Source organism: Pseudolysinimonas kribbensis, assembly GCF_039531715.1.
In the GTDB taxonomy this organism is placed as follows: Bacteria; Actinomycetota; Actinomycetes; order Actinomycetales; family Microbacteriaceae; genus Pseudolysinimonas; species Pseudolysinimonas kribbensis.
Window position 1 is genome coordinate 707215 of record NZ_BAAAQO010000002.1, and the last position, 112270, is coordinate 819484.

A 112270-nucleotide genomic window follows, 5' to 3' on the forward strand; every position below is an offset into this window, starting at 1 on the left:
CGTCGCGCAGAGCCAGAACGACGACGCGAGCCCGGCGGCGATCCTGACCGGGACGCCGCTGCCGCCGCCGATCACCGCGCTGAAGTACCTCACCGCATGGAACTTCGACCTGCTCTGGGTGCTCATCATCGGCTTCGGGGTCGTCTTCTACCTGTGGGGGGTTCTCCGGCTCCGGCGCCGCGGAGACCGGTGGCCCTGGTACCGCACCGTGCTCTGGCTGGCCGGCATGGGGTCGTTGTTCTGGGTGACCTGCGGCGTCAGCAACGTCTACGAGCAGTACCTGTTCAGCGTGCACATGCTCGAGCACATGCTGCTGACCATGGCCGTGCCGCTCCTGCTCGTGCTCTCGGCGCCCGTGACGCTCGCGGCGCGCGCCATCCACCGGCGCGACGACGGCAGCCGGGGGGCTCGCGAGTGGATCCTGCTCGCCGTGCACTCGAAGGCCGCGGGCGTGCTCACGAATCCCCTCGTCTCCGGCGGGCTGTTCATCACCTCGCTCTGGGTCTTCTACTACACGCCGCTGTTCCGCTGGGCCACGATCGATCACGTCGGGCACGAGTGGATGATCCTGCACTTCCTGATCGTCGGGTACCTCTTCATCCAGACGCTCGTCGGCATCGACCCGGTCAAGAGCCGGCCCGCGTACCCGATCCGGCTCATGCTGCTGCTGATCGTGATGGCGTTCCACGCCTTCTTCGGACTCGCGCTCATCTCGAACCAGGGCCTGCTGCTGGCCGACTGGTACGGGGCGATGGGGCGCACGTGGGGCGCCACACCGCTCGAGGATCAGCAGGCGGCCGGCGGGATCGCGTGGAGCGTCGGCGAGATCCCGACGGTCCTGCTCGCCATCGGCGTCGCGATCCTGTGGAGCCGCAGCGACGAGCGGGAGGCCAAGCGCCGCGACCGTCGCGCCGACCGCGACGGCGACGTCGAGCTCGAGGAGTACAACCGGATGCTCGCGCAGCGCGCCCGTCAGGGCTGAGCGCCGAGCCGGCCGGTCACTGCACGTCGCGGATCGTCAGCTCGCCGTCGCCGCTCACGCGCACGGTGGCGCGGATCGTGAACGGCACGTCCTTGTCGAAGGTCGACGCCGATCCGTCGAAGAGCGACTCCACCGGCACCTTCAGATGCGCCGTGCCCGGCACCTGCGGGATCGTCCAGCTGCGGTCGTCTCCCGCCCCCACCAGCCGCATGTCGGGGTAGCGCTTCATCGACCAGGCGGGAGTGCCGGTCACGCGGTTCTCGATCTGCTGCCCGAAGGGGCATCCGGCCGGGAACAGCACCCTCTGCGTCGCGCAGCGGTCGAGAAGCTTGTTCACCTGGGTCGACACCAGGTCGACGAGCTTGCGCGAGGCCTCGACGTCGATCGTCGCCCCGAACCGCTGCCCGACCGTGTCGGCGAGCACGGGCCGCTCCGTGGAGACCAGCAGCGCGGTCCTCTCGACGAACCGGTAGTCGCCGGGCACGAGCACCGCGTACTCGTGCGGACCCACGCCGGGGGTGTGCACGCGCTGCGTTCCGGCGGTCACCTCGCGCGAGTTGCGCACGTCGAGCGAGAGTCGCGCCACCGGGCTCTCGGCGAAACCCCACACCGGGAACACGCCGAACCGCGTGCCGATCCGCTCCACCTCGAAGGTCGACTGCCCGGCGGTGTCGTTCGAGGTCCAGCTCGCGGTGATGCGGTGAACGCCGCCGTCGTGCTCGACGTCGTCGGTGATCCGGATGTCGTGCAGTCCCGGGAGCGCCGCCGACGTGAGCAGCGCCGGATTGCCGCCCGCGGCATCCACCCCCGGCAGCGAGAGCGCACTCGGGGCGTCGCGCCGGGCGAGCGCGTCGAGGTAGGTGGTCACGAACGAGCCGGGACCGAATCCGACGGCGATCACGACCGCCACCGATCCCACCCCGACGAGCACGACGGCCGCGCATGCCGCCACCCACCGCAGCACCACCCGTCGCACCCCTGAATCCTAGGTAACCTGACGCGGTGGCCGTCCCGGAGCTTTCAGAGGAGCAGGCGGCGGTCTACGCGCGGATCGAGACGACGAGCGATCACATCTTCGTCACCGGCCGCGCGGGCACGGGCAAGTCGACCCTCCTCGAGCACCTCGCGTCGCACTCCTCGAAGCAGATCGTGATCTGCGCGCCGACGGGCGTGGCGGCGCTGAATGTGGGCGGGCAGACCATCCACTCGCTGTTCCGGCTGCCGACCGGCGTGATCGCCGACCACCCGATCGAGCAGGGCGAGCCGCTGCGCAAGCTGCTGAATTCCATCGACACCCTCGTCGTCGACGAGGTCTCGATGGTCAACGCCGACCTGCTCGATGCGATGGATCGGGCGCTGCGGCAGGCACGCCAGCGACCGCACGAGCCGTTCGGCGGCGTGCAGCTCGTGCTGTTCGGCGACCCGTTCCAGCTCGCGCCCGTGCCGGGCGACCCCGACGAGCAGGCGTACTTCGCCGACCGGTACCGCTCGGCATGGTTCTTCGACGCACGGGTGTGGGACGAGACCGACCTGCGCATCTTCGAGCTGCAGACCATCCACCGCCAGCACGAGCTGGAGTTCAAGCGGCTGCTGACGGCGGTGCGGCACGGCGCGGTCACGGCCGAGATGGCGAAGGTGCTCAACGACACGGGAGCCCGCCCGGCGCCGACCGAGGGCGCCATCACGCTCGCGACGACGAACGCGACCGTCAACCGGATCAACGCGACCGCGCTGGGGCGGCTGCCCGGCCGGGCGCTGTCGGCGGTCGCCGAGATCGAGGGCGAGTTCTCCGGCCGCGCCTACCCGGCCGACGAGCGGCTCGAGCTGAAGGTGGGCGCGCAGGTGATGTTCCTGCGCAACGACAGCGGCGCGGAGGGACGCTGGGTCAACGGCACGATCGGCGAGGTCGCCAAGATCGGCGAGGGCACCGTCGCGGTCGACGTCGCAGGCGATCGGCACGAGGTGCGCCCGGCGACCTGGGAGCGTTACCGCTACCGCTACTCGCCCGCGACCAAGACGCTGCACAAGGACGTCGTGGCCGAGTTCACGCAGTTCCCGCTGCGGCTCGCGTGGGCGGTCACGATTCACAAGTCGCAGGGCAAGACCTACGACAGCGCCATCGTCGACCTCGGATCGCGCAGCTTCGCACCCGGCCAGACCTACGTCGCCCTCAGCCGGATCACCGCCCTCGAGGGCCTGTACCTCACGCGGCCGCTGCGCCCGAGCGACATCATCGTCGACGACCGGGTGCGCGAGTTCATGGCGGGCGCGACGGCGATCAAGGCGATCTCGGCCTGAACGACCCGCCTAGTGCTGGTGCGGAGCGAAGAATCCCGTGCCGGTGCGCGCCTGATCGCCGACCTCGGTCGCGCCGAGAGCGGCCGCGGTGAGCACGGCGATGGCGGCGCCGCACAGCGCGAGGGCGATCACGGCGCCGCGGCCGCCTGCCGGACCGCGCGAGGGCGATCGCCGGGTGGCCGCGCGGCGGCCGACGACCGCGACGCACGCGACGACCACGAGGTCGAGCGCGCTCGCCGCGAGCATCGGGGCCAGTCGCAGCGCGCTCGTGAACGGTCCGAGCTGCGCGGGTCCGGCGACGAGCAGCACGAGCACCCAGAGCACGACCGGCACGAGCGCGCCGACCCGGGCCGCGTTCGGCAGCGGGATGCCGCGCCCGGCGACGGCGATGACGCCCCAGCCGAGCTCGGCCACGCCGATGACCGCCACGACCGCGGCGACCGCGGGCGGCGATCCGATGGCGGACGCCAGGTGGATGAGGCCCGCGCCGACGGCGGCGAGCCCGGCCAGCATCCGGCCGACCACGTCAGCCCGTGACGGGGGTGTGCACGTCGCGGTCGACCCCGAGGCCGACGGCGAGCAGGATCGCCGCGCTCGCGAAGTGCAGAACGTTGTCGTCGCCGTTCAGCGAGAGCACGTTGGCGCCGTTGCCCACGATGAACAGTCCGGCGACGCCGACGACGAAGAAGATCAGCCCCGCGATGGTGTTCACCGCCTTCGCGGCGCGAAGCCGCGTGAGCGCCGCCAGCAGCAGGGCGGCGCCGACGAGCACGTGCAGCACGTCGAGCGCGGGGTTCACGCGCAGCAGCCCGAACAGCAGGCCGCCGTGCCGATCGAAGAAGCTGGTCGATCCGGGCACGAAGAAGCCGGCCACGCCGACGACGAGGTGCACCGCGCCGAGCACGGTGCCGAGCAGGCGGTTGGGCGATCTCATCCGGTCGGCATCTCCATGGGTCTCCGCGTCGTCGTCGCTCGCTGCACCGATCGTATGCGGCGACCATACGATGAGGGCACCGCCCACCATCCCGACGGGATTCCGCATGACCACGATCACCGCCGTCACCACGCACGACGTGCGGTTCCCGACCTCGCTCACGGCAGCCGGCTCCGACGCGATGAACAAGGACGGCGACTACTCGGCGGCCTACGTCGTGGTGCACACCGATGACCCGGCACTGCGCGGGCACGGCTTCACGTTCACGATCGGCCGCGGCAACGACCTGTGCACCGAAGCCGCCCGACAGCGCGCGCTGCCGCTCGTCGGCCGCTCGGTCGAGGAGGCCGTCGCCGACCTCGGCGCCGTGTACCGCGAGCTGTCGTCCGACACCCAGCTGCGCTGGCTCGGACCGGAGAAGGGCGTCGAACACCTCGCGATGGCCGCGGTCATGAATGCGATGTGGGACCTCGCGGCCCGCGTCGCGGGCGTGCCGCTCTGGCGCCTGCTCGCCGGTATGACGCCCGAGCAGTTGGTCGACGTCGCCGACCTGCGCTACCTCTCCGACGCGATCACGCGCGACGAGGCGATCGCGCTGCTCGCGGCGAAGGAGCCCACCCGCGCCGGTCGGATCGCCGAGCTCGAACGCACCGGCTACCCCTGCTACACGACGAGCGCCGGATGGCTCGGCTACGACGACGACACCCTGCGCCGCCTGCTGCAGGACGCGGTCGACGCCGGCTACCGGCACGTCAAGCTCAAGGTGGGCGCCGACCGTGACGACGACGTGCGGCGCCTCGGCATCGCACGCGAGGTCATCGGCTGGGACGCGAAGCTCATGATCGACGCGAACCAGGTCTGGGACGTGCCGGAGGCGATCGAATGGATGGGGGCGCTCGCGCCGTTCCGTCCGCACTGGATCGAGGAGCCGACGAGCCCGGACGACATCCTGGGCCACGCCGCGATCCGCCGCGCCGTGCATCCGATCGGCGTCGCGACCGGCGAGCACGGCATGAACCGGGTGCTGTTCAAGCAGCTGTTCCAGGCCGAGGCCATCGACTTCTGCCAGCTCGACGCGGCGCGGCTCGCGAGCGTCAACGAGATCCTCGCCGTGTACCTGCTGGCGGCGAAGTTCGGAGTGCCGGTCTGCCCGCACGCGGGCGGCGTGGGGCTGTGCGAGCTGGTCCAGCACCTGTCGATCTTCGACTACGTCGCCGTCTCGGCCAGCCTCGACGACCGGGTCACGGAGTACGTCGACCACCTGCACGAGCACTTCGTCGATCCGTGCATCGTGCACGACGGCGCCTATGTGCTGCCGAGCGCGCCCGGATACAGCGCCGAGATGCACGACGCGTCGGTGCAGCGCTTCAGCTACCCCGACGGCGAGTACTGGCGAAGCGCGTGAGGCCGGCGCCGCCGGGCTGGCTAGCTGCCGGCAGGCCGCAGCCGCAGCTCCTGCATGCCGCCGTCGACCGCGATGCTCGCGCCCGTGGTCGAACCGTTGCGCGGATCGGCGAGGTAGGCCACCGCCTCGGCGACCTCGTCCGGTGAGACGAGCCGGCCGTGGGGCTGCCGTGCTTCGAGCGCCGCGCGCTCGGCTGCGGGATCATCCGCATCGGCGAGGAGGCGTCCCACCCAGGGGGTGTCGGCGGTGCCGGGGTGGACGCAGTTGACCCGGATCCCCTCCCGCAGATGGTCCGCGGCCATCGCGCGCGTCATGGCGAGCACCGCCCCCTTCGACGCGCTGTACAGCACGCGATTCGGCAGACCGGCCGTGGCGACGATCGAGCAGATGTTGACGATCGCCGCGTGCCGCGATGCGCGAAGCGCCGGGAGGGCGGCGCGGCTCACCCGCGCGGTGCCCACCACGTTGACGTCGAGCACCCGCGCCCATTCGTCATCCGGGTTGTCGGCGACCGTGCCCTGCGCGCCGATGCCGGCGTTGTTGACGAGGATGTCGATGCCGCCGAGCTCGTCGACGACGCGCTGGATCGCGGCGCGGACCGACGCGTCGTCGGAGATGTCGGCCGCGACCGCGAGCACGCCGTCCGCAGCACGGTCCGGATCGCGGTCGAGCACGGCGACGCGGGCACCGCCGCCGGCCAGCCGCTCGGCGATCGCGGCTCCGATGCCGGATGATCCGCCCGTCACGACCGCCGTCAGTCCCGCGAACGCGCCCGCCATGTGCCCACGCTAGCGTCGCCGTGCTCGACGAGCTGCGTGAGGCGACCGCTGCTGTGCATCGACTCCGTGTGATTCAGTGGGCCCATGACCGAGTCGAACACGCGCGAGTTCGAGGCGACGCTCGTCACCGACCTGCGCGACAAGATGACGTACGGCGACTACCTCGACCTCGACACCCTGCTGGGGGCGCAGCACCCGCTCAGCCGACCCGAGCATCACGACGAGCTGCTGTTCATCATCCAGCACCAGACGACGGAGCTCTGGCTCAAGCTCGTGCTGCACGAGCTGCGGGCCGCGTGCGCCGCGCTCGCCGGCGACAACCTCAAGGACGCGCTCAAGAAGATCGCGCGGATCAAGCACATCCAGCGCTCCATGATCGAGCAGTGGTCGGTGCTCGCCACGCTCACCCCGACCGAGTACGTGCAGTTCCGCGACAGCCTGGCCAAGGCATCCGGATTCCAGTCGGCGCAGTACCGTGCCGTCGAGTTCCTGCTGGGCAACAAGAACGCCCGGATGCTCGAGGTGTTCCGCGGCGAACCCGAGAACGCCGAGATGCTGCGGGAGGCGCTCGAGGCCCCGAGCCTGTACGACGAGTTCCTGCGGCTGCTGGCCCGGCGCGGGGTGCCGATCCCGCAGCGACTGCTCGAGCGCGACGTGACGGTCGCGCACGTCTTCGACCCGGAGCTGCGCGACGTGCTCGCGCGGATCTACGAGAAGGTCGACGAGCACTGGGACGTCTACGAGGCGTGCGAGGAGCTCGTCGACCTGGAGGAGAACTTCCAGCTCTGGCGATTCCGGCACATGCGCACCGTCATGCGCACGATCGGCTTCAAGCAGGGCACCGGCGGGTCCAGCGGCGTCGACTTCCTGCGACGGGCCCTCGACCTCACGTTCTTCCCCGAGCTGTTCGCGCTGCGCACCCAGATCGAGGCGTCGTGAGCGCGGCCGCCCGGGATGCGGCGGCGCTCGATGAGAGCGATCCGCTCGCGGCGTATCGGGCGCGCTTCGTCGGCACCGAGGACCCCGGCATCCTGTACCTCGACGGCAACTCGCTCGGCCGGCCGGTGCGCGACCTGCCCGAGCGCCTCACGCGCTTCGTCGAGCACGAGTGGGGCGAGCGGCTCATCCGCGGCTGGGACGAGGGCTGGTTCGATCAGCCGCTCACGCTCGGCGATCGCCTCGGCCGCGTCGTGCTGGGCGCCGCGCCGGGACAGACCATCGTCGGCGACTCGACGACGGTCAGCCTGTACAAGCTGATCCGGGCGGCGCTCGCCGCGCAGCCCGGGCGGCGCACGATCGTCGTGGATCGCGGCAACTTCCCGACCGATCGCTACGTCGTGCAGGGCATCGCGGCCGAGTGCGGCGCGTCGATCGCCTGGCTCGACCCGGACCCGGCATCCGGGGTCACGGTGGACGACGTGCGCGGCGTGCTCACCGGCGACACCGCGGCCGTGGTGCTGAGCCACGTCGCCTACCGCTCGGGCTACGTCGCCGACGTGCCGGGCATCAGCGCGGCGGCGCACGAGGCCGGCGCGCTCGTCGTCTGGGATCTCTGCCACTCGGTCGGTGCGCTGCCGATCCGGCTCGACGAGTGGGGGGTCGACTTCGCGACCGGATGCACATACAAGTACCTCAACGGCGGTCCCGGTTCGCCGGCCTTCCTCTACGTGAGCGCCGAGCTCATCGAGCGCGCGTCGCAGCCGATCCAGGGGTGGATGGGCGCCCGCGACCCGTTCGTGATGGGCCCGGACTACGCGCCGGCCGACGGCATCCGGCGCTTCGTCAGCGGCACGCCCCCGGTGTTCGCGATGCTGCCGATGGTGGCGATGCTCGACCTGATCGAGGAGGCGGGCATCGACGCCATCCGCGCGAAGTCGCTGGCGCTGACCGGCTTGGCGATCGAGTTGTCCGACGAGCTGCTCGCGCCACGGGGTGCGACGCTCGCGACACCGCGCGAGCCGGCGCTGCGGGGTGGGCACATCACAGTCGACCACCCGGCGTTCCCGGAACTGATCGCGACGCTGTGGAGGGCGGGGGTGATCCCGGACTTCCGGCGCCCCGACGGCATCCGGCTGGGGCTGTCACCGCTCAGCACGTCGTTCGCCGAGGTCGACATGGGCGTGCGCCGGATCGCCGCGGAGCTGGCGGCCGCGACGACGTGACCCTCCGCGCGGCCGGGTTCCGCTAGGCCGACGACGCGATCGGTCGCACCGGACGGCAGGGATTGCCGACCGCCACGACCCCGGCCGGGATGTCGCGCGTCACGACGGACCCGGCGCCGATGATGCTGTCCGAGCCGATCGTGACCCCGGGGAGGATCGTGACCGAGCCGCCGATCCAGACGTTGTCGCCGATGGTGATGGCGCTGACGCGCTCCCAGCCCTCGAGGCGCCGCTCCCGATCCTCGGCGTGATTCGGCGTGTAGACACTGCAGCGCGGACCGATCAGGCAGTCGCTGCCGATGGTGATGCGATCGCCTCCGGTCACCAGGAAGTCCTTGTTGATGAAGGTGCGGTCGCCGATGGTGAGGCCGACGCCGTAGTCGAGGCGGAAGGGGGGCCGGAAGTCGATGCCGGCGCCGGCACCGGGGATGAGCTCATGGAAGAGCCGGCGCGCCTCGTCCGGGTCGTCGTAGAAGAGCGCGTTGATGCGGGCGCAGGTCGATTGTGCGTGCCACGACAGCTCCTGCAGAGCGGGCGAGTCCCGGTACCGGATCCATTCCCCGGCGAACTGCGCGCGCACGTCGTCGTGCTTCTCGATCAGGTCGGCGACGAGCCGGTCCGTCGCTGTGTATGTTGTCACGAACAACATATTAGGCCGGGCCGTCGCACGGACGACTGACGTGGAGCGGATGACGGGAATCGAACCCGCGCTATCAGCTTGGGAAGCTGAAGTTCTGCCATTGAACTACATCCGCACGACGCGCCCCGGGGGCCGCGCTCAGTCATCGAGACTACATGCCCCGGCCGGGCCGACGGCAGGATCTCCTGTCGGCGAGCGCACGGTTCGCGATAAGGTGCCGGGCGAGTCGAAGGGCGGCAGCATGCGTCGAAACGTGAGTGCAGGATCGTCGAGGGGTCGTGCGGCGGGGCTGGCCGTGCTCCTCGCCGCGGCGATCGGCATGAGCCTCGCGGTGGCCGCTCCCGCCGCCGCCGCCGGCACCGATCGCTATGTGGCGGTCTCCGGCAGCGACGCGGAGAACGACTGCACCGACGCGAGTGCGCCGTGCCGGACGATCCAGTACGCGGTGCTGCAGGCGGACTCCGGCGACACCATCCACATCGGTGCCGGCAGTTACGACGAGAGCGTGCAGATCCGGATGTCGCTGACCCTGCTGGGCGCGGGCACGAGCGGCGCGTCTCGCACGAGCGTCACCGGCGACGGTGCGGATGCGGGCATCACGATCGACGGCACCGACACCGACGGGGCTCCGGACGTCACGATCGGGTCGCTGGATGTCTCGCACGTCGCCGGCGCCAGCGGAGTCTCCGTCGACGCCGCGACGCTCGTGCTGGAGGCGAGCACGGTCGTGGACAACGACGAGGAGGGCCTCCGGGTGACGGGCACGTCGGCGAGCGCGACGGTCCAGGACTCCTCCGTGTCGGGCAACCTCGACGAGGGCATCCTGGTCGAAGGTGACGCGAGCGCGCACCTCGTGCGCAGCTCGGTCGACGACAACGCCCGCGGCGGCGTAGTCGTCCTGAACGGCTCGGCGACGATCGATACGAGCACGCTCGACGGCAACCTCGGAGCGGGGACCGTGGCCGCCGCCGCATCGGCGACCGTGGCCGTCACCGACTCCACCATCAGCAACACCGATCCGTTCTCCGACGGGGTGCCCGATTACTACGGTGCCGCGGTCCTCGTGCTCCCCGGCGGCGCGGCGACGGTCACCGGGTCGACGCTGGACGGCAACACCGGCCAGGGCGTGCTCGTCCTCGAGACGGGCACGGCGAGCGTGAGCGCGTCGACGATCGCGGGGACCGAGCCGGGTCAGGATGACGCGATCCCCTCCGGAGGGGCGACGAAGACCGGTCAGGGCGGCTCGCTCACGCTGACCGCGACCATCGTGGGCGACAACGTCGCGCCGAACTGCTCGGGCACCGTCGGCGACGGCGGATACAACCTCTCCGACACGGCGTCGTGCGGCTTCTCCGCGACCGGTTCGATCAGCGGCGGAACGGCCTCGCTCGCGAACCTCGCCGAGAACGGCGGCCCGACGAAGACCCGGCTCCCGGCGAAGACCGGCGACGCGGTCGACAGGATCCCCTCGGGCACCGCCGGATGCGCATCCGACGCGACCGACCAGCGAGGCGAGCCCCGCCTGCAGGGCTCCGGATGCGACATCGGCGCCGTCGAGCTCGGCCAGCCGCCGCTCGTCGTGACCCCGAGCGTCCTTCCGCAGGGGACGGTCGGTCAGCCGTACAGCACGACGCTGCAGGCCTCCGGTGGGCTCGGCGCCCCGTACACGTTCGCCCTCGCCGACGGCTCCTCGCTGCCGGACGGGCTCACCCTCTCCGCCTCCGGCGTCATCAGCGGCACGCCCACCGCGGCGGGCACCACCTCGTTCACCGTCGCGGTCGACGACCCGACCTTCGTGCCGTTGACGATCGTGATCGCCCCGGCGACCGCCCCCGCCGCCCTCGCCGAGAGCGGGGCCGACATCCCGGTCACGGGACTGCTGGGTGCCGGTGGGATCGCGGTGCTGCTGGGCATCGTCCTGCTGCTCGCCTTCGCCACCCGACGCGCCGGCGATGACGGTCCGACGGAGCGGGCATCGCACTGACGCCGCTCGGCTAGCCTCGACCCATGCTGCTCAGCGACCGGGACATCAAGGCCGAACTCGAGTCGGGGCGCATCGGGCTCGACCCGCTCGACCTGGGCATGATCCAGCCGTCGAGCATGGACGTGCGGATCGACCGGTTCTTCCGGCTGTTCGACAACCACAAGTACCCGTTCATCGACCCCGCCGAGGACCAGCCGGAGCTCACGCGGCTGATCGACGTGGATGACGATCGGCCGTTCATCCTGCACCCGGGCGAGTTCGTGCTCGGCTCGACGTTCGAGCTGGTCACCCTGCCCGACGACATCGCCGCGCGGCTGGAGGGCAAGAGCTCGCTCGGCCGGCTCGGGCTGCTCACCCACTCGACCGCCGGCTTCATCGACCCCGGATTCTCGGGGCACGTCACGCTCGAGCTCAGCAACGTCGCCACGTTGCCGATCAAGCTCTGGCCCGGGATGAAGATCGGGCAGCTGTGCTTCTTCCGGCTCAGCTCGCCGGCCGAGAACCCGTACGGCACGAGCGCGTACGGCTCGCGCTACCAGGGCCAGCGCGGCCCGACGGCCTCGCGGTCGTTCCAGAACTTCCATCGCGCCGACGTCTGGTCCTCCGAGGCGGGCGCCTCCGGCACCTGACCGTCCCTAGCCAAAACGCCCACTTCCGGGCGATGGCACTGGGCGTTTTTGGCTAGGGGAGGAGGCGGGGCCAGGCCGCGAGCTGCAGCGCGAGCCACGGGCTGAACGCGAACGGGGTCGCGGCGACGGCGGCGCGCAGGTCGTCGAACCCGACCCACGCCCACTCCGCGACCTCGTCGACGGCCGGGCGCGGATCCACCTCGACCACGGCCCGGTAGACCGGGCAGATCTCGTTCTCGACGATGCCGGATGCGTCGACGGCGCGGTAGCGGAAGTCCGGCAGCACGGGATCGAGGGCCCCCAGCTCGAGACCGAGCTCGCGCACCGCACGACGCCGCACGGCATCCGGGATCGTCTCGTCGGGTCCGGGGTGCCCGCAGAACGAGTTGGTCCAGACGCCCGGCCAGGTCAGCTTGCCGAGCGCGCGCCGGGTCATCAGCACCCGGCCGCCGGCGTCGAACACGTGGCACGAGAACGCGAGGTGCAGCGGCGTCGCGAGCCCGTGCACGGCGGACTTGCGCGCGGTCCCGGTGGGGGTGCCGTCGGCATCCACGAGCACGACCAGCTCGCCCGCCTCGGGGTCGCCGGTGCTGGCTGCGGGAACGCTGAGGAACCCATCGGGGGTCGACATGTCGATCGCTAGTCTTTCTAGATGGATGCCGCGCGTCTAGGGTCCGCCGGCGGTCCGACGGCCGTGGCCGACGAGCACCAGTCGCGGGTCGATGCCGTGCTGGCGCGGTTCTTCAGCGTAACCAGGCGCCGCGCGGAGCCGCTGGGCGCCGAATACGTGCGGCTCTGGGACCGGCTCGAGGCCAACACGGTCGGTGGCAAGCGCTTCCGTCCCCGGATGGTGCTCGCCGCGTACCAGGCCCTCGGCGGCCTCGACCTGCAGGCGGCCGCCTGCATCGGCGCCGCCTTCGAGCTGCTGCACACCGCGCTCATCGTGCACGACGACGTCATCGACCACGACTTCGTGCGCCGCGGCGCCCCGAACATCGCCGGCAGCTACCGCGATGCGGCGCGCGCGGCGGGCGCTCCGGATGCCGTGGCCGAGCACCGCGGCCTCAGCGCGTCGGTCATCGCCGGCGACCTCGCGCTCTTCAACGCCTACCGCTTCGTCGATCGCAGCGGCGTCGGCGACGAGATGCGCGCGCGCCTGCTCGAGGTCATGGACGACGCCCTGTTCGCGAGCGCCGCGGGCGAGCTCATCGATGTCGACTTCGCCTGGATGCCCGAGCTGCCGGGCGTCGACGAGATCCTCGGGATGGAGCGCCTGAAGACCGCCGTCTACTCGTTCGAGTGCCCGCTCCAGGCCGGCGCGATCCTCGCCGGCGCGCCGGACGAGACGATCACCACGCTCGCCGAGTTCGGCCGCGACCTCGGCATCGCCTACCAGGTCGTCGACGACCTGCTGGGCGTGTTCGGGCAGGAGTCCGAGACCGGCAAGACCGTCGTCGGCGACCTGCGCGAGGGCAAGCGCACGGTGCTGATCGCGTACGCGAGCGCGCTCGAGGGGTGGCACGAGGTCGCGCCCCTGTTCGGCGATCCGGATCTCACCGAGGAGGGCGCCGAGCGCCTGCGCCGGCACCTCGAAGCGGTCGGCGCGCGCGGCTTCGCCGAGGGGCTCGCCCGCTACTACGCGAACCGCGCGCTCTCGCGCCTGCTCGAGCCGCACGTGCCGGTAGCCCTGCGCACCGAGCTGCACCCCATCGCCGACGCCGTCCTGGCGCGCCGCGCGTGACGGCCGACCGCCGCGACCGCGGGGGCGACGGCTCGCCCCGGCTCGGGCTCTACGACGACGTCGCGCAGCAGGCGGCGGCGCTCGTCATCCGGCGGTACTCGACGTCGTTCGGGATGGCGTCGCGCCTTCTCGGCGCCCGCGTGCGCCCGCACGTCGAGGCGATCTACGCGCTCGTCCGGGTGGCGGACGAGATCGTCGACGGCGCCGCGACCGAGGCGGGCCTCGGGCGTGACGGCGCCGAGCGGCTGCTCGACGGCCTCGAGACCCAGACCGACCGTGCCGTGACCGAGGGCTACGGCAGCGACCTCGTCGTGCACGCATTCGCGCGCACCGCACGCTTCGCCGGCTTCGGCCGCGACCTGACCGCGCCGTTCTTCGCCTCCATGCGCACCGACCTGCACGAGAGCTCGCACGACGCCGAGAGTCTCGCCCGGTACATCTACGGCTCGGCGGAGGTGGTGGGGCTCATGTGCCTCCGGGTCTTCCTCGCCGACGATCGCGCCCACAGTGGTCCGGCCCGCGGCGAGGCCGAGCGCGCGGAGCTCGAGAACGGCGCCCGCGCGCTCGGCGCCGCCTTCCAGAAGGTCAACTTCCTGCGCGACCTGCACGCCGATGCCCAGGTGCTGGGCCGCAGCTACTTCCCCGGCGTCGACCCCGCGACGTTCGGCGAGGATGACAAGGTGCGGCTGCTGGACGACATCGACACCGATCTCGCCGTCGCGGCCCGCGCCATCCCGCGGCTGCCCGCGAACTCGCGCCGCGCGGTCGCGCTCGCGCACGGGCTGTTCGCGGAGCTGTCGCGCCGGCTGCGGGCGACCCCGGCGCCGGCGCTGCTCGTGTCGCGCGTGCGGGTGCCCGATCCGGTGAAGCTGCGCATCGCCGCGGTCGCGGCGCTGCGGTGAGGTCCGCGTGAGGATCGCGGTCATCGGCGGCGGGATCGCCGGCCTGGCGACGGCCGCCCTGCTCGCCCGCGAGGGGCACGAGCTCGTGCTGCTGGAGAAGAACGACGCCGTCGGCGGCCGCGTCGGCCTGTGGGAGCGCGACGGCTTCCGCTTCGACACCGGGCCGTCGTGGTACCTCATGCCCGAGGTGTTCGACCACTTCTTCCGGCTGCTCGGCACGAGCGCGACCGAGCAGCTCGACCTCGTGCCACTCGATCCCGGTTACCGCGTCTACGCCGAGGGGTATGCCGATCCCCTCGATCTGCACGCGGACGCGGAGGAGAACGTCGCGGTCTTCGAGCGGGAGGAGCCCGGAGCCGGGGCCCGCCTGCGGGCGTACCTGGCACGCTCGGCCGAGCTCTACGCGATCGCGAAGGAGCACTTCCTCTACACGACGTTCGTGCGGCTCGGCCCGGTGTTCGGCGGCGGCGTGCTCGGCAAGAGCACCCGGCTGAGCCGGCTGCTGCTCGAGCCGCTCGGTGCGCTCACCCGCCGCACGGTGCGGGATCGCCGACTGCGGCAGATCCTCGGCTATCCGGCCGTCTTCCTGGGCGCCGCGCCCGACACGACACCGAGCCTGTACTCGCTCATGAGCTACCTCGACCTCGCCGACGGCGTGCGCTATCCGCTCGGCGGGTTCCGCACGATCATCGACCGGATCGCCGGGCTCGCCGAGGCGGAGGGCGTCGAGGTGCGCACCGGGGCGGAGGTCGTGCGCATCCGCGTCGACGGCGGCCGGGCGACCGGGGTCGACCTCGCCGACGGCGCGCGGCTCGACGTCGACGCCGTCGTCTCGGCGGCCGACCTGCACCACACCGAGACGCGACTGCTCGACGCGGCGCACCGCACGCATCCGGATCGCGCCTGGCGCCGCCGCAACCCCGGGCCGAGCGCGTTGCTCATCCTGCTGGGGGTGCGCGGCGAACTGCCCGAGCTGCAGCACCACACCCTCTTCTTCTCGCGCGACTGGGATGCCAACTTCGCCGCGATCTTCGACGACCCGACGCGCATCCCCGACACCCCCTCGCTGTACGTGTGCAAGCCGTCGGGCGTCGACCCGACGGTCGCGCCCGAGGGCGCGGAGAACCTCTTCGTGCTCGTGCCGCTACCGGCCGATCCCTGCCTCGGCCGGGGCGGCGTCGACGGCGAGGGCGCCGCGCTCCTGGAGGCGCTCGGCGACCGGGTGATCGCGCAGATCGGCTCGTGGGCCGGCATCGACGATCTCGCCGAGCGCGTCGTCGTGCGGCGCACGATCGGGCCCGCCGACTTCGAGAGCGAGTTCCACGCCTGGAGGGGCGGGGCGCTCGGGCTCGCGCACACGCTCCGGCAGAGCGCGTTCTTCCGGCCCGGGGATGCGAGTCGCACGGTGGCGAACCTGTTCTATGCGGGCTCCTCGACGATCCCCGGCGTCGGACTGCCGATGTGCCTCATCAGCGCCGAGCTCGTGGTCAAGCGCCTGCGCGGCGACACGAGCGCCGGACCGCTGCCGGAGCCGCTGCGATGACCCTCCTCTACCTCGGCGGGCTGCTCGTCGGACTGGCCGGGATGGTCGTGCTCGACCTGCGCTTCCGGCTCTTCTTCCGGCGCGCGCCGCTGCGGGCCGCGATCGTGTTCGCCGCCGGCGTCGCGTTCTTCCTGGTCTGGGACCTGGCCGGGATCGGTCTCGGCGTGTTCTTCCCCGGGCACGCGACGATCGTCACTGGCGTGCTGCTCGCGCCGGGCCTGCCGGTGGAGGAGGTCCTCTTCCTCGCGCTGCTGTGCTACACGACGATGAACGCCTACGCGCTGTGCTCCGCTTGGAGCGAAGGCCGTTTCTGGCCTTCGCCGCGGCGTCAGCGCCGACGGCCGTCTCGGCCGTCGGGAAACGAGGGGAACGAATGACGTACCTCCTCCTGAACCTCCCGTTCCTCTGCGCCGTCGCGCTCGTCGCACTCGCCGCCGGGCTCGCGCGGCGGGCGCCCCGGTGGCGCGCGGTCGGCCTGGCCGCGATCCCGCTCGTGCTGCTGACCGCCGTGTTCGACAACGTGATCGTCGGCACGGGGATCGTCGCGTACGACGCCGACCGCATCAGCGGCATCCGGCTCGGCGTCATGCCGATCGAGGACTTCGCGTACGCGCTGGCCGCCGTCGTGCTGCTCCCGTCGCTCTGGTCGCTGCTCGCCCCCCGGCGGAGGCCCGCGCCGTGATCCGCGCGCTCCTGGTCGCCAGCCGCCCGCTCAGCTGGGTCAACACGGCCTACCCGTTCGCTGCCGCCTATCTCCTCGGCGGCGGCGGCGGCGGCGGCGGCCGGCTCGACGCGACCTTCGTCGTGGGCACGGTCTTCTTCCTCATCCCGTACAACCTCGCGATGTACGGGATCAACGACGTGTTCGACTACGAGTCCGACCTGCGCAACCCGCGCAAGGGCGGTGTCGAGGGCGCACTGCTGCGGCCGGCCCACCACCGCGCGACCCTGTGGACGGCATCCCTGCTGCCCCTGCCGTTCGTCGTCTACCTCGTCGTCGTCGGCTCGTGGGTCAGCGACCTGGTGCTCGCGATCAGCCTGTTCGCGGTGGTGGCGTACTCGGTCGCCGGGCTGCGGTTCAAGGAGCGCCCGTTCCTCGACTCGCTCACCTCGGCCACGCATTTCGTCAGTCCCGCGGTGTTCGGGCTCGCGCTCGCCGGGGCCACGCCGACCTGGCCGCTCGCCGCCCTCCTCGCCGGGTACGTCCTCTGGGGCTGCGCGTCGCACGCGTTCGGCGCGGTGCAGGACATCGAGGCCGACCGGGATGCCGGCATCGGATCCGTCGCGACCGTCATCGGGACGCGCTGCGCCGTCCGGCTCGCCCTCGTGCTCTACGTCGCGGCGGGCGCGCTGCTGCTCGCGACCCCCTGGCCCGGACCGCTCGCCGCGTTCCTCGCCCTGCCCTACGCCGCGAACGTCGCGCCGTGGTGGTCGGTGAGCGACGCGGATGCCGCGAGCGCGAACCGGGGCTGGCGCCGGTTCCTCTGGATCAACTACGCCACCGGGTTCCTCGTGACGCTGCTGCTCATCTGGTGGGCGCTGATCCGCTGATCTCGGCCGGCGCCCGGTCGGGCGACTTCACGGGGATGAGGATCACCAGCCCGACGGCCAGCACGAGCAGGATGCCCATGATGCCCCAGTACTGGTGGCCGAAGATGGTGATGCAGAGCGCGAACAGGCTCGGCGCGATGAACGTCGCCGCCCGTCCCGTCGTCGCGTACAGACCGAACACCTCGCCCTCGCGGCCGGCCGGCACGAGGCGCGACAGGAAGGTGCGGCTCGCGGACTGCGCGGGCCCGACGAAGAGGCACAGTGCGAGCCCGGCGGTCCAGAAGACGATCTGACCGCCGTCGTGCAGGAAGAACACGACGAGCCCGCTCACCAGCAGGCCGATCAGCGCGGTGACGATCACCGGCTTCGGCCCGACGCGATCGTCGAGGGTCCCGACGACGAGGGTCGAGAGACCCGCGACGACGTTGGCCGCGACCGCGAAGATGATCACCTCGCCCGCCGAGAACCCGAAGGTGCCCGCGGCGAGGACGCCGCCGAAGGTGAAGACGCCCGTGAGGCCGTCGCGGAAGATGGCGCTCGCGAGCAGGAACCAGACCGTCCGACGGCTCTCGCGCCAGAGCGCCGCGACGTCACGGCCGAGTACCGCGTAGGAGCGGAAGAACCCGACCCGCGGGCGCTGCACCTGCCCGGGCACGTGGTACTCCGGCACGGCGAGCAGGACCGGCAGCGCGGAGAGGAGGAACCACAGCGCGGCCAGGAGCATCGAGACCCGCACCGCGAGCCCCTCCGCGCTCGTCACGCCGAAGAGGCCGACGTCCGGGTGGATGAAGCCGAAGTAGAGGATGAGCAGCAGCACGATCCCGCCGAAGTAGCCCATCGCCCACCCGAACCCGCTCACCCGGCCGACCGTCCGGGGCGTCGAGACCTGCACGAGCATCGCGTTGTAGTTCACGGCGGCGAGTTCGAAGAAGACCGTTCCGACGGCCAGCAGGCCCACCCCCAGCCACAGCAGCACGGGGCTCGGCGAGACGAAGAACAGCCCCGCGATGCACAGGACGACGATGGCGGTGTTGACCGCGAGCCAGAACTTGCGCCGCCCGGATCCGTCGGAGCGCTGGCCCGTCACGGGTGCGATCAGCGCGACCACGAGTCCGGACAGCCCGATCCCCCATCCGAGCACCGAGGACGTGACGTCGGTCTCGCCGAAGCCCTTCGTGCTCGTCAGGTAGACGGTGAAGACGAAGGTGGTGACGACGGCGTTGAACGCCGACGAGCCCCAGTCCCAGAAGGCCCAGGCGACGATGCGCCGTCCTGGCACCCGTGTGCCGCGCTGCAGGTCGAGCCCGCGGACCAGTTCCGTCGTCATGCGCGCACCGTACCGGAACGCCGTGACCAGCCGGCCACCGGCACGTGGATCAGGATGAGCGTGACGGCTGCGAGCATCCCGGTGCGGAACGCGGCGTCGAGGCCGTTCCACTGCGTGGAGCGCCACATGCCGAACCACTCGCCGCCGACGGCGATGAAGCCGCCGAAGAACAGCGCGACGAGCATCAGGAGGCCGATGCTCGAGACCGAGCGGGCGGTGCGGAACTCGCCTCGCACCATGCCGGCGATCAGGAGCACGGTCGCCAGGATGAGCACGAGGGCGGCCGCCGACTCCCACACGATGATCGCGACGTAGGCGACGTTCCACGCCGCCGGGTCGGTGATCGCGCGCCACATGATGTCGGGGTCGAGCCCGACGCCCGGCCGGCCGCCGAGGTTCGTCGTGTCCATCGAGAGCACGTGCTGCACGAAGGCGAAGTTCGTGCCGTAGTCGGTGATGTTGCCGAGTGCGACGAGGAGGATGTCGGCGGCGTTCACGGCCACCAGGAGCGTCACCGCCATGGGCAGCGATCCGATCACCTGCCACCACCGGCGGGCGTGCGGCTCGGGGACGGGCAGCGCTGCGTCATCCATGCGGCCATCCTGGCATCCGGCCCCCTCGGCGGGAAGGAAGTGCGGCGGCCGGCCGTTGAAGAACTTGAGCGACCTCGACTCAACTCGACTTGACAGCGGTTATCCACAGGTCGCAGAATTGATGCGGTCCGGCTCAACTCCGGACACCACGAACCTGAGGAGTAGCAAGAACATGGCACGAGCCGTCGGTATCGACCTCGGCACCACCAACTCGGTCGTCTCCGTCCTCGAGGGCGGCGAGCCGACCGTCATCGCGAACGCGGAGGGATTCCGCACGACGCCGTCGGTGGTGGCCTTCACGAAGGACGGCGAGGTGCTCGTCGGCGAGACCGCGAAGCGCCAGGCCGTCACCAACGTCGACCGCACCATCGCCTCGGTCAAGCGCCACATGGGCACGGACTGGAAGGCGGAGGTCGACGGCAAGAAGTACACGCCGCAGGAGATCTCGGCGCGCATCCTGCAGAAGCTCAAGCGGGACGCCGAGCAGTACCTCGGCGAGGACGTGACCGACGCGGTCATCACCGTGCCGGCCTACTTCAACGACGCCGAGCGCCAGGCCACCAAGGAGGCCGGCGAGATCGCGGGCCTCAACGTGCTCCGCATCATCAACGAGCCCACCGCGGCGGCGCTCGCCTACGGCCTCGACAAGGGCAAGGAGGACGAGCTCATCCTCGTCTTCGACCTCGGCGGCGGCACGTTCGACGTCTCGCTGCTCGAGGTGGGCAAGGACGACGACTTCTCGACCATTCAGGTGCGCTCGACCGCGGGCGACAACCGCCTCGGCGGCGACGACTGGGACCAGCGGGTCGTCGAGTGGCTCATCAAGAAGTTCAAGGAGACCACGGGCGTCGACGTCTCGAAGGACAAGATCGCCCTGCAGCGCCTCAAGGAGGCCGCGGAGCAGGCGAAGAAGGAGCTCTCGTCGAGCATGTCGGCGAGCATCCAGCTGCCCTACCTGTCGCTCACCGAGAACGGCCCGGCCAACCTCGACGAGACCCTGACCCGCGCCCAGTTCGAGCAGATGACCTCCGACCTCCTGGACCGCACCAAGAAGCCGTTCCAGGACGTCATCAAGGAGGCCGGCATCAAGGTGGCCGACATCGCGCACGTCGTGCTCGTCGGCGGCTCCACCCGCATGCCCGCGGTCAGCGAGCTGGTCAAGAAGGAGACCGACGGCAAGGAGCCCAACAAGGGCGTCAACCCGGATGAGGTGGTCGCCGTCGGCGCCGCCCTCCAGGCCGGCGTGCTGAAGGGCGAGCGCAAGGACGTCCTCCTGATCGACGTGACCCCGCTGAGCCTCGGCATCGAGACCAAGGGCGGGATCATGACCAAGCTCATCGAGCGCAACACGGCCATCCCGACCAAGCGCAGCGAGACCTTCACGACCGCCGATGACAACCAGCCGTCGGTCGCCATCCAGGTCTTCCAGGGCGAGCGCGACTTCACGCGCGACAACAAGGCGCTCGGCACGTTCGAGCTCACCGGCATCGCGCCGGCGCCGCGCGGCGTGCCCCAGGTCGAGGTGACCTTCGACATCGACGCCAACGGCATCGTGGAGGTCTCCGCGAAGGACAAGGGCACCGGCAAGGAGCAGTCCATCAAGATCACCGGCGGCTCGTCCCTCCCCAAGGAGGACATCGAGCGCATGGTGCGCGAGGCCGAGGAGCACGCGGCGGAGGACAAGGCACGGCGCGAGAGCGCCGAGGTGCGCAACAACGCCGAGCAGCTCGCGTACTCGATCGACAAGCTCATCAAGGACAACGACGACAAGCTGCCGGATGACGTGAAGACCGAGGTGCAGGCCGACGTCGACGCGCTCAAGACGGCGCTGCAGGGCGAGGACGACGCGGCCGTGAAGACCGCGTTCGACAAGCTCAACACGTCGCAGACCAAGCTGGGCGAGGCGATCTACCAGAGCGGCCAGGCCGCGGAGGCCGGGGCCGGCGAGACCGCCGAGCCGGAGGCGTCGTCGAACGACGAGGACGTGGTCGACGCCGAGATCGTCGACGACGAGGAGCCGAAGAAGTAGATGGCCGACAAGGACGAGCACGAGAAGGAGCCCCGCTTCCGCGACAAGCGGAGGGTGGACCCCGAGACGGGCGACGTCCGTGAGCCGCAGGCCGAGGACGGGTCCCCCGCCGACGTGGAGTCGGCGGAGGACCTGGTCCAGGCCGAGGACGCGGATGTCGAGCTGAGCGACGACGACCTGGCGCTGCTCGCCGAGGCCGAGCGCGACCTCGTGGGCGAGTACCGCGAGCGCGCGGCCCGCGCGGAGGCGGAGCTGAAGAACTTCCGCACCCGCGTCGAACGCGACCGTCAGGCGAATCGCGACGCGGTCATCGCCGAGGTGATCCGCACACTGCTGCCGGTGATCGACGACCTCGACCGCGCCGACGCGCACGGCGACCTGACCGAGGGCAGCCCCCTCGCGCTCATCGCGTCGAAGCTCCGCGGCGGCTTCGAGAGGTACGGCCTGACCCGGGTCGGTGAGAAGGGCGAGCCCTTCGACCCGAAGTTCCACGAGGCACTCGTGCAGCTGCCGAGCCCCGACGCGACCAGCCAGACGATCGCCGACGTCATCGAGGTCGGCTACGCCCTCGGCGACCGGCTGATCCGCCCGGCCAAGGTCGCCGTCAGCGTTCCCGAGTAAGGAAGCACGTGGCCAGTCAGGACTGGTTCGACAAGGACTTCTACGCCGTTCTCGGCGTCAAGAAGGACGTGTCGGACGCGGAGCTGAAGAAGGTGTACCGCAAGCTCGCGCGGCAGTACCACCCCGATTCCAATCAGGGGGATGCGGCCGCCGAGTCGCGCTTCAAGGAGATCAGCGAGGCGTACTCGGTGCTCTCCGACAAGGAGCAGCGGGCCGAGTACGACCAGGTGCGGGCCATGGGGTCGGGCGCCCGGTTCACCGCGGGCGGCGCCGGCGCGGGCGGCTTCGAGGATGTCTTCGGCGGGATGTTCGGGCAGGGCGGCGGCCGCCGCACCGCCTACCAGCAGGCCGACTTCGACGACATCCTGGGCGGGATGTTCGGCGGCGGCCGGTTCGGCCAGTCGACGGGCGGCTTCCGCGGCTACGGCGGCCCGAGCCGGGGGGCCGACGCGACCGCCGATACGACCCTGGACTTCGTGACCGCGATCCGCGGCGAGACCGTCAAGCTCACCATGCAGTCCGGGCGCGAGACGACGGTGAAGATCCCTGCCGGCGTCGCCGACGGGCAGAAGATCAAGCTCAAGGGGAAGGGACTGCCGAGCCCGGATGGCGGCCAGCCGGGCGACCTGATCCTCACGGTCAAGGTGCGCAAGCATCCGGTCTTCGAGCGCGACGGGCTCAACCTGCGCCTCGACGTGCCCGTGACCTTCGCCGAGGCGGCGCTCGGCGCGACGATCGAGGTGCCGACGTTCGACGGGGAGCCGGTCAAGCTGCGGATCGCGCCCGGCACCCCGAGCGGCCGCGTGCTGCGCGTGAAGGGCAAGGGCGTCACGACCGCGAAGGGGCAGGGCGACCTGCTCGCGACGGTCGAGATCGCCGTGCCGAGCCACCTCTCGGCCGAGGCGCAGCGCAAGCTCGAGGAGTTCGTCGAGACGCTCCCGACCGAGAACCCGCGCGACGACCTGCTCGCGAAGGCCCGGGCGAGCTAGGCGGGAGCGACCCATGGCCGATGTCGACGAGAACTCCCCGCTCTTCGCGATCGCGATCGCGGCCGAGCTCAGCAACATGCATCCGCAGACGCTGCGGCAGTACGACCGGCTGGGTCTCGTGTCGCCGCGGCGCACGGCGGGCCAGTCGCGCCGCTACAGCATGCGCGACGTGGTGCAGCTGCGGGAGATCGCGCGGCTGAGCGCGGAGGGGCTGAACCTGGAGGGCATCCGGCGCATCCTCGACCTCGAGAACCAGGTCGCGGCACTGCAATCGCGGGTGCGCGAGCTCGAGACGGCGCTCGCCGACGAGCTGCTGAACCGGCCCGGCCGGCGGGTCTTCGCGGCGCGGGAGTCCGGAGACGTGCTCCGGCTGCGCGCCGGTGAGCGCGTGCCGAAGCAGAACGAGGTGGTGGTCTGGCGCCCGTTCTGACGCCTTGTCGCCGGTTACTCGACCCGCTCCGTCAGGGCCAGTCGGCGAGGATCCGGTCGGCGACGCGCAGGCAGTTCGCGACGATCGTGAGCGTCGGGTTCACCGAACCGTTCGTCGGGTGCAGCGAGGCGTCGGCGACGTAGACCCGTCGCGCGCCGTGCAGGCGGCCGTCGGCTCCCGTCGCCGCGTGCGCCGGATCCTCGCCCATCCGAGCGGTGCCGGAGGAGTGCTCTCCCGCCGCGGATGCCGTCGCCGTCCTGCGCTGCATGCGTCGCGCGACCTCGGTCGCGCCCGACGCCTCCAGCCAGGTGATCGACTCGCGCGCCATTCCGGCCTCGATCTCGAGCGATGCGGGATGGGTGTCCTTGCGCAGACGAGCTCCGGGTGCGCCCCAGCGGTCCCGCGCCGATTCGGCGAGCGTGACGCGCGAGGTCGCGAGCGGTACCTCCTGGCCCATCCCGAACACACCGAACACGTTGCGGCGCCCCTCGCGCATCCACCGCTTGTGCTCCAGGCCCCAGCCCGGCACCCCGTCGGTGGGCGGGTCGGACGCCATCGTGAGCGGCAGCAGCGTCATGAGATCGACCAGCACCCCGCCGCCCCACGGGATGGTGTCCGCGTGCACGTGCTCGAGCGTCGCGACGGAGTGGCCCGGCCCGATCCAGGTCTTGGCGGGCGGGTCGATCACACCGAGCACGGTCGTGAAGCGGTGGTCGTGCAGGTAGCGGCCGAGGTGGTCGTTGCCGAGCCCGCTCGCCATCAGCAGCCGGGGGGTCTCGACGGCGCCCGCCGACACGATCACGACGTCGGCCTCGACGACGAGCTCCCGCGGCGTCGGCGTCGACGCGTCGGCCATCACGCGCACCGTCGCGGTCGACTCGCCGTCCTCGACGCGCACCGCCTCCGCGTCGAGCAGCAGCTCGCACCGACCGGTCGCCAGCGCGAGGGGGATGAAGGTGTTGTGGGCGCCGTTCTTGGCATCCACCGGGCAGGCGTGCCCGACGCACTGCGGGCACCGCACGCAGGCGGCCCGCCCGTTGCGGGGCACGCTGTTGATCGCGAGCGGGATCGGTCCCCATCCCCAGCCGAGCGCCGCGGCGCCCGCGCCGAGCACCTCGCGCGACCGCTCGGTGCCCATCGCGGGCATCGGGTAGCGGGTGCTGCGACGCGTCCGGGCGGTCAGCGCGCCCTCGGAGCCGGCGACGCCGAGCTCCTGCTCCGCCTGGGAGTAGTACGGCTCCAGCTCGTCGTAGCCGACCGGCCAGTCGGCGAGACTCGCGCCCGCCGGATTGCCGTACTCGCTGGCCATGCGGAAGTCCTCGGGCAGGAATCTCCAGGCCATGCCCTGCCAGATCCGGGTGCCGCCGCCGGGCAGCATCGCGTTGAGGCCGTAGCGGGCCGCATCGCCGTCACCGTCGATGACCGTCTCGCCACCGTCGTCATCGACGTGGATGCGGGGATGCCCGGCCCCGGGACCCGCCGACGGCCGGTACACCGCGTTGCGCTTGTCGTGGAGGTGGTCGCCGCGCAGCTCCGAGTTCGGCTTCCACGCCGCGCGCTCCAGGAGCAGCACGTGCTTGCCCGCGGCGGTCAGGGAGCGCGCGACGGCACCGCCGCCGGGGCCCGAGCCGATGACGATCGCGTCGTAGCGGCGCCGGACGCGGCGGGAGTCGACGGTGCGCGGAGCCGGGGCGTCGATCGGCGTGACGCCCGCCGGCACATCGTGGAAGCCCACCATGCGCAGGCCCTCCGGGTCCCGGCCGCCCGACGATGCGTAGAAGCCCTCCCAGCAGACCCGCTGGAGCGCCCGGAACTCGATCGCGCCCTCCGGATGCTGCGCGGCGGCCGCGAGGGCGGCATCCTGATCGGCCTCATCGAGTTCGGCGAACCCGGGGCCCAGGCGCGCGGCGAGGGCCGAGAGCAACGGACGCGCCCAGTCGAGCTCCGGGCCGGCCGACTCCAGGTAGGCGCCGACTCCGCCTGCCCAGCCGGCGCGCCAGCCGTCGGCCGGGATGACCCGGTCGACGGCCGCGCGCAGGGTGCGCTCGCTCACCTTCCGGCGAGCGAGCCGCCGATGCCGCCGACGCTGAAGTAGCGGTTGAGCAGCGCGAAGATCAGCACGGGCGGGATCATCATCACGACCGCCACGGTCATGACGAGGCCCCAGTTGGCCTGGTTCTGCTGGAAGAAGCTCTGGAGCCCGACCGGCAGGGTCTTCACGGTGTCCGACTTCAGGAACACCGATGCGATGAGGTAGTCGTTCCAGGCGAGCAGGAAGCAGAAGATCGCCGTCGACAGGATGCCGGGTAGCGAGTTGCGCAGGACGATCCGCGTGAAGCTGCCCAGCACGCTCGTGCCGTCCATCCAGGCGGCCTCCTCGAGCGTGATCGGGATCGAGTCGAAGTAGGCGGCCATCATCCAGGTCGCCACCGAGAGGGTGCTGCCGACGTAGACGATCGTGACGCCGAACAGGTTGTCGACGAGCCCGAACTGGGCGAACAGGATGAACAGCGGGATCACCGCGGTGACCACCGGCAGGGACTGCACGATGAACAGCACGAGCGAGTACCCCGACACGAAGCGGTTGCGGCCGCGGGAGAGCACGTAGCCGGCCGGCGCCGCCACCACGACGGCCACGACGACGGTCGCGAGGGTCACCGTGAGGCTGTTGGTCAGCCAGGTGAGCACGCCCGTCTCGGTGAACGCCTTCGCGTAGTTCTCGGTCGTGAAGCCGGTCGCCGAAGACCCGAGCGACGGGGTCAGCGAGAGCACCACGACCGCGACGATCGGGATCAGCACGATGCCCGTGATGACGATGATGCCGATGAACCGGCCCCACTTGCCGCGGGCCCCCGGGACCATCGGCTTGCGCGCGCGCGTGTTGACTCCGACCTCGAGCCTGCCGGTCAGGGAGACGTCAGGGGTAGTCATTCGATGTTCACCTTCCGGATCTGGCGGTACAGGACCACCGAGATGATCACGAGGACCAGGGTCATGAGGAACGCGATCGCGACACCCGGACCGGTCTGGTAGTTCTGGAAGACCGTGACGTACGCCATGACGACGAGCGTCTGCGTCGACTGCACGGGGCCGCCTCCGGTCAGCAGGAAGATCGTCGGGAAGTCGTTGACGCAGAAGATCGTCATGAGGATCCACGAGATGTACGTCGTGCGCGAGATCATCGGCAGCGTGATCAGACGGAAGGTCTGCCACGGGCCGGCGCCGTCGACCTTCGACGCCTCGTAGACGTTGGTGTCGACCGAGGCGAGCGCCGACGTCATCATCATCATCATGAACGGGAAGCTGATCCAGACCTTGTAGACGCAGACCAGGATCTGCGCGAGCGTCGGATCGGCGAGGAACAGCGGGTTGCCGAGGCCGAAGAAGTTCGCGATGACCGGAAGCGGCGACTGCGGCGTCGCCACGAGCCAGTTCCAGGCGGTCGCGGAGACCACGATCGGAACGACCCACGGCAGGAGCAGCAGCACCCGGAACAGTCCGTTGGCGGGGATCCTGGTGCGCAGCAGCAGCGCGAGGGCCAGGCCGATGGCCCACGATCCGAACACCCCGACGAGGGTGAAGATCAGCGTGAACAGGGCGGCGTGCCAGAACACCGGCTGCTGCAGCACCGTGAGGTAGTTCTGCCCGCCGACGAAGTCGCCGGCGGAGAGCAGGTCGCCGTTGCGGGCGGACTGCACGCCGGCGTAGCCGACGGGGTAGACGTTGAGGAGGACGAGCAGGATGAGCGAGGGGAGGGCGAACAGCAGCAACGTCGTCGAGCGCGAACGGTGCCCCGGCATCCGGTTCGAGTTGCTCGGCTTGAACTGGACGGGCCGGCCCGCTCCGCCGTTGCCGACACCGCGGCGGGCCCGCCCGATGCCCCGCGTGATCGTCTCAGTCGACATGGGGCCGCCTCTCGGCGGCGATGGGCTGGGTCACGTGCGTCATTGCATTACTCCTCGTCGGTGAAGCCCGCGGCCCCGAGGATACCCCCGGGGCCGCGGAGCCCGATCGCGAACCTGTCGCAGGTCGGACTACTTCATCAGCCCTTCGATGCCGCTCTGGAGCGTGGTCAGAGCCGACTTGGCGTCGGTCTTGCCGCCCAGGATGGCCTGCGTGAAGTTGAGCATCGGCTGCGTGCCGTCCACCGTGTTGGCGATGTTGGCGAAGAGGCCGTTGCCGCCCGGAGCCGCCCACGTCTTGAAGATGGGGTTCCAGTCGTTGAGGATCTTCACGTTGTTCGCGTTCGACTTGAACTCGTCGGTGTCCGCGATCGACTTGAGGGGCGGCAGACCGATACCGGTGTTCTCGGTCCACAGCTCCTTCATGTTCTTGTAGTAGTACGTGACGAACGCCTCCGACCCCTCCTGGCTGGGGGTGTTGGTGTACATCATGATGTTGTTCGGGAAGTACAGACCGCCCTTCTTGCCGGACGGGCTGGTCAGCGGGTCCGCGACGACGAGGTCGCTCGCGACATCGCCCACGGCGCCGGCCGGCAGGCCCGCGCCGTCCCAGCCGTAGCCGAACCGCTTGGCCTTCCACTGCGCCTGCACGTTGTCGGACGTGTAGGTCGCCGCGGCCGGGTCGGAGTAGCCGTTCTTCACGAGCTCGAGGATGAACTCGATCGCCTCGATGTTCTCGTCGGTGACCGCGTCGGGCTCCTGCTTCTTGTTGAACAGGCCGCCGCCGTTGTTGATCATGAAGGCGGTCATGATGTGGCTGCCGGTGAAGGAGCCCGCACCCGACCCGAGGCCGAAACCGTACACGCCGATCTTCTTCAGCTTGGCGCAGACGGCCTTGTACTCATCCCACGTGGTCGGCACGTCGGCGCCGGCCTGCTGCATGAGCGCCTTGTTGTACCAGGCGACGCGCACGTCGAGGTTGTACGGGACGGCCGCGTAGCCCTTGTCCGTCTTCATGGTGTCGAGCAGGCCGTCGAGGAAGTCGTCCTTGAGGCCGTTCGACTCCCACGACTTGATGAGGTGGTCGGCGTAGGCGATCTTGCCCTGCGCGGCGAACTGGAACGCCTGCGTGCCGCCGCCGGAGCTGACCGCCGGGCCGGTGTTCGAGGCGATCGCGGAGGAGAACGTCTGGGTGAAGTTCGCCCACTGGATCTCCTGGTAGGTCGCCGCCGGGAGGCCGCTCTTCGGCTTGTAGGCCAGCGTGATCTTCTTGTCGGTCGGGTTGAACTTCGTTCCACCCCACGGCATGTTCCAGAACTTCAGCGGCTTGCTGCTGCCGCCTCCGCCTCCGCCGCCCGCGCCGCTGGGCGAGCACGCGGCGAGGATCGCCGCAACGCTCACACCACCGGCGACGCCGAAGAATCCGCGTCGGGTGAAACTCGCACCGTTCTGTGATGGCATCGTCGCCTCTTTCTGATCTTGGTGGACCGCGTCCAGGGCGGCCCTCTCTGCATTGAGGGATCAGCCGGCGCCCTGGTCGGGTGCCGGGTCTTCTTAGTAGACCAGTCAACCGGGAGCCGGTCAACGACAAATTCGGACAAATCGCGAAAACTTTCGCGATCGGCGCGGGCGGTCGCCGCCGCCAGTGGCGGAATATAGCCGCGATCGGTAAACTTGAGTCAAACAGACTCAGTTTTTGACGACGTCGCGCAAGGAGACGATGTGGCCAACATGCAGGGCGCGCCCTCCAGCCAGGAGGACCAGAAGAGCGCCCTCGAGCAGTACGGCGTGAATCTCACCGAGATCGCCAAGAGCGGCAAGCTCGACCCGGTGATCGGGCGGGATGCCGAGATCCGCCGGATCAGTCAGGTGCTGACCCGGCGCACCAAGAACAACCCCGTGCTCATCGGCGAGCCCGGCGTCGGCAAGACCGCCGTCGTCGAGGGGCTCGCGCAGCGCATCGTCGCGGGCGACGTCGCGGACTCCCTCAAGGACAAGCAGCTCGTGTCGCTCGACCTCGCGGCCCTCGTGGCCGGCGCGAAGTACCGCGGAGAGTTCGAGGAGCGGCTGAAGGCCGTGCTGAAGGAGATCGACGAGTCCGACGGCCAGATCATCACCTTCATCGACGAGCTGCACACGCTCATGGGTGCCGGCGGCGGCGAGGGCTCGGTCGCGGCCGCGAACATGCTGAAGCCGATGCTCGCCCGAGGCGAGCTGCGGCTCATCGGTGCGACGACGCTCAACGAATACCGCGAGTACATCGAGAAGGACGCCGCCCTCGAGCGCCGCTTCCAGCAGGTGTACGTGGGCGAGCCGAGCGTGGAGGACACGATCGCGATCCTGCGCGGGCTCAAGGAGCGATACGAGGCGCACCACAAGGTGACGATCGCCGACAGCGCCCTCGTCGCGGCGGCGTCCCTCTCCAACCGCTACATCACCGCTCGGCAGCTGCCCGACAAGGCGATCGACCTCATCGACGAGGCCGCGTCGCGGCTCAAGATGGAGATCGACTCGAGCCCCGTCGAGATCGACGAGCTCAAGCGCGCCGTCGACCGGCTGAAGATCGAGGAGCTCGCGCTCAAGAAGGAGAAGGACGACGCGTCGAAGGCGCGGCTCGAGAAGCTGCGCGACGACCTGCGCACGATGGAGGCGGAGCTCGGCGTGCTGCAGGGCCGCTGGGCCGCGGAGAAGGCCGGCCTGCATTCCGTCGGCGACCTGAAGACGCAGCTGAACGACGCGCGCATCCAGCTCGACCGGGCGATGCGCGAGGGCGACTACCAGACGGCGTCGAAGCTCAACTACGAGACCATCCCCGGCATCGAGCACAAGCTCGGCGAGGCGGAGCAGGTCGAGCAGCAGGGTCCGCGGATGGTCAACGACCAGGTGACCGACGAGGACATCGCCTCGGTCGTCGCCGCCTGGACCGGCATCCCCGTCGACAAGCTGCGCCAGGGCGAGCAGGAGAAGCTGCTGCACCTCGAGCAGGAGCTCGGCAAGCGGCTCATCGGGCAGAAGGACGCCGTCCGCGCCGTCTCCGAGGCCGTGCGCCGTACGCGCGCCGGCATCTCGGATCCCGACCGGCCGACCGGCTCGTTCCTGTTCCTCGGGCCGACCGGCGTCGGCAAGACCGAGCTCGCGAAGGCGCTCGCCGAGTACCTGTTCGATGACGAGAAGGCGCTCGTGCGCATCGACATGTCGGAGTACGGCGAGAAGTTCTCCGTCTCGCGGCTCGTCGGGGCCCCTCCCGGATATATCGGATACGAGCAGGGCGGGCAGCTCACGGAGGCCGTGCGCCGGCGCCCGTACTCGGTGATCCTGCTCGACGAGGTCGAGAAGGCGCACCCCGAGGTGTTCGACATCCTGCTGCAGGTGCTCGACGACGGCCGGCTGACGGATGGTCAGGGCCGCACCGTCGACTTCCGCAACACGATCCTGATCCTGACCTCCAACCTCGGCAGCCAGATCCTCGTCGACCCGTCGATGCCGTGGCAGCAGAAGCAGGAGGCCGTGCAGGACCTGGTGCGTCAGGCCTTCAAGCCCGAGTTCGTGAACCGGCTGGACGACATCGTCGTGTTCGCTCCGCTCACCCACGACGACCTCGGTCAGATCGTCTCGCTGTACGTCGACCGGCTCGAGCGCCGGCTCGCCGAGCGCCGGCTGCAGCTGGCGGTCACCCCCGAGGCGCGCGCCTGGCTGGCCGAGCGCGGCTACGACCCGATCTACGGGGCGCGGCCGCTGCGCCGGCTCATGCAGCACGAGATCGACGACCGCCTCGCGAAGGCCCTGCTCGAGGGCGTCATCCGTGACGGCGACACCGTGCGGGTCGACCTCGAGGCCGACGGTCTCGCGGTGTCAAGGTTCGAGGCCGCCGCGGTCTGACCGGCGCATGCGATCGTGCATGCTATTTTGTATGCATGGTGGCCATCCAGGTGCGGGACGTCCCCGACGACGTGCGCGAGGCGCTGGTCGGCGAGGCACGGCGGCGGGGGGTCTCGTTGCAGGTGCTCCTGCAAGACGTGCTCGCACACGAGGCGAAGATGGCGCGCAATCGTGCCTGGTTGGCCGAGATGCGGAAGGGTCCCATCGCACGGATCGACTCGTCCGCTGAGAGCACGGTCGGCCTGATCCACCGCCTGCGCGACGAGCGGACGCAGCAGATCCTGGATGCGGTCTTCCCGCCGCCGAATGAGACGGCATGACCGTCGCGGTCGATGCGTCGGCGGTCGTCGAGATCCTGGCCGGCGATGACGACCGGCGCCGGGCCGCGATCCTGGGTGCGGCTGGCAGCGACCCGCACTGGGTCGTTCCCGAGCACTTCCTGCTCGAGGTGATCAGCGCCCTCCGCGGGCGACTGCTCGGACATCACATCGACCGAGCGCAGTTCGCATCGGCGGTCGTGGCACTGCGGGAGTTCGAGTTCGACGTCTGGCCGACCGCCGGTCTCCTTCCGCGCATCGTCGAACTCACCGACGACGCGGCTCCGTACGACGCCGCGTACCTCGCGGTGGCCGAGGAACTCGGATGTCCACTCGTGACGGCCGACGGAAAGCTGGCCCGTGTGCCCGGCATCACCTGCCGCGTCGTCGGCTGGGAGTAGCGCGCGGATCAGACGGCTCGTCCGCCGGTCTGCACGAGCCCAGGTCGAGGCGCCGCGTCGCGGGCGTCGTGCCAGCGGGGCCGCGCCGCAGGCTCTGGCGCCGGTCTCCGGGAGCTGAGCGACCCGACCCCCGCCTGGATCACCGGAATCCGTGCTCGTCGCGCGGCGCGCGACCCACGGTTTCTGGCGTGCAGACGCGGAGACGTCCCGGGGAGACGCCCGAGATGACGCACGTGTGCGCGGTTGGGCGTTTTCGGAGGCCGCCGGGCCGAGAAAAGTGCGACAAGCGCCCGATCCCGCGCGAAAGCCCTCATCGAGTCAGCGAAACGCTCATACGGCATGAGCAATTGATCAGTCTTGCCCCCGCGGCGATTCGGCCGGTCGTAGTGTGACAAATCCTGTGGCATCGAGGCCAGGTGGGTCGATGCCGGTTCCGAGCGAACCGCCGAGCCGACCAGATGGGGGACCTTCCCGTGGCCTTCGATCATCCCCTCCGGATCGCGGCGCGTCTCCGTCCATGAGAGGCAGTCCGCTCCGCAGGCTCCGCTTCGTGGATCGGGCGTGGTCCCGGTGAACACGTATCGCGTGGCGATCGTCGGCACCGGCGAGATCGCATCCGAGCACGCGGCGGCTCTCCGGCGGCTGAGCGACCGCGCACGCCTGGTCGGGGCCGTCGATGTCGACGAGGCACGCGTCGCGGAGTTCGCGCGCCGGTGGGACGTGCCGAGTTCGTTCGAGGCCCTCACCCGCCTGCTCGCGTCCGAGACGCTCGACGTGGTCCACATCTGCACGCCGCCCTCGACCCACGTGCCCCTCGCGCTCGAATGCCTGAGTGCCGGGGTCGTCCCCCTGCTCGAGAAGCCGCCGGCTCTCTCGCTCGAGCAGTTGGATGCCCTCCTCGACGCCGAGCGGCGGTCCGGGGTGCCCGTCGCGGTGGTGTTCCAGCATCGCTTCGGCGGTGTTCCGGTTCGTCTGCGTGAGGCGCCCACGAGAGCCGCCCTGGGTCGGCCTCTCGTCGCGACGTGCAACACGCTCTGGTTCCGCGACGACGAGTACTACGCCACTCCGTGGCGAGGCAGCTGGGCGAGCGAGGGAGGCGGTCCGACGATGGGCCACGGCATCCACCAGTTCGACCTCCTCCTGTCGATCCTCGGGGACTGGCAGCTCGTGACGGCCCTGGCAGGACGCCAGTCGCGGCCGACCGAGACCGAGGACGTCTCCGCGGCGGTGGTGCGCTTCGCGAACGGCGCGATCGCGACGATCCTCAACTCGCTCGTGTCGATCCGGGAGACGAGCTACCTGCGCATCGACTACGAGAACGCGACGGTCGAGCTCGAGCATCTGTACGGGTACACCGACGCCGACTGGAGGGTGACGGGCCTCGATGGGCGCGCGCTGCCCGCGTTGACGGCGAGCCGGGAGGGCGCCGAGACCTCGAGCCACGTGAGCCAGCTGCGAGCGGTGCTCGACGCTCTCGATCGGGGCGACGCACCCCCCGTCACCCTCGCCGACTCCCGCCGGTCGCTCGAGCTGGCGGCAGCGATCTACGCATCCGCGTTCGGCGGCGGGGCGATTCGCCCCGGCGACATCGCGGCGGGCACCCCCTTCTACTCGAGCATGCAGGGCACGGGTGCCCCGTGGCTCGATGCAGGTCGACAGGATGGCTGAGGTCACGTCGGGCGAGACCATCCGGCCCCTGCAGGAGGCGGACCTCGAACGGCTGGAGGAGCTGAGCGGCCAGGTCGGGTTCAATCAGACACGTGCCGACTGGAAGCGACTGCTCCGGCTGGCGCCGGACGGCTGCTTCGCCGCCACACGGGGAGGTCGCGTCGTGGCCACCACCACCACGACCGCGTATGCCGGGCGACTGGCCTGGGTCGGGATGGTCGTCGTCGACGAGTCGTTCCGTCGTCTCGGAATCGGAAGCCGTCTCGTCGAACACGCCCTGAACCATCTCGACTCGGCCCACGGCATCCGGAACGTGGCTCTCGACGCCACCGTGCTGGGCAAGCAGGTCTACGACCGATACGGCTTCGTCGAGCAATACCAGGTGCATCGCCTGCACGGGGAGGCGAGTGCGGTGGATGCGACGACCCTGGTGGGGGTGCGACCGATGTCGCCGACGGATCTGCCAGCCGTGACGGCCATGGAGAGTGCGGCGCTGGGCGTGCCGCGTGCCACCCTGCTCGAGGACCTGTGCCGCACGTTCCCCGAGGGGTGCTCTGTCGTCGAAGACGAGGGCCGGCTGATCGCGTGGTCCTTCCGTCGACCCGGAGCACGGCGCTGGCATATCGGCCCCGTCGGAGCCCGCGATCAACGGGCCGCCGATCTCGCCTTCCAGGCCGCGATCTCTCCCATCCCGGGCGCACCGATCGAGCTCGATGTGCCGGAGGGTCCGAGGCGCGCGCATCTCGCGAAACGATTCGCGCTGACGACCGCCCGCTCATTCGCCCGCATGGTACGCGGGCCGTCGCTGCCCGACCCCGACGGGGGCACTGGATACGCCACCGTCGCTCCCGAGCTGGGCTAGCGATTCCCGTCCGACCCCACCCTGTCAGTGAAGGAGAATCCCTTGCTCAGCCACCCTGCCGACGAGGAACAGCTGGACCGCCTGCTCGGCGTCCCCTCACCCGGGCTCGTGTCCGACATGTCGAGGCTCAGCGGGGATCTCGTGATCCTCGGAGCCGGCGGCAAGATGGGACCGAGCCTGTGCCTCGCCGCCCGCAACGCACTCGACACCGCCGGCAGCACGGATGCCCGTGTCATCGCGGTCTCCCGCTGGAGCGACCAAGGCCTCGCCGACCGGCTGGAGGCGGGGGGCGTCGAAGTCGTCCGCGCCGAACTGAGTCCGGATGCCGACCTCTCGGGATTGCCGGAGGCCGAGAACGTCGTGTACATGGTCGGTGCCAAGTTCGGCAGCGACGCGAATCCGAGCGGAGCGTGGATGACCAACTGCGTGCTTCCGTCGGTGGTCGCACGCCGCTATCGCGCCTCCAGGCTCGCCGCGTTCTCGACCGGGAACGTCTACCCGTTCACGCCCGTCACCGGTCTCGGATCCACGGAGGACTCACCGACCGCGCCCGTCGGCGAGTACGCGATGAGCTGCCTCGGACGGGAGCGGGTCATCCAGGCGGCCTCGCTGAGCGGCGGCCTCCGCGCGTCCATCATCCGGCTAAACTACGCGGTCGAGCCGCGCTACGGAGTGCTGTGCGACATCGCGCAACGCGTCCTCGCCGGTTCCCCCGTCGATCTCTCCGTGGGCTTCGTCAACGTCGTCGCGCAGCGGTACGCGAACGAGGTCGCTCTGAGATCGCTCCTGCTCGCCGACAGCCCGCCGCGCATCATCAATCTGGCCGGCCCCGAGATCCTCTCCGTCCGTGCGATCGCCCTTCGATTCGGCGAGCTGCTCGACCGCGAGGTCGTGTTCTCCGGACAGGAGGGCGAGACCGCCCTGCTCTCGAACGCCGCCACGTGCCACTCGCTGTTCGGCTACCCCGACCTCGCGGCGGGCGCGCTGATCGAGATGCAGGCCGATTGGCTTCTCGCCGGCGGCCGGGTGCTCGGCAAGCCGACGAAGTTCGAGCGCAATGACGGGAGGTTCTGACGTGACGGGATCCGGCTCCAGGAGCGCGGCATCGGAGGCGCTGGCACGGGGCACCGTGATCCCGGCGCACCCCCTCGCCATCACCGAGGACAAGGCTCTCGACGAGCGGCGGCAGCGGGCCCTGACGCGGTACTACATCGACGCCGGCGCCGGGGGCGTCGCGGTCGGGGTGCACACGACGCAGTTCGCCATCCGGGATCCCCGTTTCGGCCTGTACGAGCCCGTGCTGCGGTGCGCCGCCGACACGGTGGCGGAGTTCTCGCCCGGCGATGCCTTCGTGAAGATCGCCGGAGTCTCCGGAGCGATCGACCAGGCCGTCGCAGAAGCCGAGGTCGCGGCGGACCTCGGGTACGACGCGGTCCTGCTCTCGCCCAACGCGACCACGTCGCTGAGCGAGGAGGATCTCGTGCGACGGACGCGGGCGGTCGGGGGCGTGCTTCCGGTCATCGCCTTCTACCTGCAACCGGCCGTCGGCGGACGACGCTTCTCGGAGGAGTACTGGACGCGCACCGCCGACATCGAATCCGTCGTCGCCGTCAAGCTGGCGCCCTTCAGCCGCTACCGCACGCTGGAGGCGGTGCGCGGCATCGTCCGATCCGGGCGCGGGGCCGACGTCGCGTTGTACACGGGCAACGACGACACCATCGTCAACGACCTGGTGACGGATTTCCACGTGGGCGCGGCGGGCGAGACGCGCCGGTTCGTGGGCGGCCTGCTGGGGCAGTGGGCGGTCGGAACCCGCGCCGCCGTCGAGCTGTTCGCGACCATCCGGAGCGCGTCGACCGGAGACGACGAGGCGCTGCGTCGTGCCATCGCACGGGGCTCGGATGTGACCGACGCCAACAGTGCTCTCTTCGACACCGCCCACGACTTCGCCGGCAGCATCGCGGGGATCAACGAACACCTTCGTCGGCAGGGCCTGCTGGCCGGGAACTGGTGCCTCGAGGAGGCGGAGGTGCTCTCGCCCGGTCAGGCGGAGGAGCTGAGCCGCGTCCGGAGCGCGTATCCGTGGCTCACCGACGACGCCTTCGTCGCCGAGAACCTCGATCGGTGGCTCGGGTGAACGCGGCGATGGCACGTCGATGAGCCTCAGCACGCTGGACGTCTTCTCCATCGGCATCGGGCCGTCGTCGTCGCACACGGTGGGCCCGATGCGGGCCGCGAAGGCCTTCGTGACCGAGCTTGCGCGCGGCCCGGGCCTCGGCGAGATCCGCCGCGTGCACGTGGAGCTCTTCGGGTCCCTGGCCGCGACCGGTCGTGGCCACGGCACGGATCGGGCCGTCGTTCTGGGACTCGAGGGCGATGATCCCGAGACCGTCGACACCGGGGCGACGGAAGACCGGTTCCACCGGCTGACCGTGCGACGATGCGTGACGCTCCTCGGCACCCATCCGATCGAGTTCGACCCCGATCGCGACATCACCTTCCGTCGATCGGTCGAGCTGCCCGGACACCCGAACGCGCTGACCTTCACCGCGCACGGTCACGACGGGGCGGTCATCCGATCGGACACCTACTACTCGATCGGCGGCGGATTCGTGTCGCGCGGCCCCGGTGAGGACCCGGAGGACGGAGCGCCTGTTCCGCATGAGTTCTCGACTGCGAACGAGCTCCTCTCGATCTGTCGTGAGACGGGGCTGAGCATCAGCGGGGTCATGCTCGAGAACGAGCTGGCGATGCGGAGCGAGACACAGGTACGTGAGGGCATCGCTCGTGTCTGGCAGGCCATGCGCCAGTGCGTGATCCGTGGGTGCGAGAGCGGGGAGGCGGTGCTCCCCGGGCGGCTGCGGGTCCCCCGCCGGGCTCCGGCGCTGTGGTCGACCCTCAGCGAGCGTGGCGACCGGGGGAGGCACGACGCCGGAGAGTGGGTCGCCCTCTTCGCCCTGGCCGTCAACGAGGAGAACGCCGCGGGGGGCCGCGTGGTCACGGCGCCGACCAACGGTGCCGCGGGCATCGTGCCGGCCGTACTCCATTACTACGTGAAGTTCGTTCCGGGCGCGACGGAGGAGGGCGTCTTCAGGTTCTTCCTGACCGCTGCGGCCATCGCCAGCCTCTTCAAGAGGAATGCGTCGATCTCGGGCGCTGAGGTGGGATGTCAGGGAGAGATCGGATCCGCGTGCTCGATGGCCGCAGCGGCGCTGTGCGAGGCCCTCGGGGGTGCGCCCGAGCAGGTTGAGAACGCCGCCGAGATCGGCATCGAGCACCACCTCGGGCTGACCTGCGATCCCGTCGGCGGACTCGTCCAGATTCCGTGCATCGAGCGGAACGCGATCGCCGGCAACACCGCGATCACGGCGGCCGGCCTCGCGCTGCACGGCGACGGCTCGCACAAGGTCTCGTTGGACGCCGCGATCCTGACGATGCGTCTCACCGGCGCCGACATGAAGGACGCCTACAAGGAGACGTCGCGCGGAGGCCTGGCGGTCAATGTCGTCGAATGCTGACCGGAGCGGGAGACGCCGGTGAATCCCGTGGAGAGGGTGAGGCGCGGGCAACCGCATTCGACCTCGATCAGGCGCTCTCAACGCATGCTGTCGATCATCGAGAGGCTCACGGAGAGCGGCAGCCTGACACTGGAGGGCCTCTCCGGCGAACTGCGCGTCTCGCCGGCCACCATCCGGCGGGATCTCGCCGATCTCGAGGATCAGCAGCTGCTGCGTCGCACGCATGGCGGCGCCCGGCTGATCGAGGTCGGACATGACATCGAGATCGAGCTGCCGGTGCAGTTGAAGGACGGCCAATTCCGTGAAGCGAAGCGCCTGATCGCCCGCGCGACGGCTCGCTTGATCCGTCCCGGTCGCCACGTCGTGGCGATCGGGGGCGGGACGACGACGACCGAGGTCGCCCGGTTGCTGTCGACGAGGCACGACTTCACCATCGTGACCAACTCGCTCACGACGGCGACTCAGCTCGCGGCGCGCCCGACGCTGCGCGTCATCATGACCGGCGGCGTGATGCGGCCCCACTCGCACGAGCTCGTGGGAGTGCTCGCCGAGAACACCTTTCAGGCGATCAACATCGGCACGGCGGTTCTCGGCGTCGACGGCATGACCGCCGTCCGCGGGGCGACCACGCATGACGAGACGGAGGCGAGAACCAATGGCGCGATGGTGGGCCATGCCCAGCGGGTGATCGTCGTCGCGGACGGCTCGAAGATCGGCCGGGTCACCCTCGCGAGCGTCGCCGGCATCGATCGCATCGACGATCTCGTCACGGACTCGTCGGCCGACGTCGGCGAGCTCGAGGCGATCCGGGCGGCCGGCACGCGAGTGCACATCGCCGACTCCCCCTAGCTCCCGATCGCGTTCAGGAGGTGACGCCGCCGGCTATCCCTTCAACCCCGAGACGGACATCGTGGCGACGAACTGCTTCTGAGCAACGGTGAAGAAGATGATGAGGGGGAGGGTGGCGATGACGTTGCCCGCCATCAGCAGAGACCAGTCGGTGCGATGGACTCCCTGGAAGTTCGCGATACCCAGCTGCAGCGTGAAGGCATTGGCGTTGTTGATCGCGATCAGCGGCCACACGAGGTCGTTCCACGCGCCGAGAAGCGTGAAGATCGCCAGTGTCGCCAGGGCCGGTTTGGCCAAGGGGAGCACGATTCTGATGAAGACGTGCAGTCGGGAGCATCCGTCGATGAGGCCCGCCTCCTCGAGCTCCGCGGGAATGGAGAGGAAGAACTGACGCATGAGGAAGATGCCGAATGCGGTCGCCAACCAGGGAACGATCGCCGCCCCGAGCGAATTGATCAGGCCCAGGCGCGAGAACAGCAGGTAGGTGGGGATCATCAGCACCTGGGTCGGAATCATGATGGTGCCGACGATCGCCACGAAGAGCACGTTCCGGCCCCGGAACTTCAGCCGCGCGAATCCGTAGCCGGCAAAGCTGCACAGGATCATGTTGGAGACGATGGACGTCGCCGAAACGATGAGCGTATTGCCCAGCCACAGCAAGATGTTGGACTGCTGGAAGAGGCTCTGATATCCGGAGAGGGTCAGGTGGGAGGGAACGAACGGCGGCGGGAACCGCAACAGCTCCGCCGCGGGCGACAGTGACGCGAGGAACATCTGCAGCAGCGGGATCGCGAACAGGATCGCGAGCGGGAGGAGGAGGAAATGCCATCCGCTGAACGGCAGGCGCCTCTTGCGGCGCCGCGTCGCCTCGCCATCGTGAGCCCGGAGGCCGGCCTGAACTGTCGTACTCATTGCACGCGCGCTTCCCGTCGGCGCGAATAGGCGCCGACACCCAGGGTGATCAGGATCGTGACGCCGAACAGCACGTAGGCGATGGCCGACCCGTAGCCGAAGTCCAGCTTGAGGAAAGCGGTGTTCCACAGGTAGTAGACGATCGTCTCGGTCGCATTGAGCGGACCCCCGCGCGTCGTCGTATAGACGAGGTCGAAGAGTTGTATCGCCTGAACGAGCTGCCAGATGACGAGGAAGGTCGAGACCGACTTCAGTTGCGGGAGGACGACCAGCCAGAAGGTCTGCACGCGATTCGCGCCATCGATGGTGGCGGCCTCGACCAGTTCCGCCGGGATGTCCTGCAGCGCGGCGAGGTAGATCACGGTCGTGAACGCCGCGGATCCCCAGAGCGACATGATCACGATGACGACCATCGCCTGCTTCTGGTCCGTCAACCATCCCTGAGCAGGGAGGCCGAGGACGTTGAGGACATGGTTGACGATGCCGAACTGGGTGTCGAAAAGGTAGTTGGTGAGCACGCCGGTGGTGGCGGCCGAGACGACGAACGGGACGAAGATGAGCGTCCGGTAGAGCCCGATGAAGCGGATTTTCCGGTTGAGAGCAACCGCGAGGATCATCCCCGCGAACACCGACAGCGGCACGAAGAGGACGACGTAGACCGCGGTGTGGACGACCGCATCCCAGAACTCCGAGTCGGTGATGACGCCCGCGTAGTTGGAGACGCCGGCGAACTCCGGCTGACTGAATCCATTCCAGTGCTGCAGTGAGAGCACGAAGGCCCAGCCGGCGGGGAAGATCGACAGGCCGACGACGATCACGGAGGCTGGGGCCACGAAGCCCCAGCCTTCGAGGGTCTGTCGGACGGTGGCAGCGAGCGACCGTCCGGGGCGCCGTTTCGGCACCCCGGACGTCCGGCCCTTCACACTGTTGCCGACGGTGGTCACCAATGAAGACGCTCCCTATTTCTTCGCGAGCGCCTTATCGGTTGTCGCATCGGCGATCTTCAGGTTCTCCTCGCTGGTCCCCTGGCCCTGCATCGCATGCGACATCGCCGTCCCGACCGCGTCGGAGAGATCCGGGAATGCGCTGATGGAGGGAAGCGCCTGCTGGACGTTCGACAGGTTCGCGGCCATCGATTGGAATCCCGGGTACGTGTCGACGGCCTTCTTGAACTCCGGCAGATCGTTCTCCTGCGACGGCCGAAGCGGAAGATTGCCGAGCGCCAGCGAGTACCGCGCATCCTGCGCGGGGTCGGTGAGCCACTTGATGAGCTGGTACGACCAGTAGGCGCGGTTGGCGTCGTGGTTGTCGAAGAGCGCCCAGATATCGGGACCGGAGATCGTGGTGTGCTTGCCGTCGACTCCCGGCAGGTTGACGACGCCGTAATCGGTGTGGCCGGTCTTGAGGTCCGACAGCAGCCACGGTCCGTCCATGATCATCCCGATCCGGCCGGCCACGAAGAGGGGCTCGAACTTCGATCCCGTCTGATCCAGGTAGACGCTCTTGTCCTTGACGGCGAGCGAGTTCATGAAGTCGAGGGTTCCGACGCCGGCAGCCGAGTTCAGCTGGGACTTGGTCTGATCGGCGTTGAGCAACGTTCCGCCGCGCTGCCAGAACTGGGGGAAGAAGCGGTAGGCCGCATCACCCGGATCGACCGGGAACGCCGTCCCGAACGTCTGTGTGGACTTGTCGGTCAGCTTCTTCGCCGCCTGCCGGAAGTCGTCCCACGTCCAGTCATCGGTCGGATACGCGAGGCCCGCCTTGTCGAACAGCGCCTTGTTGTACATGAGGCTGACGACGTCCACGATCGAGGGCATCCCGATGACCTTCCCCGCGGGAGCGGCGATCTTCCTCGCCGACACGGGGAATGCGTCCCAGTGCACATCGGGTGCGGACACCTGTTTGGTGATGTCCAGCATGTGGCCGCTGGCGGCGAGGGTCCCTCCCCAGTACCCGTACGTGTACGAGATGTCGGGCGTGTCGCCGCTGACGAAGGCTGCCGAGATCTTCTGGAGCAGGTCGGTCGTGGTCGGTGCACCCGAGGAGATCTGAATCGTGACGTTCGGGTGATCGGTATGGAACTCCTTGGCCAGCGACTCGAGGGTCTTCTCGGCCGTCTGCGTCTGCCCCGTCCACCAGGTGAGCGTCACGGGCGCGCTCTTATCGAGCTTCGAGCTGCCGCCGCCCCCGCCGCTGCAACCCGCGAGGGTGAGAGATACGGCGCTGAAGAGCGCCAGCGCTGTGAACAGTTTTGCGGTGACCGAACGTTTCATTTTTCGCCTCACTTCGTTGTGCATCCCGGCTCTGCTTCGCGTCGAGATCGGATGGACCGCGCCTGCTGTCCCGCGTCGGACAGGGCTCTCGCGACGTCGGGCTTCGTCATCGTCGACGGGAGTCATGGTCCGCCAGGGCCGATCAAGTGACAACAAAACCGGTCAAAGAGTGCAAACGGAGTGAGCGATTTGATCGTCTCGGCCGTGAGCGATCACAAATGGGCGTATACCTCCGTCAAGGCGTCTGTGACCGCGGTCAGCTGCTGGCAGCGGTTCACGAAGATGCCGAGCCCGGTGCACGTCGGCGTAGATCGAGGGAGATCGTTCCCGGCCTGCCGGGGCTCACTCGAGGGTGGTGACAGGAAGGAACAGCGGCGCATGGATGGGTCGACCCTGGTGAAGGACTCATGGCGGGGCAGCGTGTTCGTCGATGGCGACTACCGTCCGCTCGCTCAGCGCTCCGGCCTCGACGTGCTCGAAAAGGCGACGGGCGACGTCCTGGGTGTAGCCGGTCTCGGCGGCGTCGCCGAGCTCGAGGAAGCGCTGAGGGGTGCGCGAATCGCGCAGCCGGACTGGGCCGCTCAGCCGTACACCAGACGTGCCGAGCTGCTGCGTGCCGTCGCGGCGCTGCTCCAGGAATCGGCACAGAGTTTCACGGAGCTCATCATGCGCGAAACGGGCTCGATCCGTGGAAAGGCGGAGTTCGAGGTGCAGCTCGCGACGGAGGAACTCCTGACCGCTGCGAGCCTCGCGTCGAGCGTCACCGGCGAGATCCTCCCGTCGAGCGATCCCCATCGATTCAGCGTGTGCGAACGCATCCCCGTCGGTGTGGTCGCGTTGATCACACCCTGGAACTTCCCCCTGATCCTCGCCACGAGAGTCATCGCTCCGGCTGTCGCGCTGGGGAACTCGGTCGTGCTGAAGCCCTCGCCCGAGACGCCCTTCTCCGGCGGCCTCGCCATTGCGGACCTCTTTGCCAAGGCGGGCGCACCCGCCGGGCTGCTCCAGGTCGTCCTCGGTGATCAGGAGTTCAGCGAGGCACTCGTGGCGCACCGAGACGTCGACATGGTTCATTTCACCGGTTCGACCGCGGTCGGCGCGAAGATCGCCGAGGTGGCGGGAAGCCAGCTGAAGCGGGTCTCCCTGGAACTCGGAGGCAACAACTCGCTCACCGTCCTCGATGACGCCGATCTCGACACCGCCGTGATGATCGGTGCGTGGTCCACCTTCCACTTCCAGGGACAGACCTGCATCACCGCCGGGCGTCACCTCGTGCATCGTGACCTGTTCGACGGATATGTGGACCGGCTCGCCGAGAGAGCGCGCGCGATCGCGGTGGGCGATCCGAGCCGGGAGCCGGTCGGGCTCGGGCCGATGATCAACCAGCGACAGGCGGACCGCGCCGCCCGCATCCTGCACGACTCCGTGGCGATGGGAGCGACCGTTGTCGAAGGCGGAGTCATCGACGGGCTCTTCTTCCGTCCCACGATCGTCACGGGGATCACGACGGACATGCCCCTGTGGAAGGAGGAGATCTTCGCCCCGATCGCTCCGATCATGTCCTTCACGGATGACGACGAGGCGATCGAGTTGATCAACGACACCGACTACGGCCTCGTGAACTCGGTTCTCACGAGCGACGAAGAGCGCGGGCAACGGCTCGCGCGCCGCATCCGATCGGGCATGGTCCACATCAACGACGCCACGTGCATCGACGAGCCGTCCGCCCCCTTCGGCGGCCTCGGCCGGTCCGGACTCGGGGGGCGCATCGGGGGAGCCGCCAACCTCGAGGAGTTCACGGAGCGTCGTTGGATCTCGGCGCAACGCGGCTCGCTCGCCTATCCGTATTGAGGCGAACCGCCGCTCCCTCGGGCGATCAGTTGCCCCGTGCCCACTGTCAACGCGTCGACAATCGAATTGGAAAAAGGTCAAAGGTGTCCGAAACAATGTCTGGGGTCCGGGTCGTCCTCATCGGCGCGGGAAGCGTCACATTCACCCACCAGCTCTCCACGGATCTCTATCGTTTCGACGACCTTCCTCCGCTGGAGCTCGTGCTGTACGACATCAATCCGGATCGGCTGAACTTCGCGCGCGTCACCGCAGAGCAGGCGGCGGCCCGATTCGGCCGGGTGGCCGACATCGTGACGACCAGTGATCGCCGCGAGGCTCTGGCCGGCGCTTCGTTCGTCATCAACGTGATCGCGGTCGGAGGGTTCGCCGCGACGCGGATCGACCTCGAGCTGCCCGCCGCCATGGGCCTTCGCCAGACCGTCGGCGACACCACCGGCGTGGGGGGAGTGTTCCGCGGCCTGCGGACCTTCCCGGTGCTGTCCGGGATCGCCCGTGACATGCGGGAGCTCTGCCCCGACGCTTGGTTCCTCAACTACACGAACCCGATGGCGATGAACGTCTGGTGGATGTCGGTGGTCGCCCCGGACATCAAGACTGTCGGGCTCTGCCACAGCGTCTACTGGACCGTGCACGACCTCGGTGAGCTGCTCGGCGTGCCGATGGAAGGCACTCATTTCCGCGCCGCCGGTGTGAATCATCTCTCCTGGCTCACGGAGTGGTCGCACGACGGCGAGGACCTCTACCCGCGGTTCCGCGACGCGATCCGAGCCGATCCCGGCCTGGAGCGGCGGGTGCGGGTGGAGGTCATGAAGCGGATCGGGTACTACCCCACCGAGTCGAGCTTGATGACGGCCGACTATCTCCCCTGGTTCCTCCGCTCCGACGAGCAGATCGAGAGGTTCCGGCTCGAGCCGCTCAAGTACATCGACATCTCGCTCCACAACATCGCCGAGTTCGAGGAGGCGCAGGCGGCGCTCGACGCCGGCCGGCCGCTCCCGTTCGAGGATGAGGGCGCGACCGAGTACGCGCCGCTGGTCATCCATTCGATCCTGACCGGAACGGAACGCGAGATCCACGCCAACGTCGTCAACGACGGCTATGTGACCAACCTCCCGGACGGGGCCGTGGTCGAGGTGCCGAGCCTCGTCGATGGCTCCGGGGTGCACCCCATCCGTTTCGGCGACATCCCGGCGGCAGGCGCCGCTCTGGACCGCACCTACCTGTCCGTGGCCGCGCTCACGATCGAGGCCGCGCGAACCGGCAACCCCGAGATGGTCCGGCAGGCCGTCCTCATCGATCCCAATGCGAGCTCGACGCTCACCCCGGAGCAGATCTGGACGCTCTGCGATCAGCTGACCGAAGCCCACGCGGATCTGCTTCCCTCGTCGCTGGGGGGACGCCTCGAGGCCTGACGGGTGACGGTCGGGGGAGCCCCGGTCACTCCCAGAGGTACTCCGCGGGATCGAACCGGCGCACGGTGCGTGCGAAGGTCGCGGCGGCGTGCGGCCAGATCGTCGGGTTGGCGCCGCCGGCATCCTGGTAGTAGCTGACGCAGCCGCCGGTCTGCCAGACGGATCGCGTGAGCGCGCGGTCGAGGCGATCGGCGTAGTGACGCTGAGCCACTGGGTCGGTCTCGATGGTCCGGGCGCGCCGCGCCTCGAGAGCGGCGAGCGCTGCGAGCACGTAACGGATCTGCGACTCGATGACGTACACCATGCTGTTGTGCGCAAGCGCCGTATTCGGGCCGACGAGCAGGAACAGGTTCGGGAACCCGGCGACCGTCGTCCCGCGCAGCGCGCTCGCGTGCGGTCGCCAGTGCTCGGCCAGCGTGCCGCCGCGCGAGCGGATTCGCGTCGCGATGGGCTGGGCGGTCACGTTGAATCCCGTCGCAGCCACGAGTACGTCGGCGCGGTGGCGGGCGCCGGCGGCGGTCACGAGGTAGGCGCCGTCGATCCTCAGCACGGGCTCGGTCACGAGACGCACCTCGGGTGAGGCGAGCGCCGGGTACCAGTCGCTCGAGATGAGCACGCGCTTGCAGCCGAGGCGGAAGCGCGGCATCACCTGCTCCCGCAACGTCGGATCGGTGATCTGCCGCCGCAGCGACCGCCGGTAGACGGCCTCCGCGACCCGCCCGATCACGGGCGTGGCGAACCCGGGGAAGCGCGCCTCCGCTCCCGCGAAGACCAGGGCGCGCGCGAGGCGCTGCCGCCACGGCCGGCGACGGAACGCCCGGCGGCGGCGGTCGCTGGTCGGCGGGTCGTGCCGCGGGATCACCCAGGGCGCGGTGCGCTGCAGGACGATCACCCACGCGCCGCGGGGCCGGAGCTCGGGAACGAGCTGGATCGCGGAGGCTCCGGTGCCGAGCACCGCGATCGTCTTTCCCGCGACATCGAGGGCGGGATCCCACCGTGCCGTGTGCAGCCGCGGGCCGGGGAACGTCTCGACCCCCGGGATGGCCGGCCAGGCCGGGTCGATGAACGGGCCGGACGCCGAGACGAGCACGTCGGCCGTCCAGCTCGCGGCATTCGTCGCGATGCGCCAGACGGCGGCTGCAGCATCCCATTCGCCCGACTCGACCTCGGTACCGAACCGGATGTGCGGCGTCACCCCGAAGCGGTCGGCGACGTCGCGCAGGTAGTGCAGCAGCTCCTCCTGCCGCGGGTAGCGGTGGCTCCAGTCCGGGTTGGGTGCGAAGGAGAAGGAGTACAGGTCGGCCGGGATGTCGCAGGCCGCCCCGGGATAGACGTTGTCGCGCCAGGTGCCACCCACCTCGCGTGCGCGTTCGAGGAGCACGAAATCGGTCACGCCCGCACGGAGGAGGCCGCACGCCATCCCGATGCCGGAGAAGCCGGCGCCGATGATCGCGACCCTCACGGCGGGCATGGTCAGCCGTCGTTCTGCACGTCGTCCCGCTGCAGCAGCCGATCGCGCACCTGGCGGCGGATGACCTTGCCGATGAGCGACTTGGGGAGCTCGTCGACGACGTAGACGTGCTTCGGCGCCTTGTAGTGCGCGAGGTTCTCCTTCGCGTAGGCGATGAGCGCGTTCGCATCGACGTGCTCGCCCGGCTTCTCGACGACGGCCGCGGCGACGTGCTCGCCGTCGCGCTCGCTCGGGATGCCGACGATCGCGATATCCGCCACCGCCGGGAATCCGCGAAGGGCGTCCTCCACCTCGGAGGGCGAGACGTTGAACCCGCCGGTGATGACGAGGTCCTTGATGCGGTCGACGATGGAGACGAAGCCGTCCTCGTCGATGCGCACGATGTCGCCGGTGCGGAACCAGCCGTCGACGAACACGTCCGCCGTCTCCTCGGGCTTGTTCCAGTAGCCGGAGAAGACCTGCGGGCCGCGCACGACGAGCTCGCCCTTCTCGCCGAGCGGCATCTCCCTGGTCGGGTCGTCCGGGTCGACGACGCGCACCTCGGTGTTGGGCAGGGGCAGGCCCACCGTGCCCTCGCGGCGGTTCTCGGCGACCGGGTTGGCCATGAGCACGGGGCTCGTCTCGCTCAGGCCGTAGCCCTCCACGAGGTAGCCGCCGGTCGCCTTCTCCCAGGGGCTGATCACGGACTGCGAGAGCGGCATCGCCCCGGAGATGGCGATCTCGATGCCCTCCAGCGAGACGCCCGCCTCCGCGGCGGCCTTCGTCAGGCGGTCGTAGATGGGCGGGACGGCGGGGAGGAAGGTCGGCGGATGCCGCTTGACGGCCGGGAGGACGAGATCCGGATCGAACTTCGGGAACATCACCAGCCGCGCGCCCATGCTCATCGCGAAGGTGAGGCAGAGGGTCAGGCCGTAGGCGTGGAAGAGCGGGAGCACGGCGTAGACCACGCAGTCGCCGCGTGTGATCTGCGGCACCCACGCGCGCGCCTGCGCCGCGTTGACCCCGAGGTTGAGGTGGGTGAGCGTCGCGCCCTTGGGCATGCCGGTCGTGCCGCTCGTGTACTGGATGAGCGCGACGTCGTCGACGGTCGGTCCGGGCACGCTCGCCTTGATCGGCACGTCCGCGAGCAGGTCCTCCCACGGAAGGGCGTCGTGCACGCGCTGGGTCAGCTCGGCGCGCTGGGAGCGGGCGCGCGCGACGGGCAGGCGCAGCAGCATCCGGAGCCGCAGCGGCATCGCGCGCGTCATGTCGACGGAGATGATGCGGTCGACGGCGACATCGTCGGGGAAGGCCTGGATGTGGGGCACCATCTTGTCCCACGCGATGACGACCTTCGCGCCGTGGTCCTCGAACTGGTGGCGCAGCTCGCGCGGCGTGTACAGCGGGTTGTGCTCGATGACGATGGCACCGAGCCGCAGGATCGCGTAGAAGGCCGCGACGTGCTGCGGGCAGTTGGGCAGCACGATGGCCACGCGGTCGCCCCTGCGCACGCCGAGCCGCCGCAGGCCTTCGGCGGCCCGGTCGATCTCCGCACCGAGCTGCGAGTACGTCCACTCCCGTCCGAAGAACTCGATCGCGGGGCGCTCGCCGAACTCGGTCACCGACGCCCGCATGAGGTCGGAGAGCGACCCGGTCGGCATCGGGATCTCGTGCGGCACGCCCTCGGCGTAGGAATCGAGCCAGGGCTTGGCCGGGTCCGTCGTCATGGGGGTCAGCCTAGGCAGTGCGCCGCCCGCGAGCGATGTCAGGCGATCGAGGTCCAGTAGGGCTCAAGGCGGCGCTCGCCGACCGGCGTTCCGACGGCGTCGAGCGCCAGGGACTCGACGAAGAACCGCGCGAGGTTGGCGGCCCGCGGCGACGCGCGCTGCGCCAGCCACTCGAGGCCGTGACCGACCCCCTCCCCGACGCGCAGGATCCGCGGCCTCTTGCCGGCCACGCGGAAGGCGAGCTGCTCGAGCTCGCGGTAGCTGAAGACGTCCGGCCCGCCGACGTCCCAGCTGCCGGCCGGGCCGTCGAGGCGGTCGACGATGAAGGCGGCGAGGTCGGCGCCGTGGATCGGGTTGATCCGCGTCGCGCCATCTGCCAGCGTGAAGCCGATCCCGCGCTGCGCCATGCGCAGGAAGTCGGTCATGTCGGAGAAGTACCCGGATGGGTTGATGATCTGCGGGGTGACCGTGCTGCGCCGGAGGGCCTGCGAGAACGCGAACTTGGACCGCATCGTCACGGAGTTCCCCGCTTCGGAGCGCATGACGTTGACGTAGGCGAACGAGCGCAGACGGTGCTGCTCCGCGTCGGCGAGCACGAGCAGGTTGCCGAGGAAGTCGATGTTCCACGGACTCACCTTCTGCCGCGTGACGCCGAGCGCCGAGACGACCCGATCCGCGCCCGCGCACGCGTCGGTCAGCGTGGCCGGGTCGCCGAAGTCGACGATGCGCCATTCGGCGACGCGGTCGCGCAGCGCCGGCGCGTCGTACGCACCGGGCGCGTCGGCCTTCTCGCGCGACCGCACGAGGGCTCGCACCCGGTATCCCCGCGCGTCGAGCTCGGCGACGACGTGCCGCCCCACGTAGCCGGTGGCTCCCGCGACGACCACGAGCTCACTCATTCCGCGCGCCTCTATTCATGTACCACATGGTACAGGAATACACTGTCGGTGATGTCCCGTCCACCCCGCCCGCTCGACGCCGCCGCCTCCGGCCGCCTCCTGGCCGCCGCCGCCGACGCTTTCGGCGCGAGGGGGCTCGAGCGAGCGTCGCTGAACGACGTCCTCAAGCGCGCCGGGATGGGCAAGGGGTCGTTCTACCACTGGTTCGCCGACAAGGCCGCGCTGCATGACTGGGTGGTCGACGCGATCGCCGGGCGGCTGGGCACCACGCTGCGCGCGCCCGACCCGTCGTCGCTGACGGCGGAGAGCTTTCGCGCCGAACTGGACGCGGTCCTGGCCCGATTCGCCCAGGCCGCCGAGGCTGATCCGCAGCTCGCGGACCTCGGCCTGATGTTCCACAACTCGATCGGTCTCGCGCCGGAGCGCTCGATCAGCCGGGTGCGCGTCACGGCTCTGCGATGGATCGACGAGGTGCTGCGCGCGGGGCGCGATCTCGGCGTGATCCGCACGGATCTGCCCGCCGATCTGCTGTCGGCGTGGGCGATCGCATCCCTCACGACGCTCGATCAGTGGGCTCTCGGTACCGACGCACCGGATCGCGCCGCCCTCGCGGCCACCGCCCTCGACGCGCTGTGGTCGCTGCTGGCGCCGCGCGCCGCCTAGGACGCGGCGAGCTCGCGATGCCAGGCGGTCTGCCGCAGCGCGGAGCGCAGGCTCACGTCGCGCAGGCTCTCCCAGCCACCGGTCCAGGTGAGCTGCGGCGCGATCTCGTCCACCGTGGCATCCGGATGACGCGCCAGCACCGCCACGACCTCGGCCGAGCGCGCGCGGTGGTGCGCCGCGAGCTCGGCGCATCGCGACGGCAGGTCGTGCAGGTCGGGACCGTGGCCGGGCAGGCCGGTGCGGTGGGCGAAGTCGCGTGCGAGGCGCTCGAGCGTGGCGAGGTAGTCGCGGATCGGGTTGCCCTCGACGTGGAAGCTCAGTCCGATGCCCGGGTTGATCTCGGCGAGCAGCGTGTCGCCCGTCACCAGGCCGTCGTCGCCGAGGTCGAGGCAGAGGCTGCCGGGGGTGTGACCCGGAGCGCCGACGACGCGCACCGGCCGATCGCCGAGCACGACCTCGTCGCCGTCGGCGAGCAGGCCGTCGACCGGGACGGCGGCGTCCAGCTCGTCGCCGCGCCCCAGCAGCACCCGTGCGGCGCTGCGCTCCCGCACCCGCGCCGAGAGCGGCAGGTGGTCGACGTGCCAGTGGGTCGCCACGATCGTGCGCACCCGGTCGACACTCGTGCCGAGTCCGGCGAGACCGGCCTCGAGCGCGGCGAGCGATGCCGGGTCGTCCCAGCCGGGGTCGACGAGGTCGACGGCGTCGCCGGCGAGGAACGCGTAGCAGTTGGTGGCGGGCGGGTGCGGCCCCGGCGGGGTCGGGATCTCGATCCGCACGGGCCCGGTCACCGGGCCAGTTCCTCCCGGATCGCGGCGGCGAACGCGTCGACGTCGGCCTCGGTCGTGTCGAAGGCCGTCATCCAGCGCACCTCGCCGCGGGCGCGGTTCCAGTCGTAGAAGCGGTACCGGGCGCGGATGCGGTCGGCGACCGCGTTGTCGAGCACCCCGAAGATCGCGTTCGCCTCGGTCTTCTGCGAGAACGAGAGCCCCGGCGTGCCCTCGATGGCCGCGCGCAGCCGAGCGGCCATCGCGTTGGCGTGCTGCGCCGAGCGCAGGCCCAGCCCGTCGTCGAACAGCGCGAGCAGCTGCGCGCTGAGGAAGCGCATCTTGCTCGCGAGCTGCATCGCCGTCTTGCGCAGGTAGACGATGCCGTCGACGTTGTCCGGGTTCAGCACGACGATCGCCTCGGCGGCGAGGGCGCCGTTCTTGGTGGCGCCGAGGCTCAGGATGTCGACCCCGGCGTCCGTCGTGAACGCGCGGAACGGCACCCCCAGCGCCGCGGCCGCGTTCCAGAGCCGGGAGCCGTCGAGGTGGACGGTCATGCCGAGCGCGTGGGCGGCATCCGCGATGGCACGGATCTCGTCCGGCTGGTAGAGCGTGCCGAGCTCGGTGGTCTGGGCGATGCTCACGGCGAGCGGCTGGGCGCGGTGCTCGTCGCCGAAGCCCCACGCCTCGGTGGCGAGCAGCTCGGGCGTGAGCTTGCCGTCGGGCGTCGGCACGGGGAACAGCTTCAGCGCCGCCGTCTTCTCCGGGGCGCCGCCCTCATCGGTGTGCATGTGGCTCGTCGAGGTCGTGACGAGGGCGCCCCAGCGGGGGAGGACGCTGGTGAGGGAGATGACGTTCGCGCCGGTGCCGTTGAAGACCGGGAAGGCCTCGGCGCGCTCGCCGAACTCCCGCTTCACGACCTCCTGGAGGCGCTCGGTGACCGAGTCCTCGCCGTAGGAGATCTCGTGCCCGGTGTTGACGGCGGCGATCGCGGCGAGCACCTCGGGGTGCACCCCCGCGTAATTGTCGGAGGCGAAGGTGCGGTCCATGCGTCTCAGTCTGCCGTGGCCGAGGAGGCGGTGATGCCCGAGGTCGAGGCGATGACGTCGCCGAGCTTCTTGCCGAGCGCCTCGTAGAACATCGAGAGCGGGAACTCGTCGTCGAGCACCGCGTCGGTGTAGCCCTTCGGCGCGCCGGCGAGCGTCTCGTCCGGGAGCCCGCGGGCCCAGTTCGACGCCGGGTTCGGCGCGAGCGTCGCCCGGACCAGCTCGTAGGCCGCGAGCCAGTGCGCGGTCTTCGGGCGGTCGATGCTCCGCCAGTACAGCTCGTCGATCGCGTCGCCGAGCGCGCCCACGGCGGCCGGCACGGCATCCCAGTCGACGGCCAGCTGCACGTCGGTCCAGTGCAGCACGCCGCGCTGATGCAGCCAGGCGAACAGCAGCTGCCCGCCCAGCCCGTCGTAGTTGCGCACCCGCGAGCCGGTGAGCGGGAAGCGGAAGATGCGGTCGAACAGGATCGCGACCCGCACGAGGCGGGCGTGGTCGCGGATCGCGTCGCTCACCCCGTCATCGGCGGCGAGCCTCGTCGCCTCGCGATACGCGGTGAGGTCGCAGCGCAGCTCCTCGAGGGAGTAGAGGAAGTACGGCATCCGCTGCTTGATCATGAACGGGTCGAACGGCAGGTCGCCGCGCATGTGGGTGCGGTCGTGGATGAGGTCCCACATCACGAACGTCTCCTCGGTCAGCCGCTGGTCGCCCAGCAGCCGCTCGAGGTCGTCGGTGACGTCGAGCTTGGTGATCGCGGCGGCGGCGCGCACGACCCGGCGGAACCGCGCCGCCTCGCGGTCGGAGAAGATCGCGCCCCAGGTGAAGCGCGGGACCTCGCGCATCGCCACGGTCTCCGGGAAGAGCACGGCGGCGTTGGTGTCGTAGCCGCCCGTGAAGTCGACGAAGCGGATCGGCACGAAGAGGGCGTTCGTGTAGGCCTCCTGCAGCTCCGCGATGAAGTCGGGCCAGAGCACCTCGACGAGCACCGCCTCCAGCAGCCGGTCGGGCGAGCCGTTCTGGGTGGTCATCGGGAACAGCACGAGGTGGCGCAGCCCGTCGACGCGGTGCTCCTGCGGCTGGAACGCGGTGAGCGAGTCGAGGAAGTCCGGGATGCCGAAGCCGCCGTCGGCCCAGCGCGCGAGATCCGCGTCGAGCGCCTCGAGATACGCCGCGTCGTGCGGGAACGCGGGTGACAGATGACGGAGCTCTTCGCGGATCCGGCTGACGGCCTCCCGGAATTCCGGGCGTTCCGCGGCATCCGGGATGCTGCCGTCCGTCGTCTGCCCGGATCGGACGACCTCGACGGCGGCTGTGAGCCGGCTCCAGGCGGCCGTCTGCTCGATGCCGTCGGCGGTCACGGCGGGGGTCGTCATGGTCATGCCACGACGCTACGGAGGATCGCGCCGCAAAGGGTTGCCCCCAGCGCAAGGCTCTTGCGCAGATCTGCCGGCGGCGCGCGTCTTCCGCCGCCGCACGCGATCGGACGGCCGGATCACTGCGTCGGGCGGGCCGATACCCGCCCGCGGCACTGCTCACCCACCTCAGTACGCTCGAGCACGTGACGGGCGTGCTGATCGGGTTCGCCATCATCGCGGTCGTGATCGGCGCCGGCTACCTCATCGCCCGCATCGACCTGCTCGGTGCCGAGGGCCAGCGCGTGCTCACCCGGCTGGCGTTCTTCGTCCTGCTGCCGTGCCTGCTGTTCGCGACGGTCGCGACGGCCGACCTGCGCAGGGTCTTCTCCTCGGTGCTCCCGGTCGCGGCGATCACGGCGGTGATCTGCATCGGGATCGTCGTCGTCGCGGGCCTGCTCTGGCGCCGTCCGCTGCCCGAGTCGATGGTCGGGGGCCTCGGCGCCGGCTACGTCAACGCCAACAACATCGGCTTGCCGGTGTCGGCCTACATCCTCGGCGATGCGACCAGCTCGGTGCCGGTCATCCTGCTGCAGGTGATCGTCATCGCGCCGATCGCGCTCGCCGTGCTCGACATCTCGACCAGCGGCTGCTTCACCCTCGGCCGCATCCTGCTGCAGCCGGTGAAGAACCCGCTGATCCTCGGCTCGGCGCTCGGGCTCGTGGTCAACCTCGCGGGCATCCGCCTCCCGGCACCGGTGCTCGAGCCGTTCACGCTCGTCGGAGCGGCGGCGGTCCCGGTCGTGCTGCTGTCGTTCGGCATCTCGCTGCGCGGGCGGCGACCGCTCGCCGCCGGATCGGATCGCCGGCTCGTGATCCTGGCCTCCGCCGTGAAGGTGCTGCTCATGCCCGCGCTCGCGTGGGTCGTGGGCGCATTCGTACTGCACCTGCACGGTCACGCGCTGTTCGTCGTCGTCGTGCTCGCGGCACTCCCCGCCGCCCAGAACGTCTTCAACTACGCCCAGCGCTACGGGCGGGGCGCGGCCGTCGCCCGCGACGTCGTGCTCATCACGACGGCGCTGTCGCTGCCGGCGATGTTCGTGATCGCCGCGCTGCTCGCCCCGCGGTGAGAGCGCCCCCGCTCAGAAGATCATCGGCCGGTCGTCGTCCTCGAGCGCGAGGTCGATGTCGACCGTGACCGGCACATGATCGCTCGGGGCGTCGCCCTTGCGCTCGTTGCGGTGGATCGCGGCCGCCGTCACCCGCTCGGCGAACGGGCGCGATCCGAGCACGAAGTCGATGCGCATGCCCTCGTTGCGCGGGAACCGCAGCTGCTTGTAGTCCCAGTAGGTGAAGCCCTCGGGGATCAGGGGGCGCACGACGTCGGTGAGGCCGGCATCCTGCAGGGCCTGGAAGGCCTCCCGTTCGGGCGCGGACACGTGCGTCGAGACGCCCTCGATGACGGTGGGATCGCCGTTGTCGACGTCGAGCGGCGCGACGTTGTAGTCGCCCGCGACCATGAGCGGGCTGTCGGGGTGCTCCGCCATCCAGTCGGTCATCGCGCCCTGCAGCGCGCCGAACCAGTCCAGCTTGTAGTCATAGTGCGGGTCGCCGAGCGCGCGGCCGTTCGGTGCGTAGATCGACCACACCCGGATGCCGTTGGTCGTCGCGCCGATCGCCCGCGCCTCGAGGGGCAGGTCCGGTCCCTCGGCCCCCTTGAGGAAGCCGGGCTGCCCGGCGAACGAGGTCTCGACGTCGTCGAGCTCGAAGCGGCTCGCGATCGCGACGCCGTTCCACTGGTTGAGGCCGTGCAGCACGACGCGGTAGCCGGCGTCCTCGAACGGGGCGAAGGGGAACTGGGCCTCCGTGCACTTGATCTCCTGCATCGCGAGCACGTCGACGTCCTCCCGGGCGAGCCAGTCGACGACGCGGCCGACGCGGGAGCGCACGGAGTTCACGTTCCAGGTGGCGAGGCGCATGCCACCACGCTAGCCCGCGCGCCGCCGCCCCTGCGGCGCGCCTGCTCCGCGACACGAGCGCGGTCGCGTCGCTTCGCACGCAGGCTAGGGCGGACCGCCGATACCCGTGGCGTTCTACCCCGAAAACAGGGGAGCGCGCGGCGAGCGCTCCCCGATTAGCGTGAGGGGCGGTGACCCCCCGACACCCCGTTCCCGAGCCCATGCCCCGCCTTTCGCGTCGCGCGATCGCGCTGGGTTCCGTCGGCGTGCTCGCGGGCGCCGTCGTGATGGGCGCGCTCGGCTTCACCGCGCCCCGCCCCGCCCACGTCGCGCCGATCACGGCCGTCGTGTCGCCGTCGCCGTACGTCGGCGGTCAGCTGCAGACGCTCTCGCTGACCGACCTGCGCGGCCACCAGCCGCTCGGCCGCCGCTGACCTCCGGCGCCGATCCACGGCCCGCTACCGTATGGGTGTGACCGACGACCGCGCCCAGCTCATCGACCACATCACCCGTGAAGCGGTGTTCCACGGCGACTTCACGCTCACGAGCGGCAAGAAGGCGACCTACTACATCGACCTGCGGAAGATCTCGCTCGATCACCGCGTCGCACCGCTGATCGGGCGCGTCATGAGCGAGCTGATCGCGGACATCGCCGACGTGGATGCCGTGGGCGGTCTCACGATGGGAGCCGACCCGATCGCGTCGGCGGTGCTGCATCAGAGCGCGGCGCTCGGCCGCTCGTACGATGCCTTCGTCGTGCGCAAGGAGCCGAAGGACCACGGCCGCGGCCGGCAGGTCGAGGGTCCGGATGTCGCCGGCAAGCGCGTCGTGGTGCTCGAGGACACCTCCACCACGGGCGGCTCGCCGCTGAAGGCGGCCGAGGCGCTCGAACGCGCGGGTGCCACGGTCGTCGCCGTCGCGGTCGTCGTCGACCGCGCGACCGGCGCGCAGGCGGTCATCGAGCGCGCGGGCTACCCGTATCGCGCCGCGATCGGCCTCGCCGACCTGGGACTCGAACCGCAGTGACCACGGGGGAGGAGCCGCCGCCGACCGAGCCGGTCGACGTCGGCGACGCGACGCAGCCGGTCGAGCTGAACGCCGAGACCGGCCCGTTCGCCCGGACCACGCCCCCCTCCCGTCCCGTGCCCCTGGTCTCGCCCACCGCGGCCAACATGCTCCTGGCCGACGCCATGCCCGCCACGACCGCGCCGGAGCCGGCGGTGCCGGACCCGACCACCGGTCTCGACTCGCTGTTCGCCGACTCGCAGTTCCGCGCGTACGAGAACGAGCCGACGCCCGAGCCGCCGGCGCTGCCGCCCGCGCCGCCGCCCGCCGCGATCGTGATCGAGGAGCCGCCGCACATGACACGCGCGCATCGCGTGCTGCTCGCGCTCGCCGGGAGCCTCGTGGCCCTGATCGCGCTCGGGGCCCTGTTCTTCCTCGGCACCCGGCTCGCCGGGTTCACCGAGACCCCGCGCGCGACGCCGACGCCGACGACCCGCCACACGCCCACGCCCGCTCCCACCGTGCTGCCGCCGGGCCCGATCGCGAACGGACCGCACCGCTGGGACCAGCTGCTCGGCGGCGAGTGCCTCGCACGCTATCCGGGGCCGTGGGCGCAGCGGTACACGGTCGTCGACTGCGCGTCGCCGCATCCCGCTCAGCTCGTGTATCGCGGCCGGTTCGCCGATCCCGCGGCGCCCGGATATCCGGGCGCCGACGTGCTCGCCTCGCAGCTGTCCGTGCTGTGCTCGAAACCCGATGTCATCGGCCTGGCCGCCGCCGCGGCCTACCGGGATGCGCAGATCGAGGCGAGCTATCCGGTGAGCGCGAAGCAGTGGGACGCCGGGGACCACTGGTACTACTGCTTCGTGAGCCGCTCGTCGAGAGATCCGCTCACCGGCAGCGTCGCCGTCCCGCACGCGCCGTCGCCGAGCGCGACCGGCTAGATCTCGACCTCGACGGGCTCCGGGCTCAGCAGCTCGTGCACGCCGGCGAGCACCTCCGACGGCCGGAACGGGTACCGCTCGATCTCGGCCCGGTCGCTGATACCGGTGAGCACCAGGATCGTGTGCAGGCCGGCCTCGATGCCCGCGACGACGTCGGTGTCCATGCGGTCGCCGATCATCGCGGTGTTCTCGCTATGGGCGCCGATCTTGTTCATCGCGGAGCGGAACATCATCGGGTTCGGCTTGCCGACGACGTAGGGGTCCTTGCCGGTCGCCTTCGTGATGAGCGCGGCGATCGCACCCGTCGCGGGCAGTGCGCCGTCGGCGCTCGGGCCGGTGGCATCCGGGTTGGTGGCGATGAAGCGGGCGCCCCTGTCGATGAGCCGGATCGCCTTCGTGATCGCCTCGAACGAGTAGTTGCGGGTCTCGCCCACGACGACGTAGTCGGGATCCGACTCGGTCATGATGAAGCCCACCTCGTGCAGCGCCGTGGTGAGCCCGGACTCGCCGATCACGAACGCGGAGCCCCCCGGGATCTGCGAGGCGAGGAAGTCGGCGGTGGCCAGCGCGCTGGTCCAGATCGCCTCCTCCGGAACGTCGAGCCCGGATGCCCGCAGCCGCGCCGCGAGATCCCGCGGCGTGAAGATCGAGTTGTTGGTGAGCACGAGGAACGGCGTGCGCGTGTCGGTCCACTGCCGGATGAGCGCCTGCGCGCCGGGCAGTGCCGTGCTCTCGTGCACCAGCACGCCATCCATGTCGGTGAGCCAGCACTCGATCTCGCCGCGGTCGGTGCGGGTAGCCGCCGTCATGGCTCCAGCGTAACGACGCGCGCCTCGGGAAGCCGCTCGCGCATGACGGCCACGGCGCCCGCGCTCTCATCGCAGAGCAGGAAGCGCCGGCCGAGGGCGTGGGCCGCGGCGCCGGCGGTGCCGGACCCGGCGAACAGGTCGAGCACGAGATCCCCCGGGGCGCTCGAGGCCTGCACGATGCGCCGCAGGATGCCGAGCGGTTTCTGGGTCGCGTAGCCGGTGCGCTCGGCGGCGTTCGTGCCCACGATCGTGTGCCACCAGACGTCGGTCGGCAGCTTGCCCCGCGCGGCCTTCTCGGGGGTGACCAGGCCCGGCGCCATGTACGGCTCGCGGTCGACCGCCGTCGAGTCGAAGTAATAGGAGCGCGGGCTCTTCACGTACACGAGGATCGTGTCGTGCTTGGCCGGCCAGCGCGTCGTCGACTTGGCGCCGTAGTCGTAGGCCCAGATGAGCTCGTTGAGGAAGCAGTCGCGCCCGAACAGCGCGTCGAGTGCGACCTTCGCGTAATGCGCCTCGCGGTAGTCGAGGTGCAGGTAGAGCGTGCCGCGCTCGTCGAGCAGGCGCCACGCCTCCTCGAGCCGGGGGCCGAGGAACGCCCAGTAGTCGTCGAAGCGATCGTCGTAGCGGGAGAGCGCGCCGCGCACCTCGGCATAGCTGCGACCCTGGAATCCGCGCCGCGCCCCCTCGGGATCGCGCACCGTGCGCACCGGTTGATGGCGCTGGGTGCGGCCCGTGTTGAACGGCGGGTCGAGGTAGATCAGGCGGGCGACGCCGTCCGGAAGAGTCGCGGCGAGGGCGAGATTGTCGCCGTGCACGATCGTGTCGGGACGCTCCGCGGCGAGCCAGGCGTCCGCATCCCATCGCATGGCGGGAGATTAACAGGGTGGACGACGAGCAGCGCGCATCGGTCGGCGTGGGACCGTGGCCCGGAGGCCGAGCGGCGTGGCCCGACGACCCGCGTTACGACCCCGAGCTGCTCGAGCACGGCGACGCACGCAACGTCGTCGACGCCTACCGCTACTGGAGCGTCGAGGCGATCGTCGCCGACCTCGACGCCCGGCGGCATCCGTTCTCGGTCGCGATCGAGAACTGGCAGCACGACCTCAACATCGGCTCGATCGTGCGAACGGCGAACGCGTTCCTGGCCGAGACGGTGCACATCGTCGGGCGCCGGCGCTGGAACCGCCGCGGCGCGATGGTGACCGATCGCTACCAGCACATCGCCCACCACCCGACCATCGACGACCTGGTGGCCGCGGTGGGGGGCGCGCCGATCGTGGCGGTCGACAACGTGGCGGGCGCCGTCGATGTGGTGGATGCCGACCTCCCCGAGCGCTGCATCCTGCTGTTCGGGCAGGAGGGCCCCGGCCTCTCCGCCGAGGCGCTCGCCGCCGCGGACACGGTCGTCTCGATCCGCCAGTTCGGCTCGACCCGCTCGATCAACGCCGCCGCGGCCGCCGCGATCGTCATGCATGAGTGGGTCCGGAGGCACTCCGCCGCTTAGACTGGGGCGTAATCCCTCCTCTCTCGAAGGGAGAGACCCATGCCCGCGATCGTTCTCGTCGGCGCCCAGTGGGGCGACGAAGGCAAGGGCAAGGCCACCGACCTGCTCGGCAGCCGCGTCGACTACGTCGTCAAGTTCAACGGCGGCAACAACGCCGGCCACACCGTGGTGATCGGCGACGAGAAGTACGCGCTGCACCTGCTGCCGTCCGGCATCCTGACCCCGGGCGTCACGCCGGTCATCGCGAACGGCGTGGTCGTCGACATCGAGGTGCTCTTCGACGAGCTCACGGCGCTCGCCGCCCGCGGCGTCGACACGTCGCGGCTGCTCGTGAGCGCCGACGCGCACGTCATCACGCAGTACCACCGCACCCTCGACAAGGTGACCGAACGCTTCCTCGGCAAGCGGCAGATCGGCACGACCGGGCGCGGCATCGGTCCGGCGTACGCCGACAAGATCAACCGGGTCGGCATCCGGATCCAGGACCTGTTCGACGAGAACATCCTGCGCCAGAAGGTCGAGGGCGCCCTCGAGCTCAAGAACCAGATGCTCGTCAAGATCTACAACCGCCGGGCGATCGCGGTCGACGAGATCGTCGACGACCTGCTGCAGTACGCCGACCGGCTGCGGCCGATGGTCGTCGACACCTCGCTCGAGCTCAACCGCGCGCTGGATGCCGGCCGGACCGTGCTCTTCGAGGGCGGCCAGGCGACGATGCTCGACGTCGACCACGGCACGTACCCGTTCGTCACGAGCTCGAGCGCGACCAGCGGCGGGGCGGCCACCGGCTCGGGTGTCGCGCCCAACCGGTTCGACCGGGTCATCGCGATCGTCAAGGCGTACACGACGCGGGTCGGGTCGGGTCCGTTCCCGACCGAGCTGTTCGACGAGTCGGGCGAGTTCCTGCGTTCCGCCGGGTTCGAGTTCGGCACGACGACCGGTCGCCCGCGCCGCACCGGCTGGTACGACGCCCCGATCGCGCGCTACGCCGCCCGCATCAACGGCGTGACCGATTTCGTGATGACCAAGCTCGACGTGCTGACCGGGCTCGAGAAGATCCCGGTCTGCGTCGCCTACGACGTCGGCGGCGTGCGCCACGACGAGGTGCCGGTCAACCAGACCGACTTCCACCACGCCACGCCGATCTACGAGGAGCTGCCCGGCTGGAACGACGACATCTCCGGCGCGCGGTCGTTCGACGAGCTGCCGAAGGCGGCGCAGGAGTACGTGCTGACGGTCGAGCAGATGTCGGGCGCGCGCATCTCGGCGATCGGGGTCGGCCCGTCGCGCGACGGCATCGTCGTGCGGCACGACCTCGTCGACTGACGTGCCGCTTCCCGGAGAGAAGGGGGTGCGATGAGCGCCACGTTCCCGGATGCCGTCGTGCTCGAGGGGCACGGCATCCGGCTCGAACCGTTCGAGCACCGCCACCTGCCGGGGCTGTGGCGAGCGCTCGGACGCCCCGAGATCTTCGCCGCCGGCTACGGCGGCGGCCCGAGCGGGCTGCCGGCCGACGAGGCGGCGTTCGACGCGTGGTTCCCGCAGTACTGCCGCCACGGGTCCGGCGGGCGCTGCTGGGTGGTCGTGCGCGACGGCGAGATCCTCGGCTCGTCGAGCATGCTCAACATCGTGCTCGAGAAGGAGCACGTGGAGATCGGCTGCACCGGCTACACGCCCGCCGTGTGGGGCACCGACGTCAACCCCGCGACGAAGCTGCTGCTGCTGACCCACGCGTTCGCGCACGGGTTCGGGCGCGTCGCGATCCGCACCGACGAGGTCAACGCCCACTCGCGGGCGGCGATCCTGAAACTCGGCGCGACGTTCGAGGGGATCATGCGCCGCGACCTCCCCCGCGCCGACGGCACCTGGCGCAACACGGCGGTGCACTCGATCACCGTCGACGACTGGCCCGAGGTGCGCGCGGGGCTCGAAGCTAGGCTCGGATCATGACGGACACCGACGTCACGGCGCAGCTCTCGGCCTACCGGCGCACCATCGACAACATCGACGCCGCCCTCGTGCACATGCTCGCGGAGCGCTTCAAGGCGACGCAGGCCGTCGGGCACCTGAAGGCCGCGCACGACCTCCCGCCCGCCGACCCGGAGCGCGAGCGCGAGCAGATCGCGCGGCTCCGGGCCCTCGCGGAGGAGTCGCACCTCGACCCGGCCTTCGCCGAGAAGTGGTTCAACTTCGTGGTCGCCGAGGTCATCCACCACCACGAGCAGATCGCCGCGACGGGCAGCATCGAGACGCCGGCCGGACCCGCACCGCGGTGAGCTGGGACCCCGATCGGCTGCCCGACCAGCACGGCCGCACCGTCGTCGTCACCGGCGGCAACGCCGGCATCGGCGCCCGCGTGAGCGAGCAGCTGGCCGGCGCCGGTGCGCGCGTGGTGCTCGCGTCGCGCTCGCCGGAGCGGGCGCAGGCGACGATCGACGGCATCCGGGATCGCGTGCCCGGCGCCGCACTCGCCCTTGTGCGCCTCGACCTCGCCTCGCTCGACTCGATCCGCACCGCCGCGGCCGAGCTGCGCGCGCTCGGGCGGATCGACGTGCTGGTCAACAACGCCGGCCGCACCGACGCCGTGCGGCGGCGCGAGACCACCGACGACGGGCTCGAGCTCATCGTCGGCACGAACGCGTTCGGCGCGTTCGCGCTCACCGCGCTCGTCGCCCCGGCGCTCGCCGACGACGGCCGGGTCGTGTGGCTCGGCAGCTTCGCGACGAAGCTCGTGCGCGGCGACGTGAGCGACCTGCAGTCCGAGCGACGGTATGCGCCGTTCCGCGCCTACGGGCTGTCGAAGCACGCGACGCAGGCGCTCGGATTCGAGCTCGATCGGCGGTGGCGCGCGGCCGGATCGGCGCGGCGCTCGCTCGTCGCGCATCCGGGGTTCGCGCTGGATCGCGGGTCGTTCCCGCTGTTCCTGCAGAGCAAGGAGCGCGGCGCGTGGCCGGTCGTGCGCGCCGCGATCGATCCGGATGCCGAGGGCGGCACCTTCTGGGGCCCGCACCGTGGTCTGGTCGGTCGCCCCGCCCCCGCCAAGCCAGTCGCCTCGAGCGCGGACCCCGCGTTCGGCGCGGAGGTATGGCGGCAGGCGGAGGCCGCTACCGGCGTCGCGTTCCCCATCGCGTAAGCCGCTGCGCCCCGGGTCCCCCCGCGTGTGGTCGCCGCGTGTGGTCGCCGTGCGGGGTCTCCCCCTGCGGATCCCCCAGTCAATAGTGCAGGACATCGTCGCGCGCCGTGACCGTATCGGCTCGGTCGCGCAGCGATGCTCCTGAACTTTTGACCGCCGAAACCTGCGCGTGGACGCTACGCGAAACGGGTGCGCAGGGGTTTACGCGAAGCGGGCGAGGGGCGCGCGCGAGGTCGCGCGGAGTTCGGCGAGGGGGACGGTGAGCACGTCCTGGATCTCGAGCACGGGCTCGGCGTCCGCGCCGTCGTCGGTCACGCCGATGCGCGCCACCGGGTAGCCCCGGCCCTCGCACAGGCGCGTGAACTTGACGTCCTCCTCGCGCGGCACGGCGACGACGACGCGGCCGCCGGTCTCGCTGAACAGCGCCGTCGTCCGGTCGATCCCGTCGCGGGTCAGCAACTCGTCGAGCCACACCCGCGCGCCGACGCCGAAGCGCAGGCACGCGTCGACGAGGGCCGTCGCGAGCCCGCCGTCCGACAGGTCGTGGGCGCCGTTGAGCAGGCCCTCGTGCGCGGCCGCGGCGAGCAGCCCGGCGAGGTCCCGTTCGCGCGGCAGGTCGACCGCCGGCGGGCGCCCGCCGAGGTGGCCGTGCATCACGCCCGCCCACGCCGAGCCGTCGAGTTCGAGCGCGGTCGTGCCGAGGAGGTAGAGGTTGTCGCCGGCATCCTGCCAGCCCGAGGGGATGCGGCGGCCGACGTCGTCGATCGTGCCCATGACCGCCACGACCGGCGTCGGGTGGATCGGCACGTCGCCGGTCTGGTTGTAGAAGCTCACATTGCCGCCGGTCACGGGCACGGCGAGCTCGAGGCAGGCGTCCGCGAGCCCCTCGACGGCCTGGGCGAACTGCCACATGACCTCGGGGTTCTCGGGGCTGCCGAAGTTGAGGCAGTCGGAGACCGCGGCCGGCACGGCGCCGGATGTCGCGACGTTGCGGTACGCCTCCGCGAGGGCGAGCTGCGCCCCGGCGTACGGGTCGAGGTAGGAGTAGCGGCCGTTGGCATCCGTGGCGAGGGCGACGCCGAGCCCCGAGGTCTCGTCGACGCGGATCATGCCCGCGTCGTCCGGGTAGCTCAGGGCCGTGTTGCCGAGCACGTACTTGTCGTACTGCGACGTGATGACGCTCTTGTCGGCCAGGTTCGCGCTGCCGACGAGGGCGAGCAGCTGGGCGCGGAGATCGCCGTCACGGGGGAGCGACGCGGCACTGTCGGCCTGCACGGCATCCAGCCACACCGGTCGCACCATCGGGCGGTCGTACACCGGCCCGTCGATCGCGACCGTGCGGGGGTCGACGTCGACGATCGTCTCGCCGCGCCAGGTGATGACGAGCCGACCGGTCTCGGTGACCTCGCCGAGCACGCTCGTCTCGACGTCCCACTTCGACGTCACCGCGAGGAAGCCCTCGAGCTTGCCGGGGGCGACGATCGCCATCATGCGCTCCTGGCTCTCCGACATGAGGATCTCCTCCGCCGTGAGCGTCGGGTCGCGCAACAGCACGCTGTCGAGCTCGATCGCCATGCCGCCGTCGCCGTTGCTGGCCAGCTCGGAGGTGGCGCACGAGATGCCGGCCGCGCCGAGGTCCTGGATGCCCTCGACCAGGTCGCCCGCGAACAGCTCGAGGCAGCACTCGATGAGCACCTTCTCGGCGAACGGGTCGCCGACCTGCACGCTCGGGCGCTTGGTTGGGCCGCCCTCGCTGAAGGTGTCGGAGGCCAGGATGGATGCCCCGCCGATCCCGTCGCCGCCGGTGCGGGCGCCGAACAGCACGACCTTGTTGCCCGCGCCGCGCGCGTTGGCCAGATGCAGATCCTCGTGGCGCAGCACGCCCACGGCGAGGGCGTTCACGAGCGGGTTCGCCTGGTACACCGGGTCGAACCAGGTCTCGCCGCCGATGTTCGGCAGGCCGAGGCAGTTGCCGTAGAAGCTGATGCCGCCGATCACGCCGGGCAGCACCCGCTCGGTGTCGGGATGATCGACCGCACCGAATCGGAGCGCGTCCATGACGGCGACGGGTCGGGCTCCCATCGAGATGATGTCGCGCACGATCCCGCCGACGCCGGTCGCGGCGCCCTGGAACGGCTCCACGTACGACGGGTGGTTGTGGCTCTCGATCTTGAAGGTGACCGCCCAGCCCTCGCCGATGTCGACGACGCCGGCGTTCTCGCCCATGCCGACCATGAGGTTCTTGCGCATCTCGTCGCTGACCTTCTGGCCGAACTTCCGGAGGTGCGTCTTCGAGCTCTTGTAGGAGCAGTGCTCGCTCCACATGACCGAGTACATGGCGAGCTCGCCGCTCGTGGGGCGGCGGCCGAGCAGGCTGCGGATGCGCAGGTACTCGTCTTCGCGCAGCCCGAGCGCCGCGAACGGCTGCTCCTTCTCGGGGGTGGCGGCCGCGACGGCGACGGAGTCGATGATGGGCGGGATCGTCATCGGCGCTGTCGTCATCGGCACCGAGCCTACCGGCGCGCGCGCCGGGGCTCCGCCTAGCATCCATCCATGCGCTCCTTCGACGACCTCGTGGCGGAGGCGGAGGCCGCCGACGTCTCCGGATGGGACTTCTCGTGGCTCGACGGCCGGGCGACCGAGGAGCGGCCCGGGTGGGGCTACCAGCGGCTGCTCGCCGAGCGCCTCGGCACGGTCGGGGCGGCGCTCGACATCCAGACCGGCGGGGGCGAGGTGCTCGCCGGTGCGCTAGATGCCGCGGCGGCCGTGCCGCGCGTGCTCGCCGCGACGGAGTCGTGGCCGCCCAATCTCGCGAAGGCCACGGCCGCCCTCGGCGCACGCGGCGGCGTCGTCGTCGCCGACCCGGATGAGCCGCCGCTGCCGTTCGCGGACGGCGCGTTCGAGCTCGTGACGAGCCGGCATCCGGTGCGCGCGCACTGGGGCGAGATCACGCGGGTGCTCCGCCCGGGCGGCAGCTACCTGGGCCAGCACGTCGGACCGGAGAGCGCGTTCGAGCTGATCGAAGAGTTCCTCGGGCCGCTCGGCGCGGCGGCGCGGCGGGGGCGGCATCCGGATGACGAGGCGGCCGCCGCGAGGGCCGCGGGTCTGGAGGTCGTCGATCTGCGCACCGCCCGGCTGCGGATGGAGTTCCGCGACATCGGCGCGATCGTCTGGATCTTGCGCAAGGTCATCTGGTGGGTGCCGGGTTTCACGGTCGCCGAGCACCTCGGCACCCTCCGCGCCCTCGATGCGCGCATGCGGCACGACGGACCGTTCGTGGCGCACTCCTCCCGGCATCTCATCGAGGCGCGCCGCGGATGACGGGTGGCGGCGGCGCTACCGGCCGTGCCCGGTGGTGAGCAGCACCGTCACGACGATCCCGACGATCACGAGGATCGTCACGACCCCGATGACGACGCCGGCCGGTCGGCCCAGGTTGAGCGTCCAGCCCAGACCGAACCGGCGCGGCACCCAGATCGACGGGTCGTCGCGGTTGACGTAGATGATCCCGCCCTTCCAGTGCGCGTCGTCGTCGGGGGCCGCCGGGCCAGCGGCGCGGGGCGGGGTGCCCGGAGGGGATGCGGCGGACGCGTGGCCGGGGGCGGACGCGCTGGTCCGGCGGACGATGCGTCGGTATCGCACGACCGCGACCGCGAGCACCCCGACGATGAGCAGGATCATCACGATGAGTCCCGTGCGCGTCGCGACCGCCGGCGGAGCGAGCCAGATGAGCACGCTGACGAGCGACAGGCCCACCGCGATGGCGGCGGACAGCTGGGCGAGCAGCGCCGCGAGCACGCCGCGCCGCGCGTCGGCACGTGCGAGGGCGCCCTGGGGCGCATCGCCCGGGGTGGCGCGCAACGCGGTGCGCGGCACGACGACCGCGAGCACGAACAGCAGCGCGGCGACGCCGACCCCCACGATGAGCAGGCCGAACACCGCCCACAGCGTTTTCGGCTCGAAGCGGTCGGGGGCGCCGGCGAGGTCGAAGTGCACGGGATACGGGTCGGCGAGCGACGGATAGACGGCCGCTCCGATCGCGAACGCGGCGACGAAGGCGAGCACCGCGACGATCGCCCAGACCAGGGGCGGGTGATGGTGGGTGGGAGCCGTGACCTCGGCGCTCTGCTGCACCGGGACGCCCTCGTACCAGTCCTGGTCGCGCTTGGCCGCGATGATCGTGCGCCGCGACAGCACCAGCCAGGCGACCGAGAGCGCGAGGAAGAGGAACACCGGCACGAAGATGCCGGCGACCGGCGGCGCGAACAGCAGGGCCGCATCGACGAGCAGGGCGACGATCGCCAGCACGACCTCGCCGATCCGGTAGCGCGTGATCACGCGCCGCACGAGCGGGTCGCCGGTGCGCGAGGGCGGGACCGCGACGCCGAGCGGCACGGTGGCCGGTGTGATCGCCGGCATGGCGATCAGCAGCAGCGCGAGCAGTGCGACCAGGCCCGCCGAGAATGCGGGCGCGAACGTGGATGTCATCGGTCTCCTCCGGAGCGGAAGCGGTGGAGCTCGGTGCTCACCGCGGTGGTCACTTCGTGGTCGGTCATGCCGTGTGCGACGGCTTCGGCGAGCAGGGTGCGCAGCCGGGGAACCCAGCCGTCGCTGAAGGAGGCGGCCGCGGGTCCGGATGCCGCATCCCGCGCCACGATCGAGCCGGAGCGGCGGTTGGTGGTGACGAGCCCCTCCTGGCGCAGCAGGTCGTAGCCCTTGGCGACGGTCGCGAGGTTGATCCCGAACGCTCCGGCCAGCTGGCGCACGGACGCGAGCGAGGTGCCGGCCGGCAGCGATCCGTCGGCGATCGCCTCGACGACCCGATCATGCAGCTGCTGGTACAGCGGCACGTCGGAGCGGGGATCGATGTCGATCTGCATGACGACTCCCTTCTGTGTCACTAGTTATAGAACAGATAGGTCAAAAGCGCCAGCCCGGCAATGACCTCGGAGCCTGATCGGCGCTCGCGCGGGGTGCCTAGCGTGGACGCGGAGGTGCACCATGGGCTTCACGCAGCACTCGTGGCCGACGCTCGCGGTCGCGGTGGCGGCGGCGATCGTGCTCGCACTGCTGGTCGCCGGGATCGTCTCAGTGATCGTCGGCGCGGTCGCGCGCCGCCGGCAGTGGCAGGGCGACCCGATGCGGCATCTGCGGCTGCCGTTCCGGGCCGCGCTCGTGGTGGCGCTCGTGTCGCCCGCCATCGTGGCGACCTGGCCGGCGGGGGTGCATCACGCCGGGAGCCGCGACCACGTCATCCTGATCGTGGCGATCGTCGTGGGTGCCTGGTTCATCGGGGCCGTTCTCGGGTTCGTGATCGGTGTCGCGATGGGGCGCTACCGCGTCGACGTGCCCGACAACCGCGTCGCGCGCCGGGTGCGCACGCAGCTCGCGGTCATCCGGCGGCTCATCTACGTCATCCTGTTCGTGCTGGCGATCGGCGCGGTGCTGCTGACCTTCCCGGGTGTGCAGGCGGTCGGCACGAGCGTGCTCGCCTCGGCGGGCGTGATCTCCGTCGTCGCCGGGCTCGCGGCGCAGTCGACGCTGTCGAACCTGTTCGCCGGGATCCAGCTCGCATTCTCGGGGGCGATCCGCGTCGACGATGTCGTCGTCGTGGAGCAGGAGTGGGGGCGCATCGAGGAGATCACGCTCAGCTACGTCGTCGTGCACGTCTGGGACGACCGGCGGCTCGTGCTGCCGTGCACCTGGTTCACCCAGAACCCGTTCGAGAACTGGACCCGCACCTCGAGCCAGCTGCTCGGCGCGGTCGAATTCGACCTCGACTGGCGCGTGTCGCCGGGGCGCATGCGCGCGGAGCTCGACCGCATCCTGGACGACGCGAGCCTGTGGGATCACCGCGCCAAGGTGCTGCAGGTCACCGACGCGGTCGGCGGATACGTGCACGTGCGGGTGCTCGTGACCGCGCGGGATGCCGCCGCCCTGTTCGACCTGCGCTGCCTCGTGCGCGAGCGGCTCGTCGACTGGCTGCAGCGGGAGACCCCGGAGGCGCTGCCCACGCAGCGCGTGGAGGTCGAGCGCGAGCACGCGACGAGCGCGCGACGTCGCTCGGGCAAGGAGGCGGAGCCGGAGGGGGTGTTCAGCGGGAGCGACGAGGCGGAGCGCCGCGCCCACAACTTCACCGGGACGAACCCCGTGGTGCGCTCCGACGCCGATGAGCCCGACGCCGGGCAATGACCGGATCGGTTCTCAGGACGGATCTCGCGGCGCGCCGGCGTCCCGAGCGGGCGCGCGGCGCGTCCTGCGCTCGAGTCCTGAAAACGACGAGCGGTCGGGCGGGAGCGCGCGTCTAAACCGCGGCGAGGGTGCGCTCGATGACCGAGCGGAAGAAGGTGAGACCGTCGACGCCCGAGCGCATCGCCGAGGGGGTGTCGGGGCCGAAGCCCGGCTCGGTCGCGTGCTCGGGATGCGGCATCAGGCCGACCACGTTGCCGCGCTCGTTGGTGAGGCCCGCGATGTCATCGAGCGAGCCGTTGGGGTTCACGTCGACGTAGCGGAAGGCGACGAGCCCCTCGCCCTCGAGCCGCTTCAGCGTCTCCGCGTCGGCGATGAACCCGCCCTCGCCGTTCTTGAGGGGCACCGTGATCAGGTCGCCCTGCTCGAACCCGTGCGTCCACGCGGTGGTCGCGTTCTCGACCCGCAGGGTCTGGTCGCGGCACACGAACGCGCCCGCCTCGTTGCGGATCAGGCCGCCCGGCAGCAGATGCGCCTCGACGAGGATCTGGAAGCCGTTGCAGATGCCGAGCACCGGCATCCCGGCGTTCGCCGCCGCGACGATCTCGTGCATGATCGGGGCCTGTGCCGCGATCGCGCCGCAGCGCAGGTAGTCGCCGTAACTGAAGCCGCCGGGCAGCACCACGGCATCCACACCCTGCAGGTCGTGGTCGCCGTGCCACAGGGCGACGGCCTCCGCGCCGGCCAGCCGGATCGCGCGCTGCGCGTCGCGGTCGTCGAGCGACCCCGGGAAGGTGACGACGCCGATCCGGGCGGTCATGCCACCGCGTCCTCGGCCGCGTACACGCGCACGACGTTCTCGATGACGGCGTTGCTGAGCAGTTCTTCGGCGAGGTGCTGCGCCTTCGCGAGGACCGCGTCGGTGACCTCGTCGACGTGCAGCTCGAAGCGCTTGCCGATGCGCACGGCCGTGAACTCGCCGTCACCGCGTTTCGCGAGCGCCGTCGCCACGGCCTTGCCGGCCGGGTCGAGCAGCTCCGCCTTGGGCATCACCTCGACCACGATCACCGGCACGCTGTCATTCTACGGTGACGATCAGCGACGCCCGCTCGCGCCCGCGCGCGATGAGCTCGGCGTTGCGCTCGTCGGTGCCGAGTACCCAGGCGCGGGCCTCGTCCGGGGTCTTGCCGAACTCCACGTGCCGTCGGATGAGCCGCTCGAGCCGCACCCCGGGGTCCGCCTCGAGGTAGATCACGCTGTCGAGAAGCGGCGCCACCTGCTCCCAGCCGCCGGCATCATGCAGCAGGTAGTTGCCCTCGACGACGACGGTCCGGATGTCGGGCCCCACCCGCAGCGCGCGGGGCCGGGCCTCCTCCACGGTGCGATCGAACACCGGGAGGGCGGCGCTCCCCCGGCCGTCACGCAGCACCCGGAGCGCGGAGACGAATCCCGCGACGTCGAAGGTGTCGGGGGCGCCCATCCGGTCGCGCCGGCCGAGTCGCACGAGCTCGGCCTGCGGGAGGTGGAATCCGTCCATGCCGACCACGGCCGTCGGCACGCCGTCGCGGCGCAGGTCGGCGGCGAACTGCTCGGCGAACGTCGACTTGCCGACCCCCGGCGCGCCCGCCACGCCGATGAGCGTGCGCACGCGGTCCATGACGACTGGAGAGTAGCGCGAAGATCGAGTCATGCGAATCGTGGTCATCGGAGCGACCGGGCACGTCGGCGGGTACCTGGTGCCGCGCCTGGTGGAGGAGGGGCACGAGGTGGTCGCGGTCACGCGCGGCACCTCGGCGCCGTACCGGCAGGATCCGGCGTGGGAGCAGGTCGAGCGCGTCGTCGCCGACCGCGAGGCCGAGGATGCCGCCGGCACATTCGGCACCCGCATCGCGGAACTCGGGGCCGACGTCGTCGTCGACATGATCTGCTTCACCGAGGACTCCGCGCGGCAGCTCGTCGACGCCCTGCGCGGCCGGGTGCGTCAGCTCGTGCACATCGGCACGATCTGGGTGCACGGTGCGCTCACCGAGGTCCCCGCGATCGAGTCCGACCCCAAGCACCCGTGGGGCGACTACGGCGTGCAGAAGGAGGCCATCGAGCGACTGCTGCTGGCCGAGTCGCGACGCGACGGCGGCCTGCCCGTGGCGATCGTGCATCCCGGCCACATCTCCGGTCCCGGATGGCCGATCATCACCCCGCAGGGCACGATCGACACGGGCGTGTGGCGCGCCCTCGCCTCGGGCGGCGAACTTCTGCTGCCCGAGTTCGGCCTGGCGACCGTGCACCACGTGCACGCCGACGACGTCGCGCAGCTCGTGCTGCGCTGCATCGCGCAGCCGGATGCCGCGAACGGCGAGGCCTTCCACGCCGTCTCGGAGCGCGCGCTCACCCTGCGCGGCTTCGCCGAGGCTGCCGCGGGCTGGTTCCGGCAGAGTGCGCGGCTGCGGTACGTGCCGTTCGAGGAGTTCGTGCAGTCGCTGCCCGAGCAGCACCGCGACGCGGCGTACCAGCACATCGCCCGGAGCCAGGCGATGAGCATCGAGAAGGGGCGCCGGATGCTGGGGTACGCCCCGGCGCACACCTCGCTCGCGGCGGTCGCCGAGGCCGTCGAGTGGCTGCGGGTCGATGGGCGCCTCGGCGAGGGCATTCCGCCGGTGGCCTTCCCGGGCTGACGCGGCGAGCGCGCGGGAACATCCGCGCCGTCGGGCGGGTTGGCCCGTTCATGCAGGTCACCGTCTTCGGCGCCACCGGCTACACCGGTCGCCACCTCCTCGCCGAGTTGCTCGAGCGCGGTCACTCCGTGGTCGCCGTCTCCCGGTCCGCCGCGACCGGCCTCCCCGACGGCGTGCGCGTCGTCGCGGGCGACATCCACGATCCCGCCGTCGTCGACGACGCGACCCCGGGCTCCCAGGCGATCCTCGTCGCGGTCGGTGCGATCGACGAGGGCGGACGGCATCTCGTCGAGGCCGTGCCCGCACTGGTCGGGGCGGCCGCCGCGGAGGGCGCGAGGCTCGGCGTCGTCGGCAACGCCGGATCGCTCTCCCGCGAGGCGGGCGGTCCGCGCGTCTACGACGAGCCCGACTTTCCCGCCGACTGGAAGCCGGGATCGCTCGCGCTGACCGAGGTGCTCGACACCCTGCGCAGCACAGGCGACGGTGTGGACTGGTTCTTCCTCAGTCCCCCGCTCGGCTACGGCTCGTATGCGCCGGGCGAGAAGCGCGGCGTCTACCGCACCGGCGGCGACGAGATCGTGGCGGATGCCGACGGCCGGTCGTTCATCTCGGGGCCGGACTTCGCGACGGCCATGGTCGACGAGCTCGAGCGGCCGGCGCACCGCCGGACGCGCTTCACCGTCGGGTACTGAGCTCGGCCGCGATCCGCTCCGCCATCGCGTCGTAGCCGGACGCATCGGGGTGGAATCCGTCGCGCGCCACGTGACTCCCGTCGAACCCGGGCACGAGTGCGGCGCCGTGCGCCTCGGCGATCCGGGCGGCCCGACGGGTCAGTCCGTTCGCGACGGCGCCGAGCGCCGCGCGCAGCGGCTGCGGCAGCACCGGATAGCGCCCGAACTCGGGCGGCGCGACGATCACCACGCGCTCCGCCCGTGCCGCCACGATGAGCCCCTCGAGTGCCCGAGCGAACGCGCGGCCGGACCGCACCCGCATCGCGTCGTTCCAGCCCACCAGCAGCACGAGGACGTCCGCGGGCGCGGCGGCGTCGGAGCCCACGCCGCGCAGCACCTCCGTCGCCGTCCATCCGCTTCGGCCGGCGATGCTCCAGCGCGCCCCGAGCCGCGCGGCGAGGCGGGCCGGCAGGGCCTCCTCGAGCGTGTCCACGCCCATCCCGACCGCGGTCGAGTCGCCGACGACCAGCACCCGCGGCGCGCCGGCGCCGCCGCGGCGCGCCCCGGGCGGATCCTCCAGCTCGGGCGTGCGCCGGCGAAGGGCTCGCGCCTGGGCGAGCACCACAGGCGCGAGCAGCACGACGAGGGCCCGGGTCACGCGCTCATTCTCGTGCCGTCGCCGTCGCCGTCGCACCCGCGGACGCATCCGCGGACTCGAACGTCCGAGGCTCCTCGCCTCGGGCCGCGGCCTCGGTCTCGCGCACCGCACGGCGACTCGGCAGCACGAACGACAGGGCGACCGCCACCCCCGTGAATCCGGTCGCCCACCAGAACGCGGCGTCGAAGGCCGCCGCGGGGGATCCCGACGAGGCCGCCGTGATCGAGAGGATGACGGCGAGCAGCGCGACGCCGACCGACCCGCCGACCTGCTGCGCGATCCGTGTCACGATGCTGGCGTGCGGCACCTCGGCGCGGTCGAGCCCGACGAAGGCGACGGTCATGATCGGGATGACGACCACCCCGACCCCGAGCCCGCGCACGAACAGCACGGCGCCGAGCCACCAGATCGAGGTGTGGCCGTCGGCGAAGGCGAAGGGGAGGGTCGCGAGGCCCACGAACAGGAAGCCGATCACCGAGGTCCACCGCGCGCCGATGGCGTCGATGAGCCGGGCGGCGACGCTGCGACTCACGAGCGATCCCACGCCCTGGGGGATCAGCAGCAGTCCGGCACCGAGGGCGTCCGTGCCGCGCAGCTCCTGCCAGTACAGCGGCAGCAGCAGCATCGCGCCGTAGAGCGACGCCCCGGACAGGAACAGCAGCGCGGTGCCCGCCCAGGTCGGGCGCGAACGCAGCACCTGGAGGTCGACGAGCGCGGCGGCACGACGCCGCAGCGCCCAGAGCACGAACGCGATGAGCAGGACGGCGCCGCCGACGAGCGGCGCGAGCACGTCGGCGCGGCCGAAGCCGCCGGAGCGCGTGACGTTCGACAGCCCCCACAGCAGAGCCACGAGAGCCGGCGACAGGAGGACCACCCCCACCACGTCGAGCCGGACCCGGCCGCCGCGGCGATCGGCGGGGATGAGGAGCGCGGCGAGCACGATGCCGGCGAGGCAGAGCGGCACATTCACGAGGAAGAGCCAGCGCCAGTCGCCGGCGCCGAGGATGAGGCCGCCGACCACCGGTCCCAGGATCGGCCCGACCGCCGTGGGCAGCGCGACGACCGACATCAGCCGGCCCAGGTCGCGCCCTCCGGCCGCCTGCATGATGATCGTCGTCATGAGCGGCATCATCGCGCCGCCGCCGACGCCCTGCAGCGCCCGGAAGGCGATGAGGCTGGGCGCGTCCCAGGCCAGCGAGCACAGCACGGAACCGAGCAGGAAAACCCCGATCGCGGCGATCCAGAGCCGCTTGCCCCCGATCCGGCTCTGCAGCCAACCGACCACCGGGATCACGACGCCCAGGGCGAGCAGGTAGGCGGTCGAGACCCACTGGATCGTGCCGATGGTCGCGTGCAGGTCGTGCGCGAGCTGATGCAGCGCGACGCTCACGATCGTCGAGTCGAGGATCACCGTGATGCCGCCGACCAGGATCGCGACGGAGGTGCGCACGACCGTCGGGTCGAGCTTGCTGGATGCCATGGGAGCGCCGCCTTAAGGTACGAGAGCGTATCTAACGCTCGACACCGTACGCTTTCGCATTAAGATACGCAAGTGGATCTAAAACCTCCCACCCGCCGCCGCGGCCCCGAGCTCGAAGACGCCCTGCTCGACGCGGCATGGGAGGTGCTCGTGCACGACGGCTACCCCGGGTTCACCTACGAGGCGGTCGCCGCTCGCGCGGGCACCAGCCGGCCCGTGCTGTACCGGCGCTGGCCGCGGCGCGAGGAGATGCTGTTCGCCACGCTTCGCAAATACTGGTGGTCACGGCCCCTCGAGGTGCCCGACACCGGGAGCCTGCGCGACGACGCGCTCGCCTTCCTCCGCGGCGCCAACGAGAGCCGCGCCCAGCTCATGGCCGTGATCAGCGTGCAACTGATGGACTACTTCCGAGACACCGGATCGAGCTTCAGCGAGCTGCGCGAGATCCTGCGGGGTCCCGTGCGACGCGTGAGCGGGCTCCGGATCATGGTGCGCCGGGCCGTGCAGCGCGGCGAGCTGGCGGCCGAGCCGGTCTCCGATCGCGTGGTCGACCTGCCGTTCGACCTCTTCCGGCACGAGATGCTCATGACGATGAAGCCGGCCGCCGATGCCGCGATCGTCGCGATCGTCGACGAGGTCTGGCTGCCGCTGCTTCACGCCCCGGGCGTGAGCTCCTTGGCGAAGCAGCGCGACTCGGGCGAGTCGGCGTAGTGCCCGTAGTTCGGGATCGGGGTGTAGCCCTCGCGGGTGTAGAACCGCATCGCGTCGGGCTGCCGCGTGCCGGTCTCGAGCAGCAGCCGGGTCCAGCCCAGCTCGCGAGCGGCGCCCTCGAGCGCGCGGAGGATCGCCGTCGAGACGCCCGTGCCGCGAGCGGCGGGCGCGACGTACATGCGCTTCACCTCACCGTGCCCCGCGTCGATCGCGCGGAGTGCCCCGCAGCCGAGGGCCTCGCCGTCGCGGCGCGCCACCACGAACAACGCGATGTCGTCGGCGCTCGGCTTCGGGCCCGGTTCGGTGTCGCCGCCGTAGCGGCCCTCGATCTCGACGCGCTGCGCCTCGCGCAGGCGCACGGCATCCGGATCGGCCCACGGCACCGGGACGACCTCGAGGCTCATGCCGCGGTCGCGTCCTCGAGGCGCTCGAGCAGCTCGCGGTAGCGCGCCGCGGTGCGCTCGACGATCTCGGCCGGCAGCTCCGGCGGCGTGCCCGTGCGATCCCAGTGCTCCAGGAGCCAGTCGCGGACGATCTGCTTGTCGAAGCTGTCGAGCCGATGGATGCCGCCGGCGGCATAGGTCGTGGCGTCCCAGTACCGCGAGGAGTCGCTCGTGAGCACCTCGTCGGCGAGCGTGAGCTCGCCGCTCGCCGGATCGCGCCCGAACTCGAACTTGGTGTCGGCCAGGATCAGCCCGTGGCGCCGGGCGATCGCGCTCGCCTCCTCGAACGCCTCGAGCGACGTCGTCCGGATGCTCTCGGACGCCTCCGAGCCGATCAGCTCGACCATCCGCTCGTAGCTGATGTTCTCGTCGTGCTCGCCCTGCGGCGCCTTGCGGGCCGGCGTGAAGATGGGTTCGGGCAGCCGGTCGCCCTCGCCGAGCCCCGCGGGCAGCGGGATGCCGCACACGCTCTGCGTCTGCCGGTACTCGGCCCAGCCCGAGCCGACGAGGTACCCGCGCACGACGGCCTCCACCGGGTACATCTCGAGCTCCTGCACGAGCATCGCGCGCTCCGCGATCCCCGGCGGCAGGTGCTCGCCGAGCGAGGGGTGCGCCGCGGCGAGGTGGTTGCGCATGCCGAGCCGGGCGAACCACCACAGGCTCAGCTGGGTGAGCATCGCACCCTTGCCCGGGATGCCCGGCTCGAGGATGTGGTCGAACGCGCTCACCCGGTCCGAGGCGACGACGAGGAAGCGTCCGGGGACGGCCTCCGAGGTGTACAGGTCGCGCACCTTGCCGGAATAGCGGTGCGTCCAGCCGAGTGCCGTGAGGCGGGAGTCGGTCATCGTGGTGCGGCCCCTCGTGTCGCGGATGGGTTCTGGGCGATGTCGCGGCGGAACTGCCCGCCCTGGAGGTGGATGCGGTCCATCGCCCGGTAGGCGAGGTCGCGTGCTGCCTCGATGCCGTCGCCGGTCGCGACCACCCCGAGCACGCGGCCGCCGGTCGCGACGAAGCCGCCGTCGACCTCGGCGGTGGCGGCGTGGGCGATCGTCACGCCCGGCACCGCGGCCGCATCGTCGAGTCCCGTGATCGGCCGGCCGGTCTCGGCGCCCTCCGGATAGCCCTCGCTCGCGAGCACCACGACGACCGCGGCATCGTCGGAGAACGTCGGGTAGGGCAGCTTGCCGAGCCCACCCGTCGCGGCCGCGAGCAGCAGCTGCGACAGCGGGGTGCGCAGCCGCGGCAGCACGACCTGGGTCTCCGGGTCGCCGAAGCGCACGTTGAACTCGATGACCTTGACGCCCGATGGCGTGATCACCAGCCCGCAGTAGAGCAGCCCGACGAAGGGCGTGCCCGCGGCCTCGAGCGCGCGCACGGTGGGCAGCGCGATCCGGTCGAGCACCTCATCGACGAAGGCGGCCTCCGAGCCCCACTCGTCGGCGAGCCACTGCAGCGGAGAGTACGCGCCCATGCCGCCCGTGTTCGGACCGAGGTCGCCGTCGCGCAGGCGCTTGAAGTCCTGGGCGGGGCTGAGCGGCACGACGTCGTGGCCGTCGGCGAGGAAGAACAGCGAGACCTCGGGGCCGGAGAGATATTCCTCGATGAGAATGTCGCCCTGCTGCAGGTAATGGGCGGCGTGGGCGAGCGCGGCATCCCGGTCGTCGGTGACCAGCACGCCCTTGCCCGCCGCGAGGCCGTCGGCCTTGACGACGTGCGGCGCGCCGAGCCGGTCGAGCGCGGCGGCCACCGCGTCGTGGGTGGATGCCGTGATCGCGCGCCCGGTCGGCACGCCGGCCGCGTCCATGATCCGCTTCGCGAACGCCTTCGATCCCTCGAGCGCGGCGGCGGCCCGGCCCGGCCCGAACGCCGGGATGCCGCGCGCGCGCAGCGCGTCGGCGACGCCCGCCACGAGGGGCGCCTCGGGTCCGATCACGACGAGGTCGACGTCGTTGTCGGCGGCGTAGCCCGCCACGAGCGGGCCGTTGCTGGCGTCGAGCTTGACCGTCTCGACCTGCCGCGCGATCCCCGCGTTGCCCGGGGCGGCGATGATCTCGTGGCCCGCACCCTCGGCCTGCAGAGCGGTGACGATCGCGTGCTCGCGGGCTCCCGAACCCAGCACGAGGATCTTCATCGGATCAGGCTACCCGGGGCTGCACGACGGCCCGACCACGCCGGGTCCCGCCCGCCGCACCCCCATCGATCTGACACGAATGCCCCGTCGCCGGCCACCGGCACCGGGCATTCGCGTCATATGGATGGTGGCCGCGTGATGGGAGGATCGAGCAATGGCGGTGCGGCGCAAGATTTCGCTCGAGGCTGGCCGTGCCGCCGTGCGCGCCGTGCTCGCCGGCTCGCCGCCGGATGCCGCCGAGCTCGCGATGGCCGTGCGATTCCTGCTCGAGGAGCTGGCATCCGGGCACGAGGGACACACGGTCGAGGTGCGCGTGCCGCCCTACGGAGCGGTGCAGGCGATCGCCGGGCCGCGGCACACGCGCGGCACGCCGCCGAATGTGATCGAGACCGATCCGACGACGTGGCTGGCGCTCGCGACCGGGTCGCTCGGCTGGCACGACGCGGTCGCCGCCGCACGGGTGCTGGCATCCGGATCGCGCGCCGATCTGTCCGACGTGCTTCCCCTAGCCTGGGACTCATGAGCGACCCCGCGGCGAGCGACCCGGGCACCGAGACGACGCAGGCGCACATCCGGCGCGCTCCGCGGGTCGCGGTGTTCCTCGTCCTCGGCGCCGTGCTCGGCGCGATCGTCGCCTTCGTGCTGACCGCACTCGGCCACGTGAGCCCGCGCGTCGGCTTCGGAGCGACCTGGGGCTACCTGTGCCTGCTGTGCGTGCCGGCCGGACTGGTGGTCGGCGCCGTGGTCGCGCTGGTGCTCGATCAGGTCTCCCGTCGACGCTCCCGCCTCGTGACGGTCGAGCACGCGAGCGTCGAGGGCGACCCCGATGACCTCGAGCCGGATGAGCGGGTCGAGTAGCCGCGCAGCGGCGTGTCCCGACCCCCGCGCACGATGACCGACGACGGCCCGGAGTACCGCTACTCCTTCACGGTGACCGAGCACTACCGCCGGGAGCTGACCCGCGCCCTCATCGGCGCGGGGTACCGGTCCGCGGGCATCTGGATGGCGATCGCGATCGTGCTGGTCGCGGGCATCGGCAGTTCGCTGCTGCTTGGAAGTGTCATCCCCGTCATCGTGGCCGCCGCGGTCGATGTGGCACTCGTCGTCGCGGTGCCGGTGGCGGCGCACCGCCGGGTCGAGGCGGCAGCGGCGCTCGGCAGCGTCGCCCGCAGCGGGTTCGGTGAGAGCTCGTTCCGCATCGGTCACGACCTGCCCGGCATGCTCGTCGACTACGACCGGGTCGTCGACGTGACGCCGCGCGGCGACCTGGTCTGGCTCCGCATCCGGATGGCCTCCTCGACGCCGCGCGCCGCCTGGCCCCGCGCCCTCTTCCCGGACGCCGAACTCGCCCGCCTCCGGGACGCCACCGCTCACGAATGACCGAAATGTGCAATCGTGCGAGCGGCGGACCCGCACAAATCGGTCATTCGGCAAGCGAGGTCAGCTGAGCTGGTTGCGCTCGACCCAGTCGAGGTACTCGGGGGTGACCGTGCCGGTCACGTAGTCGCCGGTGAAGCAGCTCATCTCGAGGCTCGCGATGTCGGTGCCCTCGAGGATCGCGGCCTCCATGTCGGCGACCTCCTGGTAGACGAGGTGGTCCGCGCCGAGCTCCGTCGCGATCTCGGGGATGCTGCGGCCCGCCGCCACCAGCTCGTGGCGCGTCGGCATGTTGATCCCGTACACGTGCGGGTAGCGCACCGGCGGCGCCGCGGAGGTGAACGTCACCGAGTTGGCCCCCGCCATCCGGGCCATGTCGACGATCTCGCGCGAGGTGGTGCCCCGCACGATCGAGTCGTCGACGATGAGCACGTTCTTGCCCTGGAACTCCGAGCTCATCGCGTTGAGCTTCTGCCGCACGCTGCGCGCCCGCTGCTCCTGCCCGGGCATGATGAACGTCCGGCCCACGTAGCGGTTCTTGTAGAAGCCCTCGCGGTACTCGATGCCGAGCTTGCGCGCGACCTGCATCGCGGCCGGGCGCGACGAGTCGGGGATCGGCATGACCACGTCGATGTCGCCCTTCGGCGCGTACTTCGCGATCGTGTCGGCCAGCCGGTCGCCGAGCCGCAGCCGGGCCTCGTACACCGAGATCCCGTTCATGATCGAGTCGGGCCGCGCCAGGTAGACGTATTCGAACGAGCACGGGATGAGCCGCGGGTCGGCCGCACACTGCCGCGAGAACAGCTCCCCGGCCTGGGTGATGAAGACCGCCTCGCCGGGCGCGAGATCCCGCACGATCTCGTACCCGCCGTGCTCGAGCACGAGCGACTCGCTCGCGACCACCCACTCGGTGCCGACGAGGCCCGCCGAGCGCTTGCCGAGGATCAGCGGCCGGATGCCGAACGGGTCGCGGAACGCGAGCAGCCCGTGCCCCGCGATGAGCGCGATCGCGGCATACGACCCCTCGACGCGCTCGTGCAATGTCGCGATCGCGTCGAACACCTGGTCTGGATCGAGGTCGAGCCCGCGTGCCTGCGCCTGCAGCTCGTTGGCGAGCACGTTGACCAGCAGCTCGGTGTCGGAGCTCGTGTTGAGGTGCCGCCGGTCGATGCGGAACAGCTCGTCGGTGAGCTCGCGCGTGTTGGTGAGGTTGCCGTTGTGCACGAGCACGATGCCGTAGGGCGCGTTCACGTAGAACGGCTGGGCCTCCTGCTCCTTGCCGGCGTCGCCGCGGGTCGCGTAGCGCACGTGGCCGAGTCCCATGGTGCCGAGCAGCGAGCGCATGTCGCGCGTGCGGTAGGCCTCACGCACCTGGCCCTTGGCCTTGTGCAGGTGGATGACGTTGCCCTCGGCCGTCGCGATGCCGGTCGAGTCCTGACCGCGGTGCTGCAGCAACCCCAGCGCGTCGTAGATCTGCTGGTTGACGGGGCTCGCGGAGACGATGCCGACGATGCCGCACATTGCGGTGAGGACTCCGTGTGTCGAGGAAGGACGCACCCGACCGGGTACGGCTCAGTCTCCCACAGCGAGGCGGTCAGTCGCCGAACGCGCGAGTGCGCAGCTCCCGGTCGATACCGCCCCGGATGCCGCGGCCGCGGGCGAGGTCGCGCGCGGCGGCGACGGCGGCGCCGTACGCGATCCACGCGAGCCCGGCGCCCGTCGACACCCGCCGGACCCCGAGCACGATGAGCTCCGCCACCGTGGGACCGCCTGGCAGGGCGAGCACGTTGACCGGGGCGCCCGTCTCCGCCACCACGCGGGCGATCTGCACCGCGTCGGTGAGGCCGGGCGCGTAGAGCACGTCGGCACCGACCTCGCGGTAGGCGACGAGGCGGTCGATGACCTCGTCGAGCTCCTGCGTGCCGTAGAGGGCTCCCTCCGCGCGTGCGGTGACCACGAGGCCGCCGGCCTCGCGGGCCGCCTCGACCGCGGCCGAGACCCGGGCGATGGCGTCGTCGAGCTCGCGCACGGCGCCGGTCGCGGCATCCCAGTCCTCGATCGAGAGGCCGGCCGCGCCCGCGCTCGCGAGCCGCTGGACCGTCTCGGCGATGCCCTCCGGCCCGTCGGCGTAGCAGTCCTCGGAGTCCACCGAGATCGGCAGACTGGTCGCCCCCGCGAGCGTCTCGACGTGCGCGACGAGCTCGTCGAGCGTGACCCGCTGATCCTCGCGGCCGAGGGTGGCGGCGAACCCGGCGCTCGTGGTCGCGAGCGCGACGGCGCCGCCGGCCTCGAGCAGCTTGGCCGAGGCGACATCCCATGCGTTCGGGATCACGAAGGTGCCGTCGGCATGCAATTCGCGCAGACGGGCGATGCGGTCCTCGCTCGGAGTGCTCATGAGCCGACGCTAGCGCGCGGGCCGCGCCGCCTGATCGACGCCACAGCCCGCGCGCATCCTGGGTGTCCCTCGAGAACGCCTACCGCGGGAATCCGGCGGAGACGCCGTGACCCAGCGCGACGCCGGGTGCGGTCCGTGCGACGGCGGAGACGTCGTCGGTCCGGGTGCCCGCCAGGAGACGGACGGTCGCGAAGCCGGCGGTGTGCCGTGCCTCGGCGAGCCGGCGGCGCGCGCCGCGCAGCTCGTGACGGAGCAGGCGCACGGCCTCCTCCGGGTCGGCGGGGACCTCGATCGTGGTGTTGTTCGTCATGCCCAGAGGTCGAAGCCGGCGGACGCGGGAGGACATCCGCGATCCGATGTCCGGTTGCGTCTGTCGGCTCCGACCATGGTGTGACAGCGTTCCGGGAAGGAGACGACGATGCCGACCGACGACACCCTCATCGCGGCGACCGTGCGCGCGGCCGTCCCCCTCGTCGTCGCCGCGCTCGCCCGCCGCTACGGCAACCTCGCCGACAGCGAGGACGCCGTGCAGGAGGCTCTCGCCGAGGCTGCGGTGGCGTGGTCGCGCACCGGCCTTCCCGACGACCCGCGCGCCTGGCTGCTGACGGTCGCCCGCCGCCGCTACATCGACGCCGTCCGCTCGGATGCCGCGCGGCGCGATCGCGAGGAGCGCGACGCCGCCCTCGACCTGCGCGACGAGGGCGCCGCCTCCGCGCGCGACGACTCGCTCGCGCTGTTCGCGCTGTGCTGCCATCCGGCGCTGGAGCCGACGACGCAGGTCGCGCTCACGCTGCGCACGGTGGGCGGCCTCACGACGGCGCAGATCGCGTCCGCCTTCTACGCGACCGAGGCCGCGATGACGCGCCGGCTCTCGCGCGCCAAGCGCACCATCGACGACGCCGGTCGCCGGTTCGGCTCCCTCGACGCCGCGGAGCTCGCGGCACGCGCCGACGCCGTGCGCTCGACGCTCTACCTCATGTTCACCCAGGGCCACGCGCCCTCCGACGGCGAGCTGCCGGTGCACGCCGAGCTGACCGCGGAGGCGATCCGGCTGACCCGGATGCTGCACGACGCCCTCCCGGCCGATACGCAGACCACGGCGCTGCTCGCCCTCCTCCTCCTCACCGACGCCCGCACGCCGGCGCGGACCGACGCCGACGGCTTGCCGGTGCCGCTCGCGCTGCAGGATCGCGGGCTCTGGCGCGACGACCAGCTCGTCGAGGGGCGCGCGCTCGCCGCGGCCGCACTCGCGGACGGCGTGGCGACGCCGATGCACGTGCAGGCGGCGCTCGCGGCGGTGCACGCCGCCGCGAGCACCGCCGCCGACACCGACTGGCCGCAGCTCGTCGGGCTGTACGACGTGCTCGTGCGGCTGCAGCCCGGCCCGGCGTCGTGGCTCGGCCGGGCCGCGGCGATCGGCATGGCCCGCGGTCCGCTGGCCGGGCTCGCCGAGCTCGCCGAGCTGGAGCGCGACGAGCGACTCGCCGGCGGGCACCGGCTGCCGTCCGTGCGGGCGGGCCTGCTCGAGCGCGCGGGGGCGACCGCCGCGGCACGCGCCGCCTATGCACTGGCCGCGTCGCGGGCATCCAACTCGTCCGAGCGCCGCTGGCTGGCGACGCAGGCCGAACGACTCACCGACCCATCCACCGACCGACCCACCCCAGGAGAAGGAGCATCATGACCGACAACCAGTACCTGCTGCTGTACACGACGGCGCCCGACGGCGAGCCGTGGAGTGCCGAGTCCGACGACATCGCCGACTGGCTCGACACGGTCGACCCGACCGGCATCCGGATCTTCGGCGAACGCCTCACGACGCCCTCCGATGCGCGCATGGTCACCAAGCGCGCGGGAGCGGTCGCCGTGAGCGACGGCCCGTTCGCGGAGTACACCGAGTGGTTCGTGGGCTTCGACCTCATCACCGCACCGGATCTCGCCGCGGCGACCGAGATCGGCTCCCGGCACCCCTGCGCGCGCTTCGGTCGCGTGATCGTGCTGCCGCTCATGGAGCCGATCGAGGGGCGCGAGAAGCTCGAGGAGACGATCCGCGCTCGCGAGGATGCTGCCGCGGTCTGACACACGCCGCACCGGCCCCCGACGGAAGGCCGACGGTTCACCCGGACGATCGCCGGGTCGGGAACCCCGACCCGGCGATCCGTCGTCAGTGGGCGACGACCTGCTGGCTCGCCGTGATCGTCGGCACCGCCGCCGTGGGAATGCGGCCCAGCGCGAGCCGGTGCCGGCGGAACAGGAGCGCTGTCAGCACCGCGCCGCCCGCGAACACCCCGGCGCAGACCCAGAACGCGACGGTGTAGCCGTGGATGGCGGCCGCCGCTGTCACGCTGGCCCCCTCCGCGACGTGGGAGGTCGCGTACGCCGTGGTCGCACCGGCGACGAGCGTGTTGAGCAGCGCCGTGCCGACCGAGCCCCCGACCTGCTGACTCGTGTTGGTCATGGCCGAGCCGACGCCGGCGAAACGCGGGTCGAGCCGGAGAGTGGCGCTCTGGAACGACGACGGCATGATCGTGCCCATCGCCGTGCCGAGGATCAGCAGCGCCGGCAGCACGCCGCCGGCGTAGGTGCTGTGCACGTCGAGCCGGGTCAGCAGCAGCATGCCGACCACGCCGAGCGTCATCCCGATCGGCACGAGCACTTTGGCCCCGAAGCGCGGCACGAAAAGGTTGTTCCCGAGCTGGGCGGCGAGCACCAGCATGCCGATCATCGGCAGGAACGCCAGCCCCGTCGACATCGGGCTGAGCTTCAGGTTCGTCTCCAGGTAGTAGGTGACGAACAGGAAGATGCCGAACATGCTGACCCCCGCGAGGAGGATCGCGACGTAGGCGCCCGCGCGGGTGCGGTCGAGCACGATCTGCAGCGGCAGCAGCGGGTGCGCGGCGCGGCGCTGCCACAGCACGAAGGCGATGAGCAGCAGCCCGGATGCCGTGAGCATGCCCCAGGTGAGCGGCGCGCTCCAGCTGTCGGTCTCCGCGTTCGAGAACCCGTAGACCAACGCGAAGAGGCCGGCCGAGACGAGCAGCGTCCCCGGCGCATCAAGCCGCGGCCGCGGGCCGCTGCGCGCGATCGCCGGCACGAGCGCGATCGCGCCGATCACGGCGACGACGGCGATGACGTCGTTGATGTAGAGGTTCCAGCGCCAATCGGCGTACTGGGTGAGATAGCCGCCGAGGAGCAGCCCGATCGCGCCACCGGCTCCGGCGAGCGCACCGAAGACGCCGAACGCACGGGAGCGCTCCCGCGGGATCGTGAAGGTGGTCGCGAGCACCGCGAGAGCCGTCGGGGCGAGCAGCGCGCCGAATGCGCCCTGCAGCGCGCGTGCGGCGATCAGCACGCCGAGGTCCGGAGCGGCGCCGCCGAGGGCCGAGGCGAGGGCGAAGCCGATGAGCCCGATGATGAACGCGCGCTTGCGCCCGATCAGATCGGAGATGCGTCCGCCGAGGAGCAGCAGACTGCCGAACGCGAGCGAGTACGCGGTCACGATCCACTGACGGTCACCGTCGCTGAAGCCGAGATCGCGCTGAGCCACCGGCAGCGCGATGTTCACGACCGTCGAGTCGAGAACCACCATGAGCTGCGCGAGCGCGACGACGGCGAGGGTCCACCAGCGGCGACGCGCGGCGTGGTCCGTGGGGGAGGAGATATCGGGCATGCCGGCGAGCATATACGGAACCGGCTAGTATCGGAAATGACCAGTTCCTGAATTACGCCGAGGGCGTACCATGGCACCGACGAGGAGAGAGGGCACGCCGCGATGACGCAGCACGACGCCCCGCGCCCCGGGCGCAAGCGCGACGCGACGCGCGACTGCGCGATCCTCGACGCCGCGGGCGAGGTGCTGGCCGAGACCGGCTACGACGGCATGACGATCGACATGGTCGCCGCGCGGGCCAAGGCCGGCAAGGCGACGGTGTATCGGCGCTGGGCGTCGAAGAGCGAGCTCGTGATCGACGCGGTCGCCTGCCTCAAGAACTCCTCCCTCGACCTCGACGCGCTGCCCGATACCGGCACTCTTCGTGGCGACATGGTCGCGATGATCGAGCCGCACACCATCGAGGACGCGGAGAGGAAGCTCAAGGTGATGGGCGGCCTCGTCTCGATGCTGTCGACGCACCCCGAGCTCGCCGACGCGGCACGCGAGGCGATCGTCGAGCCGCGCCTGCGCGCCAACCGGTTCCTTTTGCAGCGCGCCATCGACCGCGGGGAGATCCGACCGGACTGCGACGTCGAGACCCTCGCGCTGGTCTCCGCCGCGATGGTCGCGCATCGCACCCTGCTGCTGCGCAAGCCGGTGGACCGCGCGTTCCTGATCTCCGTTCTGGACGGCGTCCTCCTGCCGGCCGTCGGCCTCGCCCCGCATCCCGCGCTGGCCGGCTGACCGCCCATCAGGCGAGCTGCTCGATCACGGGGCGGAGCGCATCCGCGTAGAGCACCGGCTCGGCGCGGACGCTCTCGTCGACCGCGATCGCGCTCTCGCCGATCCACCACAGGCCGGGCTCGGCCAGGGGCAGCACCTCGACCCGCAGGCGGAACGGGTGCGCGTGGCGACCGAGCTCCGCCTCGCGTTCGCGCACGACATCCCCGAGCGTCAGGTCGTGCCGGGCGGCCGCGCGTTCGCCGGCCACCTGATGCGCCACCTGGGCCCACGCCCGCGCGCTGTCGAGGTGCCGGCCGATGAGTGCGCCGAATGCGCCGTCGAGTTCGGGTAGGACGGCGAACCCGGGCCGGTCGGCCTCGACCGTCGAGATCCACCACCGCGCCCACGCCCACCCGATGCGCACGTCCGGGGGATCGACCTCCGGCAGTCCGGTGCCCTCCAGACGGGGCAGGCCGCCGGGATCGACGATTCCCAGCGCGTCGCGCAGATAAAGCACCGTGAGCACCGGCACGCTCGCGTCTTCGGAGGCCGCCCAGGCGTGGGGCGGGATGAACGACACGGCCCCGACGCTAGCCTGAAGGCGTGACCGACAGCTACGCCGAGGCCGGGGTCGACACGGCGGCGGGCGACCGCGCGGTCGAGCTCATGAAGGCGGCGGTCGCCGCCACGCACGGCAGCGAGGTGCTCGGCGGGGTCGGCGGCTTCGCGGGCCTGTTCGACGTCTCGGCGCTCACGGCGTACCGCCGGCCGCTTCTCGCGACGAGCACCGACGGCGTGGGCACCAAGGTGGCGATCGCCCAGGCGCTCGACAAGCACGACACGATCGGCCAGGACCTCGTGGCCATGGTCGTCGACGACATCGTCGTGGTCGGCGCGCGCCCGCTGTTCATGACCGACTACATCGCGTGCGGCAAGGTCGTGCCCGAGCGGATCGCGTCGATCGTCGGCGGCATCGCGCGCGCGTGCGCCGAGACCGGCACCGCGCTCGTCGGCGGCGAGACGGCCGAGCATCCGGGTCTCGTGGATCCCGACGACTACGACGTGGCGGGTGCCGCGGTCGGTGTCGTCGAGGCGGATGCCGTCCTCGGCCCTGAGCGCGTGCAGCACGGCGACGTGGTCGTCGCGATCGCGTCGAGCGGCCTGCACAGCAACGGGTTCTCGCTCGTGCGCAAGATCCTCGCCGACCGCGGCGTCGGCTACGCGGACCGCAGCGACGAGCTCGGCGGCGTCGCCGGCGAGGTGCTGCTCGAGCCGACCCGGCTCTACACGACGCCCCTGCTCGGCGTGATCGACGAGGTGGGCGGCGCGGTGCACGCGCTCTCGCACGTGACCGGCGGCGGCATCGCCGCGAACCTCGCGCGCGTGCTGCCGCGCGGCAGCTGGGTCGAGCTCGACCGCTCCACCTGGGCGCCGCAGCCGGTGTTCCGCGTGCTCGCCGAGTGGGGCGGGCTCGCGCTGGAGGACACCGAAGGCACCTGGAACCTCGGGGTCGGCATGCTCGCGATCGTGGCGCAGGATGCCGCGAGCGCGGTGACGCACCGGCTCACGTCGGCCGGGCTGCCGGCCTGGGTCGCGGGCCGAGTGGAGACGACCGCGCGCGACCTCGGCGGGTTCGTCGCCGGTGCGAAGGGCGTCGAGGGCGGCGCCGTGCGCCTGGTCGGCGCATACCGCGGCTGAGCCCGCCGGAGGATGATAGGACGGTGACCCGCACGCGGCAGGTGGCCGTCGTCCAGCACTCTCCCGCGGTGCTGGATGTCGCGGAGGGGCTGCGCCGCGCGCGACGGCTCGTCGGGCAGGCGGCCGCCGAGGGCGCCCAGCTCGTCGCGTTCCCGGAGGCGTGGCTCGGAGGCTACCCCGCGTGGATGTTCGCGATGGCCGGCTGGGACGACCCCGAGGGGCGCGACTGGTACGCGCGCTTCCTGCAGGAGAGCCTCGTCGTCGGCGACGAGCGGTTCGCCGAGCTGCGGCAGATCGCCGTCGATCACGGGGTCACGCTCGTCACGGGCCTCAACGAGCGCGCGGGCGCCGAGGCCGGAAGCGTCTACAACTCGATCGCCACGATCGGACCCGACGGCGCGCTGCTGAACCTCCACCGCAAGCTCACGCCGACCCACACCGAGCGGATCGCGTGGGCCGCGGGCGACGCGCGCGGGCTCCGTGTGGTCGCGACGCCGGTCGGCAGGGTCGGGGGACTCGTCTGCTGGGAGCACTGGCATCCGCTCGCCCGCCAGGCGCTGCATGCTCAGGAGGAGCAGATCCACGTGGCCGTATGGCCGGATCAGCCGGAGATGCACGTGCTGGCGAGCCGTACCTACGCGTTCGAGGGCCGCTGCTTCGTCGTGTCCGCGGCGACGTACCTGCGCCTCGCCGACGTGCCCGAGGGGCTGCGCGAGGCGTACGACAGGGGTATCGGGCCCCTCGTCGACGACCCGGAGCTATGCCTCGACGGCGGGTCGTCGGTGATCGGGCCCGATGGGACCTTCGTGGTGGAACCGGTGCGCGGCGAGGCGATCATCCACGCGACCATCGATCTCGACGAGCGCGACCGGCGCAGCAGCGACCTCGACGTCACCGGCCACTACGGCCGGAGCGACGTCTTCCGGCTCGAGGTCGACGATCGGCCGCGGGACATCGTCCACCGCCGGAGCGGATCGGCCGACTAGCGGTTCAGGCCGACTTCGTCTCGTCCTCGTCGACGGAGTCCTCATCGGCGTCGTCGTACGCCGAGTACTCGGGCCACTTGTCGAGGTCCTCTTCGAGGCGGGGGTTGCCGCCGAGTTCACGCTCGAGCGCACCGTAATTGGTGTCCGGGCTGAAGTACTTCAGATCCCGAGCCACCTTGGTGTGCTTAGCCTTCTGACGGCCGCGCCCCATGCGTGACCCCCTCGTGTTTTTCTGGCGAATGGGAGTGGAAAAGACTGGCGGCGAGTCTAACACGCGGCCGCTTTGGAGCATCCGTCAGCCGTCGGAGAGCGACCCCGGGACAGTCGATCCCCCACCGGTACGCTAGACCGGGTGACCGAGGCGCGAACGGACACCTCCGTGGTGATCGTGGGGGCGGGCCAGGCCGGCCTCTCGGTGGCGTTCTATCTGCGGCGCCTAGGGCTCGATCCCGGCAACGACTTCGTGATCCTGGATCGCGGCCCCGGCCCCGGCGGCGCGTGGCAGTTGCGCTGGGAGGCCCTCAAGCTCGGCTACGCCCACCGCGTCAACGACCTTCCCGGCATGGACGAGCTGGGGCTGAGCTTCGACTCCGCCGATCGGAAGGTGCCGGCGAAGCAGGTCGTGGCCGACTTCTACGCGCGGTACGAGGAGCACTTCGGCCTGCAGGTCGTGCGACCGGCCGACGTCACGCGCGTCGACCCGACGCTCGACGGCGTCGTCGTCCACTTCGAGGGGTCGTACGGCTCGCGGGAGGTCTCGACGACGGTGCTGGTCAACGCGACGGGCACCTGGGGCGCGCCGTTCGTGCCGTGGTATCCGGGGATGAACGACTTCGCGGGCCGCCACCTGCACACGAGCGAGTACCGGGCGGCCGAGGAGTTCCGCGACCAGGACGTCGTCGTGGTCGGCGGCGGCACGAGCGCCATCGGCTTCCTGCTCGAGCTCGAAGGGGTCGCCGGCTCGATCACCTGGTGCACGCGCCGGCCGGTCAACTACCTCGACGGGCCGCAGGATCTCAACATCGAGGCCGGCGCCCGCGCGGTCGCGCTGCAGGATGAGGCCGCGCGCGAGGGACGGGCTCTGCCGAGCATCGTCTCGACGACCGGCGTGCCCCGTTCGCGCCGCATCCAGGCCGCGATCGAGCGCGGCCTGCTCTCGCCGCGCGGGATGTTCAGCTCCATCGAACCGGACGGCGTGCGCTTCCCGGACAGCGGTTTCCAGCACGCCGACGCGATCATCTGGGCGACCGGCTTCCGGCCCGAGCTGCGGCACCTCGCGCCACTGAAGCTGCGCGAGAAGGCCGGTGGAATCACCGTGGGGCAGGGCGCGGCGACCCGCAACGCCCGCGTCTTCTTCGCCGGGTACGGACCGACCGCGTCGACGATCGGCGCGAACCGCGCGGGGCGCACGATCGCGCGCCAGGTCATCGCGACCCTGTCCTCGCTGGACCGGTAGAGCGGGCGCTACCGCTCAGCGCGCCTGCGGCGCTACTCGACCCGCTCGAGCGCCGCCCACACCGCGACCGCGGCGGCCGCGCTCCACGCCTGCGGGCGACAGGCGGCCGGGTACGGGGTGGGCGCGGGGGTCGTGGTCGCGGGGTCGCCGCCGTAGAGCTCCGGCATCCGGTACTCGAACGCGACCGCCGCCCGCAGCAGGCCCTCGGCCAGGTCCGCCGCCTCGTCACCGAACCCCTCCGCTGCGAGTCCGGTGATGGCGATCGCGGTGTCGTGGGTCCAGACGCTGCCGCCGTGGTAGCTGAGCGGCCAGTATCCGGCGGCGTCCGTCGAGAGGGTGCGCAGGCCGTACCCCGACGCGAGCTCGGGGGAGACCAGCCGCTGCGCCACCAGGGCGGCCTCGTCGCGGTTGAGCAGTCCGGTGCCGAGAAGGTGACCGATGTTGCTCGTCACGGTGTCGACCGGGCGCTTGTGCGCGTCGAGTGCGATCGCCGGATAGGCGCCGGCGGGATCGTCGATCCAGAACGCGGTGCGGAAGCGCTGCGCGAGGGCCTCCGCCCAGGCCCGCCAGGCATCCCCCTCGCCGTGATCGCCGAACGCGTCGAGCAGCTCCGCGCCGTCGAGCGCCGCGCGGTGCGCATACGCCTGCACCTCGCACAACGCGATCGGTCCCTCGGCGAGACGTCCGTCGCGCCACTGCACCGAGTCGCCGGAGTCCTTCCATCCCTGGTTCGCGAGCCCGCGCCCGGAGGTGTCGACGTATTCGAGCAGACCGTCGCCATCGCTGTCGCCGGCGTCGCGCATCCAGTGCAGGGCGGCGCGCAGGTTCGGAGTGAGCGCCCGCACCTCGCCGTCGGGCAGCCCGGCGCGTCGGGCATCGGCGAGCAGCGACACCCAGAGCGGCGTCGCGTCGATGGTGCCGTAGTAGCGCGGCGGCAATCGGATGCCCTGGCTCGGCAGCGCGAGCTCGTCGCGTCGCAGCTCGTGCAGGATCTTGCCCGGCTGCTCGGCCAACCCGGGGTCGTCGCGCGTGCCCTGGAGGGCGGCGAGCACCCGCAGCGTGCCGCCCGCCATGCGGGTGTCGAGCGGGAGCAGCATCCGGGCCGCCCAGATCGCGTCGCGCCCGAACAGCGTGAGGAACCACGGCGCGCCGGCGGCGAGGAAGGCCTCGCCCGGCAGGTCGGAGGTCTCGAGCCGCAGCGCGTCGAGGTCGCCGAGCGCCCGGTCGAGCCAGCGCGCGAGCCGGTCGTCTGCGGGCCGGGATGCCGGCCGCGCGATGGTCGCGGGACCGGCGGCCCGCACGACGGCGTGCTCGTCGCGCACCCGCAGCGCGAGGCCCGCCGACCCCGCCCCGTGCGCCGGCACCCGTAGCCGCCCGCGCATCGCGATCACGGGAGGGGTGAAGGAATCCGAGAGGGTCGCGTCCCAGCCCGCGCCCGTGATCCGGGCCCGGACGCCGCCGCCGGACCACTCGATTCCCTCATCCGTCCTGGTCGGGGAGATGCCGGCCCCCGGGATGACGCCCTCCTTCACCGCGGACATGGGCGTGAGGTCGGGCTCGAGCTCCACGACGAGCTCGACGGCGAGGTCGTGCGGCAGCCGCGAGCTCAGCTCGAAGCGGTGCTCGACGCCGTCCGCGGTGACGCGACGGGTGAGCGTGCCTCGCACGTCGGGGTCGGCGCCGGGTCCGTCGAGCCCGCGGAAGAGCGTCGTGAACTCGACGGTACCGGCATCGATCGAGGTCGTGAGCAGGTGCTCGCCGACGGCACCGCCCACGGTGAGCCGCAGCCCGCGCAGCACCCGGATGTCGCCGACGTACACGCCGTGCACCGGTTCCGCGCCGATCCCCCCGTCGGCGCCGGACCACACCTGGACCGGCGCGTGCAGGGCGACGACCGCCTCGTGGAGCAGGGGCTGCAGCCCGTGTGCATGCGGTGCTGACGACATCCCGACCTCGCGGTTCTCCGGGGCTCCGATTGACACCCCTCGGACGGGGGGTAACATAACACCCGTTCTTTGATCGTTCAAACTACTCTCGGTCTCGCGAGGTTTGATCGTTCGAATCCGGCGAGGAGGCCAGATGCCGACGAGCGCGACGGTGCAGGGGGGCGGCGCGCAGCTGCCGACCGTCGACGACGTGGCCGCGCGTGCGGGCGTCTCTCGGCAGACCGTCTCCAACGTGCTCAACTCGCCCGAGGTGGTGCGCCCCGCCACGCGCAACCGGGTGCAGCTCGCGATCGACGAGCTCGGCTACCGCCCGCACGCCTCCGCCCGGCGGCTGCGCACCCGGCAGAGCTCGACCATCGGCATCCGGCTCGATCCGGTCGCGGGCGGCATCTCCGGCTCGATCCTCGACCGCTACCTGCACGCCCTCGTCGCCCACGCCGACGGGCGCAGCATGCGCATCACGCTGTTCACGGCGAGCGATCCTGCCGACGAGATCGCGCACTACGCCCGGCTGCGCGACGGCGCCGACATCGACGGCGTCGTGGTCACCGCGACCCAGTACGACGACCCGCGCATCGAATGGCTCGCGCGCGAGCGGATGCCGTTCGTCGCATTCGGCCGGCCCTGGGGCGCCGAGCGGGCCGACGATCCCGATCGCCTCTGGGTCGACGTCGACGGCCGCGCGGGCGTGCGTGCCGCGACCGAGCATCTCATCGGCCGGGGCCTCACCCGCATCGGCTTCCTCGGCTGGCCGGCCGGCTCCGGCACCGGCGATGACCGGCGCTCGGGCTGGGAGGCCGCGATGGTCACCGCGTTCGGCCTGGGCGCGTCGGCCCTTGCGGAGCTGACGATCGAGGCGACCGAGGGCGTGCCGAACGCGCGCATCGCGGTCGAGCGTCTCCTGGCATCCGGGGCCGGCCTCGACGCGCTCGTCTGCGCGAGCGACGCACTCGGCCTCGGCGCCATGATGGCGGTCCGCGAGGCGGGTCACCCGCACTTCCCCGTGATCGGGTTCGACAACACGCCCGTGGCCAAGGCGGTCGGGCTCTCGAGCGTCGACCAGCGGCTGGACGTCGTCGCGCGCGCGACTCTCGAGCTGCTCATGGGACCGGAGGGCACGCGTGTGCTGCCGCACGGCAGCGCCGCCGCGGATGCCGCCCATCGCCTGATCACCCCGCAGCTCATCGTCCGCCGGTCGAGTCACCTGGCGCCCGTCGAGGAGGCCGGAGGCAGCAAGGCCTTCGATCACAACGAAAGGGAGCAAGAGGAATGAAGATCACAAGGGCAGGGGCGGTCCTCGTCGCCGCCGTCGCCGCGGTGACGCTCGCCGCGTGCGGGTCGGGGTTCAACTCCGGCGGCGGCAAGCAGGAGTCGAAGAAGCCGCTGACGGTGCTCATCGGTTCATCGGGTGCCGCCGAGACGACCGCCGTCAAGCAGGCGGTGGCCGACTGGTCGAAGAAGTCGGGCATCAAGGCCACGGTGCAGGCGGCATCCGACCTCAATCAGCAGCTCGCGCAGGGGTTCAGCTCGGGCAAGCCGGCCGACGTGTTCTACCTGTCGACCGACGCGCTCGCCGGGTACGCCTCGAACGGCTCGATCTACGCCTACGGCGACAAGCTGGCGAACAAGGACGACTTCTACCCGAGCCTGGTGAAGTCGTTCACCTACGACGGCAAGCTGCAGTGCGCGCCGAAGGACTTCTCGACGCTCCAGCTCATCATCAACACCGACGCGTGGTCGAAGGCCGGGCTCACCGAGGCCGACTACCCGACGACCTGGGATCAGCTCACCGCCGTGGCCAAGAAGCTCACGACCGGCACGCAGACCGGTCTGGTGATCGGCGGCGAGTACGCGCGCGTCGGCGCGTTCATGACCGAGGCCGGCGGCAACCTCATGAACGCGGACAGCACCAAGGCGACCGCCGACTCCGCGGCCAACCTGAAGGCCCTGCAGTACGTGCAGGACAACCTCAAGGCGGGCGACTTCAAGTACGCGGCCGACGTGGGCGCCGGCTGGGGCGGCGAGGCCTTCGGCAAGCAGCTCGGCGCCATGACGATCGAGGGCAACTGGATCACCGGGTCGCAGCAGAACGACTACCCGGACGTGAAGTACAAGGTCGTGCCGCTGCCCAAGGGACCGGCCGGCGCCGGCACCCTGCAGTTCACCAACTGCTGGGGCATCGCGGCCGACAGCAAGAACAAGTCGGGCGCGGTCGACCTGGTCAAGGCGCTCACGAGCAAGAGCGACCAGCTCGCCTTCTCGAAGGCGTTCGGCGTCATGCCCTCGATCCAGTCCGCCGCGGGTGAGTGGAAGAAGGAGTTCCCGAACCTGGCGCCGTTCCTGGAAGCCGCCTCGTACGCGAAGGGCGTGCCGGCGGCGAAGGGGTCGGCCGACGTGGTGTCGGACTTCAACGCGCAGGTCGCGAAGCTCACGACCGCCGACCCGAAGACGATCCTGTCGTCGACGCAGAAGAACCTCGAGGCGCTGCTGAAGTAGCGGCCTCGAGCCCAGGTGACGAGGATCGGGAGGGCGGACATGACCGCTGCGACCATGCCGACGCGCCGGAGCCGCGGGCGCTCCGGTCGTGGGATCACGCGCGGGCAGGCGGCCGCGGGCTGGCTGTTCACCGCTCCCGTCCTCGTCATCCTGGGGCTGTTCCTGCTCGTGCCGGTGCTCATGGCGCTCTGGGTGAGCGTCTCGGACTGGACCGGGCGGGGCAGCCCCATCTCCGGTGACGTGCACTTCATCGGCGCGCAGAACTACGGGCAGGTGCTCTGGGCGGGCGGCCTGGCCGAGCAGGACTTCGGCGTCGCCCTGCGCAACAACCTCTGGTACGTGCTGCTGGTCGTGCCGACGCAGACGATCGTCGCGCTGTTCCTGGCGACGATGGTCAACCGCCGCCTGCTCAGGCTGCGCGGGGCGTTTCGCACGGCGTACTACTTCCCGTCGGTCACGAGCTCGGTGGCGATCACGGTGCTGTGGCTCTTCCTGTTCTCCACGAGCGGCGCGATCAATGCGGTCATCGGCTGGTTCGGCGTGAAGGGGCCGAACTGGTTCAACGACCCGGATGGCATCTTCCACTTCGGCGCGCAGAGCGGCCCGCGCTTCCTGACCGGCCACACGATCCTCGGCGTGAGCTGGTGGGACTGGATCGGCGGCCCGAGCGTCGCGATGTTCGCCTTCGTGCTGCTCGCCGTGTTCACGACGAGCGGCACCTTCATGCTGCTGTTCCTCGCCGCGCTGCAGAACCTGTCGGGCGACGTCGAGGAGGCCGCGATGGTCGACGGCGCGAACGGCAGGCAGCGCTTCTTCCGCGTCACGCTTCCCCAGCTCAAGCCGACCCTGTTCACGGTCATCACGCTGGGCCTCATCGGCTGCTGGCAGGTGTTCGACCAGATCTACACCGGCACCCGCGGGGCGCCGTCGAAGACGACGCTGACGCCGGCCTACCTCTCGTACCAGGCGGCGTTCGAGGGCAACCAGTGGGGACAGGGCGCGGCGATCGCCTTCATCCTGTTCGCCATTATCATCATCTTCACGCTCATCCAGCGGTGGGTGCTCGCCGAGCGGGCGGTGTCGAAGCGGCGGATGCGGTGGATCACCGACTACCAGCGCACGGCCGCGCGCTCCGGGACGGGGGCGGCACGATGACCGTGACGACGCCGACCGAGCTCGCGGAGGGCGCGGCGCTGGTCGGCGGCGCGACCCGGCCCGCCCGCCCGCTGCGCACCCGCGAGCACTGGACCCCGGGGCGCATCGCCGGCCAGGCCGTGGTCTACGTGATTCTCGTGGCGATCGCGGTGTTGTACATCTTCCCGTTCCTCATCGACGTGGCGACGTCGTTCAAGACGGAGCCGGATGCCGCGGCCCACCCGCTCTCGCTCATCCCTCAGGTGTGGACGACCGCCGCCTACGAGAAGCTGTTCCTCAACTCCGACTTCCCGGTCTGGTTCAAGAACTCGCTCATCGTGACGCTGCTCGTCACGGCGGGTCGGGTCTTCTTCGACTCTCTCGCCGGATACGCGCTCTCGCGGCTGCGGTTCCGCGGGCGCAACGTCGTGTTCGCGCTCGTCGTCGCGGTAATGGCGGTGCCGAACGTCGTGCTCATGCTGCCGAAGTTCCTCGTGATCAACCAGCTCGGCATCTACGACAGCTACACCGGCATGATCCTGCCGCTGCTGACCGACGCGGCCGGCGTCTTCATCATGAAGAACTTCTTCGAGTCGATCCCGGTCTCGGTGGAGGAGCAGGCCCGCATCGACGGCGCCGGCACCTTCCGCATCTTCTGGTCGGTCGTGCTGCCGATGGCGATGCCCGCGCTCATCACGATCATCATCCTGAGCTTCCAGGGATCGTGGAACGAGCTCGAGCACTTCATCATCTCGACCCAGGATCCGTCGCTCACCACGCTGACCAAGGGCGTCGCGATGCTCTCGAACGGGCAGCTGAGTCAGGGCACCCAGTACCCGCTCAAGCTCGCCGCGGGAGCCATCATGACGATCCCGGTCGCGATCGTGTTCTTCATCTTCCAGCGCCGGATCGTCAACCAGAGCACGGGGGCGGTGAAGGAGTAGGGGCCGCTCAACCGGCGACGGCGACCGTGACGAGGTCGGCGACGACCACCGCCGCGACCCCGACGACCAGGTTCGCCGCGACGCTCAGCAGCACGGTGCGCCACCGGTTCGCCATCGCGAGCTGCACCGTCTCGGTGCTCCAGGTGCTGAACGTGGTGAGCCCGCCCGCCAGACCGCCGAGCACGATGAGCCGGATGTCGCCGCCGATCAGGTGCGCGTCCGACAGCCCCAGCACCACGCCCCCGATCGCGCAGCCCACCGCGTTGACGACGAAGACGGCCCACGGGAGCCGGCGGCGCGGCATCCCGGTCAGGTGCGTCGCGCCGTAGCGCAGCAGCGCGCCGATCGCGCCGGCTCCGAGCGCGGCGATGACGACCATCACTCGTCGGCCTCGATCGGCTCGGGTCGGCGGCCGAAGCGCAGCCCGAGGAACGCCGCCGCGAGCCCCAGGGCGACGGAGAGCACCAGGTACACGACCGCGAGCCAGCCGGCGCCCGAGCGCGTGAGGGTCACGAGCGACACCGCGAACGCCGAGAAGGTCGTGAAGGAGCCGAGCAGCCCGGTGCCGAGCCCGGCCTTCAGCCAGGTGGCCGCGATCGGCCAGATCCGGGCGACGAGCAGGGCCAGCAGGAAGGACCCGACGATGTTGATCACGAGCGTCGAGAGCGGGAACTGCGCGTCGCCGTGCGGGATGAGCGCGTCGAGCCCGAGTCGCAGCCCGGTGCCGATGATCCCGCCCAGCAGGACGGCCAGAATCGGCATCAACGCGTGCCGGCGCCGGCGGAGGCACCCTTCGCCGCGGGCTTGTCGGCCGCGGGCGGTGCCGCCTTCGCGCGCACGGCCTGATCCTGCACGGCCTTCTGACGGGCGGCCTGCTTGCGTCCCGTCGGTGTGGCGGCCGGCGGCATCGGCCGGCGCATCACCGGGCGCAGCGGCTCGCCGCGGCGATCCTGACCGGGCAGCGGGCGCGAGCGGCGACCGTAGATCATGTCGGACGAGTCGAGGAGCCACGGCACCAGGGCGAGCACGACGCCGTGCACGAGCATGAGCTTGTGCCGGATGCGTCGGGCCGCGTGGTTGTGCAGCATCGATTCCCACCAGTGGCCCACGATGTACTGCGGCGTGTACACGGTGACGACCTCGGAGCCGTGCTCCTCCCGCCGGTGCTTGATGTACTTGATCAGCGGCAGGCTGATATCGCGGTACGGCGAGTCGAGGATGCGCAGCGGCACCTTGATGTTGTGCGCCTCCCACTCCCGCTCGAGCTCCTCCGACGCGACGTCGTCGATCGACACGTGGATCGCCTCGATCGAGTCGTGCCGCGCGGCGATCGCGTAGTCGAGCGCCTTCAGCACGGGCTTCTGCATCCGGCCGACGAGCACGATCGCGTGGTCGCCGGTGGCGCCGAACGTCGTGGTGGCGTCGGCCTCCACCTCTTTGCTCACGTCGCGGTAGTAGCGGTTCACCCCGAGCATGAGCACGAACAGGACCGGCATGATCGCGAACACGATCCACGCGCCCTGCGTGAACTTCGTGATCGTCACGACGACGAGCACCGAGAAGCTCATGAGCGCGCCGATCGTGTTGACCACCATGTAGGCGCGGTGCAGGCCCCGACCGTCGGGCGTCTCGCGGATGAGCCGGCGCCAGTGCCGCACCATGCCGGTCTGCCCGAGGGTGAACGAGACGAAGACGCCGATGATGTACAGCTGGATGAGCGCGGTGACGTCGGCCCGGAAGATCACCTCGATGATCGCCGCGGCCAGCGCGAGCGCGATGACGCCGTTCGAGAAGATGAGGCGGTCGCCGCGGGTGGCGAGCGACTTGGGGGCGTAGCGGTCGGTCGCGAGCACGGAGCCGAGCAGCGGGAACCCGTTGAAGGCGGTGTTGGCCGCGAGCAGCAGCACCAGAGCCGTGAACGCCTGCACGCAGAAGAACAGGATCGAGTTGTCGCCGAACGTGCTCGAGGCCAGCTGCGCGATCATGCTGCGCTGCGGCCCCGCATTACAGGCGAAGCCGACCAACTCCTTGCAGGGATCGGCGGCGTAATGCACCTTCGCGATGAGCCCGATCGCGACGAGCCCGATGAACATGAGAATCGCCGCCGACCCCATGAGCACGAGCGTGCGCTGGGCGTTCTGGATCTTCGGACGGCGGAAGGCCTGGACGCCGTTCGAGATCGCCTCCACGCCGGTGAGGGCGGAGCATCCGGTCGAGAACGCGCGCAGCAGCAGGAGCACGAACCCGGCCTGCGTGACGTCCTGGGTGGCCTTGACCGCGTAGTGGGCGCTCTCGGCGACGGGCGCGTCGCCGAGCGCCGTGCGCACGAGCGCGGTGACCACCATCACGCCGATGCTCGCGATGAAGAGGTAGGTCGGCAGCGCGAACGCCTTGCTCGACTCGCGCACGCCGCGCAGGTTGACGGCGGCGAGCACGACGATGAAACCGACCGCGAGCTCCACGCGGAACGGGTTGAGCACCGGGAAGGCCGAGATGATGTTGTCGACGCCCGACGCGACCGAGACGGCGACGGTCATGATGTAGTCGACGAGCAGGCCTGCGGCCACGACCAGCCCGGCCTTCTCGCCGAGGTTCTTGCTCGCCACCTCGTAGTCGCCGCCGCCCGACGGGTACGCCTTGATCAGCAGACGGTAGGAGAGCACGACGACGAGCAGCAGCACGACGACGACGGCCGCGACCCAGGGCGTGAACGCGAGGAACGCGAGCCCGCCGCCGAGGAGCACGAGCATCATCTCCTGCGGCGCGTAGGCCACGGAGGAGAGCGCATCGCTGGAGAAGATGGGCAGCGCGAGGTGCTTGGGCAGGAGCTGCCCCTCGAGCTTGTCCGAGGGGAGCGGCTCGCCGATCAGCCAGCGCTTCGCGCGGCGCTCCGGTTGGTCGCCCGCCGTCGACGCATCGGTCGACCGCTCGTCAGTCACGGGTGGCCAGCGTACACTCGCGCGCACCCGGCCGCGGCGCACTCAGGCGGGTATATGCATCCGTTCAGGAACCGTTGCGCGCGGCGCCGATCACTTCGCGTCGCAGGGACGTGAGTCCCGTGCGCAGCAGGTCGACGACGGAGGATTCGAGCCGCCCCTCGGCGGCCAGCTGCCGCAGCTCCGAGCGCAGCTCGAACCGGAACTCGTTGACCGCCGACTCGGCCTCGTGCAGCCGGCCGCGGGATCGCATCCGGGCGTCGTCGACCCGCTCGACCCGCTCCGCCTTCGCCTCGCCGCGCGCCTCGCGGGCGGCGGCCGCGAGGTCCGCGCGAAGGGAGCGCATCGCGTCGTCGACCGACGAGCGCACCTCATCGGCGAGCCGGCGCACCGAGTCGGTGAGCTCGCTCTCGATGCCGTCGAGGTCGCTCTCGCGTCCGGCGAGCTCGGCCCGGCCCGCATCCGTGATCGCGTAGACGGTCTTGCGGCCGTCGGCGGTCTTGGTCACCAGCCCCTCCTCCTCGAGCTTGGCCAGGCGGGGGTAGATGGTGCCGGCGCTCGGCACGTACGTGCCGCCGAAGCGGTCGGCCAGGGCCTGGATCAGCTCATAGCCGTGCATCGAGCGCTCGCCGAGGAGGCTGAGCAGGTACAGCCGGAGGTGGCCGTGCGCGAAGACCGCCGGGCTCATGCCGATGCCGTGGCGCGCACCGCGTGCAGCACGCTGACGTTGCCGCTCACGGAGTTGACCCGGAAGTCGAGCCAGCGCCGGTCGAGCTCGCCGAACTTGCCGGTCCACCGCCCGCGCACCCCGGTGATCTGGGTCGCGTCGAGTTGCAGCCGGCCGCTGACGGTGCTGATCGTGTAGGCGGCGGGCACGTCGGCATCCAGGCGCAGGGTCGTGTCGCCGCTCACCGTGTTGACCTTCACCTCGTCGGGAGTGCCGGTGAGATCGAGCATGACCTCGCCGCTCACGCCGTCGCACGTGAACCCGAGCACCTCGCCCGCGACCGTCACGTCGCCGCTGACGGTGTGCACCGCGACCTTGCCGTAGTGGTTGCGCACGGCGATCTCGCCGCTGACCGCGTTGACCTGCAGGTCGCCGTTGACGCCGTCGGCGGTGACGTCGCCGCTCACCGTGCTGATCGACGCGTCCTCGTGGAGGCCGCTCACGAGCGCCGTCGCGGAGACGACGCCGAGCCGCAGGGCGACCTCGCGCGGCACCATGATGCTCACATCCGCACTCGCTGTCCCACGAAACGATTTGAAGGCCTCGATCCAGTTGTCCCACCGGATCTGCGGGTGGTCGATCTCGAGGGTGTCGCCGGTGACGGCGACCTTGAGGTCGCGGCCGCTGACCGAGTGCACCTCGACGCGGGTGCCGGGTTCGTCGTGCCCGATGATGTCGACCTGACCGCGGATGAGGCCCACCTTGAGGCGGCGGATGCCCTCGACGTCGATGGTCTTCGGCCCCTCGAGGAGCCACTTGTCCTGAGCCATCACGGCCCTCCTTTCGCGATATATCGCGTCTCGTCCCACTCAAGATATATCGCGTCCTCCGCCTGACGCAACCCGTCGCCCGCGAATGACCGAATTTGGCAGGCCCGTGTCACTCGGACCTGCAAATCGTGGTCATTCGCGAGCGGGTGCCGGGGGTTGAGGTTGACGCTGCGTCAAGTTGTAGCGTCGGGGTGTGGAGCGCACGACGGGGGAGTGGAGCATCCAGGAGGTCGCCCGCCTGGCCGGCACGACGAGCCGCACCCTTCGCCACTACGGCGACGTGGGGCTCGTCCAACCGAGCCGGGTGGGCGCCAACGGATACCGCTACTACGACGCCGACGCGCTCGTGCGGCTGCAGCGCGTACTGCTGCTGCGCGAGCTCGGCCTCGGCATCGCAGGCGTCGCCGAGGTGCTCGCGGGCCAGACCGACGACGCGCACGCCCTCGGCGACCACCTGCGGTGGCTGCACGACGAGCAGGCGCGGATCGGGCGGCAGATCGCGAGCGTCGAGCGCACCATCCGAGGAATGGAAGGAGGTGAACAGATCATGGCGGAGACGATGTTCGACGGATTCGACCACACGCAGTACGAGGCGGAGGTCACCGAGCGCTGGGGCGCCGAGGCGTACGCGAAGAGCGACGCGTGGTGGCGCGGCCTGTCGGCCGACGAGCGCGCGGCGTGGAAGGCGCGGGTCGCGCTGCTGCAGTCCGACTGGATCGAGGCGTGGGAGAGCGGGGCGACCCCGGACTCCGGCGTTGCCCAGGCGCTCGCGCAGCGTCAGTACGACTGGCTGAGCGGGATGCCCGGCACCCCGCAGACCGCGGACGGCCGGCCGACGAAGGCCTACTTCATGGGTCTCGGCGACATGTACGTCGCAGACCCGCGGTTCGGCCGGCACTACGGCGGCGTCGAGGGCGCGACCTTCGTGCGCGACGCGATGCACGCGTTCGCCCAGGCGAACCTGTAGGGCGCGCCGGGGGGACGAGTTGCTAGCGCTCGTCCCTCTGCGCGATCGCGCGCAGGTCGGCATAGCCGCGCGCATCGTCGCGGTTCGCGTTCCGACCGCCGGCGAGCAGCCCGGCGGGGCTCCACGCGCTCAGCACGAACGGGCGCGCGCGCGCGGCGGCGGGCTTCTCCGGCTCGCCGCCGGGCACCCGCAGCAGCGGCATGGCGACGTGCACGAGCGGTCCGACGAAGACGACGAACGCGACCGTGCCGAGCCCGACCTGGCCGCCGAGCAGCCAGCCGATCACGAGCACGGAGCCCTCGAGACCGGTCCGGATCGCCCAGATCGGCCACGAGGTCCGGGCACGCAGTCCGGTCATCAGCCCGTCACGCGGGCCCGGGCCCATGCGGGCGCCGATGTAGAGGCCGGTCGCGAACGCGAGCAGCAGCAGTCCGGCCGCGAAGACGAGGCCCTGCACCACGGGCTCGGTCTGCTGGGGCACGATCCACAGCCCGAGCTGGGCGCTCGGCCCGATGACGAGCACATTGAGCACGGTGCCGAGGCCGGGACGCTGACGCAGCGGGATCCAGAACAGCAGCACCAGCGCCCCGACCAGGTTCGTGACCAGCCCAAACGCGATCCCCGTGCGATTCGAGACGCCCTGTGCCAGGACGTCCCACGGCGAGAGCCCGATGCCCGCGCGCACCTCGAGGGAGATCGCGATGCCGTAGAGCACGAGTCCGCTCAGCAGTTGGGTGAACCGCCGCGCCCGGATGGCGGGGCGGTCGCCCCGGGTGGGGAACGCGATGGAGAGGGCCACATGACCATCCAACCCAGCGATTGGACTGGTTACAAAGGGCCAATCGCGGTACGGTGGCCTGATGACGACCCTCACCGCCCGCCAACTGGCCGCGTCCCTCGGCAGCTGGCGCACCGGCGGGCCCGCGTACCTCGCGCTCGCCGACCGGGTGCGGCTGCTCGTGCTCGACGGCCGCCTCGCGCTGGGGGCGCGGCTTCCGGCGGAGCGGGAACTGGCATCCCACCTCTCCCTCAGCCGCACCACCGTCACTGCCGCCTACGCACAGCTGCGCGACACCGGATACCTCGACAGCATCCGGGGCTCGGGCAGCGTCGTGCGGCTGCCGTCGCGAGCAGAGGCCGAGGCGCCGCCGCTCGAGACCGACATGATCGACCTGAGCAAGGCCACGCTCCCCCCGGTACCGCAGGTCGCCGACGCCGCCGTGCGGGCGGCCGCGCTCCTGCCGTCGTTCCTCGGCGACTCCGGGTTCGACGTCGTGGGTCAGCGGATGCTGCGCCGCGCCCTCGCCGACCGCTTCACCGCGCGCGGCCTCCCCACCGACCCCGACGAGATCCTGGTCACAAACGGCGCGCAAGCGGCGATCGCGCTCATCGCCCGCACGATCCTCGGCCGCGGCGACCGGGTGCTCGTCGAATCGCCGACCTACCCGCACGCGATGGAGGCGCTCCGACAGGCCGGCGGACGTCTCGAACCCGTCGCGGTCACCACCGACGACGGCTGGGATGCCGCGGCGCTCGAGCAGGTGCTGCAGCGCACGAGTCCCGCGCTCGCCTACCTCCAGCCCGACTACCACAACCCGACGGGCCGCTCGATGAGCCCGGAGCTGCGCGAGAAGCTCGTCGCGATCGCCGCACGCCAGGGCACGACCCTCATCGTCGACGAGACGATGGGCGAGCTCGGGTTCGACCTGGAGCCCGGGCAGCCGGTCGTGCCCTTCGGCGTGCACGCCGCGAGTGACGGCGTGGTCACGGTCGGGTCGGTCGGGAAGACGCTCTGGGGCGGGCTGCGGATCGGGTGGATCCGCGCCGACCGCGACCTCATCCAGCGGTTCGCGCGCGCGCGGTTCGGCAGCGACCTGGGCACGCCGATCCTGGAGCAGCTCATCGTCAACGAGCTGCTGCCGGACTACGACCGCATCCTGCTCGAGCGCCGCGAGCTGCTGCGCACCGGACGCGACCACCTGCGGCTGCTGCTCGCCGACCGGATCCCGGATTGGCACGCGCCGAACCCGGCGGGCGGCCTGACGCTCTGGGTCGAGCTCGGCGCGCCGATCAGCTCGCAGCTCGCGCTCGCCGCGCGGTCCGAGGGCGTCGTGATCGCGGCCGGCCCGCGGTTCGGGATCGACGGCGTGTTCGAGCGGTTCCTGCGCGTGCCGTTCAGCTTCCCGTCGCAGGTGCTCGACGACGCGGTCGGCGGGCTGGCCGCCGCCTGGTCGGGTGTGACGCGGCATCCGCTCGACATCGGGGTCGAGGATCTCGCGGCGGTGGTCTGAGGTACGCGGCCGGCCCGGCTACGCGGCCTGCTGGAAGCGCGCCGGCGTGACCCCGAGCGTGCGCGCGAAGTGCCGCGTCAGGTGCGCCTGGTCGTAGAACCCGACGGCGGCCGCGACCTCGGCGGGCGGCGTGCCGCGCAGCAGCAGGTGGCGGGCAGCGTCGACGCGTCGCCCGGTGAGATAGCGGTGCGGCGGGATGCCGTACGCCGCGGTGAAGGCCCGCACGAGTCGCGAGGCGCTCGCCTCGAGTTCCCGAGCGGCGTCGGCGAGCGTGGGAGCCCCGGTCAGCCGCGCGTCGAGCAGCGCGCGCAACCGCGCGGCGAGCGGGTCGTCGCGCCGCTCGCGCATCCGCCGGCCGCCGAGGTCGCGCAGCACCACACCGCGGATCGCGAGCAGCTCGCTCTCCGCGCGCAGCCCGTCGCCGCCGGCCTCCAGCGCGCGGTGCATGCGGGCGGCGGCGCCGGCGAGCGCGGGGTGCGCCAGCAGCGGCGCGTCGACGCTGCGCTCCACGAGGTCGTCGTCGAGCCAGCCCGCCTCCACGTAGGCGACGCGCTTGCGGAACCCGCCTGCTCCCGCCGAGCGTCCGTCGTGCGGCACCCCGGGCGGCAGGATCGTGAGCGTCGCCGTCGGCGCCCGGCGAGCCCGCCCCTCGAGCCGGTACGCCACCTCGCCCGCGTCGATCAGCAGCAGCGACCACTCGGCGTGGGTGTGCAGCGGATAGGCGTGCTCGTGGAACTCGGCATGCAGCACCTCGTGGATGCCGGGCACCGCCGGTCGCCACGCTCGCACCCGCTCCCGCTCCCGCATGCTCGAAACGTACAAGACGTCGCGGGACGCGCACCGGGACGATGGGCGCCATGGACGAGATGCGCTTCGACACGAAGGTCGCGATCCTGGTGCGCGACGATCTGCCCGCCTGGCAGGAGCTCAACGTGACCGCGTTCCTCGCGAGCGGCATCGCGAGCGATCCCGAGCTGATCGGCGAGCCCTATCGCGACGCCGACGGCACGACCTACCTGCCGATGCTGCGCCAGCCGATCCTGGTCTTCTCCGCGGACGCCGCGACGATCGCCACGGCCCGCGCGCGGGCCGTGGAACGCGGGATGCGCGTCGCCGTCTACACGGCGCAGCTGTTCTCGACGGGGCACGACGCGGCCAATCGCGAGGCGGTCGCCGCGGTCGCCGCAGCCGACCTCGACCTCGTGGGTGCCGGCATCCACGGACCGCGCAACGCGGTCGACCGGATCACCAAGCCGGCACGCCTGCACCCCTGAGTCCGCGAGATCCACCCCCCGCCTCCACCCGGAGGTGGAGGGACGGGCGTCCTTTCATCCACGGGGAGTACGGTGCCCCGCGGCCGCTTCAGCAGAATTGATGACGGACCCCCCACCGAGGAGAACTCCCCGTGCACCTGCTGTCCGTCTTCAGCCTCCGCAACCGCGCGCTCATCGCCCTGCTCACGATCGTCGTGGCCGTGTTCGGCGCGGTCGCCCTCGGGCAGCTCAAGCAGGAGCTCTTCCCGTCGCTCTCGCTGCCGCAGATCACCGTCATCTCCAGCTACCAGGGCGCGAGTCCACAGGTCGTCGAGAACGACGTGTCGACCCCGATCGAGGACGCGATCCAGGGCGTCGAGGGGCTCGACTCCACGCACTCCTCCTCGCGCTCCGGCCAGTCGACCGTGACCGCCGCGTTCGTCTACGGCACGAACCTCACGACCGCCGAGCAGAAGGTGCAGCTCGCGGTCGACCGCCTGCAGTCCCGGCTGCCCGACGGGGTGACGCCGCAGGTCATCGCGTTCAGCATCAGCGATCTGCCCGTCATCCAGCTCGCGGTGACGAGCGACCTCGACCCGGCGACGCTGGCATCCCGGCTGCAGGATTCCGCTGTCACCGACCTGCAGCAGCTCGAGGGCGTGCGCGCGGCGAGCGTGCTCGGCGACCGCGGGCAGCGGATCACCATCACGCCCGACACGGTGAAGCTCGCGCAGGCCGGGCTCAGCACCCAGGCGATCACATCGGCGCTGCAGCAGAACGGCATCCTGCTCGCCTCCGGCTCGATCACCTCCGGTGACAAGACCCTCGACGTGCAGGCGGGTCAGCGCATCGCCTCCACCGACCAGCTCGCGGCGCTGCCGCTCGTCGGCGCGCGGGTCGCGCCCGGCACCGCCGTGCCGACCATCGGCGACGTGGCCACCGTGAAGACGGTGCCGAATCCGGTCGCAGGCATCTCGCGCGTCAACGGCAAAGCCGCGCTCACCGTCTCGATCTCGAAGACCCCGGCGGGCAACACCGTCGACGTCTCGCGCGCGGTGAACGCCGAGATCCCGAAGCTCGAGAAGGACCTCGGGTCGCACACGAAGTTCACGGTCGTCTTCGACCAGGCGCCGTACATCGAGCAGTCGATCAACTCGCTCGCCGAGGAGGGGGCGCTCGGCCTGCTCTTCGCGGTCATCGTGATCCTGCTGTTCCTCCTCTCCTTCCGCTCGACGATCGTGACGGCGATCTCGATCCCGGTCTCGCTCCTGATCGCATTCGTCGTCATGTGGGGCGTCGGCTACACGCTCAACGTGCTGACGCTCGGCGCGATCACCATCGCGGTCGGCCGCGTCGTCGACGACTCCATCGTCGTCATCGAGAACATCAAGCGGCATCTCACGCTCGGCGAGGAGAAGCTGACGGCCATCACGACCGCGGTGCGCGAGGTCGCGGTGGCGGTCACGGCATCCACGGTCACGACCGTCGCCGTGTTCCTGCCGATCGCGCTGGTCGGTGACATCACCGGCGAGCTGTTCCGCCCGTTCGCGCTCACCGTCACGATCGCTCTGCTCGCCTCGCTGTTCGTGGCCCTGACGATCGTGCCCGTGCTCGCGTTCTGGTTCCTGAAGGAGTCGCCGCGCGCTCATCCGCACAGGCACGATGCCGCGGCGGGCGAGTCCGGAGGCCGGCCGACCGACGACGGCGGTGCGCGGGCCGCGGACGAGCTCGACCGCCCGACCGCACTGCAGCGCGGGTACCTGCCGATCATCCGGTGGACCACCCGCTTCCGCTGGGTGACGGTCGTGCTGGCGGTCGTCGTCCTGGTCGGCTCGGCCGCGCTCGGCGGGTTGCTGACGACCAACTTCATCGGGTCGAGCGGCCAGAACACCCTCACCGTCACCGAGACGCTGCCGCCGTCGACGAGCCTCGAGGCCAGCGACACGGCGGCCACGAAGGTCGAGAAGGCGCTCCGGGGCGTCGACGGCGTGACGACGGTGCAGACCTCGATCGGCTCGAGCGGCGGCGGGATCGCCGCGGCGTTCGGGCGCGGGGGCGGGGTGACGTTCTCGATCACGACGGATCCGTCGAAGGACCAGGACCGCATCCAGTCCGACGTGCGTTCCGCCGTCAAGAAGCTGAACGGCGTCGGCGAGGTCGACCTCTCCAGCGGGAGCGGTGGATTCGGCGGCACCGACATCGAGGTCGACGTGCAGTCCTCGAGCGCGCGCGATCTGCAGACGGCGGCGGACGACATCCTGGCCAGGCTGACGAAGCTCCCGCAGGCCGCGCAGGTGACGAGCGATCTCTCCGCCACCCAGCCCTACCTCGCCATCAAGGTGGATCGCGCCCAGGCCGCGAAGGTCGGCCTCAGCGAGGTCGCGGTCGGCCGGCTCGTGTCGCAGGCGATGCTGCCGACGTCGGTGGGCTCCGTCGAACTCGACGACCGCACGCTGAACATCTACATCACCGACCCGAAGGCGCCGACCACGATCGACGCCCTGAAGGCGTTCGAGGTGCCCACCGCGGCCGGGCCGGTGGCGCTCGGCGACCTCGCCACGGTGGAGCAGGTGAACGGTCCGGCGTCGATCAGCACCGAGCGCGGTCAGCGCACCGCGACCGTCACCGTCACCCCGAAGACCGCGGACCTCGGCACCGCGTCGGCCGAGGTGCAGAAGGCCGTCGACAAGGTGAAGCTGCCCTCGGGCACGACCGCGTCGCTCGGGGGCGCGACCCAGGACCAGGCGAACGCGTTCAGCCAGCTCGGGCTCGCGCTGCTCGCGGCCATCCTCATCGTCTACACGGTGATGGTCGCGACCTTCCGCAGCCTGCGGCAGCCGCTGCTGCTGCTCGCGTCGGTGCCGTTCGCCGCGACCGGCGCGATCGTGCTGCAGTACCTCTCCGGCATCCCGCTCGGCGCCGCGTCGCTCATCGGCGTGCTCATGCTCATCGGCATCGTCGTCACGAACGCCATCGTGCTCATCGACCTCGTCAACCAGTACCGCCGGCGCGGGATGGACGTACAGGATGCCGTCGTGCACGGCGCCGCCCGGCGACTGCGGCCGATCCTCATGACCGCACTCGCGACGATCTTCGCGCTGCTGCCGATGGCGATCGGACTCACCGGGCACGGCGGGTTCATCTCGCAGCCGCTCGCGATCGTCGTGATCGGCGGTCTCGTGTCGTCGACGCTCCTGACGCTCATCGTGCTGCCGTCGCTCTACGTGCTCGTCGAGGGCGCGCGCGAGCGGCGCGGGCAGTACCCGCCGCTGCGGCGGTCGATCGCCACACGCATCGTCGCGATCGCCGGCCTCGTGGTGCTCGCGGCCGGCGTCGTGCTCGCCGTGCTCGCCCGCACGGCGTGGGGGCTCGGGCTGACGTCACGCGGATTCCGCGGGGCGCTGCTGCTCGCCGAGGTCGGCGCCGCGGCGCTGGTCGCGGCCGCGTTCGTCTACCTGGTGCGCGCCGGGCTGAACCGCCGCCGGGCGCGGCGGGAGCAGCATCCGGATGTCGTGCAGGAGCTTCCGAGCGCGTAGCGCCCCTGCGCCCCGGCCGCCAACCCCACGTCGGCGCTCGTCTCGGCCCCTGCCGGCTCTCGTCTCGGCCCCCTGCCGGCTCGAGGTCGTCCTCGTGTCGGCCCCATGGTCAAAAGTTCAGGAGCCGCGCGGCGATCCGTGCCCACGCGGGCGCGCCGCGCCGCTGCCCTCCTGAACTTTCGACGGAAGCCGCGTGAGCCACGGGGACGCGGGACCGCGGGCGCGACCGCGGGGGGCGTCGTGAGGCGGGGCCGGGGGCGGGACCGCGGGGGGCGTCGTGAGGCGGGGCCGGGGGCGGGACCGCGGGGCGGGGCCATGGGCGGGACGAAGCAAGGCGGGGCGGGGCGCGGGGGATGTAACGGTCAGTTGAGCACGCCCACCGGCTGGGCGCCGAGCGTGCGGTGGTAGAAGGCGACGATCCGGTTCTTGAGATCGTCGTTCAGCATGGCGATCGAGTGCGCCCGCCCCTGCACGACGACGAACGTCGTGTCGACGCCGGCGTGCCGGAGCTTCGCGACGAAGGCCTTGGACTGCGCGAGAGGGATCTTGCTCTCCTCGCTGGAGTGCGTGATGAAGAAGGGCGGATCGCTCGTGTCGACCTGTTCGACCGGCGAGGCGCGGATCGCGGCGGGGCAGTCGGCCTCGCTCGTGCAGCCCAGGTAGCTCAGCTGGGCCGGCAGGAAATCGGGTGTGACGTCGACGCCGGAGAGGTCGGCGGGGCCCGACATCTCGACCACCGCCGCGACGCGCGAGCCGGAGGCCCAGGCGCCGCTGCCGGTCGTGCCGAGGAGGGAGACCAGGTTGCCGCCGGCCGATCCGCCGAACGTACCGATGCGATCCGGATCGATGTCGAAGCGCGCGACCTGCGCGGGCTCGCGCATCCAGCGGACTGCGGCCTGTACATCGTCGAACCCCGCGGGGAACGGGAACTGCGGCGCCAGCCGGTAGTTCAGGTCGAACGTCGGGTAGCCGGCCGACGCGAGCCATTGGCACACCGCGCGATAGCCCAGGTCGGCCTTGTCGCCGCGCGCCCAGCTGCCGCCGTGCACCTCGATGATCGCCGGATGCGGCCCCGCGTCGCGCCGCTCCACGTCGCGCGGCGGGATGCACACGTCGAGACGCTGGGGCTGCCCGGCGTCGGTCGTGTAGGCCAGATCCGAGATCACCGCGATGTCGGGCAGGGTGGCCAGCGCCGGGTTGTTGACCTGCGTCCTGGGGGTGATCTCGACGTTCGGCGTGGTGCCCGTCGCGCACCCCGCGAGGAGGGTCGCCGCGGCGAGGACGCCGACGACCGTCACGAGCAGCGGTCGGGTCGGCACGGCGGGAGCCTAATCGTGATGCCTGAATCCAGCTCATCCGATCGTGTATCGTGGGTCAGTCGGCTCTCGACCATGCGGCTGCGTCCGCGTCACGTTCTTCTTGTAGGTCGTGCGGGCCGTCCATCCACGGCCCGACCATCGTTCGCTCGGGTTCCTTGCAGTGCGAATCCGAAATGACATCGACCATGCCCAAGAACACCCGTGCCTCGAGTGGCGCGTCCTCCTCCAAGAAGCCGCGCTGGAGCTCCGAGAAGCGCTCCGCCCGAGGACTTCCCACCGAGCGTCCGCGCGGCGGTGCCGCCCCCGCCGAGCGCCGGCCCGGTCGCCCGCAACGCGCCGAGGACGGCCGCCCCATGTGGGAGCCCCGCGGCAAGGACGCGAAGTTCCGCCCGGAGCGCGCTCCCGAGGAGCGGCGCCGCTCCGCCCGTCCGCCGTTCGACCGGGATGCCCGGCCGGCCCGCGACGACCGTCCCGCCCGCAGCGACCGTCCGGTGCGTTCGTACGATGACCGTCCCGCCCGTACTGAGCGCCCGGCGCGCTCGTACGACGATCGTCCGGCCCGCAGTGAGCGTCCGGCGCGTTCCTATGACGACCGTCCCGCCCGTACTGAGCGCCCCGCGCGCTCGTACGACGATCGCCCCGCCCGCAGCGAGCGCCCGGCCCGTTCGTATGACGACCGTCCGGCCCGCAGCGACCGCCCGGCCCGCTCCTATGACGACCGTCCGGCCCGCCGCGGCTCCGATGAGCGCCCCGCGCGCGGAGAGCGTCGCTCGTACGACGACCGCGCGCCGCGTCGCTCGTACGACGACCGTCCGGCACCGCGCCGCGACCATGAGGACCGTGCCGCCTCCCCCAACCCATTCCCCGAGGACGTCGTCCTCGAGCGACTGACCGCGCAGGCCGTCGAGGCCACCGCGGTCGAGGGCCTCGGTTTCGAAGACCTGGGCCTCGGCCAGAACATCGTCCGCGCCGTCAACGAGCTCGGCGCGACCGAGCCGTTCCCGATCCAGGCTGCGACGATCCCCGACGTGCTCGCCGGTCGCGACGTGCTCGGCCGCGGTCGCACCGGCTCCGGCAAGACCATCGCGTTCGGCGCCCCGCTCGTCGAGCGCCTCCTTCAGCTGAACGCGGACCGCCCCGGCGCCCGCCGCGAGTTCGGTCGCGCACCCCGCGCGCTGATCCTCGCGCCGACCCGCGAGCTCGCGCTGCAGATCGACCGCACCGTGCAGCCGATCGCGCGCAGCGTCGGCCTCTTCACCACGCAGATCTACGGCGGAGTGCCGTACGCGCGCCAGCTCGGCGCGCTGCAACGCGGCGTCGACATCGTGATCGGCACGCCCGGCCGCGTCGGCGACCTCGCCGCGCAGGGCAAGCTCGACCTCTCCAAGACCGTCATCACCGTGCTCGACGAAGCCGACCACATGTGCGAGCTGGGCTTCGCCGAGCCGGTGCAGGAGATCCTCGACCTCACCGCGCCGGGGGGCCAGAAGCTGCTGTTCTCGGCGACGCTCGACAAGGGGGTGGCCGACATCGTCGACCGCTACCTCGTCGACCCGGCCGTCTTCGAGGTGGCCGGCGAGGACCAGGCCAGCTCGACCATCGACCACCAGGTGCTGCTGCTCGAGCAGCGCGACAAGCAGCAGGTGCTCATCGAGCTCGCCTCCGGCCCGGGCCGCAAGCTCGTGTTCGCGCGCACCCGCGCGTTCGCGGAGCAGCTCGCCGACGTGCTCGACGACGCCGGCATCCGCGCCGAGAGCATCCACGGCGACCTGAACCAGTCCCGTCGCACGCGCGCGCTCGAGAAGCTCACGAGCGGCCGCGTGGATGTGCTGGTCGCCACCGATGTGGCGGCCCGCGGCATCCACGTCGACGACATCGCGCTCGTGATCCAGGCCGACGCGCCCGACGAGTACAAGGCCTACCTGCACCGCGCGGGGCGTACCGGTCGCGCCGGCAAGGAGGGCACCGTCGTGACCCTCGTGCCGCGCAACCGCCGCCGCCGCACCGAGGAGCTGCTCGCCCGCGCCGAGATCGACGCCGAGTGGACCTCCGTCGTGCCGGGTGACGACGTCATC

General features: G+C 71.2%; 111 protein-coding genes and 1 tRNA gene (1 of these 112 cut by a window edge). 61 read left to right on the forward strand and 51 right to left on the reverse strand.

What is annotated here, in order from left to right; all coding sequences use genetic code 11:
• A partial coding sequence (locus ABD285_RS04145; RefSeq protein WP_344200555.1) for a cytochrome c oxidase assembly protein occupies positions 1–982 on the forward strand: 982 nt, incomplete at its 5' end.
• Between the two features lie 16 nt (positions 983–998).
• Here ABD285_RS04145 and ABD285_RS04150 read toward each other — a convergent pair.
• Positions 999–1958 carry a hypothetical protein gene (locus tag ABD285_RS04150; RefSeq protein ID WP_284254012.1) on the reverse strand — a complete coding sequence of 320 codons (960 nt, stop codon included), beginning with the start codon at positions 1956–1958 and terminating at the stop codon, positions 999–1001.
• Positions 1959–1984: 26 nt separating this feature from the next.
• Here ABD285_RS04150 and ABD285_RS04155 point away from each other — a divergent pair, with 26 nt between their 5' ends.
• Positions 1985–3280 carry an ATP-dependent DNA helicase gene (locus ABD285_RS04155; protein ID WP_284254013.1) on the forward strand — a complete coding sequence of 432 codons (1296 nt, stop codon included), beginning with the start codon at positions 1985–1987 and terminating at the stop codon, positions 3278–3280.
• Between the two features lie 9 nt (positions 3281–3289).
• Here ABD285_RS04155 and ABD285_RS04160 read toward each other — a convergent pair whose 3' ends face one another.
• Positions 3290–3805 (reverse strand): hypothetical protein, encoded by a 516-nt coding sequence (locus tag ABD285_RS04160; RefSeq protein WP_344200560.1) that lies wholly within the window; start codon positions 3803–3805, stop codon positions 3290–3292.
• Position 3806: 1 nt separating this feature from the next.
• Positions 3807–4214: a DUF4383 domain-containing protein gene (locus ABD285_RS04165; protein ID WP_284254015.1), complete on the reverse strand. Its 408-nt coding sequence runs from the start codon at positions 4212–4214 to the stop codon at positions 3807–3809.
• 106 nt (positions 4215–4320) lie between these two features.
• Here ABD285_RS04165 and ABD285_RS04170 point away from each other — a divergent pair, with 106 nt between their 5' ends.
• Positions 4321–5619, forward strand: coding sequence for an enolase C-terminal domain-like protein (locus ABD285_RS04170; RefSeq protein ID WP_284254016.1), 1299 nt, complete (start codon positions 4321–4323; stop codon positions 5617–5619).
• Positions 5620–5639: 20 nt separating this feature from the next.
• On the opposite strand, the gene ABD285_RS04175 is transcribed toward ABD285_RS04170, so the two are convergent.
• Entirely contained in the window at positions 5640–6398 is a 759-nt protein-coding gene (locus tag ABD285_RS04175) for an SDR family NAD(P)-dependent oxidoreductase (RefSeq protein WP_344200565.1), read from the reverse strand.
• A gap of 84 nt (positions 6399–6482) precedes the next feature.
• Here ABD285_RS04175 and kynA point away from each other — a divergent pair, with 84 nt between their 5' ends.
• Positions 6483–7337, forward strand: coding sequence for a tryptophan 2,3-dioxygenase (gene kynA, locus ABD285_RS04180; protein WP_284254017.1), 855 nt, complete (start codon positions 6483–6485; stop codon positions 7335–7337).
• The gene (locus tag ABD285_RS04185; RefSeq protein ID WP_344200568.1) at positions 7334–8560 is read left to right on the forward strand and encodes a kynureninase; all 1227 of its coding nucleotides are present in this window, start codon (positions 7334–7336) and stop codon (positions 8558–8560) included. Before kynA ends, ABD285_RS04185 begins: the two co-directional genes overlap by 4 nt.
• A 22-nt stretch (positions 8561–8582) precedes the next feature.
• Here ABD285_RS04185 and ABD285_RS04190 read toward each other — a convergent pair whose 3' ends face one another.
• Both ABD285_RS04190 and ABD285_RS04195 read right to left on the reverse strand, forming a co-directional pair.
• Positions 8583–9200 carry a sugar O-acetyltransferase gene (locus ABD285_RS04190; protein ID WP_344200571.1) on the reverse strand — a complete coding sequence of 206 codons (618 nt, stop codon included), beginning with the start codon at positions 9198–9200 and terminating at the stop codon, positions 8583–8585.
• Positions 9201–9241: 41 nt separating this feature from the next.
• Positions 9242–9315: transfer RNA gene (locus tag ABD285_RS04195), tRNA-Gly, on the reverse strand.
• Positions 9316–9453: 138 nt separating this feature from the next.
• Here ABD285_RS04195 and ABD285_RS04200 point away from each other — a divergent pair.
• Positions 9454–11184: a right-handed parallel beta-helix repeat-containing protein gene (locus tag ABD285_RS04200; RefSeq protein WP_284254020.1), complete on the forward strand. Its 1731-nt coding sequence runs from the start codon at positions 9454–9456 to the stop codon at positions 11182–11184.
• A 23-nt stretch (positions 11185–11207) separates the two neighbouring features.
• Complete coding sequence (gene dcd / locus ABD285_RS04205) at positions 11208–11813, forward strand: dCTP deaminase (protein ID WP_284254021.1); 606 nt, start codon at positions 11208–11210, stop codon at positions 11811–11813.
• Between the two features lie 52 nt (positions 11814–11865).
• Here the strand turns inward: dcd and idi are convergent, their stop codons facing one another.
• The gene (idi, locus tag ABD285_RS04210; RefSeq protein WP_284254022.1) at positions 11866–12444 is read right to left on the reverse strand and encodes an isopentenyl-diphosphate Delta-isomerase; all 579 of its coding nucleotides are present in this window, start codon (positions 12442–12444) and stop codon (positions 11866–11868) included.
• Positions 12445–12465: 21 nt separating this feature from the next.
• Here idi and ABD285_RS04215 point away from each other — a divergent pair, with 21 nt between their 5' ends.
• Genes ABD285_RS04215 through ABD285_RS04240 form a run of 6 tightly spaced genes read left to right on the forward strand, consistent with a single transcriptional unit; the run spans position 12466 to position 17550 of the window.
• Positions 12466–13554 (forward strand): polyprenyl synthetase family protein, encoded by a 1089-nt coding sequence (locus ABD285_RS04215; RefSeq protein WP_284254023.1) that lies wholly within the window; start codon positions 12466–12468, stop codon positions 13552–13554.
• Entirely contained in the window at positions 13551–14456 is a 906-nt protein-coding gene (locus ABD285_RS04220) for a phytoene/squalene synthase family protein (RefSeq protein ID WP_284254024.1), read from the forward strand. The genes ABD285_RS04215 and ABD285_RS04220 overlap by 4 nt, the downstream gene beginning before the upstream one ends.
• Positions 14457–14463: 7 nt before the next feature.
• Positions 14464–15999, forward strand: a complete 1536-nt coding sequence (crtI, locus tag ABD285_RS04225) for a phytoene desaturase family protein (RefSeq protein WP_344200576.1) — start codon at positions 14464–14466, stop codon at positions 15997–15999.
• On the forward strand, positions 15996–16376 hold the full coding sequence (locus ABD285_RS04230) for a lycopene cyclase domain-containing protein (RefSeq protein WP_344200579.1): 381 nt from the start codon (positions 15996–15998) through the stop codon (positions 16374–16376). The genes crtI and ABD285_RS04230 overlap by 4 nt, the downstream gene beginning before the upstream one ends.
• The gene (locus tag ABD285_RS04235; protein WP_344200582.1) at positions 16373–16681 is read left to right on the forward strand and encodes a lycopene cyclase domain-containing protein; all 309 of its coding nucleotides are present in this window, start codon (positions 16373–16375) and stop codon (positions 16679–16681) included. Before ABD285_RS04230 ends, ABD285_RS04235 begins: the two co-directional genes overlap by 4 nt.
• On the forward strand, positions 16678–17550 hold the full coding sequence (locus ABD285_RS04240) for a prenyltransferase (protein ID WP_284254025.1): 873 nt from the start codon (positions 16678–16680) through the stop codon (positions 17548–17550). Before ABD285_RS04235 ends, ABD285_RS04240 begins: the two co-directional genes overlap by 4 nt.
• Here ABD285_RS04240 and ABD285_RS04245 read toward each other — a convergent pair.
• Positions 17525–18877 (reverse strand): MFS transporter, encoded by a 1353-nt coding sequence (locus tag ABD285_RS04245; protein WP_284254026.1) that lies wholly within the window; start codon positions 18875–18877, stop codon positions 17525–17527. The two genes, ABD285_RS04240 and ABD285_RS04245, sit on opposite strands and share 26 nt — an antisense overlap.
• A complete protein-coding gene (locus ABD285_RS04250) occupies positions 18874–19470 on the reverse strand; it encodes a DUF2165 domain-containing protein (RefSeq protein WP_284254027.1) in 597 nt (198 codons plus the stop codon). Before ABD285_RS04250 ends, ABD285_RS04245 begins: the two co-directional genes overlap by 4 nt.
• Positions 19471–19642: 172 nt before the next feature.
• On the opposite strand from ABD285_RS04250, the gene dnaK reads away from it, so the two are divergent.
• Genes dnaK through ABD285_RS04270 form a run of 4 tightly spaced genes read left to right on the forward strand, consistent with a single transcriptional unit; the run spans position 19643 to position 23539 of the window.
• A complete protein-coding gene (gene dnaK / locus ABD285_RS04255) occupies positions 19643–21499 on the forward strand; it encodes a molecular chaperone DnaK (RefSeq protein WP_284254028.1) in 1857 nt (618 codons plus the stop codon).
• A complete protein-coding gene (locus tag ABD285_RS04260; protein ID WP_284254029.1) occupies positions 21500–22120 on the forward strand; it encodes a nucleotide exchange factor GrpE in 621 nt (206 codons plus the stop codon).
• Between the two features lie 8 nt (positions 22121–22128).
• Entirely contained in the window at positions 22129–23109 is a 981-nt protein-coding gene (locus ABD285_RS04265; protein WP_344200587.1) for a DnaJ C-terminal domain-containing protein, read from the forward strand.
• A 13-nt stretch (positions 23110–23122) separates the two neighbouring features.
• On the forward strand, positions 23123–23539 hold the full coding sequence (locus ABD285_RS04270) for a heat shock protein transcriptional repressor HspR (protein ID WP_284254031.1): 417 nt from the start codon (positions 23123–23125) through the stop codon (positions 23537–23539).
• A 31-nt stretch (positions 23540–23570) separates the two neighbouring features.
• Here the strand turns inward: ABD285_RS04270 and ABD285_RS04275 are convergent, their stop codons facing one another.
• The 4 genes from ABD285_RS04275 to ABD285_RS04290 all read right to left on the reverse strand — a co-directional run bounded on the left by ABD285_RS04275 (position 23571) and on the right by ABD285_RS04290 (position 28902).
• Positions 23571–25592: a GMC oxidoreductase gene (locus ABD285_RS04275; protein WP_344200591.1), complete on the reverse strand. Its 2022-nt coding sequence runs from the start codon at positions 25590–25592 to the stop codon at positions 23571–23573.
• Positions 25589–26470, reverse strand: coding sequence for a carbohydrate ABC transporter permease (locus ABD285_RS04280; RefSeq protein WP_284254034.1), 882 nt, complete (start codon positions 26468–26470; stop codon positions 25589–25591). The genes ABD285_RS04275 and ABD285_RS04280 overlap by 4 nt, the downstream gene beginning before the upstream one ends.
• Positions 26467–27444 carry a carbohydrate ABC transporter permease gene (locus ABD285_RS04285; protein ID WP_284254035.1) on the reverse strand — a complete coding sequence of 326 codons (978 nt, stop codon included), beginning with the start codon at positions 27442–27444 and terminating at the stop codon, positions 26467–26469. The genes ABD285_RS04280 and ABD285_RS04285 overlap by 4 nt, the downstream gene beginning before the upstream one ends.
• 129 nt (positions 27445–27573) lie before the next feature.
• On the reverse strand, positions 27574–28902 hold the full coding sequence (locus ABD285_RS04290; protein WP_284254036.1) for an ABC transporter substrate-binding protein: 1329 nt from the start codon (positions 28900–28902) through the stop codon (positions 27574–27576).
• 261 nt (positions 28903–29163) lie between these two features.
• On the opposite strand from ABD285_RS04290, the gene ABD285_RS04295 reads away from it, so the two are divergent.
• The 9 genes from ABD285_RS04295 (at position 29164) to ABD285_RS04335 (ending at position 38935) form a co-directional block, all read left to right on the forward strand.
• Positions 29164–31320, forward strand: coding sequence for an ATP-dependent Clp protease ATP-binding subunit (locus tag ABD285_RS04295; protein ID WP_344200597.1), 2157 nt, complete (start codon positions 29164–29166; stop codon positions 31318–31320).
• 35 nt (positions 31321–31355) lie between these two features.
• Positions 31356–31640: a hypothetical protein gene (locus tag ABD285_RS04300; protein ID WP_344200600.1), complete on the forward strand. Its 285-nt coding sequence runs from the start codon at positions 31356–31358 to the stop codon at positions 31638–31640.
• Positions 31637–32038, forward strand: a complete 402-nt coding sequence (locus tag ABD285_RS04305; protein WP_284254038.1) for a type II toxin-antitoxin system VapC family toxin — start codon at positions 31637–31639, stop codon at positions 32036–32038. Before ABD285_RS04300 ends, ABD285_RS04305 begins: the two co-directional genes overlap by 4 nt.
• A gap of 561 nt (positions 32039–32599) precedes the next feature.
• Positions 32600–33706, forward strand: coding sequence for a Gfo/Idh/MocA family protein (locus tag ABD285_RS04310; protein WP_344200603.1), 1107 nt, complete (start codon positions 32600–32602; stop codon positions 33704–33706).
• Positions 33699–34568, forward strand: coding sequence for a GNAT family N-acetyltransferase (locus ABD285_RS04315; RefSeq protein WP_284254040.1), 870 nt, complete (start codon positions 33699–33701; stop codon positions 34566–34568). The genes ABD285_RS04310 and ABD285_RS04315 overlap by 8 nt, the downstream gene beginning before the upstream one ends.
• A gap of 42 nt (positions 34569–34610) precedes the next feature.
• On the forward strand, positions 34611–35642 hold the full coding sequence (locus ABD285_RS04320) for an NAD-dependent epimerase/dehydratase family protein (protein ID WP_344200606.1): 1032 nt from the start codon (positions 34611–34613) through the stop codon (positions 35640–35642).
• 1 nt (position 35643) lies between these two features.
• Complete coding sequence (locus ABD285_RS04325) at positions 35644–36705, forward strand: dihydrodipicolinate synthase family protein (protein ID WP_344200609.1); 1062 nt, start codon at positions 35644–35646, stop codon at positions 36703–36705.
• Positions 36706–36724: 19 nt separating this feature from the next.
• The gene (locus ABD285_RS04330; RefSeq protein WP_344200612.1) at positions 36725–38086 is read left to right on the forward strand and encodes an L-serine ammonia-lyase; all 1362 of its coding nucleotides are present in this window, start codon (positions 36725–36727) and stop codon (positions 38084–38086) included.
• An 84-nt stretch (positions 38087–38170) separates the two neighbouring features.
• Positions 38171–38935 carry a DeoR/GlpR family DNA-binding transcription regulator gene (locus ABD285_RS04335; RefSeq protein WP_344200615.1) on the forward strand — a complete coding sequence of 255 codons (765 nt, stop codon included), beginning with the start codon at positions 38171–38173 and terminating at the stop codon, positions 38933–38935.
• 33 nt (positions 38936–38968) lie between these two features.
• Here the strand turns inward: ABD285_RS04335 and ABD285_RS04340 are convergent, their stop codons facing one another.
• The 3 genes from ABD285_RS04340 to ABD285_RS04350 all read right to left on the reverse strand — a co-directional run bounded on the left by ABD285_RS04340 (position 38969) and on the right by ABD285_RS04350 (position 42246).
• Positions 38969–39709, reverse strand: a complete 741-nt coding sequence (locus ABD285_RS04340; protein ID WP_344200618.1) for a carbohydrate ABC transporter permease — start codon at positions 39707–39709, stop codon at positions 38969–38971.
• Positions 39710–39843: 134 nt separating this feature from the next.
• Complete coding sequence (locus tag ABD285_RS04345; RefSeq protein WP_344200621.1) at positions 39844–40680, reverse strand: carbohydrate ABC transporter permease; 837 nt, start codon at positions 40678–40680, stop codon at positions 39844–39846.
• 126 nt (positions 40681–40806) lie between these two features.
• The gene (locus ABD285_RS04350) at positions 40807–42246 is read right to left on the reverse strand and encodes an ABC transporter substrate-binding protein (protein WP_344200624.1); all 1440 of its coding nucleotides are present in this window, start codon (positions 42244–42246) and stop codon (positions 40807–40809) included.
• A 252-nt stretch (positions 42247–42498) separates the two neighbouring features.
• Here ABD285_RS04350 and ABD285_RS04355 point away from each other — a divergent pair, with 252 nt between their 5' ends.
• Together ABD285_RS04355 and melA are read left to right on the forward strand one after the other, a co-directional pair.
• Positions 42499–43971, forward strand: a complete 1473-nt coding sequence (locus ABD285_RS04355; RefSeq protein ID WP_344200627.1) for an aldehyde dehydrogenase family protein — start codon at positions 42499–42501, stop codon at positions 43969–43971.
• Between the two features lie 95 nt (positions 43972–44066).
• On the forward strand, positions 44067–45383 hold the full coding sequence (gene melA, locus ABD285_RS04360; RefSeq protein ID WP_344200630.1) for an alpha-galactosidase: 1317 nt from the start codon (positions 44067–44069) through the stop codon (positions 45381–45383).
• Positions 45384–45408: 25 nt separating this feature from the next.
• On the opposite strand, the gene ABD285_RS04365 is transcribed toward melA, so the two are convergent.
• The 3 genes from ABD285_RS04365 to ABD285_RS04375 are packed head-to-tail and all read right to left on the reverse strand — an operon-like array spanning position 45409 to position 49459.
• Complete coding sequence (locus tag ABD285_RS04365; protein WP_344200633.1) at positions 45409–46845, reverse strand: flavin-containing monooxygenase; 1437 nt, start codon at positions 46843–46845, stop codon at positions 45409–45411.
• A gap of 11 nt (positions 46846–46856) precedes the next feature.
• A complete protein-coding gene (locus ABD285_RS04370) occupies positions 46857–48560 on the reverse strand; it encodes a long-chain-fatty-acid--CoA ligase (RefSeq protein ID WP_284254052.1) in 1704 nt (567 codons plus the stop codon).
• A gap of 38 nt (positions 48561–48598) precedes the next feature.
• Positions 48599–49459, reverse strand: coding sequence for an SDR family oxidoreductase (locus ABD285_RS04375; protein WP_344200636.1), 861 nt, complete (start codon positions 49457–49459; stop codon positions 48599–48601).
• Positions 49460–49510: 51 nt separating this feature from the next.
• On the opposite strand from ABD285_RS04375, the gene ABD285_RS04380 reads away from it, so the two are divergent.
• On the forward strand, positions 49511–50122 hold the full coding sequence (locus tag ABD285_RS04380) for a TetR/AcrR family transcriptional regulator (protein ID WP_344200639.1): 612 nt from the start codon (positions 49511–49513) through the stop codon (positions 50120–50122).
• On the opposite strand, the gene ABD285_RS04385 is transcribed toward ABD285_RS04380, so the two are convergent.
• The 3 genes from ABD285_RS04385 to ABD285_RS04395 are packed head-to-tail and all read right to left on the reverse strand — an operon-like array spanning position 50119 to position 53311.
• Positions 50119–50910, reverse strand: a complete 792-nt coding sequence (locus ABD285_RS04385; protein ID WP_284254055.1) for an MBL fold metallo-hydrolase — start codon at positions 50908–50910, stop codon at positions 50119–50121. The genes ABD285_RS04380 and ABD285_RS04385 overlap by 4 nt on opposite strands.
• Positions 50907–51935 (reverse strand): threonine aldolase family protein, encoded by a 1029-nt coding sequence (locus ABD285_RS04390; protein ID WP_344200642.1) that lies wholly within the window; start codon positions 51933–51935, stop codon positions 50907–50909. Before ABD285_RS04390 ends, ABD285_RS04385 begins: the two co-directional genes overlap by 4 nt.
• 5 nt (positions 51936–51940) lie before the next feature.
• Complete coding sequence (locus ABD285_RS04395) at positions 51941–53311, reverse strand: DUF6421 family protein (protein ID WP_344200645.1); 1371 nt, start codon at positions 53309–53311, stop codon at positions 51941–51943.
• A 179-nt stretch (positions 53312–53490) separates the two neighbouring features.
• On the opposite strand from ABD285_RS04395, the gene ABD285_RS04400 reads away from it, so the two are divergent.
• Positions 53491–54414, forward strand: coding sequence for an AEC family transporter (locus ABD285_RS04400; RefSeq protein ID WP_284254056.1), 924 nt, complete (start codon positions 53491–53493; stop codon positions 54412–54414).
• A gap of 12 nt (positions 54415–54426) precedes the next feature.
• On the opposite strand, the gene ABD285_RS04405 is transcribed toward ABD285_RS04400, so the two are convergent.
• Positions 54427–55263 carry an exodeoxyribonuclease III gene (locus ABD285_RS04405; protein WP_284254057.1) on the reverse strand — a complete coding sequence of 279 codons (837 nt, stop codon included), beginning with the start codon at positions 55261–55263 and terminating at the stop codon, positions 54427–54429.
• Between the two features lie 170 nt (positions 55264–55433).
• Between ABD285_RS04405 and ABD285_RS04410 the strand changes: the two genes are divergently transcribed.
• From ABD285_RS04410 to ABD285_RS04420, 3 genes are read left to right on the forward strand one after another with little or no spacing between them, the layout of a single operon-like run.
• Positions 55434–55676, forward strand: a complete 243-nt coding sequence (locus tag ABD285_RS04410; protein WP_344200650.1) for a hypothetical protein — start codon at positions 55434–55436, stop codon at positions 55674–55676.
• Positions 55677–55707: 31 nt separating this feature from the next.
• A complete protein-coding gene (pyrE, locus tag ABD285_RS04415; RefSeq protein ID WP_284254059.1) occupies positions 55708–56268 on the forward strand; it encodes an orotate phosphoribosyltransferase in 561 nt (186 codons plus the stop codon).
• Positions 56265–57191 (forward strand): hypothetical protein, encoded by a 927-nt coding sequence (locus ABD285_RS04420; protein ID WP_344200653.1) that lies wholly within the window; start codon positions 56265–56267, stop codon positions 57189–57191. The genes pyrE and ABD285_RS04420 overlap by 4 nt, the downstream gene beginning before the upstream one ends.
• Here ABD285_RS04420 and ABD285_RS04425 read toward each other — a convergent pair.
• Positions 57188–58000 (reverse strand): HAD-IIA family hydrolase, encoded by an 813-nt coding sequence (locus ABD285_RS04425; protein WP_344200656.1) that lies wholly within the window; start codon positions 57998–58000, stop codon positions 57188–57190. The genes ABD285_RS04420 and ABD285_RS04425 overlap by 4 nt on opposite strands.
• A complete protein-coding gene (locus tag ABD285_RS04430; protein ID WP_344200659.1) occupies positions 57997–58866 on the reverse strand; it encodes a DNA-methyltransferase in 870 nt (289 codons plus the stop codon). The genes ABD285_RS04425 and ABD285_RS04430 overlap by 4 nt, the downstream gene beginning before the upstream one ends.
• Positions 58867–58874: 8 nt before the next feature.
• Between ABD285_RS04430 and ABD285_RS04435 the strand changes: the two genes are divergently transcribed.
• Genes ABD285_RS04435 through ABD285_RS04455 form a run of 5 tightly spaced genes read left to right on the forward strand, consistent with a single transcriptional unit; the run spans position 58875 to position 62637 of the window.
• A complete protein-coding gene (locus ABD285_RS04435) occupies positions 58875–59504 on the forward strand; it encodes a TrmH family RNA methyltransferase (protein ID WP_425564961.1) in 630 nt (209 codons plus the stop codon).
• A 39-nt stretch (positions 59505–59543) separates the two neighbouring features.
• Complete coding sequence (locus tag ABD285_RS04440) at positions 59544–60830, forward strand: adenylosuccinate synthase (protein ID WP_284254061.1); 1287 nt, start codon at positions 59544–59546, stop codon at positions 60828–60830.
• A 30-nt stretch (positions 60831–60860) separates the two neighbouring features.
• Complete coding sequence (locus ABD285_RS04445; RefSeq protein WP_284254062.1) at positions 60861–61454, forward strand: GNAT family N-acetyltransferase; 594 nt, start codon at positions 60861–60863, stop codon at positions 61452–61454.
• Positions 61451–61780 (forward strand): chorismate mutase, encoded by a 330-nt coding sequence (locus ABD285_RS04450; protein WP_284254063.1) that lies wholly within the window; start codon positions 61451–61453, stop codon positions 61778–61780. Before ABD285_RS04445 ends, ABD285_RS04450 begins: the two co-directional genes overlap by 4 nt.
• A complete protein-coding gene (locus ABD285_RS04455; protein ID WP_284254064.1) occupies positions 61777–62637 on the forward strand; it encodes an SDR family NAD(P)-dependent oxidoreductase in 861 nt (286 codons plus the stop codon). Before ABD285_RS04450 ends, ABD285_RS04455 begins: the two co-directional genes overlap by 4 nt.
• A gap of 201 nt (positions 62638–62838) precedes the next feature.
• Here ABD285_RS04455 and purL read toward each other — a convergent pair whose 3' ends face one another.
• The gene (purL, locus tag ABD285_RS04460; protein ID WP_284254065.1) at positions 62839–65139 is read right to left on the reverse strand and encodes a phosphoribosylformylglycinamidine synthase subunit PurL; all 2301 of its coding nucleotides are present in this window, start codon (positions 65137–65139) and stop codon (positions 62839–62841) included.
• A gap of 51 nt (positions 65140–65190) precedes the next feature.
• On the opposite strand from purL, the gene ABD285_RS04465 reads away from it, so the two are divergent.
• A complete protein-coding gene (locus ABD285_RS04465; RefSeq protein ID WP_284254066.1) occupies positions 65191–65958 on the forward strand; it encodes a methyltransferase domain-containing protein in 768 nt (255 codons plus the stop codon).
• Positions 65959–65973: 15 nt separating this feature from the next.
• Here the strand turns inward: ABD285_RS04465 and ABD285_RS04470 are convergent, their stop codons facing one another.
• Both ABD285_RS04470 and ABD285_RS04475 read right to left on the reverse strand, forming a co-directional pair.
• Positions 65974–67125 (reverse strand): DUF5808 domain-containing protein, encoded by a 1152-nt coding sequence (locus tag ABD285_RS04470; RefSeq protein WP_284254067.1) that lies wholly within the window; start codon positions 67123–67125, stop codon positions 65974–65976.
• The gene (locus ABD285_RS04475; protein WP_284254068.1) at positions 67122–67517 is read right to left on the reverse strand and encodes a GntR family transcriptional regulator; all 396 of its coding nucleotides are present in this window, start codon (positions 67515–67517) and stop codon (positions 67122–67124) included. Before ABD285_RS04475 ends, ABD285_RS04470 begins: the two co-directional genes overlap by 4 nt.
• A 121-nt stretch (positions 67518–67638) precedes the next feature.
• On the opposite strand from ABD285_RS04475, the gene ABD285_RS04480 reads away from it, so the two are divergent.
• Complete coding sequence (locus tag ABD285_RS04480; RefSeq protein ID WP_284254069.1) at positions 67639–68829, forward strand: mechanosensitive ion channel family protein; 1191 nt, start codon at positions 67639–67641, stop codon at positions 68827–68829.
• Positions 68830–68941: 112 nt separating this feature from the next.
• Here the strand turns inward: ABD285_RS04480 and purQ are convergent, their stop codons facing one another.
• From purQ to ABD285_RS04495, 3 genes are read right to left on the reverse strand one after another with little or no spacing between them, the layout of a single operon-like run.
• Positions 68942–69646, reverse strand: coding sequence for a phosphoribosylformylglycinamidine synthase subunit PurQ (gene purQ, locus ABD285_RS04485; RefSeq protein WP_284254070.1), 705 nt, complete (start codon positions 69644–69646; stop codon positions 68942–68944).
• Positions 69643–69900 carry a phosphoribosylformylglycinamidine synthase subunit PurS gene (locus ABD285_RS04490; RefSeq protein WP_284254071.1) on the reverse strand — a complete coding sequence of 86 codons (258 nt, stop codon included), beginning with the start codon at positions 69898–69900 and terminating at the stop codon, positions 69643–69645. The genes purQ and ABD285_RS04490 overlap by 4 nt, the downstream gene beginning before the upstream one ends.
• Positions 69901–69904: 4 nt before the next feature.
• Positions 69905–70483 carry a nucleoside/nucleotide kinase family protein gene (locus ABD285_RS04495; RefSeq protein WP_344200674.1) on the reverse strand — a complete coding sequence of 193 codons (579 nt, stop codon included), beginning with the start codon at positions 70481–70483 and terminating at the stop codon, positions 69905–69907.
• 31 nt (positions 70484–70514) lie between these two features.
• Here ABD285_RS04495 and ABD285_RS04500 point away from each other — a divergent pair, with 31 nt between their 5' ends.
• Both ABD285_RS04500 and ABD285_RS04505 read left to right on the forward strand, forming a co-directional pair.
• Positions 70515–71498 (forward strand): NAD-dependent epimerase/dehydratase family protein, encoded by a 984-nt coding sequence (locus tag ABD285_RS04500; RefSeq protein ID WP_284254073.1) that lies wholly within the window; start codon positions 70515–70517, stop codon positions 71496–71498.
• Positions 71499–71548: 50 nt separating this feature from the next.
• Positions 71549–72190 carry an NAD(P)-dependent oxidoreductase gene (locus ABD285_RS04505; protein WP_284254074.1) on the forward strand — a complete coding sequence of 214 codons (642 nt, stop codon included), beginning with the start codon at positions 71549–71551 and terminating at the stop codon, positions 72188–72190.
• On the opposite strand, the gene ABD285_RS04510 is transcribed toward ABD285_RS04505, so the two are convergent.
• Both ABD285_RS04510 and ABD285_RS04515 read right to left on the reverse strand, forming a co-directional pair.
• Entirely contained in the window at positions 72174–72827 is a 654-nt protein-coding gene (locus ABD285_RS04510) for an SGNH/GDSL hydrolase family protein (protein ID WP_284254075.1), read from the reverse strand. The two genes, ABD285_RS04505 and ABD285_RS04510, sit on opposite strands and share 17 nt — an antisense overlap.
• Before the next feature lie 4 nt (positions 72828–72831).
• Positions 72832–74307, reverse strand: coding sequence for an MDR family MFS transporter (locus tag ABD285_RS04515; RefSeq protein WP_284254076.1), 1476 nt, complete (start codon positions 74305–74307; stop codon positions 72832–72834).
• A gap of 72 nt (positions 74308–74379) precedes the next feature.
• Between ABD285_RS04515 and ABD285_RS04520 the strand changes: the two genes are divergently transcribed.
• A complete protein-coding gene (locus tag ABD285_RS04520; protein WP_284254077.1) occupies positions 74380–75018 on the forward strand; it encodes a TetR/AcrR family transcriptional regulator in 639 nt (212 codons plus the stop codon).
• On the opposite strand, the gene ABD285_RS04525 is transcribed toward ABD285_RS04520, so the two are convergent.
• Genes ABD285_RS04525 through purD form a run of 3 tightly spaced genes read right to left on the reverse strand, consistent with a single transcriptional unit; the run spans position 74961 to position 77592 of the window.
• Positions 74961–75422 (reverse strand): GNAT family N-acetyltransferase, encoded by a 462-nt coding sequence (locus ABD285_RS04525; protein WP_284254078.1) that lies wholly within the window; start codon positions 75420–75422, stop codon positions 74961–74963. The genes ABD285_RS04520 and ABD285_RS04525 overlap by 58 nt on opposite strands.
• Positions 75419–76306: a phosphoribosylaminoimidazolesuccinocarboxamide synthase gene (locus tag ABD285_RS04530; protein ID WP_344200680.1), complete on the reverse strand. Its 888-nt coding sequence runs from the start codon at positions 76304–76306 to the stop codon at positions 75419–75421. The genes ABD285_RS04525 and ABD285_RS04530 overlap by 4 nt, the downstream gene beginning before the upstream one ends.
• Complete coding sequence (gene purD, locus ABD285_RS04535; protein WP_284254079.1) at positions 76303–77592, reverse strand: phosphoribosylamine--glycine ligase; 1290 nt, start codon at positions 77590–77592, stop codon at positions 76303–76305. The genes ABD285_RS04530 and purD overlap by 4 nt, the downstream gene beginning before the upstream one ends.
• A 154-nt stretch (positions 77593–77746) precedes the next feature.
• Here purD and ABD285_RS04540 point away from each other — a divergent pair, with 154 nt between their 5' ends.
• Genes ABD285_RS04540 through ABD285_RS04550 form a run of 3 tightly spaced genes read left to right on the forward strand, consistent with a single transcriptional unit; the run spans position 77747 to position 78972 of the window.
• Positions 77747–78115, forward strand: a complete 369-nt coding sequence (locus ABD285_RS04540; protein WP_284254080.1) for a sterol carrier family protein — start codon at positions 77747–77749, stop codon at positions 78113–78115.
• Positions 78112–78450 (forward strand): potassium transporter Trk, encoded by a 339-nt coding sequence (locus ABD285_RS04545; protein ID WP_284254081.1) that lies wholly within the window; start codon positions 78112–78114, stop codon positions 78448–78450. The genes ABD285_RS04540 and ABD285_RS04545 overlap by 4 nt, the downstream gene beginning before the upstream one ends.
• Positions 78451–78462: 12 nt before the next feature.
• Positions 78463–78972 (forward strand): hypothetical protein, encoded by a 510-nt coding sequence (locus tag ABD285_RS04550; protein WP_284254082.1) that lies wholly within the window; start codon positions 78463–78465, stop codon positions 78970–78972.
• A 60-nt stretch (positions 78973–79032) separates the two neighbouring features.
• On the opposite strand, the gene purF is transcribed toward ABD285_RS04550, so the two are convergent.
• The 3 genes from purF to ABD285_RS04565 form a co-directional block, all read right to left on the reverse strand.
• Complete coding sequence (purF, locus tag ABD285_RS04555) at positions 79033–80490, reverse strand: amidophosphoribosyltransferase (RefSeq protein WP_284254083.1); 1458 nt, start codon at positions 80488–80490, stop codon at positions 79033–79035.
• Positions 80491–80563: 73 nt separating this feature from the next.
• Positions 80564–81364, reverse strand: coding sequence for an isocitrate lyase/PEP mutase family protein (locus tag ABD285_RS04560; protein WP_284254084.1), 801 nt, complete (start codon positions 81362–81364; stop codon positions 80564–80566).
• Between the two features lie 79 nt (positions 81365–81443).
• The gene (locus tag ABD285_RS04565; RefSeq protein WP_284254085.1) at positions 81444–81674 is read right to left on the reverse strand and encodes a hypothetical protein; all 231 of its coding nucleotides are present in this window, start codon (positions 81672–81674) and stop codon (positions 81444–81446) included.
• 108 nt (positions 81675–81782) lie between these two features.
• Here ABD285_RS04565 and ABD285_RS04570 point away from each other — a divergent pair, with 108 nt between their 5' ends.
• Both ABD285_RS04570 and ABD285_RS04575 read left to right on the forward strand, forming a co-directional pair.
• On the forward strand, positions 81783–83045 hold the full coding sequence (locus ABD285_RS04570; RefSeq protein WP_284254087.1) for an RNA polymerase sigma factor: 1263 nt from the start codon (positions 81783–81785) through the stop codon (positions 83043–83045).
• On the forward strand, positions 83042–83440 hold the full coding sequence (locus ABD285_RS04575; RefSeq protein ID WP_284254088.1) for a YciI family protein: 399 nt from the start codon (positions 83042–83044) through the stop codon (positions 83438–83440). The genes ABD285_RS04570 and ABD285_RS04575 overlap by 4 nt, the downstream gene beginning before the upstream one ends.
• An 85-nt stretch (positions 83441–83525) precedes the next feature.
• Here the strand turns inward: ABD285_RS04575 and ABD285_RS04580 are convergent, their stop codons facing one another.
• The gene (locus tag ABD285_RS04580; protein WP_344200687.1) at positions 83526–85031 is read right to left on the reverse strand and encodes an MFS transporter; all 1506 of its coding nucleotides are present in this window, start codon (positions 85029–85031) and stop codon (positions 83526–83528) included.
• 102 nt (positions 85032–85133) lie between these two features.
• On the opposite strand from ABD285_RS04580, the gene ABD285_RS04585 reads away from it, so the two are divergent.
• Positions 85134–85757, forward strand: coding sequence for a TetR/AcrR family transcriptional regulator (locus ABD285_RS04585; protein ID WP_344200690.1), 624 nt, complete (start codon positions 85134–85136; stop codon positions 85755–85757).
• Between the two features lie 7 nt (positions 85758–85764).
• Here ABD285_RS04585 and ABD285_RS04590 read toward each other — a convergent pair whose 3' ends face one another.
• On the reverse strand, positions 85765–86316 hold the full coding sequence (locus tag ABD285_RS04590) for a hypothetical protein (RefSeq protein WP_284254091.1): 552 nt from the start codon (positions 86314–86316) through the stop codon (positions 85765–85767).
• A 23-nt stretch (positions 86317–86339) separates the two neighbouring features.
• Between ABD285_RS04590 and purM the strand changes: the two genes are divergently transcribed.
• Positions 86340–87434: a phosphoribosylformylglycinamidine cyclo-ligase gene (purM, locus tag ABD285_RS04595; protein ID WP_284254092.1), complete on the forward strand. Its 1095-nt coding sequence runs from the start codon at positions 86340–86342 to the stop codon at positions 87432–87434.
• 23 nt (positions 87435–87457) lie between these two features.
• On the forward strand, positions 87458–88420 hold the full coding sequence (locus ABD285_RS04600) for a carbon-nitrogen hydrolase family protein (protein WP_344200694.1): 963 nt from the start codon (positions 87458–87460) through the stop codon (positions 88418–88420).
• 4 nt (positions 88421–88424) lie between these two features.
• On the opposite strand, the gene ABD285_RS04605 is transcribed toward ABD285_RS04600, so the two are convergent.
• Complete coding sequence (locus ABD285_RS04605; RefSeq protein WP_284254094.1) at positions 88425–88631, reverse strand: DUF3073 domain-containing protein; 207 nt, start codon at positions 88629–88631, stop codon at positions 88425–88427.
• Positions 88632–88772: 141 nt separating this feature from the next.
• Between ABD285_RS04605 and ABD285_RS04610 the strand changes: the two genes are divergently transcribed.
• Entirely contained in the window at positions 88773–89876 is a 1104-nt protein-coding gene (locus ABD285_RS04610; RefSeq protein ID WP_284254095.1) for an NAD(P)-binding domain-containing protein, read from the forward strand.
• A 32-nt stretch (positions 89877–89908) separates the two neighbouring features.
• Here the strand turns inward: ABD285_RS04610 and ABD285_RS04615 are convergent, their stop codons facing one another.
• Positions 89909–91822: an MGH1-like glycoside hydrolase domain-containing protein gene (locus ABD285_RS04615; protein WP_344200698.1), complete on the reverse strand. Its 1914-nt coding sequence runs from the start codon at positions 91820–91822 to the stop codon at positions 89909–89911.
• A 133-nt stretch (positions 91823–91955) separates the two neighbouring features.
• Here ABD285_RS04615 and ABD285_RS04620 point away from each other — a divergent pair, with 133 nt between their 5' ends.
• The 4 genes from ABD285_RS04620 to ABD285_RS04635 are packed head-to-tail and all read left to right on the forward strand — an operon-like array spanning position 91956 to position 96396.
• Positions 91956–93095: a LacI family DNA-binding transcriptional regulator gene (locus ABD285_RS04620; protein WP_344200701.1), complete on the forward strand. Its 1140-nt coding sequence runs from the start codon at positions 91956–91958 to the stop codon at positions 93093–93095.
• Positions 93092–94318: a sugar ABC transporter substrate-binding protein gene (locus tag ABD285_RS04625; protein WP_284254097.1), complete on the forward strand. Its 1227-nt coding sequence runs from the start codon at positions 93092–93094 to the stop codon at positions 94316–94318. Before ABD285_RS04620 ends, ABD285_RS04625 begins: the two co-directional genes overlap by 4 nt.
• 39 nt (positions 94319–94357) lie before the next feature.
• Positions 94358–95473, forward strand: coding sequence for a carbohydrate ABC transporter permease (locus tag ABD285_RS04630; protein ID WP_284254098.1), 1116 nt, complete (start codon positions 94358–94360; stop codon positions 95471–95473).
• A complete protein-coding gene (locus ABD285_RS04635) occupies positions 95470–96396 on the forward strand; it encodes a carbohydrate ABC transporter permease (RefSeq protein ID WP_425564937.1) in 927 nt (308 codons plus the stop codon). The genes ABD285_RS04630 and ABD285_RS04635 overlap by 4 nt, the downstream gene beginning before the upstream one ends.
• A gap of 7 nt (positions 96397–96403) precedes the next feature.
• Here ABD285_RS04635 and ABD285_RS04640 read toward each other — a convergent pair whose 3' ends face one another.
• The 5 genes from ABD285_RS04640 to ABD285_RS04660 all read right to left on the reverse strand — a co-directional run bounded on the left by ABD285_RS04640 (position 96404) and on the right by ABD285_RS04660 (position 100829).
• Complete coding sequence (locus ABD285_RS04640; protein ID WP_284254099.1) at positions 96404–96775, reverse strand: FluC/FEX family fluoride channel; 372 nt, start codon at positions 96773–96775, stop codon at positions 96404–96406.
• On the reverse strand, positions 96775–97158 hold the full coding sequence (locus tag ABD285_RS04645; RefSeq protein ID WP_284254100.1) for a fluoride efflux transporter FluC: 384 nt from the start codon (positions 97156–97158) through the stop codon (positions 96775–96777). Before ABD285_RS04645 ends, ABD285_RS04640 begins: the two co-directional genes overlap by 1 nt.
• On the reverse strand, positions 97158–99335 hold the full coding sequence (locus ABD285_RS04650; RefSeq protein WP_425564938.1) for an APC family permease: 2178 nt from the start codon (positions 99333–99335) through the stop codon (positions 97158–97160). The genes ABD285_RS04645 and ABD285_RS04650 overlap by 1 nt, the downstream gene beginning before the upstream one ends.
• A 64-nt stretch (positions 99336–99399) precedes the next feature.
• On the reverse strand, positions 99400–100020 hold the full coding sequence (locus ABD285_RS04655) for a PadR family transcriptional regulator (RefSeq protein WP_344200707.1): 621 nt from the start codon (positions 100018–100020) through the stop codon (positions 99400–99402).
• Positions 100017–100829 carry a DUF4097 family beta strand repeat-containing protein gene (locus ABD285_RS04660; protein WP_284254101.1) on the reverse strand — a complete coding sequence of 271 codons (813 nt, stop codon included), beginning with the start codon at positions 100827–100829 and terminating at the stop codon, positions 100017–100019. Before ABD285_RS04660 ends, ABD285_RS04655 begins: the two co-directional genes overlap by 4 nt.
• A gap of 193 nt (positions 100830–101022) precedes the next feature.
• On the opposite strand from ABD285_RS04660, the gene ABD285_RS04665 reads away from it, so the two are divergent.
• Complete coding sequence (locus tag ABD285_RS04665; protein ID WP_284254102.1) at positions 101023–101796, forward strand: MerR family transcriptional regulator; 774 nt, start codon at positions 101023–101025, stop codon at positions 101794–101796.
• Between the two features lie 22 nt (positions 101797–101818).
• Here ABD285_RS04665 and yczE read toward each other — a convergent pair whose 3' ends face one another.
• The gene (yczE, locus tag ABD285_RS04670; protein ID WP_344200711.1) at positions 101819–102595 is read right to left on the reverse strand and encodes a membrane protein YczE; all 777 of its coding nucleotides are present in this window, start codon (positions 102593–102595) and stop codon (positions 101819–101821) included.
• A gap of 61 nt (positions 102596–102656) precedes the next feature.
• Here yczE and yczR point away from each other — a divergent pair, with 61 nt between their 5' ends.
• Positions 102657–104087 (forward strand): MocR-like transcription factor YczR, encoded by a 1431-nt coding sequence (gene yczR, locus ABD285_RS04675; protein ID WP_344200714.1) that lies wholly within the window; start codon positions 102657–102659, stop codon positions 104085–104087.
• Positions 104088–104105: 18 nt separating this feature from the next.
• Here the strand turns inward: yczR and ABD285_RS04680 are convergent, their stop codons facing one another.
• Positions 104106–104894, reverse strand: a complete 789-nt coding sequence (locus ABD285_RS04680) for a helix-turn-helix transcriptional regulator (RefSeq protein ID WP_284254107.1) — start codon at positions 104892–104894, stop codon at positions 104106–104108.
• Between the two features lie 50 nt (positions 104895–104944).
• Between ABD285_RS04680 and ABD285_RS04685 the strand changes: the two genes are divergently transcribed.
• Together ABD285_RS04685 and ABD285_RS04690 are read left to right on the forward strand one after the other, a co-directional pair.
• On the forward strand, positions 104945–105361 hold the full coding sequence (locus ABD285_RS04685) for a DUF2000 family protein (RefSeq protein ID WP_284254109.1): 417 nt from the start codon (positions 104945–104947) through the stop codon (positions 105359–105361).
• Positions 105362–105492: 131 nt separating this feature from the next.
• Entirely contained in the window at positions 105493–108876 is a 3384-nt protein-coding gene (locus tag ABD285_RS04690) for an efflux RND transporter permease subunit (RefSeq protein ID WP_284254110.1), read from the forward strand.
• 362 nt (positions 108877–109238) lie between these two features.
• On the opposite strand, the gene ABD285_RS04695 is transcribed toward ABD285_RS04690, so the two are convergent.
• Entirely contained in the window at positions 109239–110195 is a 957-nt protein-coding gene (locus ABD285_RS04695) for an alpha/beta hydrolase fold domain-containing protein (RefSeq protein WP_344200719.1), read from the reverse strand.
• Positions 110196–110380: 185 nt separating this feature from the next.
• Between ABD285_RS04695 and ABD285_RS04700 the strand changes: the two genes are divergently transcribed.
• Positions 110381–112270, forward strand: partial view of a DEAD/DEAH box helicase gene (locus ABD285_RS04700; RefSeq protein WP_344200722.1) — the 5' portion only. It continues 21 nt past the right edge of the window; the window shows 1890 of its 1911 coding nt (coding positions 1–1890); its start codon is at positions 110381–110383; its stop codon lies off the right edge, out of view.

Coding starts and splice junctions, on each gene's coding strand:
- ABD285_RS04165 (WP_284254015.1), bottom strand. CDS start 4,214: ATGAGATCGCCCAACCGCCTGCTCGGCACCGTGCTCGGCGCGGTGCAC.
- ABD285_RS04170 (WP_284254016.1), top strand. CDS start 4,321: ATGACCACGATCACCGCCGTCACCACGCACGACGTGCGGTTCCCGACC.
- ABD285_RS04175 (WP_344200565.1), bottom strand. CDS start 6,398: ATGGCGGGCGCGTTCGCGGGACTGACGGCGGTCGTGACGGGCGGATCA.
- kynA (WP_284254017.1), top strand. CDS start 6,483: ATGACCGAGTCGAACACGCGCGAGTTCGAGGCGACGCTCGTCACCGAC.
- dcd (WP_284254021.1), top strand. CDS start 11,208: ATGCTGCTCAGCGACCGGGACATCAAGGCCGAACTCGAGTCGGGGCGC.
- idi (WP_284254022.1), bottom strand. CDS start 12,444: ATGTCGACCCCCGATGGGTTCCTCAGCGTTCCCGCAGCCAGCACCGGC.
- ABD285_RS04215 (WP_284254023.1), top strand. CDS start 12,466: ATGGATGCCGCGCGTCTAGGGTCCGCCGGCGGTCCGACGGCCGTGGCC.
- ABD285_RS04230 (WP_344200579.1), top strand. CDS start 15,996: ATGACCCTCCTCTACCTCGGCGGGCTGCTCGTCGGACTGGCCGGGATG.
- ABD285_RS04235 (WP_344200582.1), top strand. CDS start 16,373: ATGACGTACCTCCTCCTGAACCTCCCGTTCCTCTGCGCCGTCGCGCTC.
- ABD285_RS04245 (WP_284254026.1), bottom strand. CDS start 18,877: ATGACGACGGAACTGGTCCGCGGGCTCGACCTGCAGCGCGGCACACGG.
- ABD285_RS04250 (WP_284254027.1), bottom strand. CDS start 19,470: ATGGATGACGCAGCGCTGCCCGTCCCCGAGCCGCACGCCCGCCGGTGG.
- dnaK (WP_284254028.1), top strand. CDS start 19,643: ATGGCACGAGCCGTCGGTATCGACCTCGGCACCACCAACTCGGTCGTC.
- ABD285_RS04260 (WP_284254029.1), top strand. CDS start 21,500: ATGGCCGACAAGGACGAGCACGAGAAGGAGCCCCGCTTCCGCGACAAG.
- ABD285_RS04270 (WP_284254031.1), top strand. CDS start 23,123: ATGGCCGATGTCGACGAGAACTCCCCGCTCTTCGCGATCGCGATCGCG.
- ABD285_RS04280 (WP_284254034.1), bottom strand. CDS start 26,470: ATGACTACCCCTGACGTCTCCCTGACCGGCAGGCTCGAGGTCGGAGTC.
- ABD285_RS04285 (WP_284254035.1), bottom strand. CDS start 27,444: ATGTCGACTGAGACGATCACGCGGGGCATCGGGCGGGCCCGCCGCGGT.
- ABD285_RS04290 (WP_284254036.1), bottom strand. CDS start 28,902: ATGCCATCACAGAACGGTGCGAGTTTCACCCGACGCGGATTCTTCGGC.
- ABD285_RS04300 (WP_344200600.1), top strand. CDS start 31,356: ATGGTGGCCATCCAGGTGCGGGACGTCCCCGACGACGTGCGCGAGGCG.
- ABD285_RS04305 (WP_284254038.1), top strand. CDS start 31,637: ATGACCGTCGCGGTCGATGCGTCGGCGGTCGTCGAGATCCTGGCCGGC.
- ABD285_RS04315 (WP_284254040.1), top strand. CDS start 33,699: ATGGCTGAGGTCACGTCGGGCGAGACCATCCGGCCCCTGCAGGAGGCG.
- ABD285_RS04330 (WP_344200612.1), top strand. CDS start 36,725: ATGAGCCTCAGCACGCTGGACGTCTTCTCCATCGGCATCGGGCCGTCG.
- ABD285_RS04335 (WP_344200615.1), top strand. CDS start 38,171: ATGCTGTCGATCATCGAGAGGCTCACGGAGAGCGGCAGCCTGACACTG.
- ABD285_RS04340 (WP_344200618.1), bottom strand. CDS start 39,709: ATGTTCCTCGCGTCACTGTCGCCCGCGGCGGAGCTGTTGCGGTTCCCG.
- ABD285_RS04350 (WP_344200624.1), bottom strand. CDS start 42,246: ATGACTCCCGTCGACGATGACGAAGCCCGACGTCGCGAGAGCCCTGTC.
- ABD285_RS04355 (WP_344200627.1), top strand. CDS start 42,499: ATGGATGGGTCGACCCTGGTGAAGGACTCATGGCGGGGCAGCGTGTTC.
- melA (WP_344200630.1), top strand. CDS start 44,067: ATGTCTGGGGTCCGGGTCGTCCTCATCGGCGCGGGAAGCGTCACATTC.
- ABD285_RS04370 (WP_284254052.1), bottom strand. CDS start 48,560: ATGACGACGGACCCGGCCAAGCCCTGGCTCGATTCCTACGCCGAGGGC.
- ABD285_RS04375 (WP_344200636.1), bottom strand. CDS start 49,459: ATGAGTGAGCTCGTGGTCGTCGCGGGAGCCACCGGCTACGTGGGGCGG.
- ABD285_RS04380 (WP_344200639.1), top strand. CDS start 49,511: ATGTCCCGTCCACCCCGCCCGCTCGACGCCGCCGCCTCCGGCCGCCTC.
- ABD285_RS04390 (WP_344200642.1), bottom strand. CDS start 51,935: ATGGACCGCACCTTCGCCTCCGACAATTACGCGGGGGTGCACCCCGAG.
- ABD285_RS04395 (WP_344200645.1), bottom strand. CDS start 53,311: ATGACCATGACGACCCCCGCCGTGACCGCCGACGGCATCGAGCAGACG.
- ABD285_RS04405 (WP_284254057.1), bottom strand. CDS start 55,263: ATGCGCCTCGCCACCTGGAACGTGAACTCCGTGCGCTCCCGCGTCGGC.
- pyrE (WP_284254059.1), top strand. CDS start 55,708: ATGGGTGTGACCGACGACCGCGCCCAGCTCATCGACCACATCACCCGT.
- ABD285_RS04425 (WP_344200656.1), bottom strand. CDS start 58,000: ATGACGGCGGCTACCCGCACCGACCGCGGCGAGATCGAGTGCTGGCTC.
- ABD285_RS04430 (WP_344200659.1), bottom strand. CDS start 58,866: ATGCGATGGGATGCGGACGCCTGGCTCGCCGCGGAGCGTCCCGACACG.
- ABD285_RS04440 (WP_284254061.1), top strand. CDS start 59,544: ATGCCCGCGATCGTTCTCGTCGGCGCCCAGTGGGGCGACGAAGGCAAG.
- ABD285_RS04445 (WP_284254062.1), top strand. CDS start 60,861: ATGAGCGCCACGTTCCCGGATGCCGTCGTGCTCGAGGGGCACGGCATC.
- ABD285_RS04450 (WP_284254063.1), top strand. CDS start 61,451: ATGACGGACACCGACGTCACGGCGCAGCTCTCGGCCTACCGGCGCACC.
- purL (WP_284254065.1), bottom strand. CDS start 65,139: ATGACGACAGCGCCGATGACGATCCCGCCCATCATCGACTCCGTCGCC.
- ABD285_RS04465 (WP_284254066.1), top strand. CDS start 65,191: ATGCGCTCCTTCGACGACCTCGTGGCGGAGGCGGAGGCCGCCGACGTC.
- ABD285_RS04470 (WP_284254067.1), bottom strand. CDS start 67,125: ATGACATCCACGTTCGCGCCCGCATTCTCGGCGGGCCTGGTCGCACTG.
- ABD285_RS04475 (WP_284254068.1), bottom strand. CDS start 67,517: ATGCAGATCGACATCGATCCCCGCTCCGACGTGCCGCTGTACCAGCAG.
- ABD285_RS04480 (WP_284254069.1), top strand. CDS start 67,639: ATGGGCTTCACGCAGCACTCGTGGCCGACGCTCGCGGTCGCGGTGGCG.
- purQ (WP_284254070.1), bottom strand. CDS start 69,646: ATGACCGCCCGGATCGGCGTCGTCACCTTCCCGGGGTCGCTCGACGAC.
- ABD285_RS04495 (WP_344200674.1), bottom strand. CDS start 70,483: ATGGACCGCGTGCGCACGCTCATCGGCGTGGCGGGCGCGCCGGGGGTC.
- ABD285_RS04500 (WP_284254073.1), top strand. CDS start 70,515: ATGCGAATCGTGGTCATCGGAGCGACCGGGCACGTCGGCGGGTACCTG.
- ABD285_RS04505 (WP_284254074.1), top strand. CDS start 71,549: ATGCAGGTCACCGTCTTCGGCGCCACCGGCTACACCGGTCGCCACCTC.
- ABD285_RS04515 (WP_284254076.1), bottom strand. CDS start 74,307: ATGGCATCCAGCAAGCTCGACCCGACGGTCGTGCGCACCTCCGTCGCG.
- ABD285_RS04525 (WP_284254078.1), bottom strand. CDS start 75,422: ATGAGCCTCGAGGTCGTCCCGGTGCCGTGGGCCGATCCGGATGCCGTG.
- ABD285_RS04530 (WP_344200680.1), bottom strand. CDS start 76,306: ATGACCGACTCCCGCCTCACGGCACTCGGCTGGACGCACCGCTATTCC.
- purD (WP_284254079.1), bottom strand. CDS start 77,592: ATGAAGATCCTCGTGCTGGGTTCGGGAGCCCGCGAGCACGCGATCGTC.
- ABD285_RS04540 (WP_284254080.1), top strand. CDS start 77,747: ATGGCGGTGCGGCGCAAGATTTCGCTCGAGGCTGGCCGTGCCGCCGTG.
- ABD285_RS04545 (WP_284254081.1), top strand. CDS start 78,112: ATGAGCGACCCCGCGGCGAGCGACCCGGGCACCGAGACGACGCAGGCG.
- purF (WP_284254083.1), bottom strand. CDS start 80,490: ATGTGCGGCATCGTCGGCATCGTCTCCGCGAGCCCCGTCAACCAGCAG.
- ABD285_RS04560 (WP_284254084.1), bottom strand. CDS start 81,364: ATGAGCACTCCGAGCGAGGACCGCATCGCCCGTCTGCGCGAATTGCAT.
- ABD285_RS04565 (WP_284254085.1), bottom strand. CDS start 81,674: ATGACGAACAACACCACGATCGAGGTCCCCGCCGACCCGGAGGAGGCC.
- ABD285_RS04570 (WP_284254087.1), top strand. CDS start 81,783: ATGCCGACCGACGACACCCTCATCGCGGCGACCGTGCGCGCGGCCGTC.
- ABD285_RS04575 (WP_284254088.1), top strand. CDS start 83,042: ATGACCGACAACCAGTACCTGCTGCTGTACACGACGGCGCCCGACGGC.
- ABD285_RS04580 (WP_344200687.1), bottom strand. CDS start 85,031: ATGCCCGATATCTCCTCCCCCACGGACCACGCCGCGCGTCGCCGCTGG.
- ABD285_RS04585 (WP_344200690.1), top strand. CDS start 85,134: ATGACGCAGCACGACGCCCCGCGCCCCGGGCGCAAGCGCGACGCGACG.
- ABD285_RS04605 (WP_284254094.1), bottom strand. CDS start 88,631: ATGGGGCGCGGCCGTCAGAAGGCTAAGCACACCAAGGTGGCTCGGGAT.
- ABD285_RS04615 (WP_344200698.1), bottom strand. CDS start 91,822: ATGTCGTCAGCACCGCATGCACACGGGCTGCAGCCCCTGCTCCACGAG.
- ABD285_RS04620 (WP_344200701.1), top strand. CDS start 91,956: ATGCCGACGAGCGCGACGGTGCAGGGGGGCGGCGCGCAGCTGCCGACC.
- ABD285_RS04625 (WP_284254097.1), top strand. CDS start 93,092: ATGAAGATCACAAGGGCAGGGGCGGTCCTCGTCGCCGCCGTCGCCGCG.
- ABD285_RS04630 (WP_284254098.1), top strand. CDS start 94,358: ATGACCGCTGCGACCATGCCGACGCGCCGGAGCCGCGGGCGCTCCGGT.
- ABD285_RS04635 (WP_425564937.1), top strand. CDS start 95,470: ATGACCGTGACGACGCCGACCGAGCTCGCGGAGGGCGCGGCGCTGGTC.
- ABD285_RS04640 (WP_284254099.1), bottom strand. CDS start 96,775: ATGGTCGTCATCGCCGCGCTCGGAGCCGGCGCGATCGGCGCGCTGCTG.
- ABD285_RS04645 (WP_284254100.1), bottom strand. CDS start 97,158: ATGCCGATTCTGGCCGTCCTGCTGGGCGGGATCATCGGCACCGGGCTG.
- ABD285_RS04655 (WP_344200707.1), bottom strand. CDS start 100,020: ATGAGCCCGGCGGTCTTCGCGCACGGCCACCTCCGGCTGTACCTGCTC.
- ABD285_RS04660 (WP_284254101.1), bottom strand. CDS start 100,829: ATGGCTCAGGACAAGTGGCTCCTCGAGGGGCCGAAGACCATCGACGTC.
- yczR (WP_344200714.1), top strand. CDS start 102,657: ATGACGACCCTCACCGCCCGCCAACTGGCCGCGTCCCTCGGCAGCTGG.
- ABD285_RS04680 (WP_284254107.1), bottom strand. CDS start 104,894: ATGCGGGAGCGGGAGCGGGTGCGAGCGTGGCGACCGGCGGTGCCCGGC.
- ABD285_RS04685 (WP_284254109.1), top strand. CDS start 104,945: ATGGACGAGATGCGCTTCGACACGAAGGTCGCGATCCTGGTGCGCGAC.